Source organism: Mycobacterium intracellulare ATCC 13950 (assembly GCF_000277125.1).
In the GTDB taxonomy this organism is placed as follows: Bacteria; Actinomycetota; Actinomycetes; order Mycobacteriales; family Mycobacteriaceae; genus Mycobacterium; species Mycobacterium intracellulare.
Genome location: NC_016946.1, coordinates 1,705,931 through 1,821,273, shown reverse-complemented (window position 1 = coordinate 1,821,273; position 115,343 = coordinate 1,705,931). Strand labels below are relative to the sequence as shown.

Here is a 115,343-nt window from a genome sequence, read left to right as displayed (position 1 = left end):
GGAGGCCGAGTCGTCCCGGTCGATGAACACCCCGTCCAGGGCCTTACCGAGCAGGGCCATGATCGGGTTCTTCTGCAGCTCCTTCTTGGCCACGGCGACCCAGTTGTCGTTGACCAGCGCTCCGGCGATGACGGGGTCAACCTGGTTGCGGTGGTTGTAGATAAAGACGGCCGGACGCTGCGCGGTCAGGTTCTCTTTCCCGACGACATTGAGATGCACTCCGGTGGTCGCGAGCACCGTTTGGGAGAACACGGAGGTGAAGAAATTGGCGCCGCGCCGCCGGCTTCCGGTCAGCACACCCATCGCCACCGCCCCGGCCCCGACGGGGACGATCGAGCCGAGCCCGGCAAGCGTGCGCACCTGGCGCCGCAGGCCCACCGGACCGCGGCTGCTGAACCGCAGGATCGGCCAGCCGCGGCGCTTGGCCACCGCCGCCATCTTGCCTTCGGGATTCGTCGGCCGCGGATTGCCGACCAGATACATCAGCGCGACGTCCTCGTCGCCGTCGGCGTAGAAGTAGCTGTCCTTGAGATCGATGTCGTGCTCGGCCGCAAAGCGTTGCACCGCAGCGGCTTTGCCCGGACCCCACAGGATCGGCTTCTGGACACCGCCGGTGAGTATGCCGTCTTCGGTGGTCTCGAATTTGTTGGTGAGCGTGTTGGGGATGCCGAGGAACCGCGCGACCGGATTGACCTGGATCGTCAGCGCCGACGAGCTGAGCACCACGGTGTGCCCGCGGGCCATGTGGGCGCGCACCAGCTCGCGCATCTCGGGGTAGATCCGCGACTCGATGCGCTGGACGAACAGCCGCTCGCCGATCTCGTCCAAGTCGTCGATCAACCGGCCCGCCAGCGCCGCGGCGGCCTTGCCGATGAGGTCCTCGAACTCGATGCGCCCCAGGGTGTGGCTCAGGCCGGCCTGGACCATGCCGAGCAGTTCCCCCACGCCCATGTCGCGGCGCAGCAGCCGCTCCTGGGTCAGGATGACCGCGGTGAACCCGGCGACCAAGGTGCCGTCCAGGTCGAAGAACGCGCCGATTTTCGCGCCGGCGGGGCTGGCCATGATCTCGGCCACCGAGCCGGGCAGTCGCATGTCCGCCCCGCTTTCCGGGGTGTCGTCGGCCCGCTCTTTGGATGCGCTCATGAGCCCGACGCCGATCGAGACGACACGGCCGACTCGGTGAACGAGGCGGGGACCGCGCGCGGCGGCGGATCACCGGCCAGCGCCAGGATTTCGTCGAAACCGTCGAGCAGGCACTGGGCGAACAGCGCGTCGTTGCGTACCGAGGCCCTGTCGTAGCGCACGGTGATGGTGCACCACCCGCCACGCGAGATCAACACCACCATCATCGCCACGCCCGGCAGCGGGCCGATACCATACTGCCGCAAGACTTTTGCGCCGGCGAGGTAGGTGTCTCCCGGAAAGACGGGCAGATTGCTGGCCTGCACGTCCGAACCGATCACCGAGCCGGTGAGGCCCTCCAGCACGGCGGTGGGCAAGACGCTGAGCACCGGCGCAAAAGAACCGATGATGTTCATCGCGGGCTCGTCGCGGCGCTGGGTCATCTGCGCGCGGATCTTCTTCATGCGGGAGACCGGGTCGACGGTGCCGATCGGCGCGGCCAGGTTGACACCGGTGAACCGGTTGCCGCCAGCGTTGTCCGCTTCGGCCCGAAGGTTGACCGGCACCGCCATCGGCAGCGTGCTGATCGGCACGCCGAACGCCTCGTGGTACCGGCGCAAGGCTCCACACAGTCCGGCGAGGTAGGCGTCGTTGATCGATCCGCCGCCGGCTTTGGCGGCCCTGTGCAGGTCGGAGAGCGGGATGTCGACCGCCTCGGTGCGGGTGGTCAGGCTGCGCCGACGCAGCAGCGGCGACGGCTCGGCGGCCCGGTTGAGGACCCGCATGCCCGACATGGCGTATCCGACGATTCCCGAGACGGTGGCCGCCGGTTCCAGCACCGCGCGCCCGGCCGCCGACACCGCCCCCGACAGCGCGCCCAGGACGCCGCCGACCACAGCGAGCGGGAGGTGGTTAATGCCTTGGCGCATCAGGTCATTCGACGTCAGGTCTTGCGGGATGGGCAGCGGCAGCGTCGGCTTCGCGGGCGGGTCGCGCTCGAGGTCATAGATCTCGGCGAACATCTGGACCCCGCCGACGCCGTCGGTGACGGCGTGGCTGACATGCAACAGGGTCGCCGCCTTCCCGTCCGCCAAGCCCTCGACCAGGGTGGCCGTCCACAGCGGCCGCGAGATGTCCATCGGTGATTGCAGGTTGACCTCGGCGAGGTCGAAGACGTCACGCAGGGTCCCGGGTTCGGACACGCGCACCCGGCGCACATGGAAATCCAGGTTGAAATCGGGATCGACCACCCAGCGCGGCGCGGCCGTCGGCAACGTCGGGACGACGACCTTCTGCCGCAGCCGCAGCACCCGCCGGGAGGCGTTCTCGAACCGGGCCCGGAACTGCTGCCAGTCCGGCGTGGTGTCCAACAGCTCCAGCGCCATGATCCCGGAGCGGGTGCGGGGATTCGCTTCGCCCCGGTGCATGAGGTAGTCGACCGGCCCAAGCTCGTCGGACAGTTTGATCGCCTCGACGGACTCAGTCATGGTCATCAACTCGACGAACCAACCTTGTCACCGTCGATCACGCTCCCGCCTTGGTCCGCGAACCCTGATGGTCACCACAACGCTAGTCGGGTTACCCCGCTGGTGAAAGGAGATGCGAGGACTGCAGCGTGCGCTCAGCCGGCCGTCAGCTGGCGGAAGTGGCCGACAGCGGCAGCGAATCCAGGACCGAGCTGACGCGCCGCCCGTAGACGACACCCAGGAAGTCGGCGACCGCGTCGGCGGCCAGCCGCGACCGAACCGTCGGGGTGATGTCGAAAGCGTGATGGGCGTTGGCGAGTTCGGCGTGCGCCACCGTGGCGGCACCGGCCCCGCGCAGCGCCGCGCAGAAGGCGCGGGCCTGGCCACTGGGAACCAGTTCGTCTTTCTCACCGTGCAGCACGAAGAACGGTGGCGCGTCGGGGTGCACATAGGAAATCGGCGACGCCGCAGTGAACCGCTCCGGCTCGTCGGCGTAGCGGGCCTTCACGACGAACTGCTCCAGGAACGGCAGCATCAGTTCGTGCATGTTGTCGAAGTCGGTGAAGTCGTAGACGCCGTAGTAGGGGGCGACCGCTTGGACGGTGGTGCCGGCGTCTTCGAAACCGGGCTGAAAATCGGGGTCGTTCGGGGTGAGCGCCGCCAGGGAGGCCAGGTGCCCGCCCGCAGACCCGCCGGTGATCGCGATGAAGTCGGGGTCGCCGCCGTAGTCGGCGATGTTCTCCCGGACCCATGCGATCGCCCGCTTGACGTCGATGAGATGCGCGGGGAAGGCGCTGCGCGGGCTCTTGCTGTAGTCGATCGACACGCAGATCCAGCCGAGTTGAACCATGCGGCTCATCAGCGTGTAGGCCTGCGGGCGCCTGCCGTTCAGCGCCCATGCCCCGCCCGGCACCTGGATGAGCACGGGCGCCCGGCACCCGGGGGCCAGGTCGTCGCGCCGCCAGATGTCGAGCAGGTTGTCGCGGCCGCGGGGGCCGTAGGAGATGTCGGAAGTCTGTGCCGCATACCGGCGGTGGGGCCCGGGCCTGCCCAACAGGCCACTGCGGGGGGCACATACGGTCCCGACGGTGGTCGGGTGGCATACCTGTTCACGGAAGCCGGGGCCGAAGGCCTCCTCGAGCGCGGTGGTGAGGGTTTGATCCGCCCGCTGGGCGGCCAACGTCTTGCCGACCCGTCCGATCGACGGATGCGCGACCCGCGACAGCGCATGACCGGTGACGACGTGCGGCGGGAACTCGGTGAAGAGCCAGCCGGTGAAAAAGCCCAGCGCGAGTGGGCCGCCTCGCAGCAGCAGGCTGCCGGCCCGATAGGCGACTTTGGCGTCGGCCGCCAGGCGTGATGCCTGGGCGCCGGCCCACGAACAGCGCGAAGTCAGGTCACTGGCCACGCTCATGACAACGTCACCTCTCGACGTCAGGCACACGCCTCGCTGCGGTTAACGGCCGATTGCCGGCCGATGTTGTACGTGTGTCGAGGTCCATCACGATAACCGATAAACGCGGCGCGGGAAGGCTTTTCGTGCGCGTGGCGGCGGGGAATCGGGCCGGGGGGTGCGGTTGGATAGACTGACCTGCACATTGCCTCCGTAGCTCAGGTGGATAGAGCAAGGGCCTTCTAATCCCTAGGTCGCAGGTTCGAATCCTGCCGGGGGCGCAGGCAGGCAAATCCGCGGGCGGCGCAGGGAATCCCGCTACGTCGACAGCACGTGACGACGGGGTGGCCCCGGCCTTACAGCGCAGGTGATCAGCAGCCGACCGGACCGCCGCCCGCCGGGCAGGTGGGTATGTCAATGGGTAAGCAGCTCACCGACGTCGTTGCGACGGCGAATACGAGGACCAGCGCGAACAGAACTTTCTTCCCCCTGGTCATAACCGGAAAGCGTATGCCCGGCCGGCGTTCCCCGCGGTGGTGTTTGGCAGAAACGGCAGAAAATCCCGCCGGAGCGGGGCGGCCGGGCGTGACCAAAACCTGTTGCGCCACTTACCGTTGTGAGGTCAGTGGGCCGCGACATACTGCCGCCCAGCTTCTCGCTTTCGAGTAAGAGCGGGATTGCGCGGGGCCGGACGCGTCATGCGTCGCCGCACCGGTCGAACATTCCCGGTCGATTGGCGCGGTGATGCAGGTCACGACGCTATTTAGGGGGGAAATCAACGGCCACAGAACGCACCGTTAGAACCGGCGGTAATGGCTATTCGGCCCGACCGCATACCACCGGACGACCGGGCTTGGTCAAAGTGACTATCCAAAGTTTGCAGATTCAGTATTCTGGGAGCAGCGTGTCGTGACGAGCAGTTGACGCCCTCGGGGAGATCATTAGTTAGGGCGTCTTCTCTTCGAGGGGTTGGCGATATATGGCGTCGAATGACTGGCAGCCGGTAGTCCGTGTCGGAGAGCCGAGGTTCATAGCCGGCGTAGGAAGTCGAATCAAAGTCGAAGTGAAAACGAGGGGCTGGCTGAGCCGAGATTGGCGATGTTACTTCGGATCTCAGGTATCACAGCAGCAACTCGACGCGCGGTATTCCTCCTATCCGTGCTGGGACGAAGTCCAGCGGATCGAGGGCTCCTGCTCGGAGAATGAGGCGGAGCGCTACATCGAAATGATCGATGCGGCAATCCATTACGCCAACATCAAGTTGCGTAGCAATGCCACGCCGAGGACCGTCCTCCAGGGGGCGGGCTTCGATCAGCGGGCGTGTGCGGTGCGTGAGCGTCAAGCCGAACTCGACGAGCTGGCCAAGAAGTTGGCGAAACCGGAGTCCTAGTCTCCCGCATGTCCGCCCGGGTCCCAGGGCCCAATGGCCGGGCAGGTCATGCGTTTGCGCAGGTCATTCCGGAAATTGGACGAAGAGTCCCAGAAGTTGCAGATAACGTTTTCATAAACACAGCATTAGTTGTAGATTCCGACTTCCCTGTCGCACCGGCGAAGATTGGCACGTCGCACCGCTTCGGGCCCGGCGAACTCGGCTCGGCGGTGAATGGCGTTCAACCGCCGAGACGTCCAATACGACCGATCGCCGATGTTCTTCGTAGCGCCCTTTCTCGCGCGTCCGTCGGTAATCGCGCTCACACCGGCCGAGCCGGACAACCGGCCGCGCAGTACCCTTACCTCGCCCGTCACTCCGCCGCCGAACGAACCGGCGGGCAGACGGTCCCGCAAACCAACCCCAAGCCGGAGGTGCCCGACATGGCCCAGTCCGATCTGGTGTTGCTCGATATCGACAACCGCGTCGCGCTCATCACGGTCAACGATCCCGACCGGCGCAACGCGGTGACCGCCGAGATGTCGGGGCTGCTGCGCGACGCCGTCGAGCGGGTCGAAGCCGATAACGACGTGCACGCGGTGGTGGTCACGGGGGCCGGCAAGGCGTTCTGCGCGGGAGCCGACCTCAGCGCCCTGGGCGCCGCCGGCGGCGGGGCGGCCGAAACCGGCCTGCAGCAGCTGTACGACGGCTTCATGGCCATCGGTAGTTGCCGGCTGCCCACCATCGCCGCCGTCAACGGGGCGGCCGTCGGCGCCGGTCTGAATCTGGCCCTGGCCGCCGACGTGCGCATCGCCGGACCCGCGGCGCTGTTCGATGCGCGGTTCCAGAAGCTGGGGCTCCACCCGGGCGGCGGTGCGACGTGGATGTTGCAGCGCGCGGTCGGGCCGCAGGCCGCCCGCGCGGCCCTGCTGTTCGGCATGCGCTTCGACGCCGAGGCCGCGGTGCGCCATGGCCTGGCGCTCAGTGTCGCCGACGATCCGGTGGCCGCGGCGCTGGAGCTCGCCGCCGGGCCGGCGGGCGCGCCGCGCGAGGTCGTGCTGGCGACCAAGGCGACCATGCGCGCCACCATCAGTCCGGGTTCGCTGGACCACGAGCAACACCAGCAAGCCATGCGCGCCGAGCTTGGGCCGCAGGCGCACTCGATCCAATCACCCGAATTCGCACAGCGATTGGCCGCCGCGCAACGCAGGTAGCCGGCGGACCGACGGGTCACAAATCGAGCAGCGCGATTTCGGGTGACTCGATCAGATCCCGTAACTCGCAGACGAATCGGGCCGCCTGTGCGCCATCGGCGATGCGATGGTCGAACACACAGGTCAGCGACATCGTCGGGCGCACCACGATCTCGGCGCCGAGGGCCACCGGTCGCGGCTTGATCGCTCCCATCCCGAGGATGGCCGCTTCGGGGTGGTTGATCATTGGTACGCCATCGTCCACACCCAGCGCCCCAAAGTTCGAGACGGTGAACGTCGAGCCCCGCAACTCACCCGGCGTCAGGGTGCCCGCACGCGCGCTGGCGATCAATTCTGCTGCGCGAGCGGCCAATTCGCGGGTGGTCTTGGCGTGGGCGTCGGCGAGGACCGGGACGAGCAGACCGCGTTCGGTGGCCGTGGCGATGCCCAAATGCACTCGGTGTTCGACGCGCAGCTGCGGACCCTGCGGGGACTCCACCCAGGCCGAATTCAGGATCTCGTTGTGCCGCAACGCGATGACCAGCAGCCGCAAGGTCAGCACGAAGGGTGTGATCTTGTGGTCCGTCGCGCCGAGTCGATCGGACAGCCGCACCAACTCGGTGCAGTCCACCTCGACGGTGACGTTCGCCGGCGGAATCTCCTTGTGCGACAGGGCCATTTTCTCTGCCATCCGGGCCTGCACGCCACGAACCGATCGGACATCGGCGCCGTTCCCGGTCCCGCCGGCCGCCGACAGCACGTCCTCGCGGGTGATGACGGCACCGGGGCGGTGCGGTAACGAGGCCAGGTCGACCATCAATTCTTTGGCCAGTTTGCGCACCGGAGGGGCGGCCAGCGGGCGGCCGCTCCGCCGGCTGCTGTCGACGCCGGCATCGGCGCCATAGCCGACCAGTGTGGGCGGCGCCGTTTCAGCCGCCGGTGGGTCGTCGCTGCGCGGTGTCGTGTCGATCTGCACCAGCACCTCCCCCACCTTGAGCACATCGCCTTCGGCGCCGTTGGTTTCGACGACCCGTCCGGCGTGCGGGCTGGGGATCTCGACCTCGGCCTTGGCGGTCTCCACCGTGCACAACACCTGGTTGAGCTCGACGTCGTCACCCACCGCGACGTTCCAATGCGTCACCGTCACCTCTTCCAGCCCCTCGCCGAGGTCGGGGACCCGAAACGGCTTGACCCGCTCCTGCGCGGACGGGGCGCTCACGGCTGTTCCAACGCGCGCTCGACGCAGTCCAGCAGCCGGTCGGGGCCGGGCAGCCACCACTTCTCCAACCGCGCAGGCGGGTAGGGGGTGTCAAATCCGCACGCGCGCAACACCGGCGCCTCCAGCTCGTAGAACATCTCCTCCTGGATGCGGGCGGCCAGCTCCGCGCCGAACCCCAGGCTGCGGGGTCCCTCGTGCATCACCACGCAGCGCCCGGTCCGGTGGATCGACGCGGCGACGGTGTCGAAGTCCAGGGGCACCAACGAGCGCAGGTCGATGACCTCCAGGCTCCAACCCCGTTGGCGCTGAGCCTCTTCCGCCGCGACCACGGCGGTGCCGACCAGGCTGCCGTAGGTCACGACGGTGACATCGGTGCCCTGCCGGCGCACCATCGCTCGCCCGATCGGTGGTTCGGGCCGGGAGGCGTCGACCAAGCCGCGGCCCTGGTAGCGTCGCTTCGGTTCCAGGTACATGACCGGATCCGGGCAGGCGATCGCGTGGCGCAGCAGCCAATACGCATCGGCGGGGCTGGAAGGCACCACCACCTTCAAGCCGGCGGTGTGCGCCCAGTACGACTCGGTGGAATCCGAATGATGCTCTGCGGCACCGATTCCCCCGAACGAAGGGATGCGGACGGTCACCGGCATATTGATCTCGCCGCGGGTGCGGGTGCGGTACTTCGCCAGGTGGCTGACCACCTGGTCGAAGGCCGCATAGGAAAACCCGTCGAACTGAATCTCGGGCACGGGCACGAATCCGCGCAGCGCCAGCCCCACCGCGATCCCGATGATGGCGGACTCCGCCAGCGGCGTGTCGAAGCAGCGGCTCTCGCCGAACGCCTCGGCCAGTCCCTCGGTGGCCCGGAACACCCCACCGGCGACGGAGACGTCCTCGCCGAACACCAACACCCGGTCGTCGGCCGCCATCGCGTCGTGCAGGGCCCGGTTGAGCGCTTGGACCATGGTCAGCGACTGCGCACCGAGGGCAACGTTTTCCACTGCCGCCGTGAGTGTTTCGTCGTGGCCGGTGGGACGATCAGCGAGCTGAGTCATTGACGCCTCTCAATCGCTTCGGTCGAGTTCGGCCCGAAGCTGCTGTCGCTGTGCCTGCAGTCCCGGCGTGATTTCGGCGTACACCGAGGTGAACACCTCGTCGATGTCGAAATCGGGCGCATCGACCACCGCGTCGCGCAATTCGGTGCGCATCCGCTGTGCGCGGCCAATGACCCGTTCCTCCAAGCGTTCCGACCACAGGCCCTGGGCCCGCAGGTAGCAGCGGTACCGCGCGATCGGGTCCAGCGCCGCCCAGTGATCGACCTCGTCCTGCGTCCGGTATCGACTCGGGTCATCGGAGGTGGTGTGTGGGCCCATCCGGTAGGTGATCGCCTCGATCAATGTCGGGCCGCCGCCGGCGCGGGCACGGGCGGCGGCCTCGGCCGTCACGGCGTAGCAGGCCAAGACGTCATTTCCGTCTACCCGGACTCCGGGCATGCCGTAACCAATCGCCTTGTGCGCCAGCGACGGTGCGGCGGTCTGCTTGTGGACCGGCGTCGAGATCGCCCACTGGTTGTTCTGCACGAGGAACACGCAGGGCGTGGTGAACACGGCGGCGAAGTTCAGCGCCTCGTGCACGTCTCCCGTGCTGGTGGCGCCGTCACCGAGGAAGGCCAGCGTCACCGAATCTTCGCCCAGCCGTTGCGCGGCCATCGCGGCGCCCACGGCGTGCAGGGTCTGGGTGCCGATCGGAATCGAGAGCGGGGCGCAGCACTTCTTGGTGAATTCCAGGCCGCCATGCCAGGTTCCGCGCCACACGGCCCCGACGTGCCCGGGCGGGATGCCGCGCACCAAAAAGGCGCCCAGCTCGCGATATTGGGGGAACAACCAGTCGGTTTTGCGCAGGCACGCCGCCGCACCGATCTGGGCGGCTTCCTGACCGCGGCACGACGCAAAGAGCGCCAGTTCGCCTTGGCGCTTGAGGTTCACGAATTCGGCGTCGAGTTCCCGGGTGATCACCATCAGCTCGTAGAGCCAACTCAGCGTCTCCGCGGGAAGGTCGCGGCCATAACGGCGTTCGGGTGTCGGCGAGCCATCGGCGGCCACGAGTTGGACCGGCTCGAGGTCGACCGCCATGGGCATCGAAGACATCTGCGCCACACCGCCTCCCTCGCTGGGTGCCGCGTGGCCCCGCGAGCCACAGCGGGTCACAGCAAACGGTCAGCCGAGACCTACCGCGAGCGGAAGTCGATCGCCAGCTACACGAAAGGCTTCGCTCGCCGCGACACTGGCGTATTTCCCATTATGCCCTCAAATGAGAAGACACTGCGTTGATTGCGAAGACTGCGGAGCGTGTCGCGCGAGCCCCAAACGACGTGTCGCTGCACAGCCATCAAACGGTCAGCCGGGGACGGTCTCACCCGCCCTGCGCAACGTCATCTGCGCGTGCTTGAGCACCGGCGAGTCGACCATCTGTCCTTCGAAGGCGAAGACCCCGCGCTCGCTGCGCGCGGCCGCCAGCACCCGTCGCGCCCAGTCCAGCCGGTCCTCGCTGGGGCGATACGCCTCGCGCACCACCGGGATCTGGCTCGGGTGGATACACACGGTCCCGCCGAACCCCAGCGCGACGGCGTCCTCGGCCTCGGCCCGCAAGCCGTCGAGGTCGCGGATATCCAGGTGGACCGCATCGAGCGCCACCCGGCCGAAGGCGGACGCGTTGAGCAGCGCCGTCGACCGCACATGGTGGGCGACGTCCCGGTACGTGCCGTCGGCCCGGCGGCTGGAGCTACCACCGAGCGTGGCGACCAGGTCCTCGGCGCCCCACATCAGCGCAACCGTGCCCCGGGCCGCCGCGATTTCGGTGGCGAAGACCGCGCCGCGCGGCGTCTCCAGCAGCGCGATCACCTCGCGCGGCGCCAACGCTTCCACCTGCGCCGCCGATTCCGTCTTGGACAGCATCACCGTGGTGTAGGCGGTCGCGGCCAGGGCCTCGAGGTCGCGGGGGTATTCGTCGGTGTCGGCGGCGTTGATGCGCACAACGGTGCGCTCGGGGTCCAGCGGCGTCTCCTGCAACGCCTTGCGGGCGGCGGGCTTGTCCGCCTCGGCCACCCCGTCCTCGAGGTCGAGGATCACCACGTCGGCCGCGGCCGCGGCCTTCGCGAAACGTTCGGGCCGGTCGGCCGGGCAGAACAGCCATCCGGGGCCGGCGGCGTGCAGGTTCACTTGGCCTCCTGGTTGGACGGGCGTTTCTGGACCAGCGTGGTGCGCGCGGCGCGCGCGACGACGTCGCCGTGCTGGTTGCGTCCGGTGTGCTCGAGGGTGACGATGCCCTCGCCGGGCCGGCTCTTCGATTCCCGCTTGGCCGTGCACACGGTTTCGGCGTACAGGGTGTCGCCGTGGAAGACGGGTTTGGGGAAGGACACCTCGGAGAAGCCGAGATTGGCCACGATGGTGCCGAGCGTCAGCTGCGACACCGACAGTCCGACCACGGTGGAGAGGGTGAACATGGAGTTCACCAGGCGCTCGCCCCGAAAGCCCGGCTGCTCGGCCGCCCAGGCCGCGTCGAGGTGCAGCGACTGGGTGTTCATGGTCAGCGTGGTGAACAAGACGTTGTCGGCTTCGGTGACCGTGCGGCCGGGGCGGTGCAGGTACGTGGTGCCGATCTCGAACTCTTCAAACCACAAGCCCCGCTGGACAACCGACTTGCCGCCCTCGTTGCCGTCCGTCATGACAGTCCGAGCGATCGCGCGATGAGCATCAGCTGCACCTCGGTGGTGCCCTCACCGATTTCGAGGATCTTGCTGTCGCGGTAGTGACGCGCCACCGGGTACTCGTTCATGAAGCCATAGCCTCCGTGGATCTGCGTTGCGTCGCGGGCGTTGTCCATCGCCGCTTCCGACGCGATCATCTTCGCGATGGCCGCCTCCTTCTTGAAGGGCTTGCCCGCCAACATCTTTGCAGCGGCATCGTAATACGCCGTGCGGGCGACGTGGGCACGCGCTTCCATTCGCGCGATCTTGAAGCTGATCGCCTGGTACGAGCCGATCGGCTGGCCGAACGACTGACGTTCCTTGGAATACTTGACGCTCTCGTCGACGCAGCCCTGCGCCGCCCCCGTCGCCAGCGCGGCGATCGCGATGCGGCCCTCGTCCAGGATCGACAGGAAGTTCGCATAGCCCCGTCCACGCTCGCCCAGCAGGTTCTCCTCCGGGACCCGGGCGTCGGCAAAGCTCAGCGGATGAGTGTCCGACGCGTTCCAGCCCACCTTGCTATAGACCGGTTCGACGGTGAAACCCGGTGTGCCGCTGGGCACGATGATCGTCGAGATCTCTTTCTTGTCTCCCCCGACGCTGCCGGTGACCGCGGTGACCGTGACCAGTGAGGTGATGTCGGTGCCCGAGTTGGTGATGAACTGCTTGCTGCCGTTGATCACCCACTCACCGCCCTCGAGGCGGGCGGTGGTGCGGGTCGCGCCCGCGTCGGAGCCCGCGCCGGGCTCGGTGAGCCCGAAGCCGGCCAGCGCCCGGCCGGCTGTCAGGTCCGGCAGCCACCTGGTCTTCTGCTCCTCGGTACCGAACCGGTAGATGGGCATCGAGCCCAAACCCACACCGGCTTCGAGCGTGATCGCCACCGACTGGTCGACCTTGCCGAGTTCCTCGAGCGCCAGCGACAGCGCGAAGTAGTCGCCGCCCATGCCGCCGTACTCCTCGGGGAACGGCAGGCCAAACAGGCCCATCTCCCCCATCTTCGCGACGACCTCGTACGGAAAGCTGTGCTCCTCATCGTGTTTGGCCGACACCGGGGCCACCACGGTGCGCGCGAACTCGGCGACCGTGTCGCGCAGGTCCTCGTATTCCTTGGGGAGGGTCCCCGCGGTTATGGATGTGGTCATGTCTCGTCCTTGCTTTCTTCTTCCGGGATCAGCCGGGCCAGCACCTGATCCACGGTCACCTGATCACCCACGGAGACCAGCACCTCCACCTGCCCGGAAACGGGTGCGGCCAGCGAGTGTTCCATCTTCATCGCCTCGACGACGACCACCACGTCGCCTTCGGAAACGTCGGTGCCGGAGGGGGTTTGGACGGCGATCACGCTGCCCGGCATCGGACTGAGGATCTCGGCCCGCTGCGCGCCCGCGGCGCGATGGATCTTGTTCTCCTCGGCCTCGCGCAGGTGCCAGGTGCCCCGCTCGTCGGCGATCCACAGGTGCCGGTCGGCTTCGGCCCACCGGTAGTCGCGGCGCAGGCCGTCGATCACCGCGCTCATTCGTGCCGGCTCGACTTGCACAGCGGCCGAACAGGTTTCCCCGTCGCCGACCTGCACCGTGGCGGCCTCGGGAAGCCCCCACACCGACACGGTCTCGCTGCGCAGCGGGGTGCGCATGTCGGTGCGAACCGGCGCCGCGCTGCCGCCCACGCGCCATCCCGTGGGCGCCGCCCAGGGATTGCCGGCGAAGTGGCGCGCCCGCGACGCCAGGGCCGATTGCCGATAGAGCCCGGCCGCCGCGAGCACGTCGTCGGGGGCGGGCAGCGGCGCGAAGTCCGCCAATCGCTCGTCCAGGAGGGCGGTGTCCAGGTCGCCGGCGCGTACCCGCTCGTCGGCGAGCAGGAACCGCAGAAATTCGATGTTGGTTTGCACGCCCAGGATCGCGGTTTGGCTCAGCGCCCGGTCGAGTGTCGCCAGCGCCTCGTCCCGGTCGGCCCCGTGGGCGATCACCTTGCTCAGCATCGGGTCGTAGTCGCTGCCGACCAGCGTGCCGGGCAGCAGCGACGAGTCGACCCGCACGCCGTCGCCGGAGGGTTCGAAGACCCGCAGCGCCCGGCCTCCGGTGGGCAGGAATCCGCGCGCCGGATCCTCGGCGTACACCCGCGCCTCGATCGCGTGCCCGCGCAGTTCGATGTCGTCCTGGGCGAACGTCAGCTTCTCGCCGGCGGCGACCCGCAGCTGCCACTCCACCAGGTCCAGCCCGGTGACGGCCTCGGTGACCGGATGCTCCACCTGCAGGCGGGTGTTCATCTCCATGAAGAAGAACTCGTCGGGACGCTCGGCGGAGACGATGAACTCGACCGTGCCCGCGCCGACGTAGTCGACGCTGCGCGCGGTGTTACAGGCGGCCGCGCCGATGCGCGCCCGGGTGGCCTCGTCGAGCAGCGGCGAGGGCGCCTCCTCGATGACCTTTTGGTGGCGCCGCTGCAGGCTGCACTCCCGCTCGCCGAGGTGCACGACGTTGCCGTGCGTGTCGGCGAGCACCTGCACTTCGATGTGCCTGGGGCGCAACACGAACCGCTCCAAAAACAAGGTGTCGTCGCCAAACGCGGAGGCGGCCTCGCGGCGGGCGCTGACGAGTGCCTCGCGCAGCTTGGCCGGCTCCTCGACCAGGCGCATGCCCTTGCCACCGCCGCCCGCCGAGGGCTTGATCAAGACCGGGTATCCGACGTCGTCGGCGGCCGCGACCAGCGCGTCGTCGTTCAGCCCCGGTTTGGCCACGCCGGGGACCACCGGCACGTCGAAGGCGGCGACCGCGTTCTTGGCGGTGATCTTGTCGCCCATCACCTGAATCGCCTGGGCGGGAGGCCCCAGGAACACCACACCGGCCCGCTCGCAGGCGGCCGCGAAATCGGCGTTCTCGGAGAGGAATCCGTACCCCGGGTGGATCGCTTGAGATCCGGTGCGCACGGCCGCCTCGACGACCTTGTCGATGTTCAGGTAGCTCTCGCGCGCCGCGGCCGGTCCCAATCGGACGGCCTCGTCGGCCTCGAGGACGTGCCGCGCGCCGGCGTCGGGATCGCTGTAGACGGCCACCGAACGGATGCCCAGGCGGCGCAGCGTCCGGATCACCCGCACGGCGATCTCGCCGCGGTTGGCCACTAATACTGTCTCGAACACTGCACTCACATCCGGAAGACGCCGTAGGAGACGGGTTCCAACGGTGCTTGGGCGCACACCGAAAGGGCAAGCCCGACAAATGTTCTCGTGTCGGCCGGGTCGATGATCCCGTCATCCCACAGCCGGGCCGTCGAATAGTACGGGTTGCCCTGGTCCTCGTACTGCCCGCGGATGGGCGCCTTGAACGCCTCTTCCTCGTCGGCCGACCATGGTTTGCCCGCCGCGCTGAGCTGCTCACCGCGCACGGTGGCCAGCACGGAGGCGGCCTGCTCGCCGCCCATGACCGAGATCCGGGCGTTGGGCCACATCCACAAGAACCGCGGCGAGTACGCCCGTCCGCACATCGAATAGTTGCCGGCCCCATAGGATCCGCCGATCACGATGGTCAGTTTGGGCACCCGGGCGCAGGCGACGGCGGTGACCATCTTGGCGCCATGCTTGGCGATGCCGCCGGCCTCGTAGTCCCGGCCGACCATGAACCCGGCGATGTTCTGCAGGAACAGCAGCGGGATCTTGCGCTTGTCGCACAATTCGATGAAATGCGCGCCCTTCAAAGCGGATTCGCTGAAGAGCACCCCGTTGTTGGCCACGATCCCCACCGGGTGGCCGTGGATGTGGGCGAACGCGGTCACCAGGGTCTTGCCGTAGTTGGCCTTGAATTCGCTGAATTCGCCGCCGTCGACCAGGCGCACGATGACCTCATGCACGTCGTAGGGCACCCGCGGGTCCGGCGGCACCACGTCGTAGAGCTCCGTCTGCGCGCACGGCGGCGGGACCGGGGATCGCACCTGCCACGGGCTGGGCTCGCGCGGGCCGAAGGTGGCCGCGATCGAGCGAACGATCCGCAACGCATGTTCATCGTCGTCGGCGAGGTGGTCGGTGACACCGGACACCCGGGAGTGCAGGTCGCCGCCGCCGAGTTCCTCAGCCGACACGATCTCGCCGGTCGCCGCCTTGACCAGTGGCGGGCCGCCCAAAAAGATCGTGCCCTGCTCGCGCACGATGACGGCCTCGTCGCTCATCGCCGGCACGTAGGCGCCGCCCGCGGTGCACGAACCCAGCACCGCGGCGACTTGCGGAATTCCCTTGGCGCTCATGGTCGCCTGGTTGAAGAAGATGCGGCCGAAGTGCTCGCGGTCGGGAAAGACCTCGTCCTGGCGCGGCAGGAAGGCCCCGCCGGAGTCCACCAGGTAGATGCACGGCAGCCGGTTCTGCAGCGCCACCTCCTGCGCGCGCAGGTGCTTCTTGACGGTCATCGGGTAGTAGGTGCCGCCCTTGACCGTCGCGTCGTTGGCGACGATCACGCACTCGCGCTCCGACACCCGGCCGATCCCGGTGATGATGCCGGCGCCGGGAGATTCGTCGTCGTACATGCCGTCGGCGGCCAGCGGTGAGAGCTCCAAGAACGGGCTGCCGGGGTCGAGCAGCCGGTCCACCCGTTCGCGCGGCAACAGCTTCCCGCGGCTGACGTGGCGTTCCCGCGCGCGCTCGTTGCCGCCGAGCGCGGCCGCGGCCAGCCTGGTGTTCAGCTCGCCGACCAGCCGGCGGTGCTCATCGGCGAACGACGCCTCGGGAGCCTTCGCGGGCGAGGTCATCACCTTGTCCATCGCCGCAGCAGCCTCCTTGCCGTCGGGCGGTCCAGCTTTTGAGTTAATGATCATTAACTCGGGGCCTGAGAATACCATTGCCGGCGTTGCCGGTCCAGGGGGCACCGTCCCCGGCGAATAACGCGAGTTAATAGCGAATAACTCGTGCTACGTTGGTGACGATTCACCACACGGAGGTCCGTCATGACAACGTCTACCTCCGACGGCCACGCCGCTGGCGCTGAGGCCCCAAATCGTCGGAGCCAGTTGAAATCCGACCGCCGCCTACAATTGCTGTCCGCCGCCGAGCGGCTGTTCGCCGAGCGCGGATTTCTCGCGGTCCGACTGGAGGACATCGGCGCCGCGGCCGGCGTCAGCGGTCCCGCCATCTACCGGCATTTCCCCAATAAGGAATCGCTTCTGGTCGAATTGCTGGTGGGCATCAGCACCCGGCTGCTCGCCGGCGCCCGGCAGGTGCGCGCCCGAAACTCCGATGCTTCCGCCGCGCTGGACGGCCTGATCGACTTCCACCTCGACTTCGCCCTGACCGAACCCGACCTGATCCGCATCCAGGACCGCGACCTGGCGTACCTGCCCGGGGCGGCCGAGAAGCAGGTGCGCAAGGCGCAGCGTCAATACGTCGAGGTCTGGGTCGGGGTCCTGCGCGAACTGAACCCCGAGCTGGCCGAGACCGACGCCCGGCTGACCGCGCACGCCGTGTTCGGCCTGCTGAATTCGACGCCGCACAGCATGAAATCCCCCGATACGTCGCGCAGCAAGGGCGCGCGCGCCGCACGATCGCGCGCAGTCATGCGGGCGATGACGATCGCCGCGCTCGAGGCCGGAAACCAGTGCCCCTGAGCTCCCCGCCACAAGGTGAGTAAGCGCTTCAGCGCCCCGCACAGGTACCCTGCAAGCCATGAGGTGGACATGAACGATTCACGTCCCACCGAGCGGTTTAGTCCATCGCTACCGGGGCCGCAACAGCGCGGGTACGCGCCGCCCGCCGACCCCGCGTACGCCGATCAGACGCCGTACGCGCCCACCTATGGCGGGACGATGCCGCCCTGGGCGGCCACCGCCAACGAGACGAACACGACAAAGCGGTTACCGGCGTATTGGCAGCAAGACCTGCCGCCGTCGGACGACCCGCACTCGCGGGGCATGGCTCCCCCACCCCCCGAGGGGCCGAAATCGCCGCGCTGGCTGTGGATCGCCGCCGGTGCCGCGGTGCTGCTGGTCGTCGCCTTGGTGATTGCGCTGGCGCTCGCCAACGACGCGATCAAGACCCAGACCGCCGTTCCGCCGTTGCCGGCGATGCCAGAAACGACGCCGGAGAGCCCGACCCCGTCGGCGCGTAAGTCGCCGACCCTCATCCCGGCGCCGATACCCCCGACGAGCGGCCCCGAGCTGCCCACCTCGACGACGGGTCCGGCGGCAATGCAAGACGTCGTCTACACCGTCACGGGCGAAGGCCGCGCGATCAGCATCATGTACATCGACACCGGCGACCTCATCCAGACCGAATTCAACGTCGAGCTGCCGTGGAGCAAGCAGGTCAGCCTGGCGAAGTCGGCCGCGCACCCGGCCAACGTCACGATCGTCAACATCGGGCACAGCGTCACCTGCACCGTCACCGTCAACGGGGTTCAGGTGAGCAAGCGCGTCGGCGGGGGGCTGACGATCTGCGACGCTCGGGGCTGAGGCCCGCTCGAGGCGAACCCGTCACACGGCTTCGGTGACCGGGACCCCGCGCTGCGGGACGCGGACCACCAGCATCGCCACCAACCCGGCGATCAAGACCAGCGAAATCCCGCCCAGGCCGGCGCGCACGGCGCCGAACACGTCGACGAACACCGAGAACAGCCACGGCGCCAGGAACGCCACCGCCCGCCCGGTCATGGTGTAGAGGCCGAACGCGACGCCTTCCCGGCCGTGTTTGGCCATCTGCAGCAGCAGGGCGCGCGACGACGACTGCGTCGGCCCGATGAACATGCACAGCAGCAGCCCGCACACCCAGAAGGCCGCCGGGCCCGCCGACGCCATCAGGGTCAGTCCCAGGGTGATGATCGCGGCCAGCGAGGCCACGATGACGGGCTTCGATCCGACCCGGTGGTCGACGAACCCGCCCAGCACGGCGCCCACCGCGGCGACGACGCACGCCGCCACCCCGAAGATCAGCACGTCCGCCTGGGAGATGCCGTACACGTTGACGCCGAGCACCGCGCCGAACGCGAAGATCGCCGCCAGCCCATCCCGGAACAGCGCGCTGGCGACCAGGAAGTACACCAGGTTGCGGTCGCGGCGCCATTCCGCGGAAACCTCGGTCCACAGCTTGCGGTAACCGCCCAGCATGCTCGTGGGCTGATACAGCTCGGCCGGCCCGCTCAGCCGTTGCGCCACGAACAGCAACGGCAGCGCGAACACCGCCAGCCAGGCCGCCGCCACCAGCATCGCCTCGCGGACATAAAGCCCGTCCTGCAAGGGAATTCGCAGCAGTCCGCGCGTCGCGCCCGGTCCCGAGTCCGATCCCGAGATGAATCCGGTGTAGATCACCAGCAACAGCAGGACGCTGCCGCCGTAGCCCGCCGCCCAGCCGAATCCCGATATCCGGCCGGCGGTCTGCGGTGTCGAAAGCTGGCGCAGCATGGCGTTGTACGGGACGCTGGCCAAGTCGCCGCAGGCCGCCGTCGCCCCCAGCAGCACCAGGCCGGCCCACAGGTAGCCGGGCCGGTCGCGGATGAAGAACATCGAGGCGGTCAGCGTCACCGCCGCGGCCGTCAGCACGCTCAGGGCGACCCGCCTGCGATGCGGTGACTCCACCCACACGCCGACGGCGGGCGCCAATATCGCGACGGTCAGCCCGGCGATGGCCGCGGCCCGGCCCAGCCAGCTCGCCGGCGTGGTGCTGCCCCCGATGCCCACCCCGACGCTGCTGGTCAGATACACGGCGAAGACGAAGGTGGCCACGATCGCGTTCAGGCCGGTCGAGCCGCAGTCCCACAGCGCCCACGCGACGACGCGAGATCGCACGGGGGCGGCGGAACGCAACTCCGGCTGACTCATGCCCGGCACTCTAGCGGCGCCACCGATCGGCTGCGGATCGCCTTTCGTCGGCTGTCTACGATTGGCGCATGCCGGTACCCGCTCCAAGCCCCGAGGCGCGCGCAGTTGTCACCGGAGCTTCGCAGAACATCGGTGAAGCGCTGGCCACCGAACTCGCCGCCCGCGGACACAATCTGATCGTCACCGCGCGACGCGAGGACCTGCTGAAGAATCTGGCCGCCCGCCTGAGCGACCAGTATCACGTCACCGTCGACGTGCGACCCGCCGACCTGGCCGACCCGGGCGACCGCGCGAAACTGTGCGACGAGCTGGCCGCCCGCCCCATCTCGATCCTGTGCGCCAATGCGGGCACCGCGACGTTCGGTCCGGTGGCGACGCTCGATCCGGCCGGCGAGAAGGCCCAATTGCAGCTGAATGTCCTAGGGGTGCATGACCTTACGTTGGCGGTGCTGCCCGGCATGGTCGAACGCAGGGCCGGGGGCATCCTCATTTCCGGTTCGGCCGCGGGCAATTCGCCGATCCCCTACAACGCCACCTACGCCGCCACCAAGGCGTTCGTGAATACCTTCACCGAATCGCTGCGCGGCGAGTTGCGCGGGTCGGGGGTCAACGTGACGCTGCTCGCCCCCGGCCCGGTGCGCACCGACCTGCCCGCCGACACCGAAGCGTCGATCGTGGAGCGGCTGGTGCCGGACTTCCTGTGGATCTCGACGGAGCACACCGCCCGGGTGTCGCTGGATGCGTTGGACCGCAACAAAATGCGCGTCGTTCCCGGCCTGACGTCCAAGGCCATGTCGGTGGCGAGCGGGTACGCCCCGCGCGCCATCGTGGCGCCCATCGTGGGCGCGTTCTACAAAAAGCTCGGCGGCGGCTAAGCGCGGGGCGGGTTGGGCAGCCCTCCTCTCACGGTCGTGCTGGCCCTCCGCTCACGGTTCGGGCCGGCCCCTCCGCTCACGGTCGTAACGCAGCGGCGGTTTTGCGCGCGATTCTTCGCCGTGGCGTTACGCCCGCGATCGACGGCGACGGAGGCACCCCACTACTTCCGGCGGCGGCGACCGCCGGTGCCACCGAAAATGCTTCTCACCGCTTCGCGTATCGCCGTGTTGATGCCGCTTTTCACCGTCGGGTTCTGCAGCACTTCCTCCCACATCGACGGCCCCTTTTCCCCCTTGGGTTCCGCCGGCTCCGGCATCGGCGGGACGGGTTCGTTCGAGGGGACGGGCGGGTAGTCGGACTGGGCTTGGGGCGCCTGCGGATCCTGGGGGGACGGCTGGGGTCGCGCCGGGGGCTCAGCCGTGTGGCCATACTTTTCCTGCAGCGGACTGTCTTTGGCCGCGGCCCCGATGGCCTCGTTGCCGATCGACGCCATCAGCGAGCGGGGCACCCGCATGCGGGTCCACGCGACGGGGGTGGGCGAGCCCTTCTCGGAGAGCACGGTCACGACGGCCTCGCCGATCCCGAGCGACGTCAACGCCGACTCCAGGTCGTAGACATCGGTTTTCGGGTAGGTGCGCACGGTCTTGGACAGGGCCTTCTGGTCGTCGGGCGTGAACGCCCGCAGCGCGTGCTGAATCCGCGCGCCCAACTGGGACAGCACGTCGTTTGGCAGGTCGGTGGGCAACTGGGTGCAGAAAAACACCCCGACGCCCTTCGAGCGGATCAGCTTGACGGTCTGCTCGACCTGCTCGAGGAAGGCCTTGGACGCATCGGCGAACAACAGGTGCGCCTCGTCGAAGAAGAAGACCAGCTTGGGCTTGTCGATGTCGCCGACCTCGTCCAGGACGGTGAACAGGTCGGCCAGCAACCACATCAGGAAGGTGGAGAAGATGACCGGGCGCAACGACTGTCCGCCGAACTCCAGCAGCGAGATGATGCCGCGGCCGCCCTCGACGCGCAGCAGGTCGTTCGGGTCGAGCTTCGGCTCGCCGAAGAACGTGTCGCCGCCCTCGCCCTCGAGGTTCACCAGCGCGCGCAGGATGACGCCGGCCGTCGTGGACGACACACCGCCAAGGGATTTCAGGTCGGCCTTGCCCTCGTCGCTGGTCAGGTGAGTGATGGCATCACGCAGGTTGGCCAGGGTGACCAGCTGGTAATTCGATTCCTTGGCCCAGTGGAAGATCAGGCCCAGGGTGGACTCTTGAGTGGCGTTGAGCCCCAACACCTTTGACAGCAGAACCGGGCCGAAGCTGTCGACGGTGGCCCGAACCGGCACGCCGAGCCCACCGGTGCCCAGCGACAGGAACTCAACCGGGAAGCCCGTCGGAGTCCAGTCGTCTCCCGTGTCGCGGGCACGCGCGGCGGTTTTGTCGTCGCCCTTCCCCGGTGCGGACAACCCGGACAGGTCGCCCTTCACGTCGGCCATCAGCACGGGTACACCCGCGGCGCTGAGCTGTTCGGCGATCAGCTGCAGCGTCTTGGTCTTGCCGGTTCCGGTGGCGCCGGCCACCAGCCCGTGCCTGTTCACGGTCGCCAGCGGAATGCGGATCTGCGCCGTCGGATCGGCGGCGCCGTCGACCACGACGGTGCCCAATTCCAGTGCCTGGCCGTCGACGGCGTAGCCGTCCGCGATCCGGCTCGCCGGCGTTGCCGCTGAATCGGTGCTCATCGTGCTGCGCCCCCTCTTCCCCAGTGATTCGGCATGCAGTTCGACAACGCTCACCCTACTTCTCGGGCGGATCCGGGGGCGAGGCCCAACGGCGACCCGCCGCGCCCGGCTCCGCCGCGCTTGCGATCGCCACGAGTCCGATGGTGGCGACCCGCCGCGCCCGGCTCCGCCGCGCTTGCGATCGCCACTAGTCTGAGCGCTGTGCGTGACGAATTGGTGTGGATCGACTGCGAGATGACCGGACTCGATCTCGGTTCGGACAAGCTGATCGAGATCGCGGCCCTGGTCACCGACGCCGATCTGAACATCCTCGGCGACGGTGTGGACGTGGTGATCCACGCCGACGACGCCGCCCTCTCGGCGATGGGTGACGTGGTGACCGAAATGCATTCGCGCTCCGGGTTGATCGACGAGGTGCGGGCGTCCGCCGTCGACCTGGCGACTGCCGAGGCGATGGTGCTGGACTACATCGGCCAACACGTCAAGCAACCCAAGACGGCGCCGCTGGCAGGAAACTCGATCGCCACCGATCGCGCGTTCATCGTGCGCGACATGCCGGCGCTGGACACGTACCTGCACTACCGCATGATCGATGTGAGCTCGATCAAAGAACTCTGCCGCCGCTGGTATCCGCGGATCTACTTCGGCCAGCCCACCAAGGGGCTCGCCCACCGCGCACTGGCCGACATCCATGAGTCGATCCGCGAATTGCAGTTCTATCGGCGCACCGCGTTCGTCTCCCCACCGGGCCCGTCTACCAGCGAAATCGAGGCGGTGGTCACCTCCCTTGACGGTGGACGAGACGCACCGGGACCAAGCGATTCGGCCAGCGCGCCGACGAGCCGCTAGTATCTACAGTCGCTGCTCGTGCAGGCCTGCGGGTCGGCACACAGCCATGGTGGGTGTAGTTCAGTTGGTAGAGCGTCAGGTTGTGATCCTGAATGTCGCGGGTTCGAGTCCCGTCACTCACCCCATTGGTCAGGGAGCATCGCCGCTCCCTGACCTTTTACGGTGGTAGCGACTCCGCGCACCGCTGTTGCACCGGTGAGTGGAATGCAGTGAATCGACAACGTCTTGCCTCGCCCATGATGCGAACGGCCATCGCGGCCGCCGCGCTGTTCCTCGCGGGCTGCGGTGGTTCGAGCCACACGTCGACGACGGTCATATCGACGCCGCCGGCTGAGACCAAAACGGTGACGAAGACCGTCGCCCCGCCGCCCCCACCGGGCCCGAAGACGTCCATCGAGGCCAACGGCACTTACATCGTCAACAAGGACATCGCGGCGGGCACCTATCGGACCGATGGCGGCAAATACGGCTGTTATTGGGCGAGGCTGCGCAGTTTCGACACCAACGACATCATCGACAACAACGTCGGCGACGGCCCCCAGGTGGTTCGGATCATGCCGACCGACACCGCGTTCATGACCCGAAGCTGCGGAAACTGGCACAAGATCGACTGACCGAGCCGGTCAGGTGTTGGCGTTGCCCGCCTTCCACTCCGGCCACGGGATGTTCCAGTCGCCGAGCCCCTCGGTGCCCGGCAAGGTCGGCCCCACCGTGTGCACAACCTCGACGATGTCACCGCTCTTGCTGTGGTCGTAGAACCATTCGGCGTTGCTGGGGCTGACGTTCAGGCATCCGTGGCTGGTGTTGGTGTGGCCCTGGGCGCCGACCGACCACGGCGCGGAGTGCACAAAGACTCCGCTGTAGGACATCTGGGTGGCCCAGTCGACTTCGGTGCGATATCCGTTGGGCGAGTTGACCGGAACCCCGTAGGTCGACGAATCCATGATCATGTGTTTGAACCGCGCGCCAACGATGTAGATGCCGTTGGCCGTTGGCGTGCTGTCCTTGCCCATCGACGTCGGCATGGTCTTGACGACCTCACCGTTGACCCGCACGGTCACGGTCTTCGTGGTGTCGTCGGCGGTCGAAATCACCTCGTCGCCAATGGTGAAGTGCGTCTTGACGTTGTCCTCACCGAACATCCCGTCGCCCAGATCCACGCCGTAGGTGTTGACGGCCACGTCGATGGCCGTTCCCGACTTCCAGAAATGCTCTGGGCGCCAACGTACTTCGCGATTGTTGAGCCAGTAGAACGCACCCTCCACCGGAGGGTTCGTGGTGATGGTGATGGCCTTCTGGGCCGCCGCCCGGTCCGCGATGTTCTCGTCGAAGCGGATCGCCACCGGTTGGCCGATGCCCACCACCTCGCCGTCGACCGGACTGACGTACGGCATGGTCAGGTGGGCCGGTGAGCTGGTCGCGAAGGTCATCTGCTTGCTGGCCGCGCCACCCAGCCCGGTCGCCTTGACGTTCAGCGTGTAGCGCCTGTTGTAGCCGAGCTGCTCGGTGGTGGACCAGCGCAGCCCGTCGGGGCTCAGCTTCCCGCTGATCGACCTGCCGTTTTCGTTGACCATGGTGACCGACGCGAGCACGCCGTCGGCGACGCTCACCGTCACCGGCGCATCCACCGTCACGCCGACGGCGCCGTCGGTCACCGAGGAGGTGAGCTTGGGGACCAGCAGGTCGGCAAAGGGCGTGCCCTTGTCGAAGATCACCTTCGCCGGCGCGGCCGCGTGGTTGCCACCGCAGGCGACGGCAAACACGGCAACCGCGGCGATCGCGGCCGCCAGCCACGATCTGCGTCCACGCAAAGGCGTCATCCAGTGACCTTCCATTCAATTCTCGAAGTTGGTCACCGCTGACCTCGCTGCACGCATTCTAAAGGGTTTCGCCGACCCGACGTGCCCGCACCGGCGCGGGCGGCCGTTCGGTGTCTCCGCCGCAATGAATTCGTCACTCGGGCGAGGTCAGTGACCTCGCGGCACCACATCTGCGCGGGCTTCCTGCAGCTGCGCTTCGGCCCGGTCGCGGGTCGCGACGGCCTCGACGCGGGCGAGTTTGATGATGGCCGCCGTCATCACCGACGCGGCCGCCACCAGGGCGATCATCCCGGCGCGACCCGTGTTCAGCGTCTCGCCGAGCACGACCACGCCCAGCACCGCTGCCACCACCGGCTGTGACATCTGCAAAGTGGGCATGGACGCCGTGAGCGGCCCGGCCCGAAACGCCGACTGGCTCCACGCCACACCGCCCAGCGCGACCAGGATGCAGGCGTACAGCTCGGGAGTCCGAATCACCGCGCCGAGGCCGTCCCCGAGCCGGGCGACGACCTCCTTGGTGAGCACCGCAAAGATGCCCCACAGCGACCCCGACACCAACGCGAAGAACACCGCGGCCACGGCCCCGCCGCGGCTCCGTCCGGCCAGCACACAGCCGACCAATAGCGGGCCCAGGACGACGGCCACCGCGGCCCAGGTTCCCAGCGAGGCGCCCGAATGCCCGGCCCGCGGATTGCCGACGATGACGACCACGCTTACCCCGGCCGTCAACAAGGCGGCCCACATCCACTCGCCGGCGGTCACCGCGCGATGCGAGAACCTGGCGTTGATGGGCAGCGCGAAGAGCACCGAAAACATCAGCAGCGCCTGCACCAGCAAAACCGATCCGCCGGCCAGGGCCGCTGCCTGCAATCCGATGCTGGCTGCCAACAACACAGTGCCCCACCACCATCGTTGGCTGCGAAGCAGATTGGCGAACAACTCGACCGAACCGACCGCCCTGTCGGTGATGCAGTGCGCCGCACGTTGCTGCAAGACGTCGCCGACCGCGACGCACAACGCGGAACTCAGCGCGAGCAGGGCGGCGATATCGGTTCGGCCCATGGGGATTACTCCGTCCCGTCCGGGATCGGCGCCGCGGTGCCGGTCGAAGGCGTTGCCTCACAACACATGTCGGGTCACCCGCGCCCGGTCGTGGCCTTGGTGGGCCACCTTCTGATCAGTGCGCGGCCCGCGTCGGGCGCGTCGCGGGCCCAGCGGCCGCGTCCGACCGCGATCTCGCCGTCCTCCCCGATGGCGGACCGTTCGCGCAGCGAGACCAACGGCCGCGGCGCCCACCACGTCCAGCGGCCCAGCAGGTGGATGAACGCCGGAACCAGCACCATGCGCACCAGGGTGGCGTCGACCAGCACGCCGAGCGTGAGGCCCAGACCCAGCATGCGCATGAACGACACGTGCGCCGGGATCAGCGCGGCGAACGAAATCGACATCACCACCGCGGCGGTCGTCACGACGCGGCCGATGCCGGCAATGCCCAGGGCCGCGCTCTCGTCGGTGGCGGCGCGCGCCTCGGCCGCGGTGGGCGGCGTCTCGCGCATGGCCTGCGAGGCCAGCCAGTACTCGTGGATGCGCGAGACCAGAAAGACCTCGTAATCCGTGGCCAGCCCGAAGGCGATGCAGAACAGCAGCACGGGGATGTTGGCGTTCAGCGTCCCGTTGGGGGTGGTACCCAGGGCGCCCAGATGGCCGTCCTGGAAGATCCACACCATCGCCCCGAACGCCGCCGTCAACGACAACACGTTGCACACCAGCGCCTGCAACGGCAGCACCGCGCTGCCAGTCAGCAAGAAGAGCAGCGCGAACGTGATGAGGGCGATCAGGGCGAACACGATCGGCAGACGCTGGGTGATCGCGTCGACGCTGTCGCGGTTGATCTGCGCGAGCCCGGTCATCTGAACCGCGCGCCCGCCCGGCCCCGCGACCTGATGCAACCGGTCCAGCTGGGTGTTCGAGGCCTGCGAATAGAGCGGCGCGGTGGTGGAGACGGTCAAGAACGCGCTGCCGTTGGCCACACCGGTGGGGGCGACGGGCGGCCCCACCCGATTCCCCTCGGCGAACGTCCCGGCCGGTGCGCTGACCGAAGACACGTCGGGCACGCGCGACAGGTCTGCGGCGTACCGCTGCAGCTCGGCGAGGGTCACGCCGCGGGCGTCGGGCACGACGACGGACACCTCGGTGCCGAACCCGTTCGCGAAGTCGTTGTCCAGCATGTCGGCGACCTGGCGCGCCGACGCGGATTCGGGCAGCACGCGCTCGTCCGGGAAGCCCCACTTCACCCCCAAGAACGGCGCGCCCAGCAATAGCAGCAGCGCCACGACGCTCAGGCCGATCGGGATGGCGTGGCGCAGCACGTACCGGGTCGACCGGTACCAGAACTGGTCCTCGAGTGGCTGGTGCGCGTGGTCGCGAAACGACCGCTGTCCGTGCAGGATGCGGTGCAGCACCCGTCGGGCGTCCAGCACGTGCAGCCGGGGCCCCAGCAGCACGATCGCCGCCGGGGTGACCACCACCGCGGCGATCGCCACGATGATCGCTGTGACCACGATGGTGTAGGCGGACGATTTCAGAAAGTACATCGGGAACAGCGCCATCACCGCCATCGACAGCCCGACGGTCGTGGCCGAGAACAGCACGGTCCGGCCGGCGGTGGCCATGGTGCGATACAGCGCCCGGTCGCGGTCCTCGGTCCGGGCCAGCTCCTCGCGGTAGCGGGTGATGATCAGCAGGTTGTAGTCGATGGCCAGGGCCAGGCCCATGGCGATGCTCAGGTCCAGGGCGTAGGTCGACACGTCGGTGGCGAAGCTGATCAACCGCAGCACCGACATGGTGCCGACGATGGCCAAGAGGCCAAGGACGATCGGCAGCGTCGCCGCCACCACACCGCCGAGCACCCAGACCAGGACCGCGAAGCTCAGCGGGATCGCGATGGACTCCATCAACAGCAGATCCCGCTGGTTCTGCCCGTTGATCTGCGCGTATGCCACGGCCATGCCGCCGGCGCGCACGGTCACGCCGTCGCGGTCGTGCACCAGGTCGCTGGTGAGCGTGCTGGCGTACTTCTGCGCGTCGTTCTCGCCGCCTTTCAGGCCGGCGACGATCATCCCGGATTTGTTGTCCTTGCTGATCAGCTGAGACGCGGCCTGGGGGCGATCGGGCGGCATGGTCCACGCCGACGACACGTTGAGCACCCACGGCGACCGTTTCAGCTGGTCGACGATGTCGGTGGCGACCCGGCGCGCCGATTCGCTGCGGACGCCGTCCGGGGCCGTCACCACGATCAGCATCTGCTGATCGGTTTGGTTGAACCTGTCGCGCAGGACCTCGGTTGCCCGCGCGGACTCCGAGGTCGGGTCCTGAAAGCCACCGCCGGAAAGGCTGTTGACCACCGGAAGCCCGAAGACTGCGGCCCCCACCAGCACCAGGAAGGCGATCCCGACGATGCGGCGCGGGGCGGCAATGGCTAGCCGGGTGATTACCTGCAGCATGGCGTATCGCCTACCCGAAACCACGCCTTTTGACCCGCCCCGGCGCCGATTGTTCGCATCGAGCAGTCACCCGGGCGGCGGCCCTCGAGGTTTGACCATCTGGTACTCGGGTATCGAACGTAAAAGCACACTCAGCACGTGGATTCGGTGTGCGCAGTGCCGGATTGCCTGGGCTACAAGCGGATTGGATGTGCAATGAACACGACGGACGACGGCACCAACATTCGGCATCCAAGCGAAGACGACTGGCAGGCGGTGTTTGAAAATCAGGCCCGCACGTTCGGCGATCCGGTGGGCCCGGAGGACCTCGAAGCGTGGAAACGCCGAGTCAACCTCGACGACATTCTCATCGCCGAGGACGTCTCCGATCCCGAACATCCGTTTCTGGTGGGAACGTCGATCATCTACCGCGCGCAGCTCACCGTGCCGGGTGGCGCCAACCTGCGAGCCGCGTGGCTGACGATGATCGCCGTCGCGTCAACGCATCAGGGCAAGGGACTCTGGGCACAGCTCAGCGCGAAGGGACTCGGGATTCTGTTGGACCGCGGCTATCCGATCGTGTGCGGCGTCCCAACGCAGACCGCGATGTACGACGGCTTCGGCGCCGGGGTGGCCAGCTATAGCCACACCTATTCGATCGACCGCCGCTTCGCGAAGTTGCGGGCCGCACCGAGCGGCAGGCGGGCACGCGAGGTCAACGCCGCCGAGGCGAGACGACACTTGCCAGAACTCTACGAACGGTGGTGTGCCGCAACCAATGGCGCGATCACCCGGGACGACGCGTGGTGGGCCGACTACCTGGACGACCGGGAAACCCAGCGGGGCAACGGGTCGGCGCTGCATTACACGATCCATCCTGACGGCTTCCTGACGTATCGGGTCGTCGGATCGCAACAGCATGCGTTTCGCCCGCCCCTGGGCACGGTGGTCGTCGAGGACTTCTGCCCTATCACCGAGGAGGCTCACACCGAGCTGCTGCAGACGCTGTTGGTCCTGGAGATGTTCTATCGCGTAGAGATCGACGTGCCGGGCGACGATCCGCTTCCGCTCAAACTCACCGATCAACGCGCCGCGGAAATCAAGGGCGTGAGCGACTTCCTGTGGGTGCGCATCAACGACGTCCCCGAGGTGCTGGGCGCGCGCACCTACAGCGCCGATACCGACATCGTGCTCGACGTCACCGACCCGCTTCAGCTCGCGGGCGGACGGTTCCAGCTGCAAACACGCGGTGGCGCCGGGAAGTGCACGCCCCACGACGGGAACGCGGACATCGAGATCGGCCTGGCCGACCTGGCCACCATCTACATGGGGGCGCACCGGGCTTCCCAGCTGGCCCGGGCCGGCCGCATCACCGAAGCACGAGCGGGCGCACTGGCCGAACTGGACGCCGCCTTCGCCACCGACCGCGCGCCCTTCTGCGGCACGGTCTTGTGAATGAGACTGCGCGACAGTACCTTTCGTCTTCCATGCAGATCGCGCGGCGAACAGTTGACGACGGCCCAGCCCGGCAAGGCCCAACCGGCTGCGCGGGCACGCTATCCTGGGAAATGGTCGGGATTTCACTCCGCGGCAAGACGCCTGTTATTGTCGCCTACGCGGTCTGACCGACCACAAGCGCCGTTAGCTCAGTTGGTAGAGCAGCTGACTCTTAATCAGCGGGTCCGGGGTTCGAAACCCTGACGGCGCACAGCTCACCGATAGTTCATCGTTCGGTGGCTTTTGCTTCCACACTGGCGCCAATGTCTCGGACCTCCCTTTTCATGGCCCCCGCGGGGGACCTACCATCGCTGCGACGGTGTTCGTCCAGAGGGGACCTGTGAAAACCGAGCTGAAGTGGGTCGAACCCCACGAGGGCCACTTCCACGCCAACATCGATGACCGCAGCGAGTACCGCGTCCACAAAGTCTCCACGGGCGGCTTCCGCGCCGAACGGGTCGACGACGGCTTCGTGCACCACGATCTCGGCCGGGCGACCGACGCCGCGGGAGCGCGGGCGATCTGCCAGGACCTGCACACGCGGGCGATGCGGCGCGCGGCGTGGGAGACGTACATGGCCGAGAACGACCCGCCCGGGTGGGAGTAGCCGGTTCGGCCGATCGACCTCCGCCGGCCAGTTGCCGTCGTATCCCCCCGCGAAAGCCCTTCGTACAGGTAATTTCTTGCTGGCACCGATTGGTCTTGCCGCGTCGAAGGAGCTGCAATGGGGTTCATCCGGCCCAATCTGCCCGTCGTCGACGTGGCCGACTGGAGCGCACGACCACGCGCCGAACGCATCGTGCCGATGGCCCGCCACATCGCCCAGCACGGGTTCGGCACCCCGCTGGTGATGCACGTGATGTACGGCGTGAAGATCGCGCTGTACATCCTCGGAGGCTGGCTGTTCGCATGGTCCACGCGCGGCATCGGCGGCTTCACTCAGGTCAGCGCCTGGTGGGCGGAGCCGATCGTGTTCCAGAAGGCCGTGCTGTACACGATGCTGTTCGAAGTCGTCGGCCTCGGATGCTGTTTCGGTCCGCTCGCCGGGCGCTACTTCCCCCCGATGGGTTCCATCCTGTACTGGCTGCGCCCCGGCACCATCCGGTTGCCGCCCTGGCCCGACCGGGTGCCACTGACCAAGGGCAGCAACAGAACTCCCGTCGACGCGTTGCTCTACGGCATCCTGCTGGCGCTGCTGGTGTTCGCGCTGCTGTCCGACGGCACCGGCCCGATTCCCGCCCTGGACACCGCGATCGGCGTGCTGCCGCGGTGGCAGACCGTCGCCGTCCTGACGGTCCTGGCCCTAATCAGCTTGCGCGACAAGGTGATCTTCCTGGCCGCGCGCGGCGAGGTGTACGCGCCGCTGGCGCTGACGTTCCTGTTCGCCGGGGCGGACATCGTCGTCGGTGCCAAGGTCGTCTTCATGGTGATCTGGATCGGCGCGGCGACATCCAAACTCAACAAACACTTCCCGTTCGTGATCTCGACGATGCTGGCCAACAACCCGTTCATCCCGTCGGGACCGCTCAAGCGGTCGATGTTCAAGCGCTATCCCGACGACTTGCGGCCCAGCGCACTGGCGGGTCTCATCGCCCACTTCTCGACCGCGGTCGAAGGGCTGGTGCCGTTGGTGCTGTTGTTCTCCCACGGCGGCTGGCCGACCGCGCTGGCGGCGTCCGTGATGATCGTGTTCCACCTGAACATCCTGCTGGCCTTTCCGATGGGCGTGCCGCTGGAATGGAACGTGTTCATGATCTTCGGCGTGCTGTGGCTGTTCGTCACGCACGCGCGCCTGGGGCTGTCCGACATCGCCCACCCGTGGCCGATCGGGATCCTGTTCGGGGTGATGGCCGGGACCGTCGCCGCGGGAAACCTCTACCCGCGCAAGGTCTCCTTCCTGCCCGGCATGCGCTACTACGCCGGCAACTGGGACACCACCCTGTGGTGCGTGCGGCCGTCGGCCGACGAGAAGTTCCGCGTCGGCTCACGCGCGCTCGGCCCGATGCAGCACCTGCAGCTCGAGCGGTTGTACGGCAGCAAAGAGGAAACCCTGGTACCGCTTCACCTCGCGCTCGCCTTCCGCGGCATGAACACCCACGGGCGCGCGCTGCTCACCCTGGCGCACCGGGCGATGGCCGACTACGACGAGGACGACTACAACCTGTGCGAGGGTGAAGTCCTGTGCTCAATGGTTCTCGGCTGGAACTTCGGCGACGGGCACATGCACAACGAGTGCCTCATCGAGGCGCTGCAGCAGCGGTGTGGGTTCGAGCCCGGCGAGGTGCGGGTCGTGATCCTCGACGCCCAGCCCATCCACCGGCAACGGCAGGAATACCGGCTGGTCGACGCGGCGACCGGGGAATTCGAACGCGGCTACTGCGAGGTCGCCGACATGGTGGTGAATCAGCCCTGGGCCGACGACATTCCGGTGTACGTCCAGAGCGACCGCGTCAGCGGTTCCTGACTCGGCGCACCGCCACGACCACGACCAACGCCCCGACCCCGGCCAGCGACGCCAGCACCACGGGCTTCTGCACGAACCCGATCACCCGGGCCTTGAGGTCGTCGGCGAGGCGACGCGGGTTCGCCCGCTCGGCGAGGGAGTCGACGGTGGCCGCCAGCTGGTCACGGGCGACGTCGATGTCTCGCTTGATGGCTTCGGGGTCGCGGTCCGCCACTGTGTCCTCCAAGTCGCCCACTATCCGGCACATGCACCTGCCCGAACTACCCTAGATCAGCTGGCGGTAACCCCGACGCTCCGGTGAACAGAAAGGGCCCCACCTTGACCGAGACCACGCGGCTTGCACCCGGCGACAAAGCGCCCTCCTTCAACCTGCCCGACGCCGACGGCAACAAGGTGTCGCTGGCCGACTACAAGGGGCGCCGGGTCATCGTCTACTTCTATCCGGCCGCGTCGACTCCCGGGTGCACCAAGCAGGCGTGCGACTTTCGGGACAGCCTGGCCGAGCTCAACGGCGCCGGCCTCGACGTCATCGGCATCTCCCCCGACAAGCCGGAGAAGCTCGCCAAATTCCGTGACGCGGAGGGGCTGACGTTCCCGCTGCTGTCCGATCCCGACCGCAAAGTGCTGACGGCGTATGGCGCCTACGGCGAAAAGCAGATGTACGGCAAGACCGTCACGGGCGTCATCCGCTCGACGTTCGTGGTCGACGAGAAGGGCAAGATCGCCGTCGCGCAGTACAACGTGAAGGCCGCACATACGGCATCGAAGATCCAACAGATCATCAACCAGACCACGGGGTAAAGCACTCGTACGGGCCAGTTCCGAATCGACGCTGCATTCGGTGCAGGACCGCGCATTATGCGTTGCGACACGCCGAGCGTGTTGGACCGACACGCCTTTCAAGGTGGGAATTTCTGGAAACACGCAAACACAAGTTGTTGTGTTGCCGTTGCTTGTCGTACCCCAGGGGTAGTGTTTGGAGCGTCCGCAAAGCGAGCCCCTCAGCCGAGGGGTTTGAGCCCACCGGGCTGAGGGTTCGCGACGTGCTTACACAACCGTCACCGTACACCGAAGCAGCGGCCGAAACGCAAATTGCTGCGTTTCCGGCTCCCGGTGGCCTCATTTCGTATTTGCGGCACGGAATGAGAAAGGAGGCGCGATGAGCGCCGCAGAAGAAGAAAACGAAAAGAAGGCCCTGCTGGCAGCCGGCGTGGTTCTTGGGGTCGTCGGCACTTTCGCCGCGATCGTCAAGGCCGCGCTGGATCAAGCAGCCAGGGGCGACAACAACAAGAAGTAGTAGCGGTCGGTGTGGGGCGGGGTTCGTTGCGGACTCCCCCCGCACCTACCAATTGATTGGACTTAACTTCCGCCGTTCCAATCGTTCCCCGTGGAAACAGGGTGTTCGCCTGGCAAGTTCTCACGTAGCCGGTGGGGAACCAGTCGACCACGGTGAACGCCGAGGGTTCGTTGCGCCACTTACTGTCATGTCTTATCGTCACGACTGGCCACCCTTCGCAGCCCGCCGTCGGCTCCGAGATACTTTCTCGGCCTTGGCTTCTGACCCGTCCTCAGTGTCTGGTAGGTCCAGCCGGGCAAGCAACTGGGCCAACAGGGCACGCTGCGCCCTGGTTTTTGCGATGAACTGACTAACCACCTGCTGGCCCATCGAGCCCTTAACCATCAGCGGGTCCTCGCCGCAGCCTCGTCCAGCTCAGCCACGACATCGGCCACCCCGGCACGCTGGAGTAAGAATCTGGACTTTGTGCGGCTGGGTCGGTGATGCCAAACACCTCGACCGTTCACCGCCACAGCTTGCCGCCGGCAGACCCTAAACCTGCTGGTGTAGGCATGAATATCCCATGGTTTAGGCCCTCGAAGAGGCGAACTTACTGGCTCTGAAAAAGCGGGAAACGCTTTGCTCATCGGATCTCCCGGACGCATTCCCGTCCGGTCAAACGGAGGCGTGCAGGGGATACCCCCTGGGGTGGCGCGGAGACCTGCGCCTACCTGGCGGTGACGTGCCTGGCATGGATGCTGGTGTGCGCCACCAGTGCTGGGGGGGGACCTGCCCAGCGCTCTGCACCCCACCTACCTCTGCACCCGCTACCCCGGGGACACGCCTCCCCGGTGTCATTGCCATACCCGCATCCCTGCCCTTACCCATGCACCTCCCTGTCCCTGGCAGTCCCAGCGGGCCCCGGCCTCCGCTGCACCCGCCCTGGGCGCTTTGACGGGTGTCCGCCGGTCCTCCCGTGTCCGTCTCGACCTCTGGGTCGGGTCCGGCTGAGACACAAAATGCTCAGTTCAAGGGTGCATGGTTGGGCAGGCTGTCATGGTCGCAACGTGGTTTTTGGGCGTAGAGTGAACCACAACGGCGACACCACTTCCAGAAGCCGTTGTGTTGAATTATCTAGTGCAGTGAAAGGCCAAGTGAGAAGCAATGATTGATCTCACGCTCGAGGTAAAGCTGAGCACCTCAATCGACGAATGGCTCGAAGACCGACGTCAACTTCTGGCGTTCATCGACTTCATCGACTCGCAGATGGGCGTGACTTATGAGGACGAAGACGAGTCGCAGGAGGAGGAAGACGAGGAAGCCGCGGCGTGCATGCATCCTCGGGTCTACGGTCCCGACAGTGACCGAGAGGGTACCTGCGTGGTATGCGGTGAGCCGGACCCAACCTACGAGTTCGCCGCCACCCAAGTTGAAGCCTCCGACAAACCCGCCGTTGTCGAGCCGATTAAGCGCCATCCGGTTCGGGAGTTCGATCCGATCGAGGTGCTGGCCAAACACCTCCCGATTGCAATGCTTCTCGTTAAGCGGGGCTTGATGACGCGAAACCAGATTGCCGAGAAGCTCCAAACGAACCCCCACGCAGTCAGCGCCAGCCTGAACTACCTGTCTGGCAAGGGCCTAGTACAGCGGGTTGTCGGCAGCCGCTATTGGCAGGCCACTGCCAGCGCCAAGGCGCACCAGCTCGTGGCGGCCTAGCCAACGACCTGTCATAGGTCGTCCCCGGTGCCCGAAGGGGGCGTTATACGGAACCGCCCCCGTAGGTCACTCAGTCAGCATCAGGCGATCTTGTAGCCGCGAACCACGGTTTGGGCGGTTCTCGCCACTACTCGCAAGCGCGGCGAAGCCGGGCGCAGCGGGTCGCCACCATTCGGTCTAGTCAGTCGCTGATGACGGCGGCCTCGGCGTACTCGGTGATCGGCCGCGCGATCCCCTGTTCGTCGCACACCCGCTGCAGCTTCTCCAGCGTCTCGTCGATCCCCGGGCCAAGCCGCCTGCCGGGGGTGAAGGTCGCCGGAAGGTGCTGCATGCCCTGGATCACGCCGATGGTCGGATAGTGCACGGTGCCTTCGGGGTCGCAGCGGTAGTCGGGCATCCGGTCGAGGACCGCCGTGAGCATCGACTTGAACACCACCCGCGCGACATTCGAGCCGATGCAGCGGTGGATGCCTAGACCAAAGCTGAAGTGCCGGTTGTTCTTTCGAGCGAGGTCCAATCGATTCGGATCGGGGAACACCGCGGGATCGCGGTTGGCCATCGCCCAGGACAGCCACAGGCGATCGCCCTCCTTGAACTGCGTGCCCGCGATCTCGAGATCGGCGGCGATCGTGCGGCCGTCCCCCGGCGCGGGCGTGAAGAAACGCAGGAATTCCTCGGTCGCCGAGGCGAGCAACGTGTCCGATTCCCGCCTCAGCAGTTCGCGCTGCTCGGGATTTTCGCCGAGCCATTCGAGCGCGTGCGCGGTCAGCGCCGTCGTCGTGTCGAAACCTCCGCCGATGATCAGGCCGAGCATTCCGAGCAGTTCGGCGTCGGGGGCGGGTTCGCCGTCGATCCGCAGTCGTGCCAGCGCGTCCACGATGCCGGGGCGCGGGTGCTCGCGGATCTCGAGCAGGTGGTTGAACAGGTCCGCGCCCATCGCCATCGTCTGCTCCAAAACCCTTGGGGCGTCTGGGGAATCGGCGGGCGTGTAGACGTTGGCGTGGGCCGGCTCGCAATAGAGTTGCCACTTCTTCAGCGGAACGCCCATCAGGGCCAGCGTCAGGACGGCCGGCACGACGTTCGCGAGATCGTCGACGAAGTCGATCCGCCCGGTTTCGATCTTCTCGTCGATGCTGGCCCGCACGATCTCGTCGACGAATGGCTTCCAGCGTTTGATGGCCGCCGGCGACAGGTAGGGGTTGAGGATGCTGCGGTAGGCGGAGTGCTCGGGTTCATCCATCTCGAGCATGCCGCCACGCACGCCGGTGGCCTGCGGAATCGTGGGAATGGTGATGCCCTTGTAGCCGGTGCCTTCGCCGGTGACGTCGTGGTCGTTGGACACGTGCGGGCATCGCGCGAGCTCGAAGACCTCCCGGCTGCCCGCCGCCACCCAATGCCCGTCGTAGGTGTCGGTCCACGCCACCGGGCACTTGGCGTGCATCTCCTCGGTGATTGCGGTGAACCGCTCGCGGTACTCCGGGGTGTGGCGATCGAAGTGGTAACGGTGGGTCTTGCCGGCCTTGGTGCGCGTGATGCCGGTGAGGGTGTCTTCCGTACTCACGGTGGCGTCTCCTGCGGACGAGTGGCTGCTGCCTGTAGAAGCAGTATGCGACGAGACTATCGGTCTCGTTAAGCATTCGGGCAGGCGAGTTTCCCGCTCAGCCGCGCTCTCAGGCCAGATTGGCCAGCAGCAGCGCCTCGCTGATCGCGGCGCGTTCCAGCACCCCCAGGTGCAGGCTCTCGTTGATGCTGTGCGCCTGGGTACCCGGGTCTTCCACGCCGGTGACGAGGATCTTTGCCTGCGGGAAGGCGGCGGCGAATTCCGCGATGAACGGGATGGAGCCGCCCATGCCCATGTCGATGGGCTCGGCCCCCCACGCCCGCCGGAACGCCGCGCGGGCCGCGTCGTAGACGTCGCCGCTGGCCTCGATGGCGTAGGGCTCGCCGAGGTCGCCGCGGGTGACGCTGACGTGGGCGCCCCACGGTGCGTGGCTTTGCAAATGGGCGGTCAGGGCGTCCAGGTGCGCGGCGGCGTCGCCGCCGGGAGCCACCCGCATGCTGATCTTGGCCCGCGCCCGCGGGATCAGCGTGTTCGACGCCTTCTCGATGGGGGTGGTGTCGATGCCGATCACCGTGATCGCGGGTTTGGCCCACAGCCGTTGCGGCACCGAGCCCGACCCGATCTCGGACACGCCGTCGAGCAGGCCGGAGTCGGTGCGGACCCGCTCGGCCGGGTAGTCGGGGTAGTTCAGCGCGGCGGTGTCGGTTTCGTGCAGGCCCGCCACGGCCACGTTGCCGTCGTCGTCGTGCAGGCTGGCCAGCAACCGCACCAGGACGCTGAGCGCGTCGGGCACCACCCCGCCCCACAGGCCGGAGTGCAGCCCGTGGTCGAGCGTGGCGACCTCGACCACGCAGTCGACCAGACCCCGCAGCGACACCGTCAGCGCCGGGGTGTCGGCGCTCCAGTTGTCCGAGTCGGCGATGACGATCACGTCGGCGGCCAACGTGTCGCGGTGGGCCGCAAGCAATCGGGCGAGCGAGGGCGAACCGGATTCCTCTTCGCCCTCGACGAACACCGTCACGCCGACGGGCGGCCGGCCGCCATGTGCCCGAAAGGCCGCCAAATGCGTTGCGATACCGGCCTTGTCGTCGGCGCTGCCGCGGCCGTAGAGCCGCCCGTCACGTTCGGTGGGCTCGAACGGCGGCGACGTCCACTGGCCGCGGTCGCCCTCGGGCTGCACGTCGTGATGGGCATACAGCAGCACGGTCGGCGCGCCGGGCGGCGCGGGATGGCGCGCGATGACCGCGGGCGCTCCCCCCTCGCTAACGATCTGCACGTCGCCGAAACCGGCCTGTGACAACAGATCTGCCACCGCCTGGGCGCTGCGGTGCACCTCGGAGCGTCGGCCGGGATCGGCCCACACCGATTCGATGCGCACCAGGTCTTCCAGGTCGCGCCGCACCGACGGGAGCACCTCGCGGACGCGGTCAACCAGATCGCTCATGTCTTCCTCCTACGCACGCGCCGTCGAGCGTGGGGGCTAGGTACGAAGACCGGCGTGAATTCGCCCAGAGGACCCACACTCAAAGACAGAGGGAGGAGCCTACGTCGTCTCCAGGATCGCCACGGCGGCAGCGATGTCCCCCTCGTGCGTCAACGACACGTGAATGATTACATCGGCCAGGTGTTTGGCGATGTCGCCGCTCAACCGCACCCGCGGCCGCCCCCACATATCGGTGACCACCTCGATGTCGCGGTGGATGTCCTCGGGCAGCACGGGCCGCTGCGCGAAGCGAGACCCTGACCATGCCTTGATCACCGCCTCCTTGGCCGCCCACCGAGCCGCCAGGTGACGCGCCGCCGACGAACTCTTGTCCGAGGCGTCGCGGCGCTCACCCGGGGTGAACGTCTCGGCGAAGACAGTGCCCGGCTGGTCGACCTGCTCGGCGAAATCCGGGATGGAGACGAGATCGATGCCTACTCCGACGATCGCCACGCACCGACCCTAGCCGACGTAAAGATCGTCTTCGCCGAGGCGGGCGTCGGCGTTGAGCAACATCGCCGCCTCCTGACGCTTCTCCGGCTCGTCGTGGTTGAACCGCCGGTCGGCCGGCTTCTCATACATCGGACGCCCGCCGGCGATCGCGGAGGCCAGCCGACGCTGACCGGCCAGCAGGCGCTGCTCGGCCCGCTTGCGGTAGCCGTCCCGATCGGCCGGGTCCAGCGCGGCGATGAACGCCTGCGGGTGCACCAGCGCGATCAGACCCGACACGTGGCCGAAGCCGAGGCTGGTCACCAGACCGGCCTTGAGCGGGAACTTGCCGCGCAGGTCCAAAGCCTCACGCACCCAGACGAAGTGACCGGCGGTGGCCAGCTCGTCGTCGACGCAATCCAGGCTGCGGTTGGGCGGGATGACGCCGTCACGCAGCATCTGGCACAGGCCCATCAGCTGGAACGCTGCCGCGCCACCCTTGCTGTGACCGGTGAGGGTCTTCTGGCTCACCACGAACAGCGGGTTGCCGGGCGACCGGCCCATCGAGTCGGCCAACCGCTCGTGCAGCTCGGTCTCGTTGGGGTCGTTGGCCAGCGTCGAGGTGTCGTGCTTGGACACGACCGCGATGTCGTCGGCTCCCACGCCCAGCTTGGCCAGCGAGCGGGCCAGCTGCGAGTCCTTGCCACCGCGGCCGGCGCCGAGGCCTCCGAGCCCGGGCGCCGGGATCGAGGTGTGCACACCGTCGGCGAAGCTCTGTGCGTAGCCGACCACGGCCAGCACCGGCAATCCCATCTTGGCCGCCAGCGCACCGTTGGCCAGCAGGATGGTGCCACCGCCCTGGGCTTCCAGGAACCCGAGGCGGCGCCGGTCGTTGGCGCGCGAGAACTTCGAATCGCTGATGCCCTTGGCCCGCATCATCTCGGTGTCGGCGGTGGCCGCCATGTCACCGAAGCCGATGATGGCCTCCAGGGTCAGGTCGTCGAACCCACCGGCGACCACGAATTCGGCCTTGCCGAGCCGGATCTTGTCCACGCCCTCCTCGACCGACACCGCGACCGTCGCGCAGGCCGCGACCGGGTGCACCATCGCGCCGTAACCACCGACGTAGGACTGCATGACGTGGGCCGCAACGACATTCGGCAGGACCTCCTGCAGGATGTCGTTCGGCTTGGCCCGGCCCAGCAGGTTGCCGTGGTACATGGTCTGCATCGAGGTCATGCCGCCCATGCCGGTGCCCTGCGTGGAGGCCACCAGGCTGGGGTGCACCCAGCGCAGCAGCTCGGTCGGGGTGAAGCCCGAGGACAGGAACGCGTCCACGGTCGCCACGATGTTCCACAGCGCCACCCGGTCAATGGAATTGGCCATGTCCGGGGTGATGCCCCACACCGTCGGGTCGAACCCGGTGGGGATCTGCGCGCCGACCGTCCGCGACAGCTTGGTCTTCCTCGGAACGCGGATCTCGGTGCCCGCCTTGCGGATCACCTCCCAGTCGCTGGAGTCCGGCACCGGCCGGGCCACGGTGTGCTCGGGATCGAACTCGACGAACGCACGCGCGTCGGCCTCGCTGGACACCACGAACGAGAAGTCCTTGTCGAGGAACACACTGACCAGAAGCGGTGAGGCGTGATCGGGATCGATCGCACCGTCGTCGACGAATTCGCGGATGCCGCACCGCTCGACCACGGCGTCGTGGTAGCGATCGACCAGCTCCGACTCATCGACCAAGTCGCCGGATTCGGTGTCGTACCAACCGGGTTGGGGATCGTCCTCCCACTTGACCAGTCCGGTGGTCCAGGCCAGCTCGAGCACACCGGCCGCCGACAGCTCGCCGGCCACCTCCATCTCGAAGCGGGTCCGCGACGAACCGTACGGCCCGAGTTCCGCGCCGCCGACGATGACCACCAGGTCGTTGAGGTCGACGTCGAGGTCCGCCCATTCGGGGGGCGGCGCGGGGCTGTAGCCGCGCGGCGGGGACGGCAAGGCGGCGATGCTGCCTTCGGCCTCGGGCGCCTCGGGGTCGTCGTCCTCGCCCGAGGCGGATCGCTCGCGGGCCTTGGCGGCCAGCTCGGCCATGTCGAGGTTGGCCTCCCCGAGTCCACCGGTCAGGTCGGCCTTGATCGGCTCTGCGGCGGCCGCCACCTTCGACTCGATGTCGCAGAGGGCCAACAGCATTGCCGCCATCTCGTCCGTCGAGTACGTGGTGACGCCGGCCTCCTCGACCGCATCGACGATGGCGTCGTTGTGGCCCATCAGCCCGGTGCCGCGGGTCCAGCCGATCAGCGCGTGCGCCAGGCTGACCCTTGCCGCCCACGAGGATTCGGCGTGCCAACGACTCACCAACGCGTCGAGCGCCGACTTGGCCTCACCGTAGGCGCCGTCACCGCCGAACATTCCGCGGTTGGGTGAACCGGGCAGCACGACGTGCAGCCGCGACGCGATGTCGCGCTCGGCACCGATCTTCGACAGCCCGCCGATCAACCGCTGCACCGCCCACAGCAGCACCTTCATCTCCATCTCGGAGCGGGAGCCAGCCTCCGACAGGTCGCCGACGACGCGCGGCGCCGCGAACGGGAACAGCAGCGTCGGGGTCTGCGCGTCCTTGATGTGAATCGACTGCGGCCCAAGGCTTTCGGACTGCTCGGTGCCGACCCACTCGACCAGGGCGTCGATATCGGAGTAGGAGGCCATGTTGGCCGCGACCACCCACAGCGCCGCGCCGTAACGAGCGTGGTCGCGATACAGGCCCCGGTAGAACGCCAGCCGCTCGTCGTCGAGCTTCGACGTTGTGGCGATGACCGTGGCGCCGCCGTCGAGCAGTCGCGCGACGACCGACGCCGCGATCGAGCCCTTGGAGGCCCCCGTCACCACGGCGACTTCGTGTGCGTAGGGGCCGGGATCCGGATTCTCGGCGCCGGCCGCGATCCGGCCGAACAGCGACGCGTGGATCTGCCGGCCCGCGGCCAGGGCCTTGCCCTGCCACCAGGTGGCCTGGGTGGCCACGACATGGCCTGCGCCCTCGAACCTTTCGGACAGCTCCACCCACCGGGCGTCGATGTCGCCCTCGTCGGTCAGCCACAGCTTGACCAGGTCCTCGCGGGCGCTGGCCCACCGGTCGTCGAACAGCACCGCCTTCTTCGGCTCGAACACGGGCGCGACCAGGCGTGGCCAGTCCGCGCCGAGTTCGGCGGTCACCAGGTCGATCAGCTCGGCATCGGTGGCCGCCGGCGACGCGCTGACCGGGTCGTCGAGGCCCAGCTGGTTCAGCACCAGGCGGGCCGCCGACGCCAGCACGCCGTCGCGTCCGGTGATCTGGGCGGTGAATTCGCCCAGCGCGGCCGCGTCGATGGTCGCACCGCCACCGCCACCGCCCGACGACGGCAGCGCGACCGAGATGCCGTGGCGCGCGGCGACGGACGCGACCGCGGCGTCGATGGCCTTGTCGACGGCGGCGGCGTCGGCCAGGGCCCCCTCGTGCAGATGACCCATGGCGCCACCGCGGACGCTGGTGCCCTCGCGGGTTCCCAGCGCGACTTCGACCGTGACGTGCTTGGCCCAACCCTCGCCCAGCTCCCAGGTCTTCTTGACCCGCTCGGCGATGGCGGCGGGCCGCTTGCCCGACGGCCCCAGCACCGTGCGCAGCTGGTCGTTGATCGCGTCGGAAAGCACTGGGCCGTAAGGCTTGTAGGTGCGCGCCAGCTTGGTCACCTGGGCGCGCAGCCCGGCCAGGTCGGCTTCGGCGGCGCCGTCGATGGCGCCGAGGTTCAGCTCCGAACCCAGGTCCACCAGCAGCTGGTTGCGCCGCGATGAGGCACCGTCGGTGATGGATTCGATGGAGTCCAGCTCCTCGATCTGGTCGATGCGCATCTTGGCCGACAACGCGATCAACGCCAACGTCGCGTCGGCGGCGTCGAATCCGATGTCGTCGGGGCGCGGGCCCGATGCGGCGGCCGCCGGTGCGGGGGCGGCCGGGGCGGCCTCCACCGGCGAACCGGATGCCTCCGGCGCCTCGACCGCGACCTCGTCGACCTCGGGCTCCGGCTCGGGATCGGTGTCGGTCGCGAACAGCACCGCGGCGTCGCGCTCGGCGTTGAGCACTTCGACTGTGCTGTGGGCATATTCGGGGAGCTTGAGCGTGTTGGTGGCCAGCCCGGCGACGGTCGGCGCGGACTTCACGCCGATCTCGACGAACCGCTCCACACCCAGGCCGCCGGCGGCCTCCTCGGTGAACAGCAGGTCCTGGGTCTCGATCCAGCGCACCGGGCTGGCGAACTGCCAGGCCAGCAGCTCGATCAGGACGGTGCGCGCCATCTCGATGCGACGCTCGGCGAGCCAGGTGTCGTAGTCGGCGAGGATGGGGTCGAGCGGCTCGGCCGGCACCAGGTCGCGGATCTCCTGGATGAAGTCGCGGTCCAGGGTGAACGGGCGGGGCACCAGGTTGGGGATGTAGCGCCCGATGATGACGTCGGGATCCTTGTCGCGCGGCATGACCCGGTCGAGGGAGCGCCGGAACTCCGCGACGCCCACCCGCAACACCCGCGAGTGGAACGGCACGTCGATGCCCGGCACCAGGATGAACGAGCGCTTGCCGCCGGTGATCTCGCGACGCCGCTCCACCTCGGCCTCCAGCGCCTCGAGCCCGCGGACCGTGCCGGCGATCGCATACTGTGAGCCGCGCAGGTTGAAGTTGACGATCTCGAGGAATTCGCCTGTGCTCTCGGCGATTCCCGCGACGAACCCCGGGACCTCGTCATCGGGGAGGTCGATCTGCGACGGCCGGATCGCCGCCAGCCGGTAGTTGGACCGGCCCAGCTCGTCGCGGGGCACGATGTCGTGCATCTTCGATCCACGGTGAAACACCGTCTCCAGCAACGCTTCCAGCTCATAGATGCCGGTCACGCACGCCAGCGCCGTGTACTCGCCGACGGAGTGCCCGCAGGCGATCGCGTCTTCGACGAAGGCGCCCTGCTCGCGCATCTCGGCGACCTGCGCCGCCGCCACCGTGGCCATCGCGACCTGGGTGAACTGCGTCAGGTACAGCACCCCCTCGGGGTGGTTGTAGGGCACCCCGCTGGCGATGATGCTGGTCGGGTTGTCGCGCACCACGTGCAACACCGAGAAGCCGAGTGTGTCGCGGGTGAACTTGTCCGCCTTGTCCCACACCTTGCGGGCGGCCTTGGACCGGGCGCGGACGTCCATGCCCATGCCCTTGTGCTGAATTCCCTGACCGGGGAACGCGTAGACGGTGTGCGGGGCCGCCAGGCGTGCCGTCGCTGACATCACCAGGTCCGATCCAACCTTGGCGGTGACCTCCAAAACCTCTGCGCCCTGGTCGATTCCGACGCGGTCGACGCGGAAGGCGACCTCGTCACCGGGCCGCACCATGCCCAGGAAGCGCGCGGTCCAGCCGATCAGTCGCGCCGGCGGGCGGGCCTGGCCGTCGGTGGCGGTCACCGCGTGCTGGGCGGCGGCCGACAGCCACATGCCGTGCACGATGGGCGATTCCAGCCCGGCCAGCAGCGCGGCGGCCCGGTCGGTGTGGATGGGGTTGTGGTCGCCCGACACCACCGCGAACGGTCGCATGTCGACGGGCGCGGTGGTGGTGACGTCGCGGCGGCGCCGACGCGGAGTGTCGGTGGCGTTTTCGGAGACCGCGCCGCCGGCGCGCACCGGGTCGGCGAGTTCTGCGGCACCGGTGCGTCCGAGGATCGCAAAGCGCTCGTCGAGGGTCGCGATCACCTCACCGTCGGCGCCGGCGATGGTGACCGAGACGGGAACGACGCGCCCCATGTCGGTGTCGGCGGCCGCCAAAGCCGTTGCGGTGATCGTCAATTGGGCCGGGTTCTTCGGCAGCGCGCCGACCATGTGCGCGGCGTGGTCGAGATGCACCAGGCTCAGCAGCCCCTCCACCACCGGGATGCCGGTGTCGGTGACCGCCGAACCGATTGCGGAGAAGACCGCGGGCCAGCACGGGCCGACCAGGGCGTCGGGCACGGTGGTGAGGCTGGGCGCCAACGGCTCCCCGAAGGTGGCCGTGACACCGGTGTGGTCGGCGACGCGCTCGGGGTCCCAGTCCACCGTGACGGTGGCCGTTCCGTCGGTGACCGGGGGCATGAACTCCGGCCCGTCGACGCCGGCGGCGATCGCCAGCACCGACCGCATGGCCGTGGCGGCGTCGTCGGTGGAGACCACCGGCGTCGCGCCGTCAACGGTGTTGGGGGGCAAGGTGAACGGGATCTCGACCCAGACCCCTGACACCGGGACGCTGAGGACGACGCGGTCGCCTTCGACCTGCAGCCGCGCCCCGGTCGACGAGTGCGTGGCGCGGCGGCTTTCGGGTCCTTCGGAGTCTCCGTGCACCAGCCACTCGGAGGGGTCGGCGATCCGGTGGACCGGGTTGATCGCGGTGCGGCCGGCCCACTGCACGTCCGGGGCGTCCAGCACGACGGCCAACGGCCCGGTCACATCCGCGCGGCCGGTGCGGCGCGACGTGACGGCCGTCGGCTCGATCCCGGCGGCCAGCGCCTCGTCGACGGCCGCCTGCTCGAAGCGGTCCAGCAGTTCACCGACGGGTTCGTCCATTCGGGTGATCCCCGCGACGGCCGCGGTGCCCGGAATGATGCACACCTGGTCGGCGTCGTAGCGGGCATCGTGGGCCTGCCACAGCGAGTCGCTGCGCCACCAGCGCCGCACATCCTTGTCGATGACCGGCACGAAGTTGACCGGCTTGCCCACCGTCTTGCACAGGGTGACGAAGAACGGAACGTCGGCCGGGTGCAGTTGGACGGTCTCGGCGTCGGGGTAGCGCTCGAGCAGCAGATCGATCGCCGCCCCGGGGTTCTCCAGCAGGGCCTCGTCGTTGAAGAGCGTCTCGATGGGGCCGAAATCCTTTGGGTGCAAACGCGCTTCGGCGCGCTGCAACATCTGCTGGAAACGGTCGCGCCAGGTGTCGGCCAGCCACGGGCTGCCCGGTGAGGCGGTGTCGGCGGTGGAATCGCCGTCCCCGATGGCCAGCTCGACGTAGCGCTGCAGCCACTGCAGGTAGGTCATCTCGCCGGCGTCGCCGAAGTACGGCTTGGCGGTGGTGGCCATCGCCGCGATGATCTCGTCGCGGCGCTGAGCCACGGCGTCGGCGTCACCGGCGACCTCGTCGAGCAGCCGTCCGCACCGCGAGGCGCTGTTGTCGATCTCGTGAATGTCCGCGCCGAGCTGGCTGCGGCTGGATGCCATGCCACCGGAGGCTTTCCCGGCGCCGATCCACTGGTCGGTGCCCTGGGTTTCCACCAGCATCCGCTTGACCGACGGCGAGGTCGTGGCCTCCTTGGCCGCCATCGCCGCGGTGCCGACCAGGATGCCGTCGATCGGCATCAGCGGGAAGCCGTAGGCCTGCGCCCAGCGCCCGGACAGGTAGTCGGCCGCCCGCTCGGGCGTGCCGATGCCGCCGCCGACGCAGACGGTGATGTTGGAGCGCGACCGCAGTTCCGAGTAGGTCGCCAGCAGCAGGTCGTCGAGGTCTTCCCAGGAGTGGTGGCCGCCGGCGCGGCCGCCCTCGATGTGCGCGATCACCGGTTTGGTGGACACCTCGGTGGCGATGCGGATGACCGAGCGGATCTGCTCGACGGTGCCGGGCTTGAAGACGACGTGACTGATGCCGACGTCGCCCAGCTCCTCGATCAGCTCGACGGCTTCCTCGAGCTCGGGGATGCCGGCGCTGATGACCAGCCCGTCGATGGCCGCACCGGACTGACGCGCCTTCTGCACCAACCGCTTTCCACCGACCTGCAGCTTCCACAGGTAGGGGTCGAGGAACAGCGCGTTGAACTGGTAGGTGCGACCGTCCTCCAGCAGCCCGGAGAGCTCGTCGATCCGGTTGGCGAAGACCTCCTCGGTGACCTGCCCGCCTCCGGCGAGCTCGGCCCAGTGGCCGGCGTTGGCCGCGGCGGCCACGATCTTGGCGTCGACCGTGGTCGGGGTCATGCCCGCGAGCAGAATCGGCGAACGGCCGGTCAGGCGGGTGAACTTGGTCGAGAGTTTGACCCGGCCGTCGGGCAGGCGAACCAGCGTCGGCGCGTAGCTCGACCAGGCCCGCGCCACCTCGGGGACGGCGCCGACGGTGAAGAGGTTGCGCTGACCCCCGCGGGTGGCGGCGGGCACGATGCCCACCCCCAGGCCGCGGATCACCGGTGCGGTCAGCCGGGTCAGGATGTCACCGGGACCCAGGTCCAGGATCCACCGGGCGCCGGCGTCGTTGACGCGGGTGATCTCCTGCACCCAGTCGACCGGGCGCACCAGGATGGATTCCGTCAGTTCCCGGGCCAGGGCGACGTCCAGGCCCACCTTCTCGGCCCAGGCGCCGACGATGTCGATGCCGTCGGCCAGGCGGGGGGTGTGGAAGCCCACCTCGACCTGCACCGGATCGAACACCGGCGAGAAGACGTCGCCGCCGCGCAGCTTGTTCTTCCGGTCGGCCTCTTCCTTCTCCGAGATCTGCTGGCAGTAGAGCTCGAAGCGGGACAGCTGTTCGGGGGTGCCGGTGATGACGACCGAACGGCGGCCGTTGCGGATGGACAGCACGGGCGGCAGGACGGTCCGCACGTCCTGCGCGAACTCGTCGAGCAGCCGGCTGATGCGCTCGGGGTCCGCATTGGTGACCGACACCATCGGCGGCCGGTCGCCCAGCACGGAGATCCCGCGGCGACGGGCCACCAGCGTCCCGGCCGCGCCGATCAGCTGGGCCAACGCCAGCAGCTCGACGTCGCGAGCGCCCCCGCCCTTGAGCGCCTCGACGGCGAGCACGCCCTGGGAATGCCCGGCGACGGCCACCGGCGGCGTCGCGCTCAGATCCATGCCTTGCCGCGCCAGCGCGCGCACGGCCGCGATCTGGGTGAGCAGCACGCCCGGGATCGATACCGCGGCCGAGGTCAGGTGCTTGTTCGACGGGATCGGGTCCTCGGCGGCCAGCGCGCGGACCCACGTCAGCGGCTCGAAGCCGATGGGACGCACCACGACCAGCTCTTTTGCCACCGGCTCGAGGAGCAGTTCGACCTCACCGACCAGCCCCGCCAGATCCGATTCGATGCCGGCCGACGACACCAGTTCTTCGAGGGTCTCCAGCCAGGCGCTGCCCTGGCCACCGAACGCCACGGCGTAGGGCTCACCGGCCGTCAGGCGGTCGACAAGAGCGTGGGTGTCCCCGGCTGGGTGCTTGCCTCCCTGCGGGCCCTGCCCGTCGCGCTCGGCGGACACCCGGTCATGCTCGTGGATTGTCACCTTCTCTGTCTCCCCTGGTATGCGTCTTTACGTCTCGGTTCGTATGGGCGGTCACCACCAGAGGGTGGGCACTCGCCGGTGCTCCTCGATGCGGCGTGGTTCAGCGTCGAATCACAGCCGGGAAACGGCGGCCGGTGCGTTGTCGGCGACCGCCCGGATGGCGCTGAGCGGTGCGACGGACTTCATCGGCTGTACTAAGAGTGTCATAAGATTCCACCCCCGTTTTGCGTGGTGATCGGTTACTGGCGAGTTCTACGCATGGGTAACCGTGTCCTGGGTAACACGGGGTTTGACCGGCGGCGCGGACGCGATTCCCAAACCTGCTGCATGCAGGTGGTTACGGTCGAGTAGCTATAACTGCGCAGATCAAAGCAGTTTTGTTATCGAATCGTTATATAAATTTTTGGGGCCGCGGAGCGCCGTCTGAGCGGCATCACCGATGCCGACCGCCGGGCGGGCACACTGAGCCGGCGCGAAAATGAGCGAACGAGTGTTTGCTGGGCTTTCTAAGAGTCCGCGTCCCGGTCGGACCGGACGACGATGTGGGGCCGCTAGGCCCACTGCCCGAATTGGGGCTTGAGGATCTCGTTGATGTCCACGCCCACCCCGCCGACGCTGCGTTTGTCGATCTCAACCTGGTGCAAGTGGGCGGCGGGATGGGCATACCCCTTGGGCGAGCCCCAGTTGTGCTGCCAGAAGTAAGAGCCCAAACCGTCGTGCAGTGCCCAGTCGATGGTCTTCGAATTGGCGTACACGCCTGTGCGCTGATGGCCGATGACCGACTCCCACGACCGCAGGTACGGCGCGATCTGGCTCTTGTACTGCTCGTAGGAGGGGTCGTCGTCGATCGAGGCATAGATGGGCGCCGTGGCGGGGCCGCCGGCCGCGGCGTGGAGCTGCATTCCGCGTTGCGCGTGCTGCAGGCCGGCGTTGGCGCCGCCCAGCCAGTCCGCGGTGTTGCCCTTGCCGTACTGGTAGCAGGAGACGATCTTGAGTCCGTTGCTGTGGAGGTCGCGCGCTTCGGCGACCTGGATCGGCTTGCCGAGCATCCACTTCCCGCCGGGCCGTCGGTCCGAGACGTACCGGATCGATCCCACGGCGCCCGCGGCGCGGATCTCGCTGGCCGGAATGACCCCGGCCGCGTAGTCCAGCAGGGTGCCCAGCGACGCCGAGGCCGGCGCGGCATCCAACGACGCACCCGCGGCGCCCAGACCCAGCAGGGCGGGCGCCGCGGCCGCGTATTTGAACAGGTCGCGCCGCGAAACCGATGACACAAGCCACAGGGTACGACACAAACCCCATGTGACACATTGGTCACACTGATCACATGTGCGTCACGGTGCCGCATCGGCGCTGCAGCGCGCCCGCCGCGCCCAACATCGCGTAGGGGCCGGTCACCGCCATGAGGCTCAGCAGCGAGCGGACCCTGGGGTCGCCGCGCTTGAGATGTCTCAGCTCCAGCAGGGCGTTGATGTTGTCCAGCGTGTCGACCATCAGGCCGATGTATTGCCAGCGCCGCCGGTTGGGTTCGTCGCTGCCGAGATAACCGATGCCCAGGGCCAGGGCCCGGGCCCCGAAAATGCGGATCAGATACTTGAGCTCCGTGGACAGCATGTGATCGGGCACCCCGTTCATGCGAGTCTGGGACGCCGGGTAGGCAAACGCCGTGGCGCCCAACAGGATCCGACCGACGGCGGCGGCGGCGAACGCGCGGCGCAGGCCCGCGGGCTGCGGCGGTGAGGCTGGTTTCGTTGTTGTGGTCATGCATGCAGTCTTCGCCGCGCAGGTAAGTAGGTCGATTACCTTCGAGGTAGTGGTTTAGCTCCACGCAACGGCGTTAGGTTCTTCAGGATGCCTGGGAGTACAGCGGGTCTGGCGGTGCGCGAGTGGCGCACCCGTCGGCGATTGAGCCAGATGGAACTCGCGCATCAGCTAGGTGTGTCGCCCCGCCACCTCAGTTTTGTCGAGACCGGCCGGGCCAATCCCAGCCGCGCGTTGTTGCTGCGCATCGGCGAGTCCCTGGACCTGCCGCTGGCCGCGCGCAACCGACTGCTGCTCGACGGCGGCTACGCACCGATGTTCGGCGAGCACACCCTGGACGCCGAACGCATGAGGCCGGTGAAGGCGGCCGTCGACTCGGTACTGGCCGGCCACGCCCCGTACCCGGCCATCGTCACCGATGCCTGCTGGAACCTGATAGCGGGCAATGCGGGGTGCGTCGTGCTCGCCGAAGGGGTCGACGCCGAACTGCTGCGCCCACCGATCAACGTCATGAGGTTGTGCCTGCACCCGCGGGGATTGGCGCAGCGGTTGCTCAACCGCGCCGAGGTGCACGCCGCCATCCTGGGCCGGGTTCGCCGGCACGCGCAGGCCACCGCGGCCCCGGACATCCGCCGTCTTTACGAGGAGCTCTCGAGTTATCCGGTGCCCAAGGGCGGCGACCGCGGCGAGCGGACCGGCGAGCTCTACGTGCCGTTTCAGATGCTCACGCTGGACGGCACCGAGCTCCGATTCGTCAGCATCATCGCCACCTTCGGCAGTCCGCTCGACATCTCCGTGGAAAGCCTGATCATCGAGTCGTTCTTTCCCGCGGACCCGGCGACCGGCGACTACCTGCGCGGTCTCGACGGTGATCGGAGGCTGCGCGCGATCGCTCAGCCGCACCCGCAGTTGCTTCCCTACATCGGCTAGCGTCAGCGCGTGGACCTTAATTTATTATCACTATAAAGTTAGTAGAGTTACCGCGAGCGCTTGACTGCCACCGGAGTTCAGATGGAACGCGACCAGCTCATCGACCTGACCCGCCGCGCCTTGAAGTTGGCGCGCGACAAGACAACAGACCTCGCGCCGAGCGAGCACCGGGTCGAGGCGCGGGACTACACCAGTCCCGAACGCCACGACCTCGACCGGGCCATGCTGCTGGCCAGCCCGCAGTTGGTCGGCTACGTGTCCGAACTTCCCGCCCCGGGGGCGTATTGCACCAAGACGGTGATGGGTCGCTCCATCCTGTTGACCCGGACTGCCGATGGATCGGTGAAGGCGTTCGACAACGTGTGCCTGCATCGGCAGTCGCAGGTGGTCACGGGATGCGGCACCGCCAAACGGTTCACCTGTCCCTACCACGCGTGGACGTACGACAACACCGGGCGGTTGGTGGGCCTGCCGGGGCGTGAGGGTTTCCCGGACATGACGCTGCGCTCCGACGGCCTGGCCGAACTCCCGGCCACCGAGTTCGCCGGATTCCTCTGGGTCTCACTGGATCCCGGTACGGCGCTGGACGTGGCCGCGCACCTGGGACCGCTGGCCGACGAACTCGATTCCTGGGGCATCGGGCGCTGGTCGCCGTTGGGCGAGAAGGTGCTCGACACCCCGATCAACTGGAAGCTGGCGATCGACACCTTCGCCGAGAACTACCACTTCGCCACCGTCCACCAGCAGACGTTCGCCACCATCGCGCGCAGCAACTGCACGGTGTTCGACTCCTTCGGCCCGCACCACCGGCTGATCTTTCCGCTCAACACCATTCTGGAGCTCGACGAGCTGCCCGAGGAACAGTGGAATCCGTTCCACAACATGGTCGTGATCTACGCGCTGTTCCCCAACATCGTGCTGTCGGTGACGATCGCCAACGGCGAACTGTTCCGCGTCTACCCCGGTGATCAGCCGGGCCGCTCGATCACCGTGCACCAGAACGCCACACCGCAGGACCTGTCCGACGAATCGGTGGCCGCCGGCGCTCAGGCCGTCTTCGAATACGCGCACGCCACCGTGCGCGACGAGGACTACCGGTTGGTGCAGGGGCTCCAGGCCAACCTCGAGTCGGGCGCCCGCGACCACCTGGTGTTCGGCCGCAACGAGCCGGGGCTGCAGCACCGACACATCACGTGGGCGCAGGCGCTGGCGAGTTCAGCTCGCTGACTCATCGGCCGACAGCACCGCGACCAGATCGTCCAGAAGCGTTGCCAGCGCACCGGTTTGAGAGGGGCGCACCGCGGTCAGCAGTTCGACCGCCTCGCCCCGACGCCCGGCGGCCACCAACGGCACCAGACGATCCGCTGTTGTCTGCAGGTCGGGGTCGGACGGTTCGATGTTCGCGACGGTGGTGGTGAGCACCTCGACCAGCTCCCAATCCCGATACAAGGCGAGCGATCGTTCGTTGAAGGCGAACGCGGTCACCGGCTGCCCGCCCAGCATCCCGCGGTAACGGTAGGGCCCCTCCATGTATTCGATCGGCAGGCCATGCGCGGGCGCCGGCACCACCGGCTCACCGACGATGTCGAGTCCCAGTGTGGGACAGGTGATCCGGTGACGGTCGGGCATGTACCGCGCCGGGGCAAGCGGGCGCACCAGGGGCCGCACCGTCTCCGGCCACCGGACGTAGCTGCTGATCGTGACCTCGATGTCTTCGGCGCATTGCGGCGACGTGGCGGGATCGGGGTAGCTCGTGGTGACGCCGGTGAAGGGCTGCAGGACATTGCCGTTCGTCCGGTCGAACTGCCGCCACATGCTCAAGTCGACGCCGTTGTCGAAGTTGATGGTGCGCCATTCGTGCGACCGGGCCCGCGGATCCCCCGCCGTTCCCCCGCCGCCGGCGTATTTTGGAAACCATTGCCGATCGACATGGCCACTGTTGCCGGAGACCTGGTGGATCTCCTCGCCCCAGCACAGGGTGCCGGTCATCGCCATACCGGTCTGGAAGTAGGAGTAGGTGTCGTCTTGGCCGAAGCAGACGATCTTGCCGTTGTAGGTCGAGGCGCCCACCGGAGTCGGTGCGCGCGTGGGGGTTACGGCCAGGTCCAGCCGCATCCGCCGGCCGGAATGGTCCTCCCCCACCAGGCTGACGCGGTAGGTGTAGGGCAGTAGACCCCCGTCGCCGTTGCGGCACGTGGTCCAGGACGCGGTGCCCGCACCGCCGGCGTAGCTGATGTCGAGATAACCCGTGGCCAGCTCCAGCTTGCGGGGCGCCCCCGGTTCGAGGTTGGCCGGCGGCATGTCGTAATCCGTGTACGTGCCGTAATCGCCGGTGTCGAGGTCGAAGAGCGCCATCGTGTAGAAATCGGCGACGATCGTCCCGCCGGGCCGGTTCTTGTTGAAAATCGTCAGGAAGGCAAAGGACCGGTCTGTCTCGGCGGCGTCCAGCTGGCCAGCGATGAACCAGGTGTCCGACTCCTGGTCGGGGTGTTCGCCTTCGGCGGCGGGAAACTCGAGCTGGCCGTCGCCGGGCACCAACTGGAATGGGTAACTGCGCCAGTCGCTCTTCATATCGCGCCCGCCTCGACATCGTCGCTGATGATCCGCTCGCGGCTTCCCGCCTCGCTCTTTCTTCGCTATGTTAGCGTCAATAGCGAATTACGGTCACGGTCGTACTGCACCCACCGCTGCCTCGAGGAGGCGCCCCGATGACGAAGAATTCCGACCATCGTTGTTACGACGAAGTGTTCATCGGAGGGCAGTGGCGCAAGCCCGCCAATCCCCAACAGCTCGAAGTGATCTCGCCGCACTCCGAGGAGCCGGTCGGTCACGTCCAGGCGGCCGGCCCCGAGGACGTCGACGCCGCCGTTGTCGCCGCTCGGCACGCCTTCGACCACGGACCGTGGCCGCGGATGAGCCACGCCGATCGGATGGCCAAAGTCGAACAGCTCGCCGCGATCTACGCCCGCCACAGCGACGACATGGCCGACCTGATCACCGACGAGATGGGATCACCGCGCAGTTTCAGCCGGATGGGCCAGGGGGCGGCCGCCGCGTCGCTGATCCACCTCGCGCTGGCCGCCGCCCGCGACTTTCCGTGGACCGAACGCCGCCAGGGCGTGCTCGGCGAAGTGCACCTGCGCCGGGCCCCGGTTGGGGTGGTGGGCGCGATCGTGCCCTGGAACGTGCCCCAGTTTTTGATCATGCCCAAGCTGATCCCCGCGCTCATCGCGGGGTGCACGGTGATCGTCAAGCCCGCACCCGAAACGCCTTTGGACGCTTTGTGGTTGGCCGAGATGATCGAGCAGCTTGACCTGCCCGAGGGCGTGGTCTCGGTGCTGCCCGGCGGCACCGACGTCGGCGAGGCGCTGGTGCGCCACCCCGGCGTGGACAAGATCGCGTTCACCGGGTCCAGCGCCGTCGGGCGCCGGATCGCCGCGCTGTGCGGGGAACAACTGAAACGCGTGAGCCTGGAGCTGGGCGGCAAATCGGCGGCGATCATCCTCGACGACGCCGACATCGACAAGACCGTGGCCGGGTTGAAGAGCGCGGGCCTGATGAACAATGGCCAGGCCTGCGTCGCCCAGACCCGCATCCTGGTCAGCGACCGCAAGCACGACGAGGTCGTCGACGCCCTGGCCGGCATGATGTCAGCGCTGCACGTCGGTGACCCGGCCGACGAGGCAACGGACATCGGACCGCTTGTCGCCCAACGCCAACAGCGCCGCGTCCAGGACTACATCCAGTCCGGCCGCCGCGAAGGGGCCCGCGTCGTCCTGGGTGGCGAACAGAGCCCGTCCGAGCGCGGTTGGTACGTGCAGCCGACGCTGTTCGCCGACGCCACCAACGACATGCGCATCGCCCGGGAGGAGATTTTCGGGCCGGTGCTCACGGTGCTGCGCTACCGGGACGAGGACGACGCGATCCGCATCGCCAACGAGACCGACTACGGTCTGGCCGGTTCGGTGTGGACGTCCGACATCGGGCACGGCCTCGACGTTGCGGCCGCCGTCCGCACGGGGACCTACGGCATCAACATGTACACCCTCGACATCGGGGCACCGTTCGGCGGTTTCAAGCAATCCGGCATCGGGCGGGAGTTCGGCCCCGAGGGTCTGCACGAGTATGTCGAACTGCAGACGCTGATATGCAAAGGGCAGTTGCCACCCCTATGAGGTGCGCGGCCTCCACCGGGGGTCGCGGCCCAGGCCGGCGAGAAGCCTTGTCTGCGCGTCGCTTTCGGCGGGTACGACAAGCGGGGCCTTGAACATCGCCCCCGAGCTCAGCGTCTGGGAATCCGTCGGTAACCCGACGCAAAACCGTTCACACCACTCGGGGTCCAAGCTGTCGTCGGCCCCCGCCGCACGCGCGAGGTCCCAGGTATGCACCAGGACATCGCGGGTCAGATTCGGGATGAGCGGGTAGGCATCGAGCCGTGTCGCTACGCCCGAGGTAAAGGCCTCGGTCAGCGAGCGGTACGTCAGTCGCCAGCGCTCGAGGGGATCCTCACGTGGCCGGTCGGGCTTGAGTCCCAAGGGACGCAACAGGAGTACGTCGTGAAAGCCGATGACGTGCTCGAGCACTCCTCGGGCATCCCAGGCATCGCACGGGGATGGACGGTCCCATCTGCCGGTCGCCGCGGCAACCGCCTCACCGAACCGGCGGCACACCGCCAGGTGCAGTTCGGCGTTGTCATCCATCGCCGTGATGCGGGTCCTCGGGCACCTGCAGCGTCAGCTCGACCGGGCAGCACAGCGCGCCATGCTGATTGGTCACCTGGATTTCGAGGTCGACCAGGCAGCGCGGCGGGTCCACCGAGGTGTCCCGCCGTTTGGCCACCGCCCGCCCGCGGCCGGTCATGGTGTCGCCGGCGTACACCGACCCGGTCAGCCGCATGGAGCGCCGCACCACGCGGCTGCGCGGCCCCGCCCACTCGGTCGCGACGCGGTCGGCGAAGCCGGCGAGGTGCATCGTGTTGACGTAGATCGTCGGATTCCCTTGAGCTTGAGCGTAATCCGGGTCGAAGTGGCCGGGGAAGTAGTCCCACGTCGCTCCGGTGTTCTCCACCACGCGCTGGTAGCTGATGTGGTCAACCACCTCGGGCAGCTCGACCGGGACGGTGATCCGGTCGAAGTCCAGGCCGTCGCCGGTCACGAGGGCGGCCCGGGGGTGAAGCGGAACAGGGTGTTGCGGGAGGTGGCGACCACGGCGCCGTCCTGGCGGCGATAGGTCTCCAGCGTCTCGACGAAATGGCCGACGCCCAGCCTGGTCCGCTTTTCCGGCGACACCGACACCAGCTCGTCGACGACGGTCAGGACGTCGCCTTCCACGATGGGTTGGGGAAACTCAACCTCGTTGGCCGCGTTGATGAATGTGGTGCCCGGTAGCGGCACCCGCAGGGCGATCAATGAACCGGACCTCCTCCCTCCGGGCTGCCAGGGCGGCGCGATCAACCAGCCCATCAGCAAAGCGGGTGGCGCGAGCAGGCCTCCCCATTGCCGACGAGCGAACTCGGAATCCCAATAGGAACGGTTCCCGTCGCGGACCATCGCGGCGAACAATTGGATGCGTGCGGCGCTGACCGCGGTGGCCGCGGTGCGGGGTTCGCTTTTCGTGCCGACCATCCGCAACGCATCCTCGTAGGTGCCGAAGGCCAGCCGCTGACTGAAATCCTGGTCCACGTATCGATGCCGCTCACATGACGAGCGGATGCCGGCTCGGGACCGAATCCCACTGCAACGTACGGGATGTGAAGTACCATCCGCCGCGCTCGTAGACCAGTGTGTCGTGGAAGACCCCGGTGGCCCGCAGCGCGGTGTCCTCGAACATCGCGGCGAAAAGCACGGCGACGCAATGTTGGTCGGCGTTGACCCCGTCGACGGCGATCTCGTGGTCGACCGTGATCAACCGTTGTCCGTCGCCGCCGTCGAAGGCCGCGCGCAGATCGGTGAACGCCTCGCCGTCACGGGTATAGCTGGCGCCGGAATGGCGGAAGGTGGCGATCCAGCGCTCGCGGTCGCCCTCCGAATAGGCGCGATTGTGCCGGGCGTCCAGGTTGAGGATGGCGGCGCGGCCGGTGGCGGCATGGAGCAGCTGCTGTTCCTGATAGGTCATGGTCATTGTGCTTCGCAGCCTCTCTCACAGTGACGGGCAACGTTACCGGGCAACGATATACCCCTCTTTTTCCCGATCCCATGCGCCCGGACTCACGCCCCGGTTGCGCAACAGGTCTTTGCGGATGCGGCCGATGATGTTCTTGGGCAGTTCGTCCACCGCCTCGACGTATCGCGGCACGCAGAAGTACGGCATCCGGGCCGCGCAGAAGTCGAGCAACTCGGCGCAGTCCAGTGTGGCCCCGGGACGCAGGGTCACGACTACCAGGATGTCGTCTTCGCCCAGCTCGCTGGGGACTCCGACGGCCGCTGCTTCGGCCACGGCGGGGTGACGCATGACGACGGTCTCCACTTCGACCGATGAGACGTTTTCGCCCCGCCTGCGCAGCGAGTCTTTGACGCGGTCCACATAGGTCAGGTTCTGATCGGCATCGAGCCGGCCCAGGTCACCGGTGCGAAGCCACTCCGGGTGCGGGTCCACCCGCATCCCCTGGCCCACATAGCCTTCGCTCATTACGTGGGCCCGCTTCGGCCGGCACGCGATCTCTCCGACGGCGCCGGCCGGTAGCGGATCGCCGCGCTCGTCGATGATGCGCACGTCGAAATCGGGGTTGGGCCGGCCCGAGGTTCCGGGTACACCCTCGTCGGCCACGGCCTTGAGGGCGATCGGGAACGCCTCGGTCAATCCGTACATCGTGACTATGCGGCAGCCGTAACGCTTTTCGATGTCACGGTAGGAGGCCGCGTCGATGGGCGCGGCGGAGATGAACCGGAGCGGCAGCTGCGCGTCCCGCGTATCGGCGGGCAGGTTTTGCAGCATCGAGACCATCGCGCCGGCGCCGGCGAAACCGACGGCGCCGTGGGCGCGGATCTCATCCCACACCTGCGCCGGGTGAAAGGCTTTCGCCAACACGGTGGTTCCACCGACCAGCATCGGTGCCAGCACGCTGGGCGCCGCACTCAGATGGAAGAGCGGCATCGCCGTCCACAGCACCTCCCCCGCGCCGAACTCCCACGCCGAAGCGACGGTCGCCGCCACCGAGAACAGGTAATGCCACGTCGTGGCAACCGCTTTGGAGGGTCCGGTCGTGCCCGACGTGTAGAACAGCACGCCCACGTCCGCCTCGCCCGCTGGGCTGTCGCCCACCGGGTGAACCGGCGTGCTACTCAACGCCTCGGTGAGCGAAACATCCAGCACCACAACGTCGGTCGCCGCATTCAGTCCGCCCGCGACCTCGTCGACGCGGGGCCGCCGCTCAGCATCGGTGAGGATCACCTTGGCGCATGACAGCCGAAGGGTGTGCAGCAAAAACTCACCCTTGTTCGCGGCATTGATGGCAGCGCTGACCGCGCCGATGCGCGCCGCGCCCAACCAGAAGTAGACCCATTCCGGGCAGGTGGCGGTGAACAACGCCACGCAGTCGCCGCGGCCGACGCCCAAGCCGGACAGTATGTTTGCCGCCGCGCGGGAGCGCCGCCGCATCTGCTCGAAGGTCACGTCGACACCGGCGATCGACATCATCACCCGGTCGGGATGCTGCTCGGCCCGCCGATCCAGCACAGCCGGCACGGTGAAACCGTCGACACCGAAATCGGCGGGACCGGGCATCAGGGTTTCATCAGGCTTTCGCGGCCGCCGGGTCCGGCGCGCCGTCGGCGGTGTAGCCGAAATCGGACGGCGACGGTTGCGTTCCCGGGTAGAAGCGGTGCGCCCAGCGGCGAAGGGCCGCGTAATCGTGCGCCTCCTCGGGAGCCAGATTCGGCTTCTCGAGATACTTCATGTTCTCCCAGGTGAAGAAGTCCTGCTTGATGACTTCTTGCTGCAGCGCGAGGAACCGGGCGGCGCGTCCGGTCGGCACGTCACCGGTGTCGCCCGGCTCACGAACGGATGCCTGCGTGTAGAAGTAGTCTGTGTAGTCCTCGTCGACCGGCGTCTGTCCGGTGACCTGAACGGTGGCCACCAGCTCGCTGGGGAATCGCACCACGCCCAGCCCCAGCGAGTAGTTGTCGTAGATGATCTTGGCGTCGACCGGCCCGTTCGGGGTCAGCCAGGTCTGCGCCCGGCCCCCGCCGAAATGGGCGTTGACCGTGGCGTGTAGGTGGTAGCCGGACACCTCGAACGACGCGGTGGTGGCGGGATTGGCGGCCTTGTGCACGTACTGAACGTGGTACGGGTCGGCGGCGTTCTCGATGATCATCTGCGGGTGCACCTTGACCCGGTTGAGCATCTGGGTGTGCGGGTGCAGGGGGTAGTACTCGTTGGTCTCCAGCTCGGGCAACACCGGCGGCTGCCAGTACGGCGCCCGACCGTGCCGCTCGTGCCAGGCCAGCACGAAGCCGTACCACTCCATGCTCGGATAGGTCCGGATGCGGACGTTGTTCTTGCAGCCGATCTTGCTGTAGGGAATCAGCGCGTTGCTGCCGTCACCGCGCCATTGCCAACCGTGCCAAGGACAGACGATGTTCTCGCCCTCCACGGTGCCGCCGACGGCGAGGTTGGCGCCGAGGTGCTGGCAGTAGGCGTCCATCACATGAACCTGGCCCGACTCGGTGCGAAAGAGCACCAGCTCCTCACCGAAGTAGTGCGCGCGCTTGACCTGACCGGGAGCCAGGTCGGAGCCGAAGGCGACGATGAACCAGCCCGTCGGGAAACGGTAGGTCGACAGGGCGATGCCGGCCTGCCCGAACTCTCGTTCTGAGGGGTCCTCGGCCGACTCCGGGGCCGGGTCCGAAACTGTACGCGTCACGAGCACTCCAGTTCGACGACTAGCTCTATTTTTACTATCTTAGGCATAGAACGTCAACGCGGCGCTCACCGGTTCCCGGTGCGTCGCCGCAGAACGGGGCCCGGCGATGACGGCTGCAGCGGTCGACCTGTCCGATCTGTCTTTGTGGTGCAACGGGTTTCCCGACGACCTGTTCGCCGAGCTGCGACGCAGCAGCCCACTGTTCCGGCACGAGCTGACGCCGGGAGTGGCCCAGACCGTGCACCGCGATTTCTGGATGGCGACCAAACACCGGCACGCGGTCCGCCTGCACCGCGACACCGAGTCGTTCACCGCGGCCGACGGCCCGCTCATCCAGCCGGTCGCCATGTTCTCGTCGTTCCCGACGATCATCACGTTGGACCCGCCGGAGCTGAACAGACGCCGCAAACTCATCTCCAACGCGTTCAATCCCCGCGCCATAGCGAAACTCGAGGAGGGGATCCGTGCGCGTGCCGCAAGGATGATCGACGACTTGCTGGCCGCGGGCGGCGGGGACTGGATCGAGGACGTCGCCGACGCGTTGCCGATGTCGGTGATCGGCGACATCATCGGCATCCCGGACGAGGATCGGCCGCGAATCTTCGGCATCTTCGACCAGATCCTGAAAGCGCTTGCGCCCGAAGCACACCCGAGCGGGCGGGTGGAACTCGATCTCTTCGCTTCGGTGTTCAGGTACGCGATGGAGCTCACGGCCGAAAAGCGGCGCAATCCCACCGACGACATCTGGAGCACGCTCGCGACCGCGGTGATCACCGGCGAGGACGGCGAGCGATTCAGCTTGCCCGAGAACGAGCTCGAGTTCTTCTTCTTCGTGCTGGCGTTCGCCGGCAGCGACACCACCAAGAACGCGTTGGCCATCGGGCTGCAGGCGTTCGTGCGCAATCCACAGCAGATCGAGCGGTATCGCGCGCAGGAAGCGTTGCGGCCCGGCGCGGTCGAGGAGGTGCTGCGCTGGGCGTCGCCGGTGGCGTACTGGACGCGCACCGCGAAGGTCGACGTCGAGATGGACGGCCAGCGCATCGCCAAGGGCGAACGGGTGGTGTCGATGCTGCGCTCGGCCAACCGCGACGAGGAAGTCTTCGATTCACCGTTCGTCTTCGACATCGGCCGCCAGCCCAACCCGCACGTGGCGTTCGGGGGCGGCGGACCGCACCACTGCCTGGGCGCCATGCTGGCCCGTGCGGAACTGCGCGCGGTCTTCGACGAACTGCTGCTGCGCTGCGATGACATCGAAATCGGCCCGGCCAAGGCCGCCCATCCCAACCTGACCACCAACATGTCGATCTACGACGAGATGGCGATATCGCTACGCGAGCGCGGGCGAGTCTGATTGCCCGACTCCTCACTCGCGCCGTTCCGGCGCTCGCCGTCGTCGGGCGAGTCAGTCCTCGACAAGCCGCAGCGCGGCCTTCGGGCACTGATCCACCGCGGCGCGCACGTCGATTTCCAGCCGCGCCGGCACGGGGCCGTCCGCGATCTGCACCACGTCGGCGTCCCCCAGCTCGAACACGTCCGGCGCAAGCGATTCGCAAAAGCCGTTGGCCTCGCACAAGTTTTCGTCGACCGTCACGCGCATCAGATGCCCTCCACTTCTCTTACAGACCCTTGGGGCGGGTCCCGATCACCCCGCTGGCCGCGAGGCGTGTCAGTTCTTCGTCGGTCAGCCCGCACCGATCGCGCAGGATCTCTTCATTGTGCTCGCCCAGCTTCGGCGGCGGCCGCAGCAGCCAGTGGTCCTGGCCGTCGAGCAGGGCGAACGGCGGGCACGGGTAGAGACCGAGGCCGGTGCTGCCATGGTGCAGCGCCTCGAAAAACCCGCGCTCGCGCAGCTGCGGATTGTCGGTGACCAGCGACGGCGATACCACCGGCGCGGCGGGAATTCCCGCACCGGCCAGGCGTTCCACCGTCGGTTCAAGGGTCTGGCGGGCGAACCACTCCGCCAGCCGGGCGTCGATCTCGTCGGCTCGTTGCCGGCGACCGGCAACGGTGGACAGGGCCTCGTCCCGGCACCACGCGGGACGGTCCATCACGTCGACCAGCGCGTGCCACTGCGCGTCGTCGCGAATGGTCACGGCGATCCAATCGTCCTTGTCGCCGGCGCAGCGGTAGATGTTCTGGATCGCCGTGCCGTGACCGCGATTGCCCCGACGGCTCAGCGTCACACCGAAGACCTCGGACTCGATCGCCTGGATCGCGGTGGCGTTGAGCACCGTTTCCAGCATCGGCAACTCGACCAGCTGGCCCTTCCCGGTGCGCTCGGCGAAGCTCAGCGCGGCGAGCACGGCGAACGCGGCGTGCACACCGGCCAGCGGGTCGCAGGCCCCGCGCGGGGTCACCGGCGGGGCCTCGGGCAGCCCGGTCACCCAGGCCAAGCCCGCGATCTGCTCCATGGTGGGCGCGAAGCCGACCCGATCCCGCCACGGGCCCTCGACGCCGAACGCGGGCATCCGGGCGAACACCAGTCTGGGGTTGACCCCAAGCAGCACCTCGGCGGTGAGGCCGAAGTGCTCCATCACCCGCGGCGAGAAATTCTCGATCACGACGTCGGCGCCGGCGACCAGTTCGGTGAACAGGCGACGACCCTCCTCGGATCCCAAATCCAGTGTCACCGAACGCTTGTTGGTGTTCATCGCGTGGAACACCCAGCCGTACTCCCACCAGTCGTCCACGTCGGTGCGCATTCCGCCCGAGTAGCGGATGCCGTCGGGCCGCTGGATGGATTCGATCTTGACGACGTCGGCGCCGAACGCGGCCAGCAGGTGGGTCGCGGCGGGCCCGGCCCAGAACGCGGTCAGGTCGATGATGCGAACACCGGCCAGCGGTAACCCGTCCAGCGCCGGTTCGGATTCGGATTCGTCACGGCGCCAAGGCGATTCGTCATCGTCCTCGCCAAGTGAGGGCGTGGCACCCACGCGTGCGGGCGCGCAGGCCGACATCAACCACGGCGGGCGGGGCTGGTGAAAACCGGCGGGGTTGTGGATGAAGGCGTCGCGCTGGCGCACGTATTCCAGATCCCGGATGGTGGAGCCGTTGCCCAGCGCGGCGATCGGCAGCCGGAACAGCTGTCCGAGCTCGACGATTTCGGCGACGGTCCGTTCGGCCAGCCAGGGATGGATCTGCTCGCGGATCAGGTCGCGGTATTGCCACCGGCCGATCTGAAACCGCAGCTGTTCGATCTCCTCCAATTGCGGGCATTCGACCATCGCGGCGAAGTCGAGCCACTGCTGCCCGGTGACCATGGTGATCCCGACGTAGCCGTCCTTGGCGGGCTCGATCGACGGCACTTCGGTGGTGCGGCGGATCGGCGGGACGCGCAGCAGTTGCGAATGCAGCCATTCGCTGCTCTGCATCGCGGTGAGCGCTTCCAGCATGGACAGGTCGAGGTGCTCGCCGGGCCCGCCGCGCTCGATGCGGCGGCGCACGGCCAGCGCGCCGAACGCCGCGAACACACCGCCCATGTACTCGCCCAGATCGCCGCCGATGGAAATCGGGGGCCCGGCGGGATCGCCGCGGAAGCCGGGTGAGCCCGCCCACGCTTGCAAGGTGAACTCGCTGGCGGCGCGGTCCGCGTAGGGTCCGCTCCAGCCGAAATCGGAGATCGTCACGATGACGGCTCGCGGCGAGTGCTCCAGCAGTTGCCGCGGGTCGATCCCCATCGCCGCGGCCCGCGCCGGGCCCGCGGTGACGACGACGACGTCGGCGGCGCCCAGCGTGGCGCGAAAGCGCGCCGAATCCTCGGCGCCGGGCGCGAACGTCATGCTGCGCTTGCCCGCGTTGAGGTAGCTGAAAAAAGGAGCGGTGCCGTCTTCGGCGACCGGCGAACAGCTGGCGGTGTACCGGCGCAGCCAATCCCCTTGCGGCGGTTCGATTTTGCAGACCTGCGCGCCGGCGTCGAGCAGCAGCTTTCCGCAGTAGCTGCCCGCTATGCGGTCACTGATCTCGACGACACGCAAATCGTGTAGCGGTGTCGGCCGGCTGTCGGACCGCTCGCTCAATTGCACCCGCCCTTCCGATCGACGCGCGATCAGAGAAGCTATTTATATCATTACTGCTAAAATAGCTAAGCCAGCGAGTTGCTTTTGTTTCGAGGATCGGATGACCGCCTTGGGAATTGGCCCCGACGCCCGGCGCCGGTTGTCGGCGCCGCGGATCGCCGAAATCGTAGCCGATGAGTTGCGTCGTCAGATCATCGACGGCGACCTCGCCGATGGCGACCTGCTGCCGCGCCAAGAGGTGCTCGTCGAGCAGTTCAACGTGAGCCTGGTGTCGCTGCGCGAGGCGTTGCGGATCCTGGAGACCGAGGGGCTGGTGTCGGTGCGGCGGGGCAACCGCGGCGGTGCCGTCGTGCACGCCCCGGCGAAGACCAGCGCCGCCTACATGCTCGGCCTGTTGCTGCAGAGCGAGTCCGTTGAGGTGGCCGATCTCGGCATGGCGTTGCAGGAACTCGAGCCCGCCTGCGCGGCGCTGGCCGCCCGCCGTCCGGACCGGGCCGAGACGCTGGTGCCCGAACTCACGCGGATCAACGAGTCGATGGCCGAACACCTCGAAGACGGCCGCCGGTTCACCGAAATCGGCCGTGAATTCCATGATCTCGTCGTCCGCGGCTGCGGCAACCACACGATCATCGCGGTCGTGGGCAGCCTGGAGACGCTGTGGACCAGTCACGAACGGCAATGGGCCGACGAGAGTGCGTCGCGGGGCACCTACCCGTCGCTGGCTCAGCGCCGCGCCGTGCTCACCACCCACGTCAAACTGACCGAGACGATCGCGGAGGGCAACGTCGACCGGGCTCGTCGTATCGCCGGACGCCACCTCGCCGACACCCAGACCTACGTGCTGTCCGGTCAGCACGATCAACGCATCTATGCGCTCTCCCCGCAGGCCTTGTCGCGGTCGCGGGACATCCGGCACTCCTGAAGGGCGGCCTGCAACGGTCATGCGAACCGCATTGGTCACCGGCGGTAGCGGCGGGATCGGAAAAGGGTGCGCCCGCAAGCTCGTTGAGCGCGGCTACGACGTGGTGCTCTCGGCGCGGCGGGAAGATCCGTTGCGCGCCGCCGCCGAGGAGATCGGTGCGCGCCACGTGGTGGCCGACGCCTCCGATCCGATCGGATTCCCCGCCGCGATAAGCGCATTGGGGGAAATCGACCTCGTCGTCCACGCGGCGGGGGCGCTCGGCGGAACCTACGCGCGCAAGCAGACCTTCGAGCAGTGGCAGGCCATCATGTCGGCCAACCTGGATTCGTGCTTCGTGGTGACGTCCGCGGTGCTGCCCAGGATGAAGGCGGGCTCGCGGCTGGTGTTCATCTCGTCGTCGGCGGCACACGAGCCGATGCCGGCCCGCACCGCGTATTCCGCCTCAAAGGCCGGCATGAACGCGTTCGCGCGGGCCCTGGCGCTCGAAGTCGATCGCGACGGCATCAGCGTGCATATCGTCACGCCCGGCCCGGTGGCCACCGAGATGCTGCAGGACGTTCCGTTCGAGATGTACGCGATCGCGGTCTCCGACGTCGCCGAGGCGGTCGTCTGGCTGGATACCGTCGACCCATCGGTCGATTTGCCGGAGATCCGCCTGTCCGCGGTGGAGCGCGGCCCCTACGCGCGGCCGCCGGTCGTGCCCACCGAGGCCCGCCGCCGCGCGCAACGGGGTTGACGCCTACGGCGCCGGGAACGGCTTGATCACCGATTCGCCGAACTCGTGCAACGAGTCCGGTGCGGCGAAGTCGGCGAACCAGACGTAGAACCGCTCGACCCCCTGCCCGGCCAGTCCGCTGAAGTGCCCGACCAGCTCGCGGGCATCCCCGCAGACCAGTCCGGATCCCAGGTTGCCGAATCGCCGGGTGCTCACCTCGCGCACGGTGTCGGGATCGGCGCCGGACCGGACGAAGCCCACCATCTGCTGGATGGACAACCGGGCCGTCCCGGCGGCCGTGGCCAGCGTCGGCAGCTTGTCGAGCTGATGGGCAGGCAGATTCCACCAATCCGCGTATCTGCGAACGAGTTCCATCATCCGGGGTCCGCTGCCACCCAGGACCAGCGGTATCGGGTAGGACCGACGCGGGGCCTGCGGCGCCACCGCGGCCTCCCCCGTCCCGTCGCCCCAGTACTGCCTGAGCAGTCTCAGGTGGCGGTCGAGCTGATCGACCCGTGCTCTCGGATCCTGCTGGCCGACATCGAATCTGGCGAACTCCGCGGGCCACGACCCCGCCCCCAGACCGAGCTCGAATCGGCCGCCGCACGCCTCTGAGAGGGTGACGGCCTGTTTGGCCAGCACCGCGGGATGCCGGAAGGCGTCGCAGAGCACCAGATGACCGATCCGCAGCCGCTCGGTCTTGGCGGCCACCCAGGTGGCGATCCCCATTGCCTCCCAGATGCTTTCGTCGGGCAGGCCGGGCGCCTCGAGGTGATCGATGAAAGCGATGCCGTCGAAACCGCTGGCCTCGGCCCGGCGCGCACGCTCGGCGATGTCGCCCGCCGACAACCGGACCTGCGGCAGGAACAGATACCACTCGGCCATGCGCCACCTATGCGTTTGACCCCGTGTCATTGACGGCAGGGCTAGTTTATTATCTTTACTATGTTAGAGGTCTTATGGATGTAGGGCTGAACTCGGAGCAGTTGTCGCTCCGCGACGCCGTACGCGACATATTACGTACGGAGTGCCCGCCTGAGGCCGCCCGCCAAGCGCTCACGGATCCGGAGCGCTGGCGCGCCCTGTGGAAGACGGTCGTGGATCTCGGGTGGACCGAGCTCGCCGCCCCCTCCGAGGAAGAGGCGGGCGACTACGGGCCGGTCGAGCTGGCCGTGGTTCTCGAGGAATGCGGTGCCGCCCTCGCCCCGATCCCCTTGCTGAGCAGCGTCGGTCTGGCCGCGGGCGTGCTGCGTGACGCCGGACTCGACTCGGTCCTGGCCGACATCGCCGGTGGAACCGTGGCGACGCTGGCCGTCCACGCCCCCGGGTCGCGCCTGCCCGGGGCGCCGATGACCCTGCGCGACGGACGGCTGCGCGGTCGTGCGGTCGCGGTCCCCCACCTGTCGCGCGCCGAGCTGGTCGTCACCCTTGCCCGCGACGACGCCGGTGACACCGTGGCGGCGGTCGCGCGTTGCGGCGACGGTGTCACCGTGGTGCCCGCGGCTGACTCCACCGACCCCGCCCAGCCGTTGGCGACGGCCGACATCGACGCCGAGCCCGTGGCCGTCGCGAGCGCCGACGTCGAGTCCGCATTGACGGCGCCGTGGGTGGCCTGCGCCGCGGACCTGATCGGCGTCGCGAGCGCCGCGTTGCGCCGCTCGGTCGAGCACGCGAAGTCGCGGCGCCAGTTCGGCCAACCGATCGGCGCATACCAGGGGATCAAACACGCGTTGGCCGACAACTACGTCGGCCTGGAACGCGCCCGCAGTCTGACGTATGCGGCCGCGGCCCGGCTCGCCGATCCGGCTGCGGCACCCGGCGACGCGTGGACCTCCGCCGCGCTCGCCAAAGCGGCGGCCGGTGACGCGGCCGCCGCCTGTGCGCGCACGGCGGTCCAGGTGCACGGCGCGCTCGGTCAGACCTGGGAGCACGACGTCCACCTCTACGTCAGGCGCGCCTGGCAGGGCGCCGCGCTGCTGGGCGACAGTCGCGCGCTCTACCACGAGGTGGGCCGCCGATTCTGCGGGGGCGCCGCGTGAGCCCGGTGGTGGACGAATTCGGCGCGTGGTTGGCGGAGTTCCTGCCCGACGACTACTACGAGAAGTATCGGCAGTACCGGTGGGACCTGGGCCTGCGGCGCGATTACCAGCGGGCCGCGTTCGAGGCCGGATGGATCCAGCCGACCTGGCCCCGCGAACACGGCGGACGGTCCCTCGGTCTGCGCGACGCCATGGAGGTCCGGATCGAGGCCGCGCTGCGCTCGGCGCCCAAACTGCCCAACATCGCCGGTCCCAACGTCGCCGCGCCCGGCATTCGTCAGTTCGGCACCGCCGCCCAGGTCGAGCGCCTGCTCGTCCCGCTGTTACGCGGTAACGAATGGTGGGCGCTGGGCATGTCCGAACCCGAAGCCGGGTCCGATTTCGCCGGACTGCGCACGCGCGCCGAACGCGACGGCGACGTGTTCCGGGTCAACGGCCACAAGATCTGGACCACCCAGGCCCACAAGTCGCGGTGGTGCACCCTGTATGCCCGCACGGATCCCGATGCGCCGAAACACCGGGGCATTTCCTGCCTGATCCTGGATCTGCACGCGCCCGGGGTCAGGATCGAGCCGATCCGCATGGCGTCGATCTCCGACGAGACGTTCTGCGAGGTCTTCCTCGACGACGTCGAGGTGCCGGGCGACAACCTGCTGGGGCCGCTCAACGGCGGCTGGAATGTCGCCCTGTCGTCGCTGCAGCATGAACGCCAGATGATCTGGATCATGAACTGGGTCGAGATCAAACGCGGGCTCGAGGCGGTGCGCACCGCCGGCGCCGGGGTCTCGGGCGACGACGTCTACACCGAGCTCGGCTCGCTGATCGCCGACGCCGAAGCCCTGCGGGCCACCGGATATCGCGCGCTGGGCAACGAGCTGGCGGGGCGGCCCAGCCCAGAAGCCGACACCATGAAGCTGCTCGGATCGCTTACGCTGCAGCGTGTTTGGGAACTCGGCGCCGCCGCTGCGGGCCCGGAGTCGGCCGCCGATCCGGACCTGCTGTTCGAACGTCAGGACGCGCTGGCCGCGACCATCTACGGCGGAACGTCGGAGGTGCAGCGCAACATCATCGCCGAGCGGCTGCTCGGACTGCCGAAGGGATGACCACGATGGACTACGACCTCGGCGACGACGCCGGACAACTGCGAAGCCACCTGCGCGAGCTGGTCGCCAACCACATCCCCGCCGACTTCCTCGGCGCCTGCACCGAAAACCCGCAGGACCTCGCCACCACCGAGACGTTCTGCAAACTGCTGGCCACCGAGGGGCTGCTCGCGCTGGCATGGCCGAAAGAGCATGGCGGCGGCGGGGGTTCGGTCTGGCAGCAGACGGTGCTGCGCGAGGAGATGTGGGCGCAACACGAGCCGCGCGGTCCGCAGTACATGGGGATCAACTGGGTCGGGCCGGCGCTGATGCGGTACGGGACCGAGGAACAGAAAGCCAAGCACCTGGCGGCCATCGCCGCCGGGGATGTCATCTGGTGCCAAGGCTTTTCGGAGCCCGAGGCCGGAACCGACCTGGTGTCGTTGCGTACCCGCGCCGTCGCCGACGGTGACGGATGGCGCATCACCGGGCAGAAGGTGTGGACCTCGTACGCGCTGATGGCGTCGTGGTGCGTGCTGGCGGCGTGCACCGACCCCGACGCCCCAAAACACAAGCGGCTCACCCTGTTTCTGATCCCGATGGACCGTCCCGGTTTCACCGTCCGGCCGATCCCGTCGATGCTGGGGCCGCACCATCTCAACGAGATGTTCCTGGACGACGTGCAGGCGTTTCCCGGCGACGTGCTCGGCGAGGTCGGCGACGGATGGCGGGTGATGCGCGAGGCGCTGGCCTTCGAGCGGGTGGGCATCGCCCGCTACGCGCGGTGCGAGTCGCTGCTCGAACGCATGCGCAGCCAGCTCGGCGACGAGTGGGACGAGCTGCCCGAGACGATTCGGACGCGGTGGGTGCGGGCGCTGGTCGACCTGCGGGTCGCCCGGCTGCTGGCCTATCGCGCCGTGTCACTGCAGGACGATCCGGCGGCGGGCGCGGCCGCCAGCGCCGCGCGCATCGTCACGACGACCCTCGATCAGCAGGTGGCCGAGCTGCTGTTCGACGTGCTGGGCCCCACGGCGCTGGACAGCGGCAGTTCCGCGCCGCTGCACGGGGCGATCGAAGACCATTGGCGTTACGCACAGGCGGCCACCGTCGCATCGGGCACCATCGAAGTGCAGAAGATGCTGGTGGCACGAGACGTGTTGGGAGGAAGCCGGTGAAAACCGATCTGCCACAAGACATCAGCGACTTCGCCGCCGTCGCGGGCAAGCGGCTCACCCGATTAGGCGGACCGCCGGCCGCGCTGCGCGCCGAGGCCGACGACTCCGTCCGGGACGCGGCCCGTGCCGCGTTGAACGAGGTGGGCGCGTTCGACCTGGACGTGCGCTCGTCCCCGGACGATCTGCTGGCCGCCGCGGTGCTGTGCCAGGCCGCCGGCGCCACGGTGCTGCCCTATCCACTTGTGGAGGAGCTGTTGTCGATCGATGGCGCGCGGCTGGCCCTGGTGAATCCGAAAGCCCCGCGCATCGACCACGGCGATTTGGCCGGCGACTGGATCGCCGCGGACCTGGACGGCAACCGGTACCGGCCGCGGCCGGCCGCGCGCACCGGCGCCAAGCTGGGGCCGTTCCTGGTTCCGGCGACCTTGGGCGCACCCGAGGGAAGCGTCGGAGCCCCCGACGTTAACCTTCATCTCGTGCTCGGATCATGGCGGATTCTGGGAGCGGTGCAGCAGTCGCTGCAGATCGTCACCGAGCACGTGCGCGCCCGGATCCAGTTCGGTAAGCCGCTCGCGGACTTTCAGGCCGTCAGGTTTGCCGTCGCGGACGCCGCCGTCGCGGTGCGCGGGCTGCACGAACTCGCGAAGTACACGATCTGCCGACCCGAATCGCTGCCGGCGCCGATCCATTCGGCCGACGCACTGGTGCTTCGGCTCAAAGCCGCCGACACCGCGCGCCAGGTGATGCGCACGTCGCACCAGTTACTCGGGGCCCTGGGTTTCTGCGACGAGTCCGACGTCAGCGTGCTCGACCGGCACACCCAGCCGCTGATCCGGTTGCCGCTGGGCACCGACGAACTCGCCCTGCGCCTGATCCCCAGCGTGTCGGACGGGTCGCTGGAGACGCTGTTCAGCGAGCCGGTATCTGCGTGAGCCGCCGCACGACGATTGAGGAGGAACGGCGAAGGTGACCGCCGGCGACGATGCAGAGCGAAGCGATGAGGAGGAGCGGCGCAGGTGACCGCCGGCGACGATGCAGAGCGAAGCGATGAGGAGGAGCGGCGAAGGTGACCGCCGGCGACGATGCAGAGCGAAGCGATGAGGAGGAGCGGCGCAGGTGAGTAGCGAACCTGTCGCGGCCGAAGCGGCGGCGAACCCGTTCGCCGACGGGGTTCCCTTCGGAACCAAGCTGCGAGAGCTCGCCGAACAACGTGGGAACGATGCCGGCGTCACGATCGTCGCGCTCGACGGCACCGCGCAGACGCTGACGTTCGGTGAGCTCGACGCCCGCGCCAACCAGTGGGGCCGCGCCCTCGCCGCCGCCGGCGCCGCAATCGGTTCCCTTGTGGCGCTTGCTATTCCGAATTCCCAGCATCTGGTGCTGGCGACGCTGGGGTGCTGGAAGATTGGCGCGGTTCCGGTGCCCATGCACTGGGATCTTCCCGAGTGGGAGCGCGACCGGGTGCGCGAGGTGATCGATCCCGCCGTCGTCGTCGATGAAAAGAGCCGCTGGGACCTCGACGCCCGCGCGGCCGCCGAGTCCGACGGCCCCCTGCCGGTGGCCGTCTCCCCCACCGCCAACGGGATCTGCAGCAGCGGTTCGACCGGCGTGCCCAAGGTGATCCTCAACCTGGCGCCCTCACTGTGGATCCCCCAGCAGGGCGAGCCGTTCCTGTCGAACTGGACACCGGTTTCCCAGCCGCAGACGATCATGGTGCCCGCGCCGATGTATCACACCAACGGCTTCGCCACCTTCCTCATGCTGCTGGCGGGCGACCATCTGGTGATACTCGAAAAGTTCGACGCCGCATTGGCTCTCGATGTGATCGAGCGCTTTCGGATCACCAACTTCACCGCGACGCCCACCATGCTGGCGCGCATCGCGGCCCGGCCCGACGTCCGGGAGCGCGACCTGTCCAGCATCGTCTTCATTCTGCAGGGCGCCGCGGTGATGCCGCCCTCGTTGCTGCATACGTGGTTCGAACTGCTCAGCCCGGAGCAGATCGTGACGGCGTACGGGATGACGGAAAATCTGGGGCTCACCGCGCTGCGCGGCGACGAGTGGCTCGCCCACCCGGGCAGCGTGGGCCGCGGATTCCGGGACACCGAGATCCGGATTCTGGACGCAGAGAAGCGGCCGCTGGGTCCCGGCGAGGACGGGGACGTGTATCTGCGGGCACCGATGAGCGCGGGGTATCGCTACCTGGGTGGGGCGCCCCCACTGCCGTCGACCGAGGACGGCTTCCGCTCCGCCGGGGACATGGGCCACCTCGACGAGGACGGCTTTCTCTACATCGTGGACCGCCGCGTCGACATGATCGTCAGTGGCGGCGCCAATGTCTTTCCCGCCGAGGTCGAGTCGGCGCTGGCCGGCCACCCAGGTATCGCCGACGTGGTCGTGATCGGGCTTGCCGATCCGCAGTGGGGGCGCCGCGTGCACGCGGTGATCCAGCGCGCCGAGGCCGACGGCGCCGAGCCCCTCACCGAGCAGGGCGTGATCGACTACGCGAAGAGCCGCCTGGCCCCCTACAAGGCGCCCAAGACGGTGGAATTCGTCGACGCGATACCGCGCACCGCGGCCACCAAGGTCAACCGCTCGGCGATGATCGCGGCGCGGGGCGGCTGAGCGTCCGACCGTCGGTCGGCGCGACGACCCAGAAGGTATGGCTTCGCGGATGGGCCCCAGGACGCGGTAACCTCATTCTCAGAGCGTAAGGACTGCGCCAGGGAAGGGAACAGCGCCGATGACCGCCCCGAATGACGAAGCCGAAGTGACGCGCGGCGACCGCTTCATCAAGACCGCCGTCGCGATCCTGGGCGAGACGGGACGCACCGACTTCACCGTGCAGGAGGTCGTCGCCCGCTCCAAGACGTCGCTGCGGGCCTTCTACCAACACTTCGCCAGCAAGGACGAACTACTTCTGGCGCTGTTCGACAGAACCATCGCTCAATCGGTTCAGGCCTGGCGCGCCGAAACCGCGGGACTGGACAGCACGTCGGCGCTAAAATTGCTGATCGATCGGCTCAGCGAGCAACCGGAATCGAGCACCCAGGACAGTCTGAATCGCGCGCTGACCCTCTACAACCAGCACTTGGCCGAGACTCGTCCCCGTGACTACGCCCGGGTGCTCACACCGTTGCACCGGCTGACTCGCGACATCGTCGGGCAGGGCATCACCGAGGGCGTCTTCAACCCCGGATTGGACGTCGGTGCGGCCGCCGCCATCGTCATGCAGACGGTGATGGGCGCGCAGCGATTGCGTTGGCTGGGTTCGGAATTGAACGGCGCACCCGTGGATACGGGCCACCTCTACGACTTCTGCAGCCGCGCGCTCGGCATCCGCGAGACGGACGAAGAGTCGACGGTCCCGTCGCTGGCCGAGCTGTTCGCTCAGATCGGCATGCGCCCGGGCAGCCGCAACGGCGAGTTCGCGATGACCATGCCGGTCAGCCCGCAAGTCGTCAACACGTCCGGCGCCCTGCAGGGCGGCTTGATCGCGACGCTGGTGGACGTGGCGGGCGGCCAATTCGGGCTGGATTACCTGGAGCCGGGCACCACGATGACGACCTCGGATCTGTTTGTGCGCTACCTGCGGCCCGTCCGCCAGGGCTCGGCGTTCGCGGTGCCCAAGGTGTTGCGATCCGGACGACGGGCGATGGTGATGCAGGTGGACATTTTCGGCGACGGAGACGGCGACGACGACGAATTGCTCGCCACGGCCACCGTGAACTTCGCCATCATCAACGGCGCGACGCCGACGATCGGGCCGCGGGCCGACGAATAGCGCGGGTGTCCCTCGCTGCCCAGCGGTGGTAACGTCGTTACCACGCAATGAGAATTTAGACCATTTGCAAGGAGATCGCCATGCCGTCTCGCGAGCTTCCCTTCCCGGTTTTCGACGCGGACAACCACATGTACGAGCCGCAGGAGGCGCTCACCAAGTTCCTGCCGGACAAACGCAAGAACGTCATCGACTACGTCCAGGTGCGCGGCCGCACCAAGATCGTGGTGCGCGGCCACATCAGTGAATACATCCCCAACCCGACGTTCGAGGTGGTGGCACGCCCGGGCGCCCAGGAGGACTACTTCCGCAACGGCTCACAGGGCAAGAGCTATCGCGAAATCCTCGGCGAGCCAATGAAAGCCATCCCGGCCTTCCGCGAACCGGGCGCGCGCCTGGAGGTCATGGACGAGCTCGGCATCGACTTCGCGCTGATGTTCCCGACACTGGCCAGCCTGGTCGAGGAGCGCATGAAGGACGACCCGGAGATGACCCATGACGTCATCCACGCCCTCAACGAATGGATGTACGAGCAATGGTCGTTCAACTATAAGGACCGCATCTTTGCCACCCCGGTGATCACCCTGCCGATCGTGGACCGTGCGCTCGAGGAACTGCAGTGGTGCCTGGAGCGCGGCGCCCGCACGGTGCTGGTGCGTCCCGCGCCGGTGCCCGGCTACCGCGGCAGCCGGTCGTTCGGGCTCGAAGAATTCGACCCGTTCTGGCAGGCCTGCGTGCGGGCCGAGATCCCCGTTTCGATGCACGCCTCGGACAGCGGCTACTCCGAATTGCTCAACATCTGGGAGCCGGGCGACGAGTTCCTGCCGTTCAAGCCGACCGCCTTCCGCAGCCTGGCCATGGGCCATCGCCCCATCGAGGATGCGTTCGGTGCCCTGATCTGCCATGGCGCGCTGTCCCGCAACCCTGACCTGCGGATACTGTCCATCGAGAACGGCGCGGACTGGGTGCCGACCCTGTTCCGGGGCCTCAAGGGCGTCTACAAGAAGATGCCGCAGGCGTTCACCGAGGACCCGATCGAGACGTTCAAGCGGTGCGTCTACGTCAGCCCGTTCTGGGAAGACCGGTTCACCGAGATCGTCAACATGGTGGGCACCGACCGGGTGGTCTTCGGATCCGACTGGCCGCACCCCGAGGGCCTGAAAGACCCGATCACGTTCGTCGACGAGCTGGCCGATTTCAGCGACGAGGACAAGGCAAAGATCATGGGCGGCAACCTGATGAAGCTGATGAAGGTTTCCGCGCCGGCGTCGAAGAAGCCCGTCTCGGCCTGATTGCGCGCCGGGCGCAGTCCGCTGGACGACCGAAACATGATGTGCGCCCGTTGCTTTGGGCGGCCATCGCGCACTCGCACGTTGGCAGCGCGTAGTCGATCCACCTGATTGCGGGTGTGGGCATGACGTGACGGGTCCGCGTGGCGCCGCCGATGGCGCACTCGTGCAACGCGTTTCCGCACCCGCGCACCACCGCCGATGGCTATCTCGATTTTCGGCAACGTCAATTTTGCGCGTCGCCGAATTCGCCGGATGTAACACTCCGGTATCAAACCGTTGCGATATGCAACTAATACCATTGCTAATCTGAACATCTACGTGTGCAAAATTGGTCGCTTGATTTGACCCGGTTACGACTCTGATTAGCCCGCAGGCCCGTCGAAAACTGCGAGGAGGAACGGCCAGATGGTGGCCGAAAAGGACTGGGACCGAACGGTCGGCGCGGCCGAGGACGTGCGGCGCGTCTTCGAGAATGTCCCCATGCTGTTGGTCGGCCTTGAAGGGCCCGAGCACCGATTCGTCGCGGTCAACGCGGCGTACCGCGTCCTCAGTCCGCCCATCGACTCGATCGGGCTGCTGACGCGCGAGGTCTATCCCGAACTGGTGAGCCAGGAAATCATCCAGATGTTCGACCGGGTGTACCAAACGGGCGAGCCGCAATCGGGAACAGAGTGGCGGGTCCAAGCCGACTTCGACGGCGCGGGGCAGGCGCAGGAACACTTCTTCGACTTCATCGTCACGGCACGCCGCGCCGAGGACGGCACGATCGAGGGCGTGCAGCTGGCGTTCACCGACGTCACAGACCGGGTGCAAACGCGGATGGCCGCCGAGGCGCGCCTCGAGGAGCTGTCCGAGCGGTACCGCAACGTCCGCGATTCCGCCACGGTCATGCAGCAGGCGTTGCTCGCGCCGTCGGTGCCCGTCATTCCCGGCGCGGATGTGACGGCGCAGTATCTCGTCGCCGCGGAGGACACCGCGGCCGGTGGCGACTGGTTCGATGCGATTCCCCTGGGGGACAGGCTGGTTCTCGTCGTCGGTGACGTCGTCGGCCATGGTGTCGAAGCGGCGGCGGTGATGTCACAGCTGCGAACCGCGCTGCGGATGCAGGTCGTGGCGGGATATCCGATCGCCGAGGCGCTCGAGGCCGTCGACCGGTTCCGCAAGCACGTGCCCGGGTCGAACACGGCCACAATTTGCGTCGGCGCGCTCGATTTCGGCACCGGCGAATTCCGTTACTGCACCGCCGGACACCCGCCGCCGCTGCTGGTGACGTCCGAGGCGACCTCGCGCTATCTCGAGCCTTCCGGCGCGGGTCCGCTCGGCAGCGGCACCGGGTTTCCGGTCCGCACCGAGTTCCTCGATGTGGGCGACTCGATCCTGCTGTACACCGACGGCCTGATCGAGCGGCCCGGCCGGCCACTGGGCGCCAGCACCGCCGAATTCGCCGAACTGGCCGCGAATATCGCCGGCGGCCAACGCGGCTTCGTCATCGAATCATCGATGCGAGCGATCGACCGAATCTGTTCGGAGACACTGGAACTGCTGCTGCGCTCGACCGGCTACAGCGACGACGTGACACTCCTCGCGGCGCAACGCCGCACTCCACCCGCGCCGCTGCACATGACGCTGGACGCAACCCTGCACGCCGCCCGCGCGGTACGCACTCGGCTCCGGCAGTGGCTGGCGGAGATCGGCGCCACCGCCGACGACATCTCCGATGTCGTGCACGCGATCTCGGAGTTCGTCGAGAACTCGGTCGAGCACGGGTACGCGACCGACGTCTCCGACGGCGTTGACGTCGAAGCGATGCTGTCCGGCGACGGCGATCTGCACATTTCGGTGATCGACCGCGGACGGTGGAAGGATCACCGCGAAGGCGAAACGGGCCGCGGCCGCGGCCTTGCCATGGCCGAAGCCTTGGTGTCGGAGGCGCACGTCAGTCACGGCCCCGATGGGACGACCGCGCGGGTGACGCACCACCTGTCGCGGCCGGCGGACTTCGTTACCGACTCGCTGGTCAGCCGCGCGACCCGTCAGCGGACGGTCAACTCCGAATTCGTCTCCGCGGTCACCGAACCGGGCCGCATCGTGGTCAGCGGCGACGTCGATTCCAACACCGCGTCCACGCTGGACCGTCAGATCGCGGTCGAAAGCCGTTCCGGCGTCGCACCGTTGACCATCGATCTCAGCGCGGTCACCCACCTCGGATCGTCGGGCGTCAGCGCCCTTGCCGCCGCGCGGGAGCGGGCACAACGACAGGGCAGCGAGTACGTGCTGGTGGCCCCGCCGGGAAGCCCGGCGCACCACGTCTTGTCACTGGTGCAGATCCCGGTGGTCAGCGGTCTGGCCGAGAACGTCGTCGCCGAGGGCTAGGACCGCTCGGACCGCTCGCCATGCCGTACCTGGCTGAACGGCACCCCGCGGTCGGCGGCATATTCGCGGGGGAAGCCCAGCACCCGCTCGCCGATCACGTTGCGGGCCATTTCCGTTGTGCCGCCGCCGATCGCGACCGTCTGCCGCGACAGGTAGCGCAGCCCCGCCTCCAGGCCGGCGCCCGGCTCCCCCACCACGCCGGCGCTTCCCGCGATCTCCAGCGCCGTGTCGACGTCGGTGGTCACGGTTTCGGAGTGGAACAGTCTGATGAGCGTTCCGGCCGCCGGCGGCAGGACGCCGTCTCTGACACTGCGGTACACATGGCCGATCAACTGCTCGGCCACCGCCCGGTGCACCAGGACCCTGCCGGCCTTTTCCTGCACGCGTGGGTCGTCGGCCTGTCCGGTCTTCTCCACGAGGCCGACGTAGTCGACCGGGATCGCGTTGCCTCCCTCGCTGCCGCCGCCGCTGGCGAACTCCGAGCCCTGCCCCACTGCGCGGCGCTCGTGGTACAGCTGTCGCGAGGCCACCGCCCAGCCGCCATTGACCTCCCCGACAACGGCGTCGTCTGGAACGTCGACTCCGTCGAGGAACTCCTCGCAGAACTCGGTGGAACCGCTCAGCATGGTGATGTGCCGCAACGTGATTCCCGGATGAGAGATGGGCACCAGGAACATGGTCAGGCCCTCGTGTTTGGGCACATCCCAATTCGTGCGGGCCAGGCACAGGCCGTAATCGGCGGCGAAGGCGCTCGTGCTCCACGTCTTGGCGCCGTTGATGATCCAACGGTCGCCATCGCGCTCGGCCCGGGTGAGCACGCCGGCCAGGTCCGATCCGCCGCTGGGTTCGCTCAACAATTGCACCAGCACCTCTTCGCCGCGCAGCGCCGCGGCGATGTGCTGCTTCTTCTGGTCTTCGCTGCCGGTGTCGAGCAGCGTTGCGCAGCAGATGGTGAACGTCGGGGTGTTGAGGATCAGGGGCATTTCGTAGTCGAGGGTTTCGGCGTCGAATGCCTTTTGGTATTCGTAGTCCAGCCCCAGACCGCCATACTCGCGGGGAAAGCAGATGCCGGCGAATCCGCCGTCGTACAAGCGCTTTTGGAGTTCTCGGGCCCGCAGCCAGGCCCGCTCGTCGTCGCGCGGGGCCGGTGGTGGGGCGTCGCGGTCGATGGCGGGCATGTTGTCGGCCAACCATGCCCTGGCCCGGGCGGCGAACTCTGCGACAGATTCGGTGTGCGTCATCTGTCCGAACGACCCGCCTTTTCGAACTCGTACACCCGCAGGTTGTGTTCCTCGGGCGTACCAAACATGCTGCGGTACAACGTAACCCGGCGAAGGTACAGGTGCAGGTCATGCTCCCACGTGACACCGATGCCGCCGTGCATCTGTACGCAGGCCTGGACGATCTGGCCGGCCATCTCCCCCACGTAGGACTTCGCGATGCTGGCCGACAATCCCGCCTGCGGCGCGCGACCCGCCACGTTGTCCACCGCCGCCCACGTGGTCGCCCGGCAGGCCTCCAGCCACAGCTTCATGTCGGCGAACTTGTGTTTGAGGGCCTGATACGACGCCAGCGGGCGACCGAATGTGTGCCGGTCCAGCGCCCACTGGGCGGTGAAGTCAAACACCGTTTGCAGGACGCCGACGACCTCGGCGCACTGCAACACCTGGGCGATCTGGCTTTGTCGATCGACCAGTGCGGGCGTCTCACCGGCGGTGCCGACGGCCACAGACCGGGGCACGACGACACCCTCGAAGCGCACGCGGGCGTATTGCTTGACCAAGTCCACCGACTGCTGGGGCTCGATGCTGACGCCCGGAGCATCCGTCGGGACCAGAAACTGGCGAATCTCAGCGCCATTCGGGCCGCCGCGCGCCACCACCAGCAGCGCCGAGCTCTGGGCGCCCGCCTCGACGCGGTCCTTGACGCCGTCGATGCGGTAGCCGGCGTCGGTTTCGGTCGCCGTCACCGCGGGAGCCAGTGGCGCCCAGCCCTGGCCGGGCTCACAAACCGCCCACGACGCCACCGATTCACCCGCGATCAGCGCCTCGATGGCATCGGCGTGCGCTTCGGAGTTGGAGCACTCGGCGAGCGTCGACAGGACGGTGCTGACCGGATACAGCGGCCCGGGCGCGACCGTCTTTCCGAGCTGCTCGGCGACCATCGCCAGGTCGGCGAAGCCGCTCTCCGACACACTCCCGCCGCCCAGCTCCTCCGGAACGAGCAGCCCCGTCCACCCGAGCTCCGCGGCGCGCCGCCACCACGCTGGGTCAAACGACGCCCCCTCGGCGTGTAGCTCCCGCACCCGGCGCAGCGGCGCTTCCTTTTCGAGAAAGGCCTGGGTCGTCGAGGTGAAGAGGACCTTTTCGGGGGAGTCGATGGTGGTCATGGTGCCGAGGGAATCCTTCTTGACATTCGATCGCTGCGGGTGCAACGGAAACGGTTTGGGTGTTTGATCATCCGCCCGATCGGTCCTCGGTTGGCTGGCATTTCTGATGTTAGCAACGGGCAATACGGTAAGAGATACCGGAGTTCAGTCGGTAAAAGCGGTGACGAGATTTCCGCCTCGGCGAACAGCGCGGGCCGTCGCGTTTACCCGGACGAGCCGTTCCTACATGGCGAACACGCGGCGCACCGCCTGGGCGTGCAGCGCCCGGTTCTCCCGGGAAACAATCCAATCCGGCACCATCGAGTCGAAGCCATTGAAGGTCGCTGCAATCACATGCAATTCGGTGTGGACGTAAGCGTGCAGCAGCCGATTGGCGTAGTCGATGGCCTCGTCGCGACAGGGATCGATCTCGGAGCAGCTGACGAACGTGGGTGGCAGCCCCTCGAGGTTTGCCCGGTGCGCCGGGACGTGTTGCCCACTGGCGCTGGCGTGGCCGAGGTAGTGATTCCATGCCCGGCTCACGGCCGGGCCGTTGAGGCCCGGGGTGCGCTGGAACTCGCGACGCGACGGCGTGGCGTCGGAGTCGAGCATCGGCTGGTGCAGGATCTGCATCAGGATGGCCGGACCTTCCTGGTCGAACATGCGCTGGGTCAGGCCGGCGACGAGCGCCGCGCCGGCGTCGCGCCCCATGACCGCGATGCGGCCGGCGTCGGCGTCCAGTTCTTCACTGTTGTCGACCACGTAGCGGAAGGCCGCTTCGACGTCGTCCAGCGCCGCCGGGCACGGATTCTCCGGCGCCAGCCGGTAGTCGACGGAAACCACCAGACAGCCGCCGTCGCGGGCCAACTCCACGCAGTGCGCATGGTCCGTCTCCAGGTTGCCGGTGACGAACCCGCCGCCATGGGCGTACACCACCAGGGGCGCCGGGGATTCGGTGTCGCCGCGGTACAAACGGAGCCCCAGCTGACCGCCGGGCCCGGCGATGGATCGGGAGTCGATCGAGACGCCGCTGGTGTCGGCCGCCGCGGCGCGCTGGGCGGCCAGCAGGTTGGCGTGCTCCCGTTCGGCGGCCAGTGTCTCGGCGCGGAACTCGAAGGCGCCCAACTCGACGGCGGCGTCGCGCAGTACCGGGTCGATGCGGGTGAGGCCGTGTGGGCGGGCCAGGTTCGTCTGTGTCATACCTATTCGTTTTCTCCGGCTCGTCATGCACGCTAAACCACCTTCAAGGTAGACCTGCGCGTTTGGCCGGAGGCAGACGAGGTAGGTATTGGCGCGAAAAGCCCCGGGGCGGCGCGGCGAACGGGACCGGCCGTGCCGAACGCGTTGCGGCATTGCCTAACCGGGGTGTGGCGATCGCGCGAGCCGTTGGGATTCGTTGCTATTTATACTATGATAGCTAAATTCCGCTCGGTACACACCCGCCGTGGACTCGCGGTCGACGATCGGTCCGCGCGAACGGCCTGACTCGGTTGTTTTCAGGAGGAAGCGCTGATGACGCTCAGCACTGACCCGAACGGTCAGCCCGTGGTGCCCCCGCTCGACTTCACCGGTGAAACCAGCCCCTATCCGTTCTTCGAGTACATGCGGCGCACGGACCCGGTCTGGCATGGTTCCCTGGCCGATTCCGGACAGCTGCCCGAGGAATTGCGGCCCGACGACGAATGGGTCCTGTTCGATTACGACGCTGTGTCCCAGGCTTTCCGCGACGACCGGGTGTTCACGTCGGCCGCCTACGACAAGACCATCGGGCTGGTGATGGGACACACCATTTTGGCGATGGGCGGCAGGGAGCACCACGACCACCGCAACCTGGTGGCCAAAGCCTTTCGTGCGACCGCGCTGGCGCGGTGGGAGCCCTCGGTCATCGGGCCGGTGTGCGATCAGCTCGTCGACGAAATCAAGAACGACGGCCAGGCGGACCTGGTGAAGGCGGTGACCTTCGAGTTCCCGACGCGGATCATCTCCACGCTGCTCGGTCTGCCCGCCGAAGATCTCGACCTGTTCCGACGCCTGTCGCTCGACCTCATCTCGATCCCGACCGACATCGAGGCGGGGTTGAACGCCGCCAACGAGCTCTACGACTACTTCCTCAAACAGGTCGAGCAGCGCAGGCGCAAGCTCACCGACGACATCATCGGAGACCTGGTCGCCGCGGAGATCGACGGCGAGAAGCTCACCGACGAGGCCATCATCGCCTTCCTGCGGCTGCTTCTTCCGGCCGGGCTGGAAACCACGTACCGTTCGTCGGGCAATTTGCTGTATCTGCTGTTGACCCACCCCGAGCAGCTGGCGATGGTCCGTCGGGACCGATCCTTGTTGCCGATGGCGATCGAGGAGGGCCTACGCTTCGAAACGCCACTGACCACGGTCATGCGTACCACGACCGAGGAGGTCGAAATCGGCGGTAAGACAATCCCGGCCAACGCCCAGATCGACATGTGTATGGGTTCGGCCAATCGCGACGAGACCCGCTGGACCGATGCCGATACGTTCGACATCTGCCGCCCGCGCCAGGCCCACATCGCCTTCGCGGGCGGCATTCACATGTGCCTGGGCATGCATCTGGCGCGACTGGAAACGCGGGTCATGTTGAACAGCCTGTTCGATCGCGTCGAGGATTTGGCGTTCGTCCCCGACGACGGCACCGGCGTGGAATCCAAGATCGTCGGGCTAACCTTCCGGTCGCCCAACAAGCTTCCGGTCACCTTCGCGCCCGCCGCATGAAAAGCCGCGCAGCGATCCTGCACGACGTGGGAGGGCCGTGGTCGGTCGAGGAATTTGAACTGGATCCGCCCAAGGCCGGAGAGGTCCTGGTGCAGATGGCCGCCGCCGGCTTGTGCCACTCCGACGACCACATCCTTAAAGGAGACATGTCGGCGCCCAATGAGGTGATGCGATCCCTCGGCCTGCCCACCATGTTCCCGACGATCGGCGGCCACGAGGGCGCCGGGATCGTGCGTGAGGTCGGCCCGGGCGTCACCGACTTTGCGCCGGGCGACCACGTGGTGATGTCGTTCGTCGCCGTGTGCGGCCAATGCCGTTGGTGCGCCAGCGGAATCGAGTACCTTTGCGACCAGGGCATCGGCACCATGGTCCCGGGAATGCCCACCGACGGCACGTTCCGCCACCACACGGCCGACGGCCGGAAGCTGGGCCACATCTCCAAGATCGGCGCCTTCGCCGAACACACGGTGGTATCGACGAATTCATTGGTGAAGATCGAGCAACACCTGCCGCTGGCCTCGAGCGCGCTGCTGTCGTGCGCCATCCCGACCGGATACGGTTCCGTCGCCAACCGGTCCAACATGCGTGCCGGCGATACCCTCGTGGTGATCGGCGTCGGCGGGATCGGCACGGGCGCCATCCAGGGAGCCCGGATCAACGGCGCCGCGCAGATCGTGGCGGTCGATCCTGTTGACTTCAAACAGAAATCGGCTTTGCAATTCGGTGCCACGCACAGCGTGGCGACGACGACCGAGGCGCTGGACCTGGTGCGGGGTCTGACGTACGGGGTGATGGCCGACGCCGTGGTGGTCTCGCCGTCGTTGATCACCGCCGAGGACGTCCGCGATGCGGTGCGTCTCACACGCAAGGGCGGCACCTGTGTGCTCACCGGCATGACGTCGCAGTTGACCCGGTCGGTCAAGATCGACCTGCAGGACTTCATCTTGACCAATAAGACGTTGGCGGGCACCATCTTCGGCTCGTGTAACCCGAAGGCGGACGTCGCCAGGTTGGCGAGGCTGTATGAGACCGGTCAGTTGCAACTCGACGAGATGATCACCAAGCGCTATCGCCTCGACGAGGTCAACGACGCCTACGACGATCTGCTCAACGGCAAAATCGTCCGGGGCATCATCGATTTCGGGATAGCCTGAAATCCTGCTTACATCTTGATCGCGGGGATCAGCCTACTGAGATTCCAGAGCCGGTCTCGTCGCGCCGACAGGCAGGAGATCGCCAGTGCGACAGCGGTTATCGCGGCCAGCACGATGATCGCCTGCCATAGTCGGGCGTCGATGCCGCCCAGGATGAGCTGCCGGAGCCCGTTGACGCCATAGGTCATCGGGTCGAAGCGGTGCAGGATCTGGAACGGCCGTGACGTGGTTTCCACGGGGTACATGCCGCCCGCACTGACGAGCTGCAACATGAGCAGAGCCATGATCAGCACCCGGCCCACCGCTGGACCGACAAGCGCGTTGATCGCCTGCGTCGCGGCTACGAACGCACCGGAGATCAGCACCATGAACCCCAGCATGGCCGCCGGATGGACGGCGTGCATACCGAGGGCGAACCGGACCACGCAGTAGAGAATGACGGCTTGGAATAGCGCGATCGCGGCGGCGGGCAGGTAGCTGGCGAGCACCACGCGGAATGCGAGCACCTCCGCCGCGATCGGGCGAGTCTGCAAGGGCCGCAGCACCATCCACAGCACCAACGCACCGAAGAACAAGGCGAGCGTGAGGAAGAACGGAGCCATCCCGGTGCCGAAGTTGGGCGCGGCGTTCTCATGTGAAGCCTCGAGTTGCACCGGACCACCAATGGTTTCGGCGACCGCATCCTTTTGCTGGCTTGTCCAGTTGGGTACCTGCTTGGCCCCGTCGGCGAGTTTGGTCGCCAGCTCGGCCGATCCCGCCTTGAGTTGTCGTGCGCCGTCGTCGAGCTTGGCGATGCCACCGGCCAATTCGGCGTTGCCGGTGGCGACTTGCTGGGCTCCGTCGCGCAGCTGGGTGAGCTTGTTCGTCAGCTCCTGTCCCTTGCTGCCGACCTGATCGAGCGCCGACCCCAGGGGGCTGCCCGGGTTCCGTAACCCCGATGTCATGGCGATCGCCGCGTTCTGCGCGTCGGTGAGCTGCTGGCGGATCTGAGGCGTGAATTGGTGACCCCGGAGCTGATCCTGGATGCCGCGCAGGTTGTTCGCCAGCGGATCCTGTCGTGCGGAGAGCTGGTCGATCACCGATGACAGCGAGTTTGCGGCGGCATCCTGCGCCCCGGCGATGGCACCGAGTTGGTCGTTGGCCTGCGCAAGAGCTGCCGCGCCCTGTTGCAATTGCTGCGTGCTGCCGCCGATTTGCGACACCGCCTTGGTCACCGCGAGCAGCGGGTCGGTGGCCTGGTTGATTCCGTCTGACAGTTGCTTGGCGCCCGTGGCAAGCGTTGCCGATCCGGACCGCGCGGTATCCAGGCCGGACACCAGCTGACCGGCGCCGTCGTCGAGTTGCGCGGCCCCGTCTGCGGCCTGCTTGATCCCCGATCCCGACGAAACCACCACCGACAGCATCTGATTGACGGCCTGTCCCGAGATCCGGCTGGACACGGCGTTGAGCACCTGGCCGATGGCAGTACGACCGATACTCGTCGAGATGTAGTTGTTGGCGTCGTTGTAGACGGCGATCAGGTTGGCCTTCTTGGGTTGCCCGGTCACCGGCGACGCAATGGCCGCGCTGAAATCGGGCGGTAATTCGACCATGAAGTAGTACTTGCCGTGGTCGACTCCGTTGCGTGCCTCCGCTAGGTCCACGACGTGCCAGTCAAGGCCGCCGTCCGCGGTAAGGCTCTTGGCGATCTCCGCGCCGGCGTTGAACTGTTGCCCGGATACGACGGCACCACGATCGGAGTTGACCAACGCCACGGGCATCTTGTTGGTGTGGCCGAACGGATCCCAGAACGCCCACAGGTACAGCGCCCCGTACACCAGGGGTAGCAGCATCAGTACGACGATCGCCACGCGCGTCAAGCGGCTACGGCCGAAACGTTTGATCTCCGAGCCAAAGGCGAGTCCAGCCAACATCGTTCAGCCCTCTCCGGTCAGGATGCGGTGATCGTGTAGTTCGTGGTCGGGCGCCTCCGTGCCGAGCGGGTTGGTCACCCCGACGACGACGGTGCGCTGCTCGGCGATCACGCCGAGCCTGTCGGCCGCGATCGTTCGCCGGGAATTGTCGCGAACCTGCTCGAGGTCGCCGACCACCAGGATCGGCCGATTCGACAACAACGCCAGCGTGATGCGCAGCAGAAACAGTTCGAGGTCTGACAGTTCGACGATGTAGGTGTCGCCGGACGGCGGGGCCATCTCGCCGAAGACCTCGGCCAGCTCGGCCGGACCCGATTGAAGCGGCACCGACGAATACCACGGCGCCAGCCACCGCCGTTGCTCGGCGAGCACGGTCTCCACGGTCACCGAATCCTCCAGCTCGTCGATGCCTTCGAAGGCCGCGATCGAGCACTGCCGGCGGATCGCGCGCGGGGTTGTTTCGCCGAGGACGGTGAGCGTGCCGTGGCTCGGCCTGAAACGTCCCGCGAGCGTCAGCAGCAGCGTGGTCTGCCCTGGGCCCCCGGGCATCTGAATCGCGTGAAATCCCGACGTCAGGGTTAGGTCGACCCCCGAGAAGAGCGGCCCGTGCTCACCGTCGACCCCCAATCCGCGGGCGATGATCACCGGCGCCGCGGCGTCCGGCCCGTCATTCGTACCCATGGTGAGGCCCTCCCTGACCGGCGGAAGCCCGAATCGATCCCAGCACCGCGGTGACCAGCTGCGCTAGCAGGTCGGGGTTGATGGTCCCGGGACGCAGGACCTCTTCCATCGCCACGCCGAGGTTGATGGTGACGACGAGCTGGGCGAGGTCGGCGAGCTCTCGATCGGATGCCACGGACGGGCTCGATTTGACGATGTGCACCGCTTGGTGGGCGGCGGCGGCGCGGCGGCGTTCGATGAGGCGCTCGCGCAGCTGGTTGTCGCGCTGGGCGCGCAGCCAGTATTCGACGAACAGCACGTAGAAATCGGAATGGTCGCGAACCGCGTCCAGCCATGACCGGCTCAATTCCCGTGCGGCCGCACCGGTGTCGCCGCCGCTGCTGTCCAGCGCTGTGGCGATCTGCTCGCCGCGGAGCTCGAATTCGCGGTCGAGCAGGGCCAAAAACAGCTCATCTTTGGATTCGAAATTCGAGTAGACCGCTCCCTTGGTGAAACCCGCGGCCTGGCCGATCGCATCGATGGTGGCCCCGGCGAAGCCTTCGGCGGCGAAAACCTTCGACGCCGCGTCCAGGATGCGGTCGCGAACCTCGCCGCGGGTGGGGCGGGTTCGGTGCGCCTTGACAGGAGACATGGTCAGCAGCATACTCCCTGGTATCGAATGGATACTATTGAGTATCGAAAGGATAGCGCCAAGAAAGCTTGGTTAGGGTGTGATCCCAGAGTTCGCGCGCGAGGATCGGATCGTAGGCCGCCCGATTGGCTTTGGCGACTTTGCCTTTCGCGTAGTATTCGCCGACCGCCCAGTCGACGCCGGGCACGCTGGTCGCCAACCAGACCAGCTGATCGGCGCCATCATCCGCGGACTTGATCATTCGGCTGACGGGCGTGCGTTGCATGGTCGTCAGAAACCGCGAGCCGGACGAATGACCGATATTTGTGTTGACGAAACCGGGGTGGACCACTGCCACCGAAAGGCCATCGGCCCGATACCGGCGATCTAATTCCTTGGTGAACAAGATGTTTGCCAACTTCGCCACCGCGTAGGCGGTGCTGGGCCGGTGCCGTGCCGTCGTGTCGAAATCGGCGAGCTTGACGTTGCGCAGCAGCCGCTGTGACGAGCTGGACGTGTTGACGATCGTGGCGCGTGACTCCAGCAGCACATCCAGCAATTGGGTGGTCAACAGGAACGGCGCCAGGTAGTTGACCTGATAGGTGCGTTCGTAGCCGTCGGGGGTCAGCTCGATCTTGCTGGCCATCCTGCCCGCATTGTTGAGCAACACGTCGATACGCGGATGTTGCGAACGAATCTTGCCCGCCAGCGCCCGCACCTGGGAGAGGTCGGCGTAATCGACGACGAAGTGGTCCGCGTCCAATTCGGCGGCCACCGCGGCGGTCTTGGTTGGGGTGCGGCCCACCACGACGATCTGGTCGCCGGTGCGGCAGAGGCGACGCGCCGCAGCCGCGCCGATGCCGTCGCTGGCACCCGTGATGACAATCGTCCTGCGCGTCATTGCGAGACCTCCACGGGGAGTGTAGCGATCACGCGACAGGCGGGCCGCCGCTCAACGACGAGTTCACTGTTCGGCCAACGCCCCACCACCATCTGCACTCAGCTGAGCCGGGGGAAGTGCCAGCATGCCGTTAGGAGTACGGGCGGAGCCCGATCACCGCCGCAGTGAGTAACGAACCGGCAGGTGCTTGAGCCCGCCGACGAAGGTCGTAGCGACCAGCTCCGGGTCACCGGTCAGTTCAATGGATTCCAGGCGTGGCAGCAGCTCGGAGAAGAAGCTGCTGACCTCCATGCGGGCCAGCGCCGCACCCATGCAGAAGTGCACGCCGTAGCCGAAGGCCAGGTGCTTGTTGGGGTCGCGACCGACGTCGAAGCGGAACGGGTCGTCGAAGACTTCCTCGTCGCGGTTGGCCGATACGTAGGACAACAGCACGGATTCGCCTGCGGCGATGGGCACTCCGCGCACCACGGTGTCGCTGGAGGCGGTGCGCATGAACTCCTTGACCGGGGTGACCCAGCGGATCATCTCGTCGGTGGCCAGCGGCATCAGGTCGAGGTTGTCGCGCAGGCGTTGCAGCTGGTCAGGGTTCTCGATGAGCGCCTGCAGGCCGCCGGAGATGGTGGCGCTGGTGGTGTCGTGGCCCGCGGTGGCGACGATCAGGTAGTACGAGACGGTGTCGATGTCCGACAGCGGTTCGCCGTCCACGCGGGCGTTGGCGATCGCCGAGGCGAGATCCTCGGTCGGGTGCTCGCGGCGGGACGCCGTCACGCCGTTGAAGTACTGGAACATGTCGAACAACGCCGGCAGCTGATCCTCGTTGGAGCTGCCGCGCTTGAATTCGGAATCGTCGCTGCCGAACAGTTCCTGGGTCAGCTTGAGCATGCGGGGAAAGTCTGCCTCGGGCAGGCCCAGCAGCGACATGATCACGTAGAGCGGGTAGTTGACCGCGACCTCTTGAACGAAGTCGCATTCGGGACCGGCTGCCATCATCTTGTCGACGTAGATCTTGGCCAGTTCGTCGACGCGAACCTTCAACGCCCGCATCGCCTTCGGGCGAAACCAGTCGGAGCCGATCGCGCGCACCACCCGGTGTTGCGGGTCGTCCATGTGGATCAGCGTGCGCACACCCGCGGCGGCCTGCATCTCGTCGCCTTCGGCGGTCGTGAGCACCGGACGCGGCCAGTTGGTGAAGAGCATGTTTTCACGCTCGATGTCCATGATGTCGGCGTGTTTGGTGATCGCCCAGAACGGTCGGTAATTCGGGACCTTCACCCACGACACCGGGGCGTTGGCGCGCAGGTGCGTCAACGCCGCGTGCAGCCCCTGCTCGTCGGTGTAGGCCAACGGGTCCGCCAGCAGGTTGGCGGCCTCGTCCATCGTGGTTGCGCTCACGGGTGAAACTCCTCGATTCGGGGCACCCCCGCCGGCCGAAGACGGACCTTGAGGCGGGGCGCGTCAGGCATGCGGGTAACTTTACAGTAAGCAATCCAGTATGTGACCCCGCAATCCGTGGTGACCGCAAGCGGGTCGCCACGCTGTGATTCGTCGCGCGACGGATCCTCGATGAGGTAGGACATAGGCATGCCGAAAGCCCAGGACTGGGGAGAAACGCTCGACGATCTCGAGCGCCGCCGTCAGCACGCGTTCGAAATGGGCGGGCCGGAGCGGCTCGACAAGCACCGCAACAAGGGCAAGCTCGACGCCCGCGCGCGGATCGAGTACCTCCTCGACCCGGGCACGTTCCGTGAGCTCGGCACCCTCGTCGGTGGTGAGACCGCGGCCGACGGGCTGGTCGTGGGCTCCGGTGAGATCAACGGCTCACCGGTGATGCTGGGCGCCGAGGACTTCACGACCCTGGCCGGCAGCATCGGTCCCGGCGGCAATTCCAAGCGGTACCGCATCGCCGAACTGGCGCTGCGCGACAAGATCCCGCTGGTCATGCTGCTCGAAGGCGCCGGCTTTCGCCCCACCGGCGGGCACTACGGGCGCACCCCGACCGACCTGCTGGCGCAGGCGCAGTGCTCGGGGCGCGTCCCGACCGTCGCCGCCGTCCTCGGCCCCTCGGCCGGGCACGGCGCCCTGGTGGCCCCGGTTTGCGATTTCCGGATCATGAGCCGGCAGGGCGCGATCTTCACCGCCGGTCCCCCCGTCGTCAAAGAGTCGACCGGAGAAGACATTTCGAAGGAGGACCTGGGCGGGCCGGACGTCGCTTTGCCCAGCGGCGTGATCCACAATGTCGCCGAGGACGACGAAGCGGTGCTCGACGACGTCCGCCGCTACCTGTCGTACTTCCCGCCGAGCGCCTGGTCGTACCCGTCGCCGCAACCGACCGGTGCGGCCGCCGACCCGCGGGCGACGCCGGAGCTGCTCGACATCGTCTCCCGGGACAACCGCCGCGTGTACGACATGCGGGCCGTGCTCGACGTGGTCTTCGACAGCGCCGACTGGTTCGAGGTGCAGCCCCAGTTCGGCAGGGCGATCGTCTGCGCACTCGCCCACCTCGGCGGCCACCCGGTCGCGGTGGTGGCCAATCAGCCCCAGGTGCTCGCGGGCTCCATCGACGCCGACGCCGCGGACAAGGCGGCCCACTTCATCATGGTGGCGGATTCCTTCCACCTGCCGATCGTGTTCCTCGCCGACAATCCGGGCATGCTGCCCGGCAGCCGATCCGAGCGCGCCGGCGTGCTGCGCGCCGGTGCGCGGATGTTCGCCGCGCAGACGGCCGCCACCACGTTGAAGCTGCACCTCACGCTGCGTAAGGCGTACGGGTTCGGCTCGATGGTCATGTCGCTGTTGGGTTTCGATCATCAGGTCGCGACCTTCGCCTACCCCGGCGCGACGATGGGCGCCATGAGCGCCGCGGCGCTGAGCCGCGCCTCACACGCCGGCGAAGACCTCTCGGCCAAGCTGCGCAACGCCGAGCTGGAGGCGTCCTATCGATCGGCCGAACACATGGGGTTCGACGAGCTCATCGATCCCCGCGAGACGCGCGATGCTCTGCTCGCGTCCTTGAAGCGTGGCCTGTCGAGCAGGCAGGCCGCCGCGGAGCCGGTGTCCCGGACGGTCATCCTGCCTTAAGACTGCCGCGAGATTGCATCTACCGATTCGCGATACGCCGCGACGATCGGCTCGAGCTCGTCGGGCGTGGCGCCGTGCATGATGACCGCGTCGGCGCCGTAGTCGAACTCCTTGCGGATGCGGTCCACGCACTGTTGGGCGGACCCGGTGGCCGAGGGCTCCAGCCATTCGTCGGGAATCAGCGTCGCAATGTGCTCGATCTGTTCGGGCGTGCCCTTGTGGTCGATCCCGCCCGCGATCGACGTGACCACCGGGTCTTCGCGGAACCGCTGCAGCACAGCGGGATCCCAGTCATTGGTTCGGACGAGCAGGTCGCCGTAGCCCTGCAGGTAAGTGGCCAGCCGCGCGACGGTCTTCTTCAGCCGCAGCTCTTCGGGCAGGTGGTCCCCGACGGTCGCGAAGCACGACCACACCCGCACGCTGTCGGGGTCGCGGCCCGCCTTCTCCGCGGCGGACTTCACGGTTTTGACGCTGCGCTGCAAGGTCTCCGGGGTGAAGTAGGTGTGCAAAATGACGTCGTCGAACACGCGGCCGCCGAGCGCGAGCGTGTTGGGTCCGAAGGCCACCAGGGCCAGCCGGATGTCTTCGTTGAAGTCCGGATCGAGAAAAAGGATGGGGTACTTGCCCATTGGGCCGTCGTGGTTGAAGATCAGCTCGCCGTGCCAGAGCCGGCGCATGACTTGGGCCCAATCCTCCATTTGCGCCGTCGTCACCGCCGGGATGCCGAAGGCCCCGTAGATCGCTGCGATGCCCCGGCCGACGCCCAGGGTGAACCGGCCGCCGGAGAGACGATGCATGGTGGTCGCCCACGATCCCGTGATGAGCGGGTGGCGGGTGTTGTGATTGGTTGCGGCGGTGGCGATCTGCATGCGAGTGGTCACCGCGCACGCCGCCCCGACCAGAGACGACGCCTCCTTGACGTTCCAGCGCTCGGAGATGAATCCGGTGCCGAAGCCCAGTTCCTCGCCACGGCGGGCCTCGTCCATCAAGGTCGCCGGGCCCTCACCGCCCGCGCCGGCCAGCAGATAGAAGCCCAGTTCATCAAGCGTACGATCACTCAATTCCAAACCCCTTGCTGGTAGCCGCAGTTCCAAACCTCGGTAATTTTGCCATCGACCACGCGGAACACCTCGATGCTGGCGATGTTGGTTTCGGTGCCGTCCTTGGTTTTGATCGTCGAGTCGTAGACGATCGCCACGTGTTCGCCGTCGTCGCCCTCGATGACGACGTTGAGGTCGAAGTGCAACGATTCGGCCGCCTGCCACATGTCCACCACCCGCTGGACCGCTTCGGCGTGGGTCAGCGTGCGGGAGGAACCGACCTCGTGCCGAATGACGGTGTCGCCCAACAACTCCTCGGCCAGCTCGATGTTGCGTTCGTTCCACACGACCAGGTTGTAGAGTTCGACGACGGTGCGCGCCGTCCAGGTGGGCGCCATCAGCCGGGCACCGCGTCGCGCAGGAATCGGTCGGTGATGCGCTGCACGCGCCGGGAGAAGATGTGCCCGACGTGGCTGCCGTCGTACCAGTACAACTGGCCGCCCCACCGTTCCTGCAACGCGTTGGCGGGCTCGCGCATCGCCATCCGGTCGTGCCACGCCCCGACGATCAGCCGGCGTTCCGGCGGCGGCGACGGCGTGACGGCCAGGGGGTCGATCACCGAGGTCAGCTGGGTGACGACGGGAGATTCCAGCAGCTCGCGAAATCCGTCGCGCGAGGGCCCCCAACGCTGAAGGTGCCGCGCGATCATCGCGTTGAGTCCCAGGATGGGCGTGTACAGGGCCACCGCATCGATCTGCTTTTCCAGATGCGACACCAGTGCGGCCACGGGGCTGCCCATCGAAATCCCTGCCACCACAACGGCGGTGCCTTGCGCCTGTGCCCAGCGCACCACGGCGCGCACCTCCGAGACGACCCGCATCATTCCCGCGACGTTGCCGAGCGGATCCATGTCGGGGTACGCCGGCCATTGCCGGCGCCGGCACCCGTGACCCGGCTGCACCGGCAGCGCGATGTTGAAGCCCAGCTTGCGATGTATCCGGCCGATGCCGGACATCAGCAGGTCTTCGGTGCCGCCCTGGCCGGCGCCGTGCACCCATACCAGCCAGGGTCGGGGGCCGTCGCGGTGCCGGCACACGTGCACCACCGCCCGTGCCGGGCCGCCCAACCCGTCGGCCTCCAAGCTCGGCGGCAGCGCGGGATCGTGTTCGAAAGTCACCCGTTCGTATGCCAGGCCGGCGATGCGGTGCCGACGTATCGAGGCTTCCCGCAACGGTTTCGGGTCGCCATGCGCGCGGTCGATGCCGAGCGCCGAGAGCTCTTCGGCCGCCGCAATGCAGGCATCGAGCGGGCGCATCGCCGCGGGGCTCCCACCGAGCAGCGAAAAGCCGCTCAGCACAAGCTCATCGAGCATGACCTCACCGAACTGGCGCGCACCGCGCGGTGACAACGGGGACCAATTAGTGGACTCCTGCAGGCCGGCCACGGTGCGCGGCACCAGCATTCCGAGTTCCCGGGCCGCGTCTTTGGCCAGGCTCAGCCCGTTCAATGCCTTCGCCATGTCGCTCACCTTCAACAGCTACGCCAGTTTGAACCCGGTGTATCCGCTTGCCGCGATCTCGTCACAGCGCCGCCGGTATTCGGGGATTCCGCCGGTATAGCCCATGTACATCCGTTTCTTGCCGGGCACGTTGCCACCGTTGTACCAGGAGTTGCACGACGGATGCACCAGCACCGTCGGCGCAACAAGCGCCGTGGCGTGGTCGATCCACTCCTGCTGAGCGGTGCTCAATGCCTCGATGGTGCGGATGTCGTGGGCGCGCAGGTACGCGAGGCAGTCGCCGATCCACTCCACGTGCTGCTCGAGGGCGGCGACGAAGTTCGTCGCGGCGCTCGGGCTGCCGGGGCCCTGAACCGTGAAGAGGTTGGGGAACCCGGCGACCGCCAGGCCCAGATACGACAGCGGGCCTTCGGTGGCCCAGAATTCGCCGAGCGAGACGCCGCCGCGGCCGCGGACGTCGATCCGGCTGAGCGCGCCGGTCATGGCGTCGAACCCGGTGGCGTAGACGATGACGTCGAGCTCGTGCAGCCGGTCCTCGGTGCGGATGCCGGCGGGCGTGACCTCGCGGATCGGCGACTTGCGCAGGTCGACCAGGGTGACGTTGTCGCGGTTGAAGGTCTCGTAGTAGCCCTGGTCGATGATCGGTCGCTTACACGCGAACGGATGCACCGGCACCAGGGAGGCGGCGGTCTCCGGGTCCTTGACGATCCGCGCCACCGCCTCGCCGTACAGCTTGGCGGCCATCCGGTTGGCTTCGATGTCGAAGAAGATGTCGCCCCAGTTCAATGCGCCCATGACGCCGTGCTCCTCGATGGCGCTCAGTTGTTCTTCGCGCGTCGCCGACTTCAGCGGCGGCCTGCCGAGCATTTCGAGCAGGACGGAGAAGGCGCTCAGCCGGGCCGCGCCGATCGGGTGGGCGCGCTGGGCCGCACGGATCTCGCCATACCGGGCCTTCATGTCGTCGAGCTCGCCCGAGGCGAAGCGATGCACCCGCCAGGGCAGGGTGTAGGCGGGTGAGCGCTGAAATACCGACAGCTGCAGGGCTTCTCGGGCGACGACGGGGATGAGCTGGACGCCGGTCGAGCCGGTACCGATGACGCCGACGCGCTTGCCGGTGAGGTCGACGCCGCCCTCGGGCCAGCGGCTGGTGAACAGCGACAGCCCGGCGAACGTGCCCATCCCGGGGATGTCGGGTTCCAACGGCACCGACAGGATGCCGGAGGCGGCGACGACGAAGGGAACGCGGAAGGTTTCGCCGGTTTCGGTGCGCACCGACCACGTCGCGGCTTCGTCGTCGAACGTCATCGCGACGACCTTGGTGCCGAATTGGATGTCACGGCGGAGGTCGAGCCGGTCGGCCACGAAGTTCAGGTAGGCCTCGATCTCGGGCTGGGCCGGCATCGACTCGGTCCACACCCACTCCTGCTGAATCTCTTCGGAGAAGCTGTAGGAGTATTCGATGCTCTCGATGTCGCACCGCGCGCCGGGGTATCTGTTGAAAAGCCAGGTGCCGCCCACGTTTTCGGCCATCTCCAGCACACGGGTGCGCAGCCCGAGTTCCCGCAGCCGGTGCAGCATGTACAGCCCGGAGAATCCGGCGCCGATGACGAGAACGTCGAACGAGGGATCAGCGTCGGCCATCGTCACCGCCGGTCATCCTCAAGATGGTTCGCGTCAGGTGCAAGGACTTGATCTGCCAACGACCGTCCCGCTTCTCGTAGGTCTCGTGGTAGTGCCCGGCGCCGTACAACTCGCGGCCGTCACCGAAGATCAGCAGGTCCTCCATCGCCCAGATGCCGGTCGCGGTGGTGGCCGAGGTGAGCGTGATCTCGGGGGTGTGGCAGTGATGTTTGGTGGCCACGCCCTCGAGGCCGCCCATCACCATCGGTGCGAAGTTCTCGACGCCCTCGATCGGCGGCGCGGTCTGGGGGTCCGCACCGGCGGTGGACACCGCCATGTCGAGCGTCACCACGACGTCGGCGGTGAACACTCCGCGCCAGGACTCGAGGTCTTTGGTGTCCAGGAAACGGCAGTAGCGCGCCTTGAGCTGTCGGATGGCTTCCAGCTCGTCAGCCGCTGTCGTCATCTCACTCCCTTGCCGCGCGCGGGCCGGACTGCTGAAATCTATACTGTAATGGATTTAGTATCAACGATCGCGGGAGGCGCCGACGTGAAAGTCCCCTTCACCTGGAAGGTCACCGGCTGGTTCATGGTCGGCTGGTCCCCGGAGTTTCCCGTCGGCGAGGTCCGGCCGCTGCACTATTTCGGCGAGGACCTGGTGGCCTACCGCGACGAGTCGGGCGAGCTGCACGTCCTGGAAGCGCACTGCAAACACCTCGGCGCCCACATCGGCCACGGCGGCAAGGTGGTCGGCGACTGCGTCGAGTGCCCCTTCCACGGCTGGCGCTGGGGCCCGGACGGCTGCAACAAATACATCCCCTATCAGCCGGACCGACCCAACCGCGCGCTACACCTGAAGGTGTATCCCGTCCGCGAGCAATACGACTGCGTGTTCATCTGGCACCACCCGGACGGCAAGGAACCGCAGTGGGAAATGCCGGACATCTTCAGGAAGTTCCCCCAATTCGAGACCGATCCGGCGGCCTACTACCGGGCATATCCGGAGTTTTCCCGGCGCGCGGAGCGCGAGCCGGTGCATCCGCAGATCGTGGCCGAGAACGCCCCCGACAGCGCCCATTTCGAGTACGTGCACCACGCCACGGTGACACCCCGAGTCCTCGACTGGAAGATCGTCGACCACGAGTGGCAGTTCATCGCCGGCTGGCCTGATGCGAACAGCGACGACCCCGAGGACCTCGCGTTGCGGTTCCACAGCCACCTGTTCGGCCTCGGCGGGGCGATCAGCGTTTTCGAGGGCGCGCAGAATCACCGGCTGATCTTCACGTGCACACCGGTCGACGACGAGTGTTCGGACCTGTTCTACTCGATCTGGTGGCCGCGGATCCCCGGCGATGACTCCCCCGTGCCGGAGGGCAAGCTCCGGGAGGTCATCGAGAAGCAGTTCTTGTCCACCGTGTTCGACGACCTGCAGATCTGGCGCTACCAAAAGTACGTAGAGCGTCCGCCGCTGTCCAAAGTCGATGCGAAAGGCTATATGGCACTGCGGAAGTGGGCGACGCAGTTCTATGACGTCGCGCCGGTGGGCGCCCCCGCATGACGGACCCGCTGGCCGGACTGGCCGCACCCGAGCACACCGCGATCGTCACCCAGGAGTGCCAGGGCGCGGTGATGGGTCCCGATGCCGGTCTGGCCATGCTCGCCGAGGAGGCTCGCCGCGAGGCGCTGCCCAACATCGCGCGCCTGCTGCCCGCGGCCCGGGCGGCCGGGGTGCGCGTTGTGCATTGCCTGGTGCAACGGCGGCCCGACGGGCTCGGCTCCAATCACAACGCGAAGATCTTCGCGATGGGCGGCGGCAACCGGGTCGACATCACGCCCGGCACACCGGGTGCGGAGTTGCTGCCCGAATTAGGGCCGGAGCCTTCCGATTTGGTGTTGCGCCGCTGGCACGGCGTGGGCCCGATGGGCGGCACCGATCTGGACTCGGTGTTACGCAATCTCGGCGTATCCACCATTGTCGTGGTGGGCGTTTCGCTCAACATCGCGATTCCCAACCTCGTCATGGACGCGGTCAACGCCGCCTACCGGGTGGTCCTGCCCCGCGACGCGGTGGCCGGCATCCCCGCCGACTATGGTGCAGCGATGATCGCCAACACGCTGTCGCTGCTGGCCACCGTCACCAGCACCGACGATCTGCTGCAGGCCTGGGACAAGGGAGCCCGATGACCGATACCGCGCCGGAAGTTCGCGGCGGGTTCCCCGACGTCAAGCCCGTCGAGGACGCTCCCGCCGAGCTGGGCCCGTTCGTCGCCGCGCTGCGTCGCCTGCAGGACCTGACCGTGTCCACCAAGCCGGACCCCGCGCTGTGGGCCGCCGCGACGGCGCACCTGGAGAACGCCTGTGCGCTGCTGGACGGCCACCAGGTCCCGGAGATCGAGGCGGTGGCCGGCCGGGTGCTGACCCTGCCCGGGTTGGCCCATCCCCTCCTGCCGCCCTGGATGGTGACCGAGTCCGGCCCCGACGGTGTGAGGATGGCCGGGCATTTCACCGCCTCGCACATCGGCGGGAACCGGGCCGTGCACGGCGGCATGATCCCGCTGTTCTACGACTGGTTGTTCGGCATGGTGGTGTCCACCGCGGAGATCCGGCCGACGCGCACCGCCTACCTGCATGTCGACTACCGGAATATCACCCCGATCGACCAGCCGCTGAGCGCTCAGGGGCGCATCACCAAAGCCGAGGGCAGGAAAGTTTTCATTGACGCTACTATGACAGACGCGGACGGCACGTTGCTCAGCGAAGCCAACGGCCTGATGGTTCGCCTGCTACCCCACCAGCCGTGAGAGGCACGATGTCCGACACCACAACAACATTCACGGTGCCTGCCGTCGCGAAGGCCGTCGCGGCGGCCATCCCCGACCGCGAGCTGATCATCCATGGGGATCGCCGGTACACCTACGCGCAGGTGATCGACCGCTCCAACCGGCTGGCCGCCTACCTGCACTCGCAGGGGCTGGGGTGTCACACCGAGCGCGACGCGCTGGCTGGCCACGAGGTGGGCCAAGACCTGCTCGGCCTCTACGCCTACAACGGGAACGAATTCGTCGAGGCGCTGCTGGGCAGCTTCCAGGCGCGGGTCGCCCCGTTCAACGTCAACTTCCGCTATGTGAAAAGCGAGCTGCAGTATCTGCTGGCGGACTCGGGGGCCACCGCGCTGCTCTACCACGCCGCGTTCTCACCGCGCGTCGCCGAGATCCTCCCCGACCTGCCACAGCTACGCGTGCTGATCCAGATCGCCGACGACTCGGGCAACGACTTGCTCGACGGCGCAATCGATTACGAGGCCGCCCTGGCATCCGTGTCCCCGGAACCGCCGCCGGTGCAGCACTCCGCCGACGACCTGTACGTCCTGTACACCGGAGGCACGACCGGCATGCCGAAGGGCGTGCTGTGGCGCCAGCACGACATCTTCATGACGTCCTTCGGCGGGCGCAACCTCATGACCGGCGAGCCGTCCCAGTCCATCGACGAGATCGTGGAGCGCGCGGCCGCGGGGCCGGGCACCAAGTTGATGATCCTGCCCCCGCTGATCCACGGTGCGGCCCAGTGGAGCGTGATGACCGCGATCACCACGGGCCAATCCGTCGTCTTCCCTACGGTCGTCGATCATTTGGACGCCGACGACGTGGTCCGCACCATCGAGCGGGAAAAGGTCGCGGTGGTGACGGTGGTCGGTGACGCGATGGCCCGCCCCCTGGTCGCCGCCATCGAGAAAGGGATCGCCGACGTGTCGTCGCTGGCGGTCGTCGCCAACGGCGGCGCCCTGTTGACCCCGTACGTCAAGCAGCGCTTGATCGAAGTGCTGCCGAACGCCGTCGTCGTCGACGGCGTCGGCTCGTCGGAGACCGGGGCGCAGATGCACCACATGTCGACCTCGGGGGCGGTCGCGACCGGCACGTTCAACGCCGGGCCGGACACGTTCGTGGCCGCCGAGGATCTGACGGCGATCCTGGAACCCGGGCACGAGGGGATGGGCTGGCTGGCCCAACGCGGTTACGTTCCGCTCGGCTACAAGGGCGATGCGGCCAAGACCGCCAAGACTTTTCCGGTGATCGACGGCGTTCGCTACGCCGTCCCCGGTGACCGCGCGCGCCACGGCGCCGACGGCTCCGTCGAACTGCTCGGCCGCGACTCGGTGACCATCAACTCCGGCGGCGAGAAGATCTTCGTCGAGGAGGTCGAAACGGCCATCGCGTCGCATCCCGCCGTGGCCGACGTGGTGGTCGCCGGGCGGCCGAGCGAACGGTGGGGCCAGGAGGTTGTCGCGGTCGTGGCGCTGGCCCAGGGCGCCCGCGCCGAGGCCGACGAGCTGGTGGCCCACGCCTCAAACACGTTGGCGCGCTACAAACTGCCCAAGGCGATCGTGTTCCGTCCGGTCATCGAGCGCAGCCCGTCGGGCAAGGCCGACTATCGGTGGGCGCGTGAGCAGGCGGTGAGTGGCTGAGCGATGTCATTGCTGCAGAAGGACGAGACGCTGACGGCATCGACCGAGGTGCGAGCCTCCGCGGAACAGGTGTACGCCGTCGTCTCCGACGTCACGCGGATCCCGGAGTGGAGCCCGGAGACCGTGCGTGCCCAGTGGCTGGCTCCGGACCGTTTTCGGGCCTGGAACCGAAGGCGGCTGGGGCGGTGGCGGACCGAAGCGGTCGTCGCCGAAGCCGCACCGGGACAACGGTTCTCGTTCGTCGTTCAGGCCATGGGCGGGGACTGGACGCAGTGGACATATCTCATCGAACCCGGCTCCACCGCCGGCACATCGCGCCTCACCGAAGTCGTCCGGATGTGTGTCCCATTGCCATGGGCCGCAGTGGCGTTCGAGCGCCTCTTCTTGTTCATCCGGGATCGTCGTAAAGATCTTCAAGCGAACCTCGAACTTTCGGTGGACCGGATCCGCACGATTGTCGAGGCAGGGAATCCATGAACTATCACGGGCGCATCGCTGTCGTCACGGGCGCCGGCTCCGGCATCGGCCGCGCACTGACGCAGGCCCTCACTCGCGGCGGGGCGCATGTCGCGGCCGCCGACATCGACGAAAAGGGCCTCAGCGAGACGCAAGCAGCGTGCCCACCCGGCCAGGTCACGCCGTACCGGGTCGACGTGGCGGACCGGGACGCGGTGCTGGGCTTCGCCGAAGACGTGCACCGGCAACTCGGGCCCGCCTCGATGTTGTTCAACAACGCCGGAGTCGACCTGTTCGCGAGCGTGGCGGACATGTCGTGGAAAGATTTCGACTGGCTCATCGGCATCAACATCGGTGGGGTCGTCAACGGCACCAAGGCCTTCCTGCCGCAACTCGTCGAGGCCGGTTCCGGCCAGCACCCGTCGCGGTTGGTGAACCTGTCCAGTGCCTTCGGGTTGATCGCGGTGCCCTACCAAGGCGCCTACAGCACCGCGAAGTTCGCGGTGCGCGGTTTCACCGAGGCGCTGCGCCAAGAGATGATCATCGAACGTCACCCGGTGACCGTCCACTGCGTGCACCCCGGGGTGGTCAAAACCAACTTCGGGGCCAACATGCGCGCCGCCGAGACGGAGGACCCCGACCAGGCGGCCAAACTCTTTGCGCGCGCGGCAATCACCTCCCCCGAGAAGGCCGCCCGCCTCATTCTGCGTGGGGCCGAGAAGAACCGGGCGAGGATCCTCATCGGCCCTGACGGGCGCGTGATGGCGGCGATGCCCCGGCTGCTAGGCGCGCACTACGCCGCGGTGCAGGCCTATGCCGCGAGGGTGACGAATTCGCGTTCGGGGCGCGCCGGCGCCTGACTACGGCAATACCCGCACCGGGACGTTGTTCCAGCCCGCGACGTTTTGCATGTTGACACGACGGCAGCCCGCCCAGTCCACCTCATAGCGGGGCATGTGATCGAGCAGCTTCTGCAGTGCGACAGAGCTTTCCATGCGTGCCAGCGCCGCCCCGAGGCAGCTGTGGATCCCGTACCCGAATCCGAGGTTCTGCGCCTCGGTGCGGTCACGCTCGATGTCGAAGACCTCTGGCTTCGTCCACGCGTCGGGATCACGGTTGGCCGAACCCAGCAGCAAAAACACCGGCTTGCCGGCGGGGATGGTGACGCCGTGCAGGGTGACGTCTTCGCGCGAGCAGCGCACGTTGTACTGGTTCGGGGATTCGTAGCGCAGCACCTCTTCGACGGCCGCGGGGACCTTGCTGCGGTCGTCGAGCAGTTTCTGCCATTGCTCGGGATGGCGCGCAAACAGCACCACCGCGTTCGCCACCAGCTTGGTCACCGTCTCGGCGCCGGCCCCACCCAATAGCACGGCGAACTGGGCGATTTCGATGTTGTCCAAGGCCGTGAGCTCACCGTTCTCGCGCTCGACGCGGGCCGCCACCAGGGCGCTGATCATGTCGTCGCGCGGGGCGGCCCTGCGCTCCTTCACCAACTGGTAGTAGGCGATCGCCATCTGCGTGGCGGCCTGCACGCCGGCCTCCGACATCTCGACCTCGCCCGGCTCGCGGTGCAGGAACGTGTCGAGCCACAGCCGGATCTGCTGGCGGTCCTCTTCCGGCACCCCGAGCATCGTCGTGATGACCTCGACGGGGAACAACGCCGAGAAATCCTGGACGACATCGAATCCCGCGGGGTCGGTGGCGTCGAGATAGCGGTCGACCAGTCCGGTCACCAGCGGGCGCATCGCTTCGATCGCGCGCGGCGTGAACACCTTGTTGACCAGGCCGCGCATGTGCCGGTGCTCGGGCGGGTCCATCATGATGATCGACTTGTGCCCCATCGGTTCCTCGGAGCGCACCGCCGCGAGGTCCACGCCGCGCGCCGACGAGTACGTCTCGAAGTTCTTGTACGCCGCGGCGACGTCCACGTGGCGGCTCAGCGCGTAGAAGTCGTACCGTTCGCTGTAGTAGACCGGGGCTTCCTCACGCATCCGTCGGTAGGTTTCGTACGGCCCGTTGAAGAAGTCCTCCGAGAACGGGTCGAATTCCAGTTCGGCGACGGTCATTTCGCAACTTTCTTGAGGCGGCGGTGCGTGCGGACCCGCGCGATTCGCAGGGCGGTGTTGGCGTAGAACCGCAACGAACTGCCGAACGGCGGCGCCGCGGTTCCGGTGATGCTGAACGGCAGGTCATTGCCGACCACGGTGCGGTAGTGGCTGAAGGTGTCGAACCCGGCCTTGCCGTGATAGGCGCCCATCCCGCTGCGCCCCACTCCCCCGAACGGCGCCGCGGACGGGATCATCTGCGCCGCAAAGTCGTTGCGGGCGACGCCGCCGCTGCGGGTGTTGCGGACAAAGCTGCGGAAATTCTCGTCGTCGGGACCGTACCAGTACGCCACCAGCGGCGCCGGCCGCCCGTTGATGTAGTCGATCGCCTCGTTCAGACGGGAGTAGCCCATGACGGTCAGCACCGGGCCGAAGACCTCTTCGTCGGCGATCCGCATCCGGTCGTCGATGCCGCGGACAATGGTGGGCGCAATTTTGCGGCTGGCGCGGTCGGGCAGCGACTCGCCCTCCGGGCCAATCGTTTCCACGCGGGCGCCGTGTGCCCGCGCGTCGTCGATCAGTCGTACCACTCGGTCGAAATTGGCCTGGTTGACGCTGGAGCAGTAGTCGGCGTTGGCGATCACCGTCGGGAACATCCCGCGCAACGTTTCGCGGGCGGTGTCGACGAAGCTGTCGAGGTGGTCGTCGGGCACCATGACGTAATCGGGGCAGACGCATACCTGTCCGCCGTTGACCATCCGGGCCCGCGCGATGCGCGCCGCCGATCGCGCAATGTCGGCGCCCGGCGCAACCACCACCGGGTTCTTGCCGCCCAGTTCCAGGGTCACCGGAACGAGGTTCTGGGCGGCCGCGCGTTGGACCAACGCACCCACCGACGGCGAGCCGGTGAAGAACAGATGATCGAACGGCAACGCCGCGAAGGCGGCCGCGACGTCGGCGCCACCGGTGACCACGTCGAGCTCGGCCGGGTCGAAGTACTTGGGCGCGGTCGCCGCCATCAGATCCGCGGTATGCGCGGTGATCTCCGACATCTTGATCATCACCCGGTTGCCGGCGGCGAACGCCGCCGACGCGGGCAGCACCACGAGGTTGACCGGGAAATTCCACGGACCGATCACGCCGACGACGCCGAGCGGGGTGGGCTCGACTTCGGCCCGCAGGCCACACAGCCGCGCGGCGGGCATCAGTTTGGCCGGACGCATCCATTGCGCCACATGGGATCTGGTGTGCTCGACCACAGAAGTGATCCCGATGATCTCGGTGAACAACGAGGCCGCCTTGGACCGGGTGCCGTAGTCGGCGGCCATGGCATCGATGAACGCGTCGCTGTTGTCCAGCAGCAGCGCCATCAGCCGATCGATACGGTTGCGCCGGACCGCGGCGGTGGGCGGCCCCTCGGCCACAAAGGAGCGCCGTTGCCGGTCCAGCATCGCCCGTAAATCGGCTTGCCGCCGCCCCGCCGGACCGTCAACCTGTTGGCCAACTGAACCCATGGCTGCACAGCTTACGGCAGCCGTAGCCGCGTCGATATAGTCTACTGTAATCTTTACAGTACGACCGTGTACCCGAGCCGGAGAGCAGCCGTGGAAAGTCAGCTTCAGGATGCCGTCACCGGCGACAAGCCGGGCGACTACCTGCGCGACCCGTACCCCTACTTCGCGCGGAAGCGCAGCGAGGGCGGCGTTTTCCACGGCACCGTCATGGACTACTCCAAGACCCCCGAGTCGCTGCGACCCAAGCGGTCCTTCGCGGCGGTGTCCTTCGACGCGGTGAACAAGGCGTTTCGTGACGGCCGGGTGTTCAGTTCGGCGATGTACGACACCACCATCGGCCTGTTCATGGGGCCGACCATCCTGGCGATGGAGGGCAAAAAACACCGCGACCACCGCAACCTGGTGTCCGCGGCGTTCAAGTCCAAGGCCCTGGCCCGCTGGGAACCCACCGTCGTCCGGCCGATCTGCAACGCCCTCATCGACGAGTTCATCGACTCCGGCCGGGCCGATCTGGTCCGCCAATTCACCTTCGAGTTTCCCACCCGGGTCATCGCCACCCTGTTGGGTCTGCCGGCAGACGACCTGCCCATGTTTCACCGACGCGCGGTCGAACTGATCAGCTACGCCGTCAAATACGAACGCGCCTTCGAAGCGTCGGCGGCGTTGAAGGACTACTTCCTCGAGCAGATCGAAGCGCGCAGGGCCGAGCCGACCGAGGACATCATCGGCGACCTGGTCACCGCCGAGATCGACGGCGAAAAGCTCAGCGACGAAGCCATCTACTCGTTCCTGCGCCTGCTGCTGCCCGCCGGGCTGGAAACCACCTATCGGTCCTCGGGCAACCTGCTGTTCCTGTTGCTCACCCACCCCGAGCAGCTCGCCGCGGTGCAGGCCGATCGCACCCTGATCGCACCGGCGATCGAGGAGGGCCTGCGCTTCGAGACGCCGTTGACCACGGCGCAGCGGTTCACCTCCGAAGACACCGAACTGGAAGGGGTCACGATCCCGGCCCGCTCGGTGGTCGACCTCTGCATCGGCTCGGCGAATCGCGACGGACACCGCTGGGAGCGCCCGGAAGAGTTCGACATCTTCCGTGCGCACGTGCCGCACATCTCGTTCGCCGCCGGGGAGCACACCTGCTTGGGTCTGCACCTCGCGCGCATGGAGACCCGGGTCGCGCTCGAATGCCTGCTGGATCGGGTGACCAACATCAAGCTGCTCACCGATGACGATCCGCATGTCCACGGTCAGCCGTTCCGTTCGCCGACCGCGCTTCCGGTTACGTTCGACGCGAAGTAGGGTCCCGGGAATGGTCAAGGTAATGCAGGGCTTTCGGGTCCTCGAGGTTGCGCAGTTCACGTTCGTCCCCGCCGCCGGCGCGATCCTCGCCGACTGGGGTGCCGACGTCATTAAGGTCGAGCATCCGGCGCGCGGCGATACTCAGCGTGGCTTCGTCAACATGGGTGGCTTCCAGCTCAATCCCGACCGGCATCCGCTGATAGAGCATCCCAATCGGGGCAAGCGCAGCGTCGGGATCGACGTCTCCACGCCGGGCGGTCAGGAAGTGATCTACGAACTGGCCAAGTCCGCCGATGTGTTCCTGACCAACTACATGCCCGCGCAGCGGCAGAAGCACAAGTTCGACGTGGAGCACATCCGCGCGGTGAACCCGAACATCGTGTATGCGCGCGGCTCGGCCTACGGCGACAAGGGCGCCGAGCGTGACGTCGGGGGCTATGACGGGACGGCGTTCTGGACGCGCAGCGGGGTGGGGTACGCGCTGACCCCCGAGGAGTTGGGCGGTGCACTGGGACAGGGCATTCCCGCGTTCGGGGACTCCATTGGCGGCATGTTCATCGCCGGTGGCATCTCGGCCGCGCTGCTGCACCGCGAGCGGACCGGCGAAGCGCTCGAGCTGGACGTGTCGTTGCTGAGCACGGCGTGGTGGGCGGCGGGCGCGAGCGTGACGCAGGGCATGGAAACCGGCGAGGTCATGCGCACCCCGATGCCCGGATCCGCGGCCGCATCGGTGAATCCCTTCCTGGGCAATTACTTAACCTCCGATGGCGGCACGATCAACCTGTGCATCGTCAGCCCGACGGGCTACATTCGCGACACCTTCGAGCACCTCGGCATCCCCGAGGCGGCCGACGATCCCCGCTTCTGCGACGTGCTGCCGTTGATCCAAAACGCCGACGCTGCCGCCGAGCTGATCGCAAAGGCCTTCGCCGGCAAGCCCTTCGACTACTGGCGACAGCACCTGAAAACGATGAAAGGCCAGTGGGCGCCGTTCCAGAGCCTCCTCGATCTGGCCGACGACGAGCAAGCCATCGCCAACGACATGATCGTCGAAGTCGAGTCCAACGATGGCGGTGCACCGTTCAAGGTCGTCCGCGGGCCGGTGCAGTTCAACCACGAACCGCTCGTCACCACCCGGGCCCCGCAAGCATCCGAGCACACCGAAATCGTCCTGATGGAACTCGGGATGGACTGGGACCGCATCGCCGAACTCAAAGATTCAGGAGCCATCGCATGAATCGCGCCGACGACGATGCAGAACGGAGTGATGAGGAGGAGTGGCGCACATGAATCGCGCCGACGACGATGCATAACGAAGTGATGAGGAGGAGTGGCGCACATGAATCGCGCCGACGACGATGCATAACGAAGTGATGAGGAGGAGTGGCGCGCATGAATCGCGCCGACGACGATGCAGAACGGAGTGATGAGGAGGAGTGGCGCAAATGAATGACGTCGCGATCATCGGCGTGGGCCTGCACCCCTTCGGTCGCTTCGAGGGCAAGTCCGCGATGGAGATGGGCGTCGACGCGATTCGGCTCGCGGTCGACGACGCGGGCGTGCAGTGGAAGGACATCCAGGCCGCCACCGGGGGCAGCTGGACCGTCGCCAACCCCGATGCCATCGTCGGCATGGTCGGGCTCTCGGGCATCCCCTTCACCAACGTGTTCAACGCCTGCGCGACTGCTGCCAGCGCCGCCAAGGCCTGCGCCGACGGAATCCGGTTGGGCGACTACGACATCGGAATCGCCATCGGCCTGGACAAGCATCCGCGCGGCGCGTTCACCGAGGACCCGGCCCTGGTCGGGATGCCGCGCTGGTACGCCGAGAACGGCCAGTACCTCACCACCCAGTTCTTCGGCATGAAAGCCAACCGCTACCTGCACGAGCACGGCATCTCCCAGCAGACGCTGGCCAAGGTGGCAGCCAAGAACTTCCGCAACGGCGCGCGGAACCCGAACGCGTTTCGGCGCAAACCGATTCCCGAAGACGAGATCCTCAACTCGACGATGCTGAATTACCCGCTCACCCAGTACATGTTCTGTGCGCCCGACGAGGGCGCCGCCGCCGTGGTCATGTGCCGCGCCGACATCGCGCACCGCTACACCGCCAAGCCGATCTTCGTGCGGGCGGTCGAGGTACGCACCCGTCGCTACGGCGCCTACGAGGTGAACACCACCTTCGCCCCGGTCGACGAGGACGTGGCGCCGACCGTGTATGCCGCGAAGGCCGCGTTCGAAAAGGCCGGTGTCGCACCGGAAGACGTCGACGTCATTCAGCTGCAGGACACTGACGCCGGCGCCGAGATCATCCACATGGCCGAATGCGGTTTCTGCGCCGACGGCGAGCAGGAGAAGCTGCTGGCCGACGGCGCCACCGAGATCACCGGCTCGATGCCGGTCAACACCGACGGCGGGCTGATCGCCAACGGCGAACCGATCGGGGCGTCGGGCCTGCGGCAAATTCACGAGCTGGTGCGCCAACTCCGCGGCGAAGCCGGCGATCTTCAGGTGGCCGGTGAACCACGCGTCGGATTCGCTCAGCTCTACGGTGCGCCCGGTACCGCCGCGGCCACCATCCTGACCACCTAGCGCGAGCAGACACCAAAGCACCCGACACGCCTTTGCGTTCCGTGCTTTTGCATCTGCTCACGCAAGAAAGGGCACCCATCCCCGTGGCTCAATCCACCCAATTCACCGGAGCGCCGATCTTCGACGCCGACCAGCACATGTACGAAACGCCCGAAGCGCTGACGAAATACCTTCCGGAAAGGTATTCGCGGGCCGTCCAATTCGCCCAGATCGGGCGGCAAACCCGCATCGTGATCAACAACAAGGTCAGTGACTTCATCCCCAACCCGACGTTCGAACGCGTCGCGGCCCCCGGCGCGCACGAGAAGTTCTTCGCCGGGGAAAACACCGAGGGCCTCACGTTGCGCGAGATGCAGGGACCGGCCATCGCGGCGCCGGCCGCGACCCGTAACCCGGTCGATCGGGTGGCCGAACTCGACCGCCAGGGTGTCGTCGAGGCGCTGAACTACCCCACGCTGGCCAGCCTGGTCGAGCACTCCTCGGCCGACGACCCCGAGCTCACACTGGCGATCATCCACGCGTTGAACCAGTGGATGGCCGAACACTGGACCTACAACTACGCCGACCGCGTCTTCTCCACACCCATCATCAACTTGTCCGAGGTCGACGCCGCGCAGCGCGAACTGGACTACCTTCTGGCCAACGGCGTCCGCGCCGCGCTGATCAAACCGGGTCCCGTGAACGGCGTCCACGGCTGGCGGTCGCCGGCGCTGCCCGAATTCGACCCGTTCTGGCGCGATGTCGAGGCCGCGGGCCTGCCGATCGTGCTGCATGCCAGCTACCCTCCGCTGGACGATTACGTCGGCACGTGGGAACCGCCCCACACCCAGAATTTCATGGCCATGAGCGCATTTCGCTGGATGGTGCTGGGGCACCGCGAAATTGCCGACATGATCACCAGCCTGATCTGCCACGGGACCCTGACCCGGTTCCCGAAGCTGCGCATCGCCAGCGTCGAGAACGGCAGTTCGTGGATCTTCCCGTTGTTCAACGACTTTGAAGACCTATACAAGAAGATGCCACAGAACTTCCCGGAGCATCCCCACGACGTGTTCCGCCGCAACATCTGGGTGAGCCCGTTCTGGGAGGGTTGCGTGGCCGACGTCGTCGACACGGTGGGATGGGACCGAGTGCTGTTCGGCTCCGACTACCCGCACCCCGAAGGCCTCGCCGAACCCAAGGGCTTCTGGAAATACGCCGACAACATGGACGAGCGGCGCACCTATGACTTCATGGGCGACAACGCGCGCCGGTTCATGGGCCTGCCGATCGCCAACCCCGACCCGGACGCCGTCAACCCGCCCGCCCTCGCCGGCACAGGTTAAGCCCGCCGAGCGCTAGGAAGCCTTCTGCGCGACCGGCGCGTAGGCCGGCTTGCCCAGGCCCAGCACGTACTGCGCGATCATGTTGCGGAACACCTCGAGGGTGCCGCCGTAGATCCCGACCAGCGGCGCGAACCTGAACACGTACTCCGCGGCGCCGTCGTCGGCCGCGCCGTCGGTGCCGATCGGCAGCGCGGACGCCGTGCCGAGGATGTCCATCAGGTCCGGGGAGATGTCACGCATCGTCTGCGCGAGGGCGACACGGCCGAAAATGCTGGGCGCACTGAGCGCCGCTTCCATGCGCGCGGCGCTGCGCCCCAACCGGTACGCCACCGCCGCATCGTCAATGAGCCTGCGCCCGTTCGGATCCCGCTCTGACACCTTACCCGCGGCCTTGTCCAGCGCGTCGGCCATGAACCCGGCCTGATGCATCATGATCGACACGTCCTGTAGCCCGTCGGGGGCGGCCGCCACCGCGCCGTGCTCGACGTTGAGCGGCTCGCGCAGCACCGTCCAGCCCGCGTTCACGTCGCCCAGCCGGTACTTGTCGTCGACGCGCACGTCGCTGTAGTAGACGATGTTGGTGCGATCGCCATCGACGGTGCGGATGCCCTGGATCTCGATGCCCGGGGAGTCCAGCGGGACCAGGAACATGGTAAGGCTCTTGTGCTTGGGGGCAGTCGGGTCCGTGTTGGTGATGAGGAAAACGTACCGGCAGTTGTGGGCACCGGTGGTAAACATCTTGGAGCCATTGATAATCCAGCCGTTCCCGTCCCGCACCGCGCGGGTCTTACAGGTGGCGATGTCGGATCCGCCCTCGGGTTCGGTGTAGCCCAGGCACAGCCGAACGTGCCCGCTGAAGACGCCCGGCAGCACCTCGTCCCGCAATTCGCTCGACCCGAACCGCGCGACCGAACGCGCCACCATGGCGGTGGTGCCCCAGGTCACCCAGGGCACGTGGGCGCGCCGCTTCTCGAGTTCCCAGATGCGGCGATGCACGCGGCTGAAGCCGCCTTCGGCTTCCGGCTTCCATTCGCGTTCCAGGTATCCGGCGGCGCCCAGCGCCAGGTGCACCCCTTCGTCGAAGTTGTCGCCGGTCTCGCGGTCCCGGCGCTTGACGTCCTCGGTCACATGGGTGCGCAGGAATTCGCGTGCTTCGTCGAGGAAACGCCGATCGTCGTCGGACAGCGTGACACGTGAGAAATCCACTATGCGCCCTTCCTCGAGTTGCCTTCGCGCGCCGCGACGAGTTCGCCGATGTACTTCGCGCTGGCCCCGGGATCCCCGCCGGCCAGTGCCCAGCCGCGGGCACGCACAAGATAGGCCGTCGCGGCCGCCTCCGCCGAAACACCAAGACCGCCTTGCACATGCACCGCCATGGTCGCGGCCTTGGGCGCCTCTTCCGCCATGAACACGAACGCCGAGGGCGCCAACTCGGGGCGTTCGTCGGGCTCGTTGTCGAGGAACCAGGCCGCGCGCCGCGCCAGATTGCGGCCGCCCTGCACGGTGATGGCGATGTTGGCCAGTGGATGGGAGATGCCCTGCAGCGTCGAGATCGGCACGCCCAGCGTGTAGCGGGTCTTGGCGAACTCGGCGGCGATGGTCATGGTCTCTTCCACCAAGCCCACCAACGCGGCCGCCGACAGCACCCGCCACTCATCCAGCGCGCGTTGATATTCCGCCGCCGCCCCAGGGCCGCTGGCCAGGACGGTTCGGGTGTCGGCGGTGGCCGGATCCACCCAGGCCATCGGCAGCCGACCGATGTTGTCCACCTTCGCCGGGCGGGTGCCGAAGCTCAGCGCGACGACGTCCTCGCCGTCGCGCACGACGATCTGGTCGGCGATCGACCCGGTGGGCAGCAGCCGCGCCCCGGAGGCGCTGTCGTGCTGGGGATCGAACGCGGCCAGTCGCGTGCCCTGGACCACATCGGGTTCCGCCGCGCCGAGTCGGGCCAGCAGGCGCGCGGCGCAGACCTGGTCGATCCACGGCACCGGCGCCAGCGACCGGCCGATCTCCTCGGCCACGAGCGTCAGGTCGACGAGCGTCGCGCCGTCTCCGCCCGCGGATTCCGGCACGGCCATCGTGGTTGCGCCCATGGCGCACAACCGCTCCCAGAGGTTCTTGTCGAAGCCGGTCTCCTCCGCGGCGCGCACGGTCTCGATCGGGCAATGCGTCTTGAAGAAATCGCGGTACGCGGCCTGCAACGCCTCATGATCCGACGTCAGGCTGTAGTCGAGCCTACGTAGTTCGTAACGGTCCATACTCAGCGTTCCTCCTGGCCACTGAAGAAGAATTCCTGGGCGTTGTTGTAGAGATAGTTTTCGAGGACGTCGGCGGGCAAGTCCAGCGCGGCGGCCTCGGGCACGACGCGGTGCATTTTCAGGACGGGCCAGTCGGAACCGAAGATCACCTTGCCCTTACCGCGCGTCCGCATGTAGTGCAGCAGGCTCTCCGGTAACCGTTTCGGCGACCACGCCGACGTCATCAGGCGCAGGTTGGCGTACTTGATCAGCAGCCTGATCGCGATGTCCCACCAGGGATCCGCGCCGTGGATCATGCACAGTTTCAGTTCCGGGAACCGCACGCACACCCGGTCGAGGTGGATCGGATTTTGCACCTCCCCGGGGATGGGCGGCCCGGGGATGCCGGTGTTGATGCACAGCGGAAGCTCGAGCTCGGCGCATTTGGTGTAGAGCGGGTAGTAGACGGCGTCGCTGGGCGGGTACTGGCCGTCCCCCCAAAAGCTCGGCCCCACAGCCGCATACGCCACGGGCAGGTCGTTGACGACGGCAGTAAGCTCCCGCAGGGAGGGCATCGGCCGCAGCAAATTCACCCCGCCCATGGCCAGGGCGAACCGCTCGGGCTTGTCCTCGACGAATTTGCGCGCCGTCACCGACGGCTTGGCGAGGTTGTCCATCAGGATGGCCTTGCGCACGCCGTGCGCGTCCATTTCGTCGAGCAACTCGGTCAGCTCGACGGGCGCGAACATGGACTCCGGCCCCTTGAAGTAGTCGTCACGCACCTTGAGCATCCAGGTCGGTTGCTTCTCGGTCTCGCCGAAGTGCACGTTGACCAGGCAATCGATTGCTTTCATGTGGACATCGGCGCCTTTGCTGTTGCGTGACGTTTCGCCCAACGGTAATCGGCCTTGCCGTTGCCCAAGCGTTGGACGTGCTCGACGAACAGGAATTCCTTGGGCGCCTTGAACCGTGCCAGTTGCGTGGTGCACAGCGTGTGCAGCTCGTCTGCCGTCGCGGCGGCGTCTGCCCGGAGTTCGACGAGGGCGACGAGTTCTTCTCCCCAGCGCTCGCTGGGGCGCCCGACCACCAGCGCGTCGGCGATCGCCGGGTGGGCGCGCAGCACCTCTTCGACTTCCTCGACGAAGACCTTCTCGCCGCCGGTGTTGACCACCAGCGAGTCCCGGCCGAACAGCCGCAGGGTGCCGTCGGCCTCCAGCGCGGCGCGGTCGCCCGATATCACCACCCGCTTGCCGTCGATCTCGGGAAAGGTCTTGCGGGTTGCGTCGGGATCGTTGAAGTACCCCAACGGGATTCGTCCCTCCCTGGCGACCCAGCCCACCTCGGCCTCAGCTGGACGGAGAAAGCGGGTGTAGTCCTCGGAGAGGACCAGTCCACCCTCCCGCAGGGTGAACGTGTCGGTTTGCGTGTCGCGCCGGCTGTGGCCGAATCCCATGTTCCCGGTCTCCGACGAGCCGTACCCGTTGATCACCGTGACCTGGGGGATCAACTCCACCAGGGCGCGTTGGTATTTCGGGTTCGTCGCGGCGCCGCCGGTGCCGATCGCGTACAGCGACGACAGGTCATAGGAGCCGCGGCGCAGTTCGGTCACCAGCGGCGCCGCGTAGGCGTCGCCGACCATGGTCATCAAGCCGACCTTCTCGCGCTGCGCCGTTTCGAGAACCGTTCGGGGGTCGAGCTTTTTGCCGGTGTCGTACATCACCACGGGCGTGCCGGCCATGATCGCCGAGAACGCCGTCCACATGCCGGCGGCGTGCATCAGCGGCGACACGGCGAACCACGGCGCCCCGGCCGCCCCGCGCACCTTGTCGTGAATCTCCTCAGCGCAGGCGTGGTCTGCCCCCACCATCGACGACACATAGATGTCGGACTGCCGCCACAGCACACCCTTGGGCCGGCCGGTCGTGCCGCCGGTGCAGATCATCAGCAGGTCGTCCGGCGACCCGACGACGCGCTGGTCGGTATCCCCTTGCGCCAGGGCGTCTTCCAGCGACACCGCACCCGGTAGGTGCGGGGCCTCGCTGCCGTCGTCGACCGCGATCAGCAAGTCCGCGCCATCGCGGGCGAGGACGTCGGCGAACTGGGCGCCCAGCGCCCGGTGGTAGATGACCGCCCGGGGCTGTACGTAATCGAGAAGTTCACCGACCTCGCGCGGGGTGTAGTAGTAGTTGATGTTCACCGGGACGGTCCGGGCCTTGAGGCACCCGATGACCATGTCGGGGTACAGATCGTTGTGCATCACCAGCGCGACCCGGTCCTGCCCGCATTCCCAGTTCTGCAGTTCCGCCCGCTCCCGGTGTGCGCCGAATCCCTTGCTCGCCAGGAAGTTCGCCAGCCGGCGGGTGCGGTCCGCCGACTCGGCGAAGGTGCTGCGACGGTCGCCGCACACCGTCATCGTCCGGTCGCCAATGACGGCGGCGATCTCGTCGAGCACCGCGCCGATGGTCCATTCGCTCACGGAAGTAACCGCGCCCCGGTAATCAAGCAGCCGAACCGACTTGGACGCCTAGGAGGTCTAGGGCGTTGTCTCGCATGATCTTTCGAACATCGGACTCGCTGAAGCCCTTCAGCTCCTCGGCGAACGACACCGGCGATGCGAGTCCTTCCCCGTGCGGCCAGTCGGAACCGAACAGGATCTTGTCGACGCCGATGACCTCGGCCAGCTCCGGCAGATCGTCCTCGTAGTAGGGGGCGATCCACACGTTGTTGCGCAGCTGCTCCACCGGGTCCTCGGGGAAATACTGGGGCTGGGTGTTGGCCGCCTTCTTGAGGCGCTTGATCAGCCGATGCACGAAGTAGGACCCGTTTTCGATGCTGACCGCCTTGAGTTTCGGGTGGCGGGTGAACACGCCGTGCACGATCATCGAGGCCATGGTGTCGTGAATGGCCCGGTCGTCCAGGAGCACCTGATCCAGCGGATCCTTCGCGCCGAAGCCCTCGAAAGTCGATTTCCCGCCCCACAGCGCTGCGATCGCCAGGTAACCGCTGTCGGAGAGGTGGAATCCCACCGGCACTCCCGCTTCGGCCAGCCTGGCCCACACCGGATCGTGGCTGGGATCGCCCAGCGACCGCGGCTTGACCAGCCCGGGCACCGGCGCGGGCCGCACCAGGACCAGCTTGGCGCCGCGCGCCAACACGAACTCGACCTCTTCGACGGCTTTGACCGGATCGGCCAGCGAGATGATCGGGGCGGAGATGATGCGATGGTCCGGACGGTCGAAGCCCCAGTCCTCGTCGAGCCACAGGTTGAATGCGTGCACCGAGGCCATCGTCGCCTCGATGTCGTGTTTGAGCGCCTCTTCAACTCCGCACGCGAACGTCGGCAGCATGAACACCGTCTCGATGTCCTGGGTGTCCATCACCGCGATCCGGGCGTCGCGGTTCTGGTACTCCGGGTGCTCGGCGAGCCGCTCGACCTTCATCAACGAGGCCGGGTCGACGCCTTCCGGGATCTCGCCGCGGAACAACAGGTCGAGGCAGCCCGGCACGATGATCGGGTCGAAGGTGACGTTCGGGATGAAGTGGTTGATGCGGTCGCCCATCAAGGCCCAGCTGCGTTTGCCGTCGCTGACGATCTGGACACCGCGCCGTTTGAACCGCTTGTCCAAATGGCGGGTAAACGAATCCAACGGTTCGTAGTAGTGATTGTCGACGTCGATCGCTCGATAGTTCAGGGGGGTCATGATGTTCCTTTCCGGCTGGTTAGGTGGCCAATGGCGGGAACCGCGGTGGCCGCTTCTCCAGGAAGCTGGTGATGCCTTCGACAACGTCGGGCCGCAGCAGCGACTCGTGCATGAGTGTTTCGGCGCGGGCGCTGACATCGGCGACATCGCGCAGCGCGTCGCCGTAGGCCTGCCGCTTGATGACCGCCAGCGACGCCGGTGAACAATTGCGCGCGATGTCGTCGGCGTATGCCAGGGCGCGCGACATCAGTTGTTCGGGCGCGACGACGTCCTTGACCAGTCCGAGTTGCGCGGCCTCCTCGGCGAAGAACGTGCGCCCGCTCAACAGCAAGTCCATCGCCGCGCCCCAGCCGGCGAGCCGCGGCAGGATCCAGGAGATGCCGTACTCGGCGATCAAGCCCCGCCGGGTGAACGCGGTGGCGAATTTGGCTCCGGCGGCCGCGAACCGGACGTCACACATCAGGGCGTGCGTCAGGCCGATCCCGACGCAGGCGCCGTTGACCGCGGCGATGATCGGCTTGCGCAGCTCGGTGAGGAAATGCGGGTGGCGGTCGCCGACCAGCTTGGTGACGTCGGTGTCGCCGTCGCCGAGTTTTTCGTCGATGGATCCCGCGCCACCCAGGTCCGCGCCCGCGCAGAATCCCTTGCCGGCACCGGTCAACACGATCACCCGCACCGCGGGGTCGGCTTCGGCGCGGTCGATGCTTGCGTAGAAGCCCCTCGAGATGTCGGGGCCCCAGGCGTTGAGGCGCTCGGGACGGTTGAAGGTCACGACCGCAACACCGGTTTCGGTGGTTTCATACAGCACCGCCTCATCGGTGACCACACGGTCGGCGGCGCCCATACGACCGTCCCCTCATAGCTGACCAACTGGCGAGTTTGTACCCATACTGTATACCTATCGGTACCGCATTCCACAACTGCGCCCACACCCCCGTGAACGGCGACTAAACAGCGATTTTGGGCGTCCGCTTGGCGCCGTGATCACCCCCTAGGCCGAGGGGCGGCGACGGGATGTGGCGATCGACACGCTGACCCATGTTTGCGTCGACCCCGGGATCGGGAACGCGTAGAGGAGCCGATCATCACATGGGGGAAGGAGAGGCAATGGTTGACACCAAGAGCGGACCGGTCGAACTCGTCCGGGGCATCGTGGAAGACGTCCTCGGGAGGACCAAGCAGGTCATCGGCATCATCATCGGCCACAACGACCTGATCGAAGAGGGCAAGGCCCAACAGGACAAGGCGGATGCGCAGCGCAGCGCCGGGAAAAAGGAAGCCGCCGCCGATAAGGCCCGCGGCAAGGCCAAGGCGTACGAGCAGCGCGAGCGGGCCGAACAGCAGTAGACGGTCGGTCTGAGCGAGCGGGCCCGGTT

95 protein-coding genes, 3 tRNA genes and 1 pseudogene (1 of these 99 cut by a window edge) are annotated in these 115,343 nt (G+C 67.5%); 45 read left to right on the top strand and 54 right to left on the bottom strand.

Going from position 1 to position 115,343, the window contains the following annotated elements; genetic code table 11:
• From OCU_RS33665 to lipQ, 3 genes are all read right to left on the bottom strand, one after another.
• On the bottom strand, positions 1-1,143 hold the 5' portion of the coding sequence (locus OCU_RS33665; RefSeq protein ID WP_014379662.1) for an HAD-IB family hydrolase/lysophospholipid acyltransferase family protein. 648 nt of this gene lie to the left of the window's left edge; only the first 1,143 of its 1,791 coding nucleotides appear in the window; it begins with the start codon at positions 1,141-1,143; its stop codon lies off the left edge, out of view.
• Positions 1,140-2,609 (bottom strand): WS/DGAT/MGAT family O-acyltransferase, encoded by a 1,470-nt coding sequence (locus OCU_RS33660; RefSeq protein WP_085977631.1) that lies wholly within the window; start codon positions 2,607-2,609, stop codon positions 1,140-1,142. The genes OCU_RS33665 and OCU_RS33660 overlap by 4 nt, the downstream gene beginning before the upstream one ends.
• A 145-nt stretch (positions 2,610-2,754) precedes the next feature.
• Entirely contained in the window at positions 2,755-4,002 is a 1,248-nt protein-coding gene (lipQ, locus tag OCU_RS33655) for an esterase LipQ (protein WP_014382165.1), read from the bottom strand.
• A 186-nt stretch (positions 4,003-4,188) separates the two neighbouring features.
• On the opposite strand from lipQ, the gene OCU_RS33650 reads away from it, so the two are divergent.
• The 3 genes from OCU_RS33650 (at position 4,189) to OCU_RS33640 (ending at position 6,564) form a co-directional block, all read left to right on the top strand.
• Positions 4,189-4,262, top strand: a tRNA-Arg gene (locus OCU_RS33650).
• A 698-nt stretch (positions 4,263-4,960) separates the two neighbouring features.
• Complete coding sequence (locus OCU_RS33645; protein WP_026071477.1) at positions 4,961-5,371, top strand: hypothetical protein; 411 nt, start codon at positions 4,961-4,963, stop codon at positions 5,369-5,371.
• Positions 5,372-5,793: 422 nt separating this feature from the next.
• The gene (locus OCU_RS33640) at positions 5,794-6,564 is read left to right on the top strand and encodes an enoyl-CoA hydratase (protein WP_036458548.1); all 771 of its coding nucleotides are present in this window, start codon (positions 5,794-5,796) and stop codon (positions 6,562-6,564) included.
• Between the two features lie 16 nt (positions 6,565-6,580).
• On the opposite strand, the gene OCU_RS33635 is transcribed toward OCU_RS33640, so the two are convergent.
• The 8 genes from OCU_RS33635 to OCU_RS33600 form a co-directional block, all read right to left on the bottom strand.
• A complete protein-coding gene (locus tag OCU_RS33635) occupies positions 6,581-7,762 on the bottom strand; it encodes a dihydrolipoamide acetyltransferase family protein (RefSeq protein ID WP_009957491.1) in 1,182 nt (393 codons plus the stop codon).
• The gene (gene bkdB, locus OCU_RS33630) at positions 7,759-8,814 is read right to left on the bottom strand and encodes a 3-methyl-2-oxobutanoate dehydrogenase subunit beta (RefSeq protein WP_014379657.1); all 1,056 of its coding nucleotides are present in this window, start codon (positions 8,812-8,814) and stop codon (positions 7,759-7,761) included. Before bkdB ends, OCU_RS33635 begins: the two co-directional genes overlap by 4 nt.
• A 9-nt stretch (positions 8,815-8,823) precedes the next feature.
• Positions 8,824-9,906, bottom strand: coding sequence for a pyruvate dehydrogenase (acetyl-transferring) E1 component subunit alpha (pdhA, locus tag OCU_RS33625; protein ID WP_193375145.1), 1,083 nt, complete (start codon positions 9,904-9,906; stop codon positions 8,824-8,826).
• 249 nt (positions 9,907-10,155) lie between these two features.
• Positions 10,156-10,977, bottom strand: coding sequence for an HpcH/HpaI aldolase/citrate lyase family protein (locus OCU_RS33620; protein ID WP_009957494.1), 822 nt, complete (start codon positions 10,975-10,977; stop codon positions 10,156-10,158).
• Positions 10,974-11,483, bottom strand: a complete 510-nt coding sequence (locus OCU_RS33615; RefSeq protein ID WP_009957496.1) for a MaoC family dehydratase — start codon at positions 11,481-11,483, stop codon at positions 10,974-10,976. The genes OCU_RS33620 and OCU_RS33615 overlap by 4 nt, the downstream gene beginning before the upstream one ends.
• On the bottom strand, positions 11,480-12,646 hold the full coding sequence (locus OCU_RS33610; RefSeq protein ID WP_008255120.1) for an acyl-CoA dehydrogenase family protein: 1,167 nt from the start codon (positions 12,644-12,646) through the stop codon (positions 11,480-11,482). The genes OCU_RS33615 and OCU_RS33610 overlap by 4 nt, the downstream gene beginning before the upstream one ends.
• On the bottom strand, positions 12,643-14,640 hold the full coding sequence (locus OCU_RS33605) for an acetyl-CoA carboxylase biotin carboxylase subunit (RefSeq protein WP_029385533.1): 1,998 nt from the start codon (positions 14,638-14,640) through the stop codon (positions 12,643-12,645). The genes OCU_RS33610 and OCU_RS33605 overlap by 4 nt, the downstream gene beginning before the upstream one ends.
• Positions 14,641-14,645: 5 nt before the next feature.
• On the bottom strand, positions 14,646-16,235 hold the full coding sequence (locus OCU_RS33600; RefSeq protein WP_029385536.1) for a carboxyl transferase domain-containing protein: 1,590 nt from the start codon (positions 16,233-16,235) through the stop codon (positions 14,646-14,648).
• Between the two features lie 195 nt (positions 16,236-16,430).
• Here OCU_RS33600 and OCU_RS33595 point away from each other — a divergent pair, with 195 nt between their 5' ends.
• Positions 16,431-17,087 (top strand): SACE_7040 family transcriptional regulator, encoded by a 657-nt coding sequence (locus OCU_RS33595; protein WP_009957499.1) that lies wholly within the window; start codon positions 16,431-16,433, stop codon positions 17,085-17,087.
• A gap of 63 nt (positions 17,088-17,150) precedes the next feature.
• The gene (locus OCU_RS33590; RefSeq protein WP_014379654.1) at positions 17,151-17,930 is read left to right on the top strand and encodes an MmpS family transport accessory protein; all 780 of its coding nucleotides are present in this window, start codon (positions 17,151-17,153) and stop codon (positions 17,928-17,930) included.
• 21 nt (positions 17,931-17,951) lie between these two features.
• Here the strand turns inward: OCU_RS33590 and OCU_RS33585 are convergent, their stop codons facing one another.
• Complete coding sequence (locus OCU_RS33585) at positions 17,952-19,292, bottom strand: MFS transporter (RefSeq protein ID WP_009957502.1); 1,341 nt, start codon at positions 19,290-19,292, stop codon at positions 17,952-17,954.
• A 68-nt stretch (positions 19,293-19,360) separates the two neighbouring features.
• Between OCU_RS33585 and cmrA the strand changes: the two genes are divergently transcribed.
• Positions 19,361-20,167, top strand: a complete 807-nt coding sequence (gene cmrA, locus OCU_RS33580) for a mycolate reductase (protein ID WP_009957503.1) — start codon at positions 19,361-19,363, stop codon at positions 20,165-20,167.
• Positions 20,168-20,328: 161 nt separating this feature from the next.
• Here cmrA and OCU_RS33575 read toward each other — a convergent pair whose 3' ends face one another.
• Positions 20,329-21,897, bottom strand: coding sequence for a helicase HerA-like domain-containing protein (locus OCU_RS33575; RefSeq protein WP_009957504.1), 1,569 nt, complete (start codon positions 21,895-21,897; stop codon positions 20,329-20,331).
• A 201-nt stretch (positions 21,898-22,098) separates the two neighbouring features.
• Here OCU_RS33575 and orn point away from each other — a divergent pair, with 201 nt between their 5' ends.
• From orn to OCU_RS33560, 3 genes are all read left to right on the top strand, one after another.
• Positions 22,099-22,746, top strand: coding sequence for an oligoribonuclease (orn, locus tag OCU_RS33570; protein WP_008255097.1), 648 nt, complete (start codon positions 22,099-22,101; stop codon positions 22,744-22,746).
• 49 nt (positions 22,747-22,795) lie between these two features.
• Positions 22,796-22,871: transfer RNA gene (locus OCU_RS33565), tRNA-His, on the top strand.
• Positions 22,872-22,982: 111 nt separating this feature from the next.
• Positions 22,983-23,360: a hypothetical protein gene (locus OCU_RS33560; RefSeq protein ID WP_009957505.1), complete on the top strand. Its 378-nt coding sequence runs from the start codon at positions 22,983-22,985 to the stop codon at positions 23,358-23,360.
• Positions 23,361-23,369: 9 nt separating this feature from the next.
• Here the strand turns inward: OCU_RS33560 and OCU_RS33555 are convergent, their stop codons facing one another.
• The 3 genes from OCU_RS33555 to OCU_RS33545 form a co-directional block, all read right to left on the bottom strand.
• A complete protein-coding gene (locus OCU_RS33555; protein ID WP_009957506.1) occupies positions 23,370-24,581 on the bottom strand; it encodes a L,D-transpeptidase in 1,212 nt (403 codons plus the stop codon).
• A gap of 132 nt (positions 24,582-24,713) precedes the next feature.
• Positions 24,714-25,628 carry a DMT family transporter gene (locus tag OCU_RS33550; RefSeq protein WP_009957507.1) on the bottom strand — a complete coding sequence of 305 codons (915 nt, stop codon included), beginning with the start codon at positions 25,626-25,628 and terminating at the stop codon, positions 24,714-24,716.
• A gap of 74 nt (positions 25,629-25,702) precedes the next feature.
• Positions 25,703-28,069: an MMPL family transporter gene (locus OCU_RS33545; RefSeq protein WP_009957508.1), complete on the bottom strand. Its 2,367-nt coding sequence runs from the start codon at positions 28,067-28,069 to the stop codon at positions 25,703-25,705.
• 195 nt (positions 28,070-28,264) lie between these two features.
• Here OCU_RS33545 and OCU_RS33540 point away from each other — a divergent pair, with 195 nt between their 5' ends.
• From OCU_RS33540 to OCU_RS33525, 4 genes are all read left to right on the top strand, one after another.
• Positions 28,265-29,503, top strand: coding sequence for a GNAT family N-acetyltransferase (locus OCU_RS33540; protein ID WP_009957509.1), 1,239 nt, complete (start codon positions 28,265-28,267; stop codon positions 29,501-29,503).
• Between the two features lie 180 nt (positions 29,504-29,683).
• Positions 29,684-29,756, top strand: a tRNA-Lys gene (locus OCU_RS33535).
• A 129-nt stretch (positions 29,757-29,885) separates the two neighbouring features.
• Positions 29,886-30,152 carry a hypothetical protein gene (locus tag OCU_RS33530; RefSeq protein ID WP_014379652.1) on the top strand — a complete coding sequence of 89 codons (267 nt, stop codon included), beginning with the start codon at positions 29,886-29,888 and terminating at the stop codon, positions 30,150-30,152.
• Positions 30,153-30,269: 117 nt separating this feature from the next.
• Positions 30,270-32,009: a DUF3556 domain-containing protein gene (locus OCU_RS33525; RefSeq protein WP_014379651.1), complete on the top strand. Its 1,740-nt coding sequence runs from the start codon at positions 30,270-30,272 to the stop codon at positions 32,007-32,009.
• Here OCU_RS33525 and OCU_RS33520 read toward each other — a convergent pair.
• Positions 31,996-32,223 carry a DUF3618 domain-containing protein gene (locus OCU_RS33520; RefSeq protein WP_008255080.1) on the bottom strand — a complete coding sequence of 76 codons (228 nt, stop codon included), beginning with the start codon at positions 32,221-32,223 and terminating at the stop codon, positions 31,996-31,998. The genes OCU_RS33525 and OCU_RS33520 overlap by 14 nt on opposite strands.
• Before the next feature lie 104 nt (positions 32,224-32,327).
• Between OCU_RS33520 and bcp the strand changes: the two genes are divergently transcribed.
• The 3 genes from bcp to OCU_RS33510 all read left to right on the top strand — a co-directional run bounded on the left by bcp (position 32,328) and on the right by OCU_RS33510 (position 35,001).
• Complete coding sequence (gene bcp, locus OCU_RS33515; protein ID WP_014379650.1) at positions 32,328-32,810, top strand: thioredoxin-dependent thiol peroxidase; 483 nt, start codon at positions 32,328-32,330, stop codon at positions 32,808-32,810.
• Positions 32,811-33,168: 358 nt separating this feature from the next.
• Positions 33,169-33,306 carry a hypothetical protein gene (locus OCU_RS51385; protein ID WP_009957513.1) on the top strand — a complete coding sequence of 46 codons (138 nt, stop codon included), beginning with the start codon at positions 33,169-33,171 and terminating at the stop codon, positions 33,304-33,306.
• A gap of 1,143 nt (positions 33,307-34,449) precedes the next feature.
• A complete protein-coding gene (locus tag OCU_RS33510) occupies positions 34,450-35,001 on the top strand; it encodes a MarR family transcriptional regulator (protein ID WP_009957514.1) in 552 nt (183 codons plus the stop codon).
• 181 nt (positions 35,002-35,182) lie between these two features.
• On the opposite strand, the gene OCU_RS33505 is transcribed toward OCU_RS33510, so the two are convergent.
• The 6 genes from OCU_RS33505 to OCU_RS33480 form a co-directional block, all read right to left on the bottom strand.
• Positions 35,183-36,562 carry a cytochrome P450 gene (locus tag OCU_RS33505; RefSeq protein ID WP_009957516.1) on the bottom strand — a complete coding sequence of 460 codons (1,380 nt, stop codon included), beginning with the start codon at positions 36,560-36,562 and terminating at the stop codon, positions 35,183-35,185.
• Between the two features lie 109 nt (positions 36,563-36,671).
• Positions 36,672-38,006 carry a dipeptidase gene (locus OCU_RS33500; RefSeq protein WP_009957517.1) on the bottom strand — a complete coding sequence of 445 codons (1,335 nt, stop codon included), beginning with the start codon at positions 38,004-38,006 and terminating at the stop codon, positions 36,672-36,674.
• 99 nt (positions 38,007-38,105) lie between these two features.
• The gene (gene acpS, locus OCU_RS33495; RefSeq protein WP_014379649.1) at positions 38,106-38,498 is read right to left on the bottom strand and encodes a holo-ACP synthase AcpS; all 393 of its coding nucleotides are present in this window, start codon (positions 38,496-38,498) and stop codon (positions 38,106-38,108) included.
• 9 nt (positions 38,499-38,507) lie between these two features.
• The gene (locus OCU_RS33490; protein ID WP_014379648.1) at positions 38,508-47,762 is read right to left on the bottom strand and encodes a type I polyketide synthase; all 9,255 of its coding nucleotides are present in this window, start codon (positions 47,760-47,762) and stop codon (positions 38,508-38,510) included.
• A 551-nt stretch (positions 47,763-48,313) separates the two neighbouring features.
• A complete protein-coding gene (locus tag OCU_RS33485; protein ID WP_009957520.1) occupies positions 48,314-49,036 on the bottom strand; it encodes a DUF1906 domain-containing protein in 723 nt (240 codons plus the stop codon).
• Between the two features lie 49 nt (positions 49,037-49,085).
• Positions 49,086-49,526, bottom strand: a complete 441-nt coding sequence (locus tag OCU_RS33480; RefSeq protein ID WP_014379646.1) for a hypothetical protein — start codon at positions 49,524-49,526, stop codon at positions 49,086-49,088.
• A gap of 87 nt (positions 49,527-49,613) precedes the next feature.
• Between OCU_RS33480 and OCU_RS33475 the strand changes: the two genes are divergently transcribed.
• Entirely contained in the window at positions 49,614-50,453 is an 840-nt protein-coding gene (locus OCU_RS33475; protein WP_080587923.1) for a helix-turn-helix domain-containing protein, read from the top strand.
• Positions 50,454-50,534: 81 nt separating this feature from the next.
• Positions 50,535-51,680, top strand: a complete 1,146-nt coding sequence (locus OCU_RS33470) for an aromatic ring-hydroxylating oxygenase subunit alpha (protein ID WP_009957524.1) — start codon at positions 50,535-50,537, stop codon at positions 51,678-51,680.
• On the opposite strand, the gene OCU_RS33465 is transcribed toward OCU_RS33470, so the two are convergent.
• Complete coding sequence (locus tag OCU_RS33465) at positions 51,669-53,024, bottom strand: lipocalin-like domain-containing protein (protein ID WP_014379644.1); 1,356 nt, start codon at positions 53,022-53,024, stop codon at positions 51,669-51,671. The two genes, OCU_RS33470 and OCU_RS33465, sit on opposite strands and share 12 nt — an antisense overlap.
• Before the next feature lie 137 nt (positions 53,025-53,161).
• Here OCU_RS33465 and OCU_RS33460 point away from each other — a divergent pair, with 137 nt between their 5' ends.
• Positions 53,162-54,628, top strand: coding sequence for an aldehyde dehydrogenase (locus tag OCU_RS33460; RefSeq protein WP_009957526.1), 1,467 nt, complete (start codon positions 53,162-53,164; stop codon positions 54,626-54,628).
• Here OCU_RS33460 and OCU_RS33455 read toward each other — a convergent pair.
• The 6 genes from OCU_RS33455 to OCU_RS33430 are packed head-to-tail and all read right to left on the bottom strand — an operon-like array spanning position 54,623 to position 59,313.
• A complete protein-coding gene (locus OCU_RS33455) occupies positions 54,623-55,153 on the bottom strand; it encodes a maleylpyruvate isomerase family mycothiol-dependent enzyme (RefSeq protein ID WP_014379643.1) in 531 nt (176 codons plus the stop codon). The genes OCU_RS33460 and OCU_RS33455 overlap by 6 nt on opposite strands.
• Positions 55,146-55,607, bottom strand: coding sequence for a MaoC/PaaZ C-terminal domain-containing protein (locus tag OCU_RS33450; RefSeq protein WP_014379642.1), 462 nt, complete (start codon positions 55,605-55,607; stop codon positions 55,146-55,148). Before OCU_RS33450 ends, OCU_RS33455 begins: the two co-directional genes overlap by 8 nt.
• A complete protein-coding gene (locus OCU_RS33445) occupies positions 55,604-56,134 on the bottom strand; it encodes an FAS1-like dehydratase domain-containing protein (protein WP_014379641.1) in 531 nt (176 codons plus the stop codon). The genes OCU_RS33450 and OCU_RS33445 overlap by 4 nt, the downstream gene beginning before the upstream one ends.
• A 13-nt stretch (positions 56,135-56,147) precedes the next feature.
• Positions 56,148-56,573 carry a nuclear transport factor 2 family protein gene (locus OCU_RS33440; protein ID WP_014379640.1) on the bottom strand — a complete coding sequence of 142 codons (426 nt, stop codon included), beginning with the start codon at positions 56,571-56,573 and terminating at the stop codon, positions 56,148-56,150.
• A gap of 36 nt (positions 56,574-56,609) precedes the next feature.
• A complete protein-coding gene (locus tag OCU_RS33435) occupies positions 56,610-58,175 on the bottom strand; it encodes an AMP-binding protein (protein ID WP_014379639.1) in 1,566 nt (521 codons plus the stop codon).
• Positions 58,176-58,185: 10 nt separating this feature from the next.
• Positions 58,186-59,313: an aromatic ring-hydroxylating oxygenase subunit alpha gene (locus OCU_RS33430; RefSeq protein WP_014382134.1), complete on the bottom strand. Its 1,128-nt coding sequence runs from the start codon at positions 59,311-59,313 to the stop codon at positions 58,186-58,188.
• Positions 59,314-59,419: 106 nt separating this feature from the next.
• On the opposite strand from OCU_RS33430, the gene OCU_RS33425 reads away from it, so the two are divergent.
• A complete protein-coding gene (locus OCU_RS33425) occupies positions 59,420-60,664 on the top strand; it encodes a cytochrome P450 (protein WP_014379638.1) in 1,245 nt (414 codons plus the stop codon).
• A gap of 51 nt (positions 60,665-60,715) precedes the next feature.
• On the opposite strand, the gene OCU_RS33420 is transcribed toward OCU_RS33425, so the two are convergent.
• Both OCU_RS33420 and OCU_RS33415 read right to left on the bottom strand, forming a co-directional pair.
• Positions 60,716-60,910, bottom strand: a complete 195-nt coding sequence (locus tag OCU_RS33420; protein WP_009957531.1) for a ferredoxin — start codon at positions 60,908-60,910, stop codon at positions 60,716-60,718.
• 19 nt (positions 60,911-60,929) lie between these two features.
• Positions 60,930-63,335, bottom strand: a complete 2,406-nt coding sequence (locus OCU_RS33415) for a CaiB/BaiF CoA-transferase family protein (RefSeq protein ID WP_014379637.1) — start codon at positions 63,333-63,335, stop codon at positions 60,930-60,932.
• 94 nt (positions 63,336-63,429) lie between these two features.
• Here OCU_RS33415 and OCU_RS33410 point away from each other — a divergent pair, with 94 nt between their 5' ends.
• Complete coding sequence (locus tag OCU_RS33410; protein WP_008255038.1) at positions 63,430-64,251, top strand: FadR/GntR family transcriptional regulator; 822 nt, start codon at positions 63,430-63,432, stop codon at positions 64,249-64,251.
• A 19-nt stretch (positions 64,252-64,270) separates the two neighbouring features.
• Positions 64,271-64,987, top strand: coding sequence for an SDR family oxidoreductase (locus OCU_RS33405; RefSeq protein ID WP_008255037.1), 717 nt, complete (start codon positions 64,271-64,273; stop codon positions 64,985-64,987).
• A 3-nt stretch (positions 64,988-64,990) separates the two neighbouring features.
• Here OCU_RS33405 and OCU_RS33400 read toward each other — a convergent pair whose 3' ends face one another.
• The gene (locus OCU_RS33400; protein ID WP_009957535.1) at positions 64,991-65,851 is read right to left on the bottom strand and encodes an LLM class flavin-dependent oxidoreductase; all 861 of its coding nucleotides are present in this window, start codon (positions 65,849-65,851) and stop codon (positions 64,991-64,993) included.
• A gap of 74 nt (positions 65,852-65,925) precedes the next feature.
• Between OCU_RS33400 and OCU_RS33395 the strand changes: the two genes are divergently transcribed.
• The 9 genes and pseudogenes from OCU_RS33395 (at position 65,926) to OCU_RS33360 (ending at position 76,708) form a co-directional block, all read left to right on the top strand.
• Complete coding sequence (locus OCU_RS33395) at positions 65,926-67,005, top strand: acyl-CoA dehydrogenase family protein (protein WP_026071491.1); 1,080 nt, start codon at positions 65,926-65,928, stop codon at positions 67,003-67,005.
• A pseudogene (locus tag OCU_RS51950) lies at positions 67,002-67,577 on the top strand (acyl-CoA dehydrogenase family protein); the annotation flags it as partial. The gene OCU_RS33395 and the pseudogene OCU_RS51950, both read left to right, overlap by 4 nt.
• Positions 67,578-67,586: 9 nt before the next feature.
• A complete protein-coding gene (locus OCU_RS51945) occupies positions 67,587-68,108 on the top strand; it encodes an acyl-CoA dehydrogenase family protein (protein WP_457920427.1) in 522 nt (173 codons plus the stop codon).
• Positions 68,105-69,262: an acyl-CoA dehydrogenase family protein gene (locus tag OCU_RS33385; protein WP_009957675.1), complete on the top strand. Its 1,158-nt coding sequence runs from the start codon at positions 68,105-68,107 to the stop codon at positions 69,260-69,262. Before OCU_RS51945 ends, OCU_RS33385 begins: the two co-directional genes overlap by 4 nt.
• Positions 69,259-70,194 carry an acyl-CoA dehydrogenase family protein gene (locus tag OCU_RS33380; protein ID WP_008255026.1) on the top strand — a complete coding sequence of 312 codons (936 nt, stop codon included), beginning with the start codon at positions 69,259-69,261 and terminating at the stop codon, positions 70,192-70,194. The genes OCU_RS33385 and OCU_RS33380 overlap by 4 nt, the downstream gene beginning before the upstream one ends.
• A 184-nt stretch (positions 70,195-70,378) precedes the next feature.
• Positions 70,379-71,887, top strand: a complete 1,509-nt coding sequence (locus tag OCU_RS33375; RefSeq protein ID WP_008255024.1) for a class I adenylate-forming enzyme family protein — start codon at positions 70,379-70,381, stop codon at positions 71,885-71,887.
• 118 nt (positions 71,888-72,005) lie between these two features.
• The gene (locus OCU_RS33370; protein WP_008255023.1) at positions 72,006-73,046 is read left to right on the top strand and encodes a hotdog fold thioesterase; all 1,041 of its coding nucleotides are present in this window, start codon (positions 72,006-72,008) and stop codon (positions 73,044-73,046) included.
• A gap of 80 nt (positions 73,047-73,126) precedes the next feature.
• A complete protein-coding gene (locus tag OCU_RS33365; RefSeq protein ID WP_008255021.1) occupies positions 73,127-74,335 on the top strand; it encodes an amidohydrolase family protein in 1,209 nt (402 codons plus the stop codon).
• A 405-nt stretch (positions 74,336-74,740) separates the two neighbouring features.
• Positions 74,741-76,708: a SpoIIE family protein phosphatase gene (locus OCU_RS33360; protein WP_009957677.1), complete on the top strand. Its 1,968-nt coding sequence runs from the start codon at positions 74,741-74,743 to the stop codon at positions 76,706-76,708.
• Here the strand turns inward: OCU_RS33360 and OCU_RS33355 are convergent.
• The 3 genes from OCU_RS33355 to OCU_RS33345 all read right to left on the bottom strand — a co-directional run bounded on the left by OCU_RS33355 (position 76,705) and on the right by OCU_RS33345 (position 80,276).
• A complete protein-coding gene (locus tag OCU_RS33355; protein WP_009957678.1) occupies positions 76,705-77,949 on the bottom strand; it encodes an acyl-CoA dehydrogenase family protein in 1,245 nt (414 codons plus the stop codon). The two genes, OCU_RS33360 and OCU_RS33355, sit on opposite strands and share 4 nt — an antisense overlap.
• Entirely contained in the window at positions 77,946-79,097 is a 1,152-nt protein-coding gene (locus OCU_RS33350) for an acyl-CoA dehydrogenase family protein (RefSeq protein ID WP_026071493.1), read from the bottom strand. The genes OCU_RS33355 and OCU_RS33350 overlap by 4 nt, the downstream gene beginning before the upstream one ends.
• A gap of 222 nt (positions 79,098-79,319) precedes the next feature.
• Positions 79,320-80,276: an alpha/beta hydrolase gene (locus OCU_RS33345; RefSeq protein ID WP_008255011.1), complete on the bottom strand. Its 957-nt coding sequence runs from the start codon at positions 80,274-80,276 to the stop codon at positions 79,320-79,322.
• Between the two features lie 312 nt (positions 80,277-80,588).
• On the opposite strand from OCU_RS33345, the gene OCU_RS33340 reads away from it, so the two are divergent.
• On the top strand, positions 80,589-81,821 hold the full coding sequence (locus tag OCU_RS33340; protein ID WP_014941546.1) for a cytochrome P450: 1,233 nt from the start codon (positions 80,589-80,591) through the stop codon (positions 81,819-81,821).
• On the top strand, positions 81,818-82,975 hold the full coding sequence (locus tag OCU_RS33335) for a Zn-dependent alcohol dehydrogenase (protein WP_009957681.1): 1,158 nt from the start codon (positions 81,818-81,820) through the stop codon (positions 82,973-82,975). The genes OCU_RS33340 and OCU_RS33335 overlap by 4 nt, the downstream gene beginning before the upstream one ends.
• An 8-nt stretch (positions 82,976-82,983) precedes the next feature.
• Here the strand turns inward: OCU_RS33335 and OCU_RS33330 are convergent, their stop codons facing one another.
• The 5 genes from OCU_RS33330 to OCU_RS33310 all read right to left on the bottom strand — a co-directional run bounded on the left by OCU_RS33330 (position 82,984) and on the right by OCU_RS33310 (position 88,457).
• Positions 82,984-84,888, bottom strand: a complete 1,905-nt coding sequence (locus OCU_RS33330) for a YhgE/Pip domain-containing protein (RefSeq protein WP_029385645.1) — start codon at positions 84,886-84,888, stop codon at positions 82,984-82,986.
• Positions 84,889-84,891: 3 nt separating this feature from the next.
• A complete protein-coding gene (locus OCU_RS33325; RefSeq protein WP_008255000.1) occupies positions 84,892-85,569 on the bottom strand; it encodes a P-loop NTPase family protein in 678 nt (225 codons plus the stop codon).
• The gene (locus OCU_RS33320) at positions 85,556-86,212 is read right to left on the bottom strand and encodes a TetR/AcrR family transcriptional regulator (protein ID WP_009957684.1); all 657 of its coding nucleotides are present in this window, start codon (positions 86,210-86,212) and stop codon (positions 85,556-85,558) included. The genes OCU_RS33325 and OCU_RS33320 overlap by 14 nt, the downstream gene beginning before the upstream one ends.
• A 22-nt stretch (positions 86,213-86,234) precedes the next feature.
• The gene (locus tag OCU_RS33315) at positions 86,235-87,080 is read right to left on the bottom strand and encodes an SDR family NAD(P)-dependent oxidoreductase (RefSeq protein WP_014379631.1); all 846 of its coding nucleotides are present in this window, start codon (positions 87,078-87,080) and stop codon (positions 86,235-86,237) included.
• A gap of 153 nt (positions 87,081-87,233) precedes the next feature.
• Positions 87,234-88,457, bottom strand: a complete 1,224-nt coding sequence (locus OCU_RS33310) for a cytochrome P450 (protein ID WP_014379630.1) — start codon at positions 88,455-88,457, stop codon at positions 87,234-87,236.
• Positions 88,458-88,661: 204 nt separating this feature from the next.
• On the opposite strand from OCU_RS33310, the gene OCU_RS33300 reads away from it, so the two are divergent.
• On the top strand, positions 88,662-90,158 hold the full coding sequence (locus tag OCU_RS33300) for an acyl-CoA carboxylase subunit beta (RefSeq protein WP_014379629.1): 1,497 nt from the start codon (positions 88,662-88,664) through the stop codon (positions 90,156-90,158).
• On the opposite strand, the gene OCU_RS33295 is transcribed toward OCU_RS33300, so the two are convergent.
• From OCU_RS33295 to OCU_RS33275, 5 genes are read right to left on the bottom strand one after another with little or no spacing between them, the layout of a single operon-like run.
• Complete coding sequence (locus OCU_RS33295) at positions 90,155-91,219, bottom strand: TIGR03857 family LLM class F420-dependent oxidoreductase (protein WP_036458535.1); 1,065 nt, start codon at positions 91,217-91,219, stop codon at positions 90,155-90,157. The two genes, OCU_RS33300 and OCU_RS33295, sit on opposite strands and share 4 nt — an antisense overlap.
• Positions 91,216-91,596, bottom strand: a complete 381-nt coding sequence (locus OCU_RS33290) for a nuclear transport factor 2 family protein (RefSeq protein WP_008254988.1) — start codon at positions 91,594-91,596, stop codon at positions 91,216-91,218. Before OCU_RS33290 ends, OCU_RS33295 begins: the two co-directional genes overlap by 4 nt.
• A complete protein-coding gene (locus OCU_RS33285; RefSeq protein WP_026071495.1) occupies positions 91,596-92,717 on the bottom strand; it encodes a PHB depolymerase family esterase in 1,122 nt (373 codons plus the stop codon). Before OCU_RS33285 ends, OCU_RS33290 begins: the two co-directional genes overlap by 1 nt.
• Positions 92,718-92,735: 18 nt before the next feature.
• Positions 92,736-94,358 (bottom strand): flavin-containing monooxygenase, encoded by a 1,623-nt coding sequence (locus tag OCU_RS33280; RefSeq protein ID WP_014379627.1) that lies wholly within the window; start codon positions 94,356-94,358, stop codon positions 92,736-92,738.
• The gene (locus OCU_RS33275; protein ID WP_009957692.1) at positions 94,345-94,803 is read right to left on the bottom strand and encodes a nuclear transport factor 2 family protein; all 459 of its coding nucleotides are present in this window, start codon (positions 94,801-94,803) and stop codon (positions 94,345-94,347) included. Before OCU_RS33275 ends, OCU_RS33280 begins: the two co-directional genes overlap by 14 nt.
• Before the next feature lie 84 nt (positions 94,804-94,887).
• Here OCU_RS33275 and OCU_RS33270 point away from each other — a divergent pair, with 84 nt between their 5' ends.
• From OCU_RS33270 to OCU_RS33245, 6 genes are read left to right on the top strand one after another with little or no spacing between them, the layout of a single operon-like run.
• On the top strand, positions 94,888-95,895 hold the full coding sequence (locus tag OCU_RS33270; protein WP_009957694.1) for a Rieske 2Fe-2S domain-containing protein: 1,008 nt from the start codon (positions 94,888-94,890) through the stop codon (positions 95,893-95,895).
• On the top strand, positions 95,892-96,521 hold the full coding sequence (locus OCU_RS33265; RefSeq protein ID WP_014379625.1) for a cysteine hydrolase family protein: 630 nt from the start codon (positions 95,892-95,894) through the stop codon (positions 96,519-96,521). Before OCU_RS33270 ends, OCU_RS33265 begins: the two co-directional genes overlap by 4 nt.
• Positions 96,518-97,138: a PaaI family thioesterase gene (locus tag OCU_RS33260; RefSeq protein ID WP_014379624.1), complete on the top strand. Its 621-nt coding sequence runs from the start codon at positions 96,518-96,520 to the stop codon at positions 97,136-97,138. The genes OCU_RS33265 and OCU_RS33260 overlap by 4 nt, the downstream gene beginning before the upstream one ends.
• An 8-nt stretch (positions 97,139-97,146) precedes the next feature.
• Positions 97,147-98,799 (top strand): acyl-CoA synthetase, encoded by a 1,653-nt coding sequence (locus OCU_RS33255; RefSeq protein WP_014379623.1) that lies wholly within the window; start codon positions 97,147-97,149, stop codon positions 98,797-98,799.
• A gap of 3 nt (positions 98,800-98,802) precedes the next feature.
• Positions 98,803-99,276: an SRPBCC family protein gene (locus OCU_RS33250; protein WP_008254977.1), complete on the top strand. Its 474-nt coding sequence runs from the start codon at positions 98,803-98,805 to the stop codon at positions 99,274-99,276.
• A complete protein-coding gene (locus tag OCU_RS33245) occupies positions 99,273-100,115 on the top strand; it encodes an SDR family NAD(P)-dependent oxidoreductase (RefSeq protein WP_014379622.1) in 843 nt (280 codons plus the stop codon). The genes OCU_RS33250 and OCU_RS33245 overlap by 4 nt, the downstream gene beginning before the upstream one ends.
• On the opposite strand, the gene OCU_RS33240 is transcribed toward OCU_RS33245, so the two are convergent.
• On the bottom strand, positions 100,116-101,321 hold the full coding sequence (locus OCU_RS33240) for a cytochrome P450 (protein ID WP_009957701.1): 1,206 nt from the start codon (positions 101,319-101,321) through the stop codon (positions 100,116-100,118). It lies immediately after the preceding gene.
• Positions 101,318-102,751, bottom strand: coding sequence for an aldehyde dehydrogenase family protein (locus tag OCU_RS33235; protein WP_014379621.1), 1,434 nt, complete (start codon positions 102,749-102,751; stop codon positions 101,318-101,320). Before OCU_RS33235 ends, OCU_RS33240 begins: the two co-directional genes overlap by 4 nt.
• A 153-nt stretch (positions 102,752-102,904) precedes the next feature.
• On the opposite strand from OCU_RS33235, the gene OCU_RS33230 reads away from it, so the two are divergent.
• The 4 genes from OCU_RS33230 to OCU_RS33215 all read left to right on the top strand — a co-directional run bounded on the left by OCU_RS33230 (position 102,905) and on the right by OCU_RS33215 (position 108,029).
• On the top strand, positions 102,905-104,113 hold the full coding sequence (locus OCU_RS33230; RefSeq protein ID WP_009957704.1) for a cytochrome P450: 1,209 nt from the start codon (positions 102,905-102,907) through the stop codon (positions 104,111-104,113).
• Positions 104,114-104,135: 22 nt separating this feature from the next.
• The gene (locus OCU_RS33225; protein WP_026071496.1) at positions 104,136-105,350 is read left to right on the top strand and encodes a CaiB/BaiF CoA transferase family protein; all 1,215 of its coding nucleotides are present in this window, start codon (positions 104,136-104,138) and stop codon (positions 105,348-105,350) included.
• Between the two features lie 208 nt (positions 105,351-105,558).
• The gene (locus OCU_RS33220) at positions 105,559-106,704 is read left to right on the top strand and encodes a thiolase family protein (RefSeq protein WP_038535603.1); all 1,146 of its coding nucleotides are present in this window, start codon (positions 105,559-105,561) and stop codon (positions 106,702-106,704) included.
• 83 nt (positions 106,705-106,787) lie between these two features.
• Entirely contained in the window at positions 106,788-108,029 is a 1,242-nt protein-coding gene (locus tag OCU_RS33215) for an amidohydrolase family protein (protein WP_014379619.1), read from the top strand.
• A 12-nt stretch (positions 108,030-108,041) separates the two neighbouring features.
• Here OCU_RS33215 and OCU_RS33210 read toward each other — a convergent pair whose 3' ends face one another.
• Genes OCU_RS33210 through OCU_RS33185 form a run of 6 tightly spaced genes read right to left on the bottom strand, consistent with a single transcriptional unit; the run spans position 108,042 to position 114,811 of the window.
• Entirely contained in the window at positions 108,042-109,235 is a 1,194-nt protein-coding gene (locus OCU_RS33210; RefSeq protein ID WP_014379618.1) for an acyl-CoA dehydrogenase family protein, read from the bottom strand.
• Positions 109,235-110,287 carry an acyl-CoA dehydrogenase family protein gene (locus OCU_RS33205; protein ID WP_009957710.1) on the bottom strand — a complete coding sequence of 351 codons (1,053 nt, stop codon included), beginning with the start codon at positions 110,285-110,287 and terminating at the stop codon, positions 109,235-109,237. Before OCU_RS33205 ends, OCU_RS33210 begins: the two co-directional genes overlap by 1 nt.
• A gap of 2 nt (positions 110,288-110,289) precedes the next feature.
• Positions 110,290-111,120 carry an amidohydrolase family protein gene (locus tag OCU_RS33200; RefSeq protein ID WP_008254960.1) on the bottom strand — a complete coding sequence of 277 codons (831 nt, stop codon included), beginning with the start codon at positions 111,118-111,120 and terminating at the stop codon, positions 110,290-110,292.
• Positions 111,117-112,742 carry an acyl-CoA synthetase gene (locus tag OCU_RS33195; RefSeq protein ID WP_014379617.1) on the bottom strand — a complete coding sequence of 542 codons (1,626 nt, stop codon included), beginning with the start codon at positions 112,740-112,742 and terminating at the stop codon, positions 111,117-111,119. The genes OCU_RS33200 and OCU_RS33195 overlap by 4 nt, the downstream gene beginning before the upstream one ends.
• A gap of 22 nt (positions 112,743-112,764) precedes the next feature.
• Positions 112,765-113,967: an amidohydrolase family protein gene (locus OCU_RS33190; protein WP_014379616.1), complete on the bottom strand. Its 1,203-nt coding sequence runs from the start codon at positions 113,965-113,967 to the stop codon at positions 112,765-112,767.
• Positions 113,968-113,986: 19 nt separating this feature from the next.
• Complete coding sequence (locus tag OCU_RS33185) at positions 113,987-114,811, bottom strand: enoyl-CoA hydratase (protein ID WP_009957714.1); 825 nt, start codon at positions 114,809-114,811, stop codon at positions 113,987-113,989.
• 263 nt (positions 114,812-115,074) lie between these two features.
• Between OCU_RS33185 and mbp1 the strand changes: the two genes are divergently transcribed.
• Complete coding sequence (mbp1, locus tag OCU_RS33180; protein ID WP_009957715.1) at positions 115,075-115,314, top strand: microaggregate-binding protein 1; 240 nt, start codon at positions 115,075-115,077, stop codon at positions 115,312-115,314.
• The last annotated feature ends 29 nt before the right edge of the window (positions 115,315-115,343 follow it).

Coding starts and splice junctions, on each gene's coding strand:
- OCU_RS33660 (WP_085977631.1), bottom strand. CDS start 2,609: ATGACTGAGTCCGTCGAGGCGATCAAACTGTCCGACGAGCTTGGGCCG.
- lipQ (WP_014382165.1), bottom strand. CDS start 4,002: ATGAGCGTGGCCAGTGACCTGACTTCGCGCTGTTCGTGGGCCGGCGCC.
- OCU_RS33645 (WP_026071477.1), top strand. CDS start 4,961: ATGGCGTCGAATGACTGGCAGCCGGTAGTCCGTGTCGGAGAGCCGAGG.
- OCU_RS33640 (WP_036458548.1), top strand. CDS start 5,794: ATGGCCCAGTCCGATCTGGTGTTGCTCGATATCGACAACCGCGTCGCG.
- bkdB (WP_014379657.1), bottom strand. CDS start 8,814: ATGACTCAGCTCGCTGATCGTCCCACCGGCCACGACGAAACACTCACG.
- pdhA (WP_193375145.1), bottom strand. CDS start 9,906: ATGTCTTCGATGCCCATGGCGGTCGACCTCGAGCCGGTCCAACTCGTG.
- OCU_RS33615 (WP_009957496.1), bottom strand. CDS start 11,483: ATGACGGACGGCAACGAGGGCGGCAAGTCGGTTGTCCAGCGGGGCTTG.
- OCU_RS33610 (WP_008255120.1), bottom strand. CDS start 12,646: ATGACCACATCCATAACCGCGGGGACCCTCCCCAAGGAATACGAGGAC.
- OCU_RS33600 (WP_029385536.1), bottom strand. CDS start 16,235: ATGACCTCGCCCGCGAAGGCTCCCGAGGCGTCGTTCGCCGATGAGCAC.
- OCU_RS33595 (WP_009957499.1), top strand. CDS start 16,431: ATGACAACGTCTACCTCCGACGGCCACGCCGCTGGCGCTGAGGCCCCA.
- OCU_RS33585 (WP_009957502.1), bottom strand. CDS start 19,292: ATGAGTCAGCCGGAGTTGCGTTCCGCCGCCCCCGTGCGATCTCGCGTC.
- cmrA (WP_009957503.1), top strand. CDS start 19,361: ATGCCGGTACCCGCTCCAAGCCCCGAGGCGCGCGCAGTTGTCACCGGA.
- OCU_RS33575 (WP_009957504.1), bottom strand. CDS start 21,897: ATGAGCACCGATTCAGCGGCAACGCCGGCGAGCCGGATCGCGGACGGC.
- OCU_RS33560 (WP_009957505.1), top strand. CDS start 22,983: ATGATGCGAACGGCCATCGCGGCCGCCGCGCTGTTCCTCGCGGGCTGC.
- OCU_RS33555 (WP_009957506.1), bottom strand. CDS start 24,581: ATGGAAGGTCACTGGATGACGCCTTTGCGTGGACGCAGATCGTGGCTG.
- OCU_RS33550 (WP_009957507.1), bottom strand. CDS start 25,628: ATGGGCCGAACCGATATCGCCGCCCTGCTCGCGCTGAGTTCCGCGTTG.
- OCU_RS33545 (WP_009957508.1), bottom strand. CDS start 28,069: ATGCTGCAGGTAATCACCCGGCTAGCCATTGCCGCCCCGCGCCGCATC.
- OCU_RS33540 (WP_009957509.1), top strand. CDS start 28,265: ATGAACACGACGGACGACGGCACCAACATTCGGCATCCAAGCGAAGAC.
- OCU_RS33525 (WP_014379651.1), top strand. CDS start 30,270: ATGGGGTTCATCCGGCCCAATCTGCCCGTCGTCGACGTGGCCGACTGG.
- OCU_RS51385 (WP_009957513.1), top strand. CDS start 33,169: ATGAGCGCCGCAGAAGAAGAAAACGAAAAGAAGGCCCTGCTGGCAGCC.
- OCU_RS33510 (WP_009957514.1), top strand. CDS start 34,450: ATGATTGATCTCACGCTCGAGGTAAAGCTGAGCACCTCAATCGACGAA.
- OCU_RS33500 (WP_009957517.1), bottom strand. CDS start 38,006: ATGAGCGATCTGGTTGACCGCGTCCGCGAGGTGCTCCCGTCGGTGCGG.
- OCU_RS33480 (WP_014379646.1), bottom strand. CDS start 49,526: ATGACCACAACAACGAAACCAGCCTCACCGCCGCAGCCCGCGGGCCTG.
- OCU_RS33475 (WP_080587923.1), top strand. CDS start 49,614: ATGCCTGGGAGTACAGCGGGTCTGGCGGTGCGCGAGTGGCGCACCCGT.
- OCU_RS33470 (WP_009957524.1), top strand. CDS start 50,535: ATGGAACGCGACCAGCTCATCGACCTGACCCGCCGCGCCTTGAAGTTG.
- OCU_RS33465 (WP_014379644.1), bottom strand. CDS start 53,024: ATGAAGAGCGACTGGCGCAGTTACCCATTCCAGTTGGTGCCCGGCGAC.
- OCU_RS33460 (WP_009957526.1), top strand. CDS start 53,162: ATGACGAAGAATTCCGACCATCGTTGTTACGACGAAGTGTTCATCGGA.
- OCU_RS33455 (WP_014379643.1), bottom strand. CDS start 55,153: ATGGATGACAACGCCGAACTGCACCTGGCGGTGTGCCGCCGGTTCGGT.
- OCU_RS33440 (WP_014379640.1), bottom strand. CDS start 56,573: ATGACCATGACCTATCAGGAACAGCAGCTGCTCCATGCCGCCACCGGC.
- OCU_RS33435 (WP_014379639.1), bottom strand. CDS start 58,175: ATGCCCGGTCCCGCCGATTTCGGTGTCGACGGTTTCACCGTGCCGGCT.
- OCU_RS33425 (WP_014379638.1), top strand. CDS start 59,420: ATGACGGCTGCAGCGGTCGACCTGTCCGATCTGTCTTTGTGGTGCAAC.
- OCU_RS33420 (WP_009957531.1), bottom strand. CDS start 60,910: ATGCGCGTGACGGTCGACGAAAACTTGTGCGAGGCCAACGGCTTTTGC.
- OCU_RS33410 (WP_008255038.1), top strand. CDS start 63,430: ATGACCGCCTTGGGAATTGGCCCCGACGCCCGGCGCCGGTTGTCGGCG.
- OCU_RS33405 (WP_008255037.1), top strand. CDS start 64,271: ATGCGAACCGCATTGGTCACCGGCGGTAGCGGCGGGATCGGAAAAGGG.
- OCU_RS33400 (WP_009957535.1), bottom strand. CDS start 65,851: ATGGCCGAGTGGTATCTGTTCCTGCCGCAGGTCCGGTTGTCGGCGGGC.
- OCU_RS33395 (WP_026071491.1), top strand. CDS start 65,926: ATGGATGTAGGGCTGAACTCGGAGCAGTTGTCGCTCCGCGACGCCGTA.
- OCU_RS51945 (WP_457920427.1), top strand. CDS start 67,587: ATGGCGTCGATCTCCGACGAGACGTTCTGCGAGGTCTTCCTCGACGAC.
- OCU_RS33385 (WP_009957675.1), top strand. CDS start 68,105: ATGACCACGATGGACTACGACCTCGGCGACGACGCCGGACAACTGCGA.
- OCU_RS33370 (WP_008255023.1), top strand. CDS start 72,006: ATGACCGCCCCGAATGACGAAGCCGAAGTGACGCGCGGCGACCGCTTC.
- OCU_RS33365 (WP_008255021.1), top strand. CDS start 73,127: ATGCCGTCTCGCGAGCTTCCCTTCCCGGTTTTCGACGCGGACAACCAC.
- OCU_RS33360 (WP_009957677.1), top strand. CDS start 74,741: ATGGTGGCCGAAAAGGACTGGGACCGAACGGTCGGCGCGGCCGAGGAC.
- OCU_RS33355 (WP_009957678.1), bottom strand. CDS start 77,949: ATGACGCACACCGAATCTGTCGCAGAGTTCGCCGCCCGGGCCAGGGCA.
- OCU_RS33350 (WP_026071493.1), bottom strand. CDS start 79,097: ATGACCACCATCGACTCCCCCGAAAAGGTCCTCTTCACCTCGACGACC.
- OCU_RS33345 (WP_008255011.1), bottom strand. CDS start 80,276: ATGACACAGACGAACCTGGCCCGCCCACACGGCCTCACCCGCATCGAC.
- OCU_RS33340 (WP_014941546.1), top strand. CDS start 80,589: ATGACGCTCAGCACTGACCCGAACGGTCAGCCCGTGGTGCCCCCGCTC.
- OCU_RS33335 (WP_009957681.1), top strand. CDS start 81,818: ATGAAAAGCCGCGCAGCGATCCTGCACGACGTGGGAGGGCCGTGGTCG.
- OCU_RS33330 (WP_029385645.1), bottom strand. CDS start 84,888: ATGTTGGCTGGACTCGCCTTTGGCTCGGAGATCAAACGTTTCGGCCGT.
- OCU_RS33325 (WP_008255000.1), bottom strand. CDS start 85,569: ATGGGTACGAATGACGGGCCGGACGCCGCGGCGCCGGTGATCATCGCC.
- OCU_RS33320 (WP_009957684.1), bottom strand. CDS start 86,212: ATGCTGCTGACCATGTCTCCTGTCAAGGCGCACCGAACCCGCCCCACC.
- OCU_RS33315 (WP_014379631.1), bottom strand. CDS start 87,080: ATGACGCGCAGGACGATTGTCATCACGGGTGCCAGCGACGGCATCGGC.
- OCU_RS33310 (WP_014379630.1), bottom strand. CDS start 88,457: ATGGACGAGGCCGCCAACCTGCTGGCGGACCCGTTGGCCTACACCGAC.
- OCU_RS33300 (WP_014379629.1), top strand. CDS start 88,662: ATGCCGAAAGCCCAGGACTGGGGAGAAACGCTCGACGATCTCGAGCGC.
- OCU_RS33290 (WP_008254988.1), bottom strand. CDS start 91,596: ATGGCGCCCACCTGGACGGCGCGCACCGTCGTCGAACTCTACAACCTG.
- OCU_RS33285 (WP_026071495.1), bottom strand. CDS start 92,717: ATGGCGAAGGCATTGAACGGGCTGAGCCTGGCCAAAGACGCGGCCCGG.
- OCU_RS33280 (WP_014379627.1), bottom strand. CDS start 94,358: ATGGCCGACGCTGATCCCTCGTTCGACGTTCTCGTCATCGGCGCCGGA.
- OCU_RS33275 (WP_009957692.1), bottom strand. CDS start 94,803: ATGACGACAGCGGCTGACGAGCTGGAAGCCATCCGACAGCTCAAGGCG.
- OCU_RS33265 (WP_014379625.1), top strand. CDS start 95,892: ATGACGGACCCGCTGGCCGGACTGGCCGCACCCGAGCACACCGCGATC.
- OCU_RS33260 (WP_014379624.1), top strand. CDS start 96,518: ATGACCGATACCGCGCCGGAAGTTCGCGGCGGGTTCCCCGACGTCAAG.
- OCU_RS33255 (WP_014379623.1), top strand. CDS start 97,147: ATGTCCGACACCACAACAACATTCACGGTGCCTGCCGTCGCGAAGGCC.
- OCU_RS33250 (WP_008254977.1), top strand. CDS start 98,803: ATGTCATTGCTGCAGAAGGACGAGACGCTGACGGCATCGACCGAGGTG.
- OCU_RS33245 (WP_014379622.1), top strand. CDS start 99,273: ATGAACTATCACGGGCGCATCGCTGTCGTCACGGGCGCCGGCTCCGGC.
- OCU_RS33240 (WP_009957701.1), bottom strand. CDS start 101,321: ATGACCGTCGCCGAACTGGAATTCGACCCGTTCTCGGAGGACTTCTTC.
- OCU_RS33235 (WP_014379621.1), bottom strand. CDS start 102,751: ATGCTGGACCGGCAACGGCGCTCCTTTGTGGCCGAGGGGCCGCCCACC.
- OCU_RS33225 (WP_026071496.1), top strand. CDS start 104,136: ATGCAGGGCTTTCGGGTCCTCGAGGTTGCGCAGTTCACGTTCGTCCCC.
- OCU_RS33220 (WP_038535603.1), top strand. CDS start 105,559: ATGAATGACGTCGCGATCATCGGCGTGGGCCTGCACCCCTTCGGTCGC.
- OCU_RS33205 (WP_009957710.1), bottom strand. CDS start 110,287: ATGGACCGTTACGAACTACGTAGGCTCGACTACAGCCTGACGTCGGAT.
- OCU_RS33200 (WP_008254960.1), bottom strand. CDS start 111,120: ATGAAAGCAATCGATTGCCTGGTCAACGTGCACTTCGGCGAGACCGAG.
- OCU_RS33190 (WP_014379616.1), bottom strand. CDS start 113,967: ATGACCCCCCTGAACTATCGAGCGATCGACGTCGACAATCACTACTAC.
- OCU_RS33185 (WP_009957714.1), bottom strand. CDS start 114,811: ATGGGCGCCGCCGACCGTGTGGTCACCGATGAGGCGGTGCTGTATGAA.
- mbp1 (WP_009957715.1), top strand. CDS start 115,075: ATGGTTGACACCAAGAGCGGACCGGTCGAACTCGTCCGGGGCATCGTG.